At 41.6% G+C, this 115,343-nt stretch carries 118 protein-coding genes, 2 rRNA genes and 2 riboswitches; of the genes, 38 read left to right on the top strand and 82 right to left on the bottom strand.

Annotated features, from left to right (window positions below; translation table 11 throughout):
• The first annotated feature begins 85 nt into the window (after positions 1-85).
• The 3 genes from ACFOZY_RS06730 (at position 86) to ACFOZY_RS06720 (ending at position 2,532) form a co-directional block, all read left to right on the top strand.
• Entirely contained in the window at positions 86-706 is a 621-nt protein-coding gene (locus ACFOZY_RS06730) for a hypothetical protein (RefSeq protein WP_378153632.1), read from the top strand.
• Between the two features lie 127 nt (positions 707-833).
• A complete protein-coding gene (locus tag ACFOZY_RS06725) occupies positions 834-1,481 on the top strand; it encodes a hypothetical protein (protein WP_378153630.1) in 648 nt (215 codons plus the stop codon).
• Positions 1,482-1,617: 136 nt separating this feature from the next.
• Positions 1,618-2,532: a DMT family transporter gene (locus tag ACFOZY_RS06720; RefSeq protein ID WP_378153628.1), complete on the top strand. Its 915-nt coding sequence runs from the start codon at positions 1,618-1,620 to the stop codon at positions 2,530-2,532.
• A gap of 67 nt (positions 2,533-2,599) precedes the next feature.
• Here ACFOZY_RS06720 and ACFOZY_RS06715 read toward each other — a convergent pair whose 3' ends face one another.
• From ACFOZY_RS06715 to ACFOZY_RS06685, 7 genes are all read right to left on the bottom strand, one after another.
• Positions 2,600-3,208, bottom strand: coding sequence for a hypothetical protein (locus ACFOZY_RS06715; protein ID WP_378153626.1), 609 nt, complete (start codon positions 3,206-3,208; stop codon positions 2,600-2,602).
• A gap of 82 nt (positions 3,209-3,290) precedes the next feature.
• Positions 3,291-4,781: a glycerol kinase GlpK gene (glpK, locus tag ACFOZY_RS06710; protein WP_378153623.1), complete on the bottom strand. Its 1,491-nt coding sequence runs from the start codon at positions 4,779-4,781 to the stop codon at positions 3,291-3,293.
• A gap of 19 nt (positions 4,782-4,800) precedes the next feature.
• Positions 4,801-5,625, bottom strand: a complete 825-nt coding sequence (locus tag ACFOZY_RS06705) for an MIP/aquaporin family protein (protein WP_378153620.1) — start codon at positions 5,623-5,625, stop codon at positions 4,801-4,803.
• 133 nt (positions 5,626-5,758) lie between these two features.
• On the bottom strand, positions 5,759-7,402 hold the full coding sequence (locus tag ACFOZY_RS06700) for a glycerol-3-phosphate dehydrogenase/oxidase (RefSeq protein ID WP_378153618.1): 1,644 nt from the start codon (positions 7,400-7,402) through the stop codon (positions 5,759-5,761).
• A 160-nt stretch (positions 7,403-7,562) separates the two neighbouring features.
• Complete coding sequence (locus tag ACFOZY_RS06695) at positions 7,563-7,772, bottom strand: hypothetical protein (protein ID WP_378153616.1); 210 nt, start codon at positions 7,770-7,772, stop codon at positions 7,563-7,565.
• Between the two features lie 13 nt (positions 7,773-7,785).
• On the bottom strand, positions 7,786-8,505 hold the full coding sequence (locus tag ACFOZY_RS06690) for an alpha/beta fold hydrolase (protein WP_378153614.1): 720 nt from the start codon (positions 8,503-8,505) through the stop codon (positions 7,786-7,788).
• Positions 8,506-9,078 carry an HAD-IA family hydrolase gene (locus ACFOZY_RS06685; RefSeq protein WP_378153612.1) on the bottom strand — a complete coding sequence of 191 codons (573 nt, stop codon included), beginning with the start codon at positions 9,076-9,078 and terminating at the stop codon, positions 8,506-8,508. It lies immediately after the preceding gene.
• A gap of 156 nt (positions 9,079-9,234) precedes the next feature.
• Here ACFOZY_RS06685 and ACFOZY_RS06680 point away from each other — a divergent pair, with 156 nt between their 5' ends.
• Together ACFOZY_RS06680 and arsC are read left to right on the top strand one after the other, a co-directional pair.
• Positions 9,235-10,527, top strand: coding sequence for an arsenic transporter (locus ACFOZY_RS06680; protein ID WP_378153609.1), 1,293 nt, complete (start codon positions 9,235-9,237; stop codon positions 10,525-10,527).
• Between the two features lie 12 nt (positions 10,528-10,539).
• The gene (arsC, locus tag ACFOZY_RS06675) at positions 10,540-10,959 is read left to right on the top strand and encodes an arsenate reductase (thioredoxin) (RefSeq protein ID WP_378153607.1); all 420 of its coding nucleotides are present in this window, start codon (positions 10,540-10,542) and stop codon (positions 10,957-10,959) included.
• A 36-nt stretch (positions 10,960-10,995) separates the two neighbouring features.
• Here the strand turns inward: arsC and ACFOZY_RS06670 are convergent, their stop codons facing one another.
• The 3 genes from ACFOZY_RS06670 to ACFOZY_RS06660 all read right to left on the bottom strand — a co-directional run bounded on the left by ACFOZY_RS06670 (position 10,996) and on the right by ACFOZY_RS06660 (position 12,741).
• Positions 10,996-11,748, bottom strand: coding sequence for a hypothetical protein (locus ACFOZY_RS06670; protein WP_378153605.1), 753 nt, complete (start codon positions 11,746-11,748; stop codon positions 10,996-10,998).
• Complete coding sequence (locus ACFOZY_RS06665) at positions 11,745-12,458, bottom strand: hypothetical protein (protein ID WP_378153603.1); 714 nt, start codon at positions 12,456-12,458, stop codon at positions 11,745-11,747. The genes ACFOZY_RS06670 and ACFOZY_RS06665 overlap by 4 nt, the downstream gene beginning before the upstream one ends.
• A gap of 106 nt (positions 12,459-12,564) precedes the next feature.
• Complete coding sequence (locus ACFOZY_RS06660; protein ID WP_378153601.1) at positions 12,565-12,741, bottom strand: hypothetical protein; 177 nt, start codon at positions 12,739-12,741, stop codon at positions 12,565-12,567.
• A gap of 150 nt (positions 12,742-12,891) precedes the next feature.
• Here ACFOZY_RS06660 and ACFOZY_RS06655 point away from each other — a divergent pair, with 150 nt between their 5' ends.
• The 4 genes from ACFOZY_RS06655 to ACFOZY_RS06640 all read left to right on the top strand — a co-directional run bounded on the left by ACFOZY_RS06655 (position 12,892) and on the right by ACFOZY_RS06640 (position 14,770).
• Positions 12,892-13,332 (top strand): hypothetical protein, encoded by a 441-nt coding sequence (locus tag ACFOZY_RS06655; protein ID WP_378153599.1) that lies wholly within the window; start codon positions 12,892-12,894, stop codon positions 13,330-13,332.
• Positions 13,320-13,610, top strand: coding sequence for a YxcD family protein (locus ACFOZY_RS06650; RefSeq protein WP_378153597.1), 291 nt, complete (start codon positions 13,320-13,322; stop codon positions 13,608-13,610). The genes ACFOZY_RS06655 and ACFOZY_RS06650 overlap by 13 nt, the downstream gene beginning before the upstream one ends.
• A 283-nt stretch (positions 13,611-13,893) precedes the next feature.
• On the top strand, positions 13,894-14,214 hold the full coding sequence (locus tag ACFOZY_RS06645) for a YflT domain-containing protein (RefSeq protein WP_378153595.1): 321 nt from the start codon (positions 13,894-13,896) through the stop codon (positions 14,212-14,214).
• Between the two features lie 178 nt (positions 14,215-14,392).
• Positions 14,393-14,770 (top strand): SLAP domain-containing protein, encoded by a 378-nt coding sequence (locus tag ACFOZY_RS06640; RefSeq protein WP_378153593.1) that lies wholly within the window; start codon positions 14,393-14,395, stop codon positions 14,768-14,770.
• 38 nt (positions 14,771-14,808) lie between these two features.
• Here the strand turns inward: ACFOZY_RS06640 and ACFOZY_RS06635 are convergent, their stop codons facing one another.
• Both ACFOZY_RS06635 and ACFOZY_RS06630 read right to left on the bottom strand, forming a co-directional pair.
• Complete coding sequence (locus ACFOZY_RS06635) at positions 14,809-16,242, bottom strand: purine-cytosine permease family protein (protein ID WP_378153591.1); 1,434 nt, start codon at positions 16,240-16,242, stop codon at positions 14,809-14,811.
• 263 nt (positions 16,243-16,505) lie between these two features.
• Entirely contained in the window at positions 16,506-18,209 is a 1,704-nt protein-coding gene (locus ACFOZY_RS06630; RefSeq protein ID WP_378153589.1) for a hydroxysqualene dehydroxylase, read from the bottom strand.
• Positions 18,210-18,322: 113 nt separating this feature from the next.
• Between ACFOZY_RS06630 and ACFOZY_RS06625 the strand changes: the two genes are divergently transcribed.
• Positions 18,323-18,688, top strand: coding sequence for an MmcQ/YjbR family DNA-binding protein (locus tag ACFOZY_RS06625; protein WP_378153587.1), 366 nt, complete (start codon positions 18,323-18,325; stop codon positions 18,686-18,688).
• Positions 18,689-18,727: 39 nt separating this feature from the next.
• On the opposite strand, the gene ACFOZY_RS06620 is transcribed toward ACFOZY_RS06625, so the two are convergent.
• A complete protein-coding gene (locus ACFOZY_RS06620; RefSeq protein WP_378153585.1) occupies positions 18,728-19,147 on the bottom strand; it encodes an Hsp20/alpha crystallin family protein in 420 nt (139 codons plus the stop codon).
• Between the two features lie 97 nt (positions 19,148-19,244).
• Positions 19,245-19,817, bottom strand: coding sequence for a vWA domain-containing protein (locus tag ACFOZY_RS06615; protein ID WP_378153583.1), 573 nt, complete (start codon positions 19,815-19,817; stop codon positions 19,245-19,247).
• A gap of 96 nt (positions 19,818-19,913) precedes the next feature.
• On the opposite strand from ACFOZY_RS06615, the gene ACFOZY_RS06610 reads away from it, so the two are divergent.
• Complete coding sequence (locus ACFOZY_RS06610; protein WP_378153581.1) at positions 19,914-20,396, top strand: hypothetical protein; 483 nt, start codon at positions 19,914-19,916, stop codon at positions 20,394-20,396.
• 52 nt (positions 20,397-20,448) lie between these two features.
• Here the strand turns inward: ACFOZY_RS06610 and ACFOZY_RS06605 are convergent, their stop codons facing one another.
• Positions 20,449-20,751, bottom strand: coding sequence for a YunC family protein (locus ACFOZY_RS06605; protein WP_378153579.1), 303 nt, complete (start codon positions 20,749-20,751; stop codon positions 20,449-20,451).
• Between the two features lie 173 nt (positions 20,752-20,924).
• On the opposite strand from ACFOZY_RS06605, the gene ACFOZY_RS06600 reads away from it, so the two are divergent.
• Positions 20,925-22,136, top strand: coding sequence for an MFS transporter (locus tag ACFOZY_RS06600; protein ID WP_378153577.1), 1,212 nt, complete (start codon positions 20,925-20,927; stop codon positions 22,134-22,136).
• 82 nt (positions 22,137-22,218) lie between these two features.
• Here ACFOZY_RS06600 and ACFOZY_RS06595 read toward each other — a convergent pair whose 3' ends face one another.
• Positions 22,219-23,292 carry an alpha/beta hydrolase gene (locus tag ACFOZY_RS06595; RefSeq protein ID WP_378153575.1) on the bottom strand — a complete coding sequence of 358 codons (1,074 nt, stop codon included), beginning with the start codon at positions 23,290-23,292 and terminating at the stop codon, positions 22,219-22,221.
• Positions 23,293-23,497: 205 nt separating this feature from the next.
• Here ACFOZY_RS06595 and ACFOZY_RS06590 point away from each other — a divergent pair, with 205 nt between their 5' ends.
• Positions 23,498-24,715, top strand: a complete 1,218-nt coding sequence (locus ACFOZY_RS06590) for an MFS transporter (RefSeq protein WP_378153573.1) — start codon at positions 23,498-23,500, stop codon at positions 24,713-24,715.
• A 42-nt stretch (positions 24,716-24,757) separates the two neighbouring features.
• On the opposite strand, the gene ACFOZY_RS06585 is transcribed toward ACFOZY_RS06590, so the two are convergent.
• Positions 24,758-25,648, bottom strand: a complete 891-nt coding sequence (locus ACFOZY_RS06585; RefSeq protein ID WP_378153571.1) for a hypothetical protein — start codon at positions 25,646-25,648, stop codon at positions 24,758-24,760.
• Positions 25,649-26,104: 456 nt separating this feature from the next.
• On the opposite strand from ACFOZY_RS06585, the gene ACFOZY_RS06580 reads away from it, so the two are divergent.
• Complete coding sequence (locus tag ACFOZY_RS06580; RefSeq protein ID WP_378153569.1) at positions 26,105-26,971, top strand: SDR family oxidoreductase; 867 nt, start codon at positions 26,105-26,107, stop codon at positions 26,969-26,971.
• Between the two features lie 52 nt (positions 26,972-27,023).
• Here ACFOZY_RS06580 and ACFOZY_RS06575 read toward each other — a convergent pair whose 3' ends face one another.
• The 3 genes from ACFOZY_RS06575 to phoU form a co-directional block, all read right to left on the bottom strand.
• Positions 27,024-28,085, bottom strand: coding sequence for an NAD(P)-dependent alcohol dehydrogenase (locus ACFOZY_RS06575; RefSeq protein WP_378153567.1), 1,062 nt, complete (start codon positions 28,083-28,085; stop codon positions 27,024-27,026).
• Positions 28,082-28,669, bottom strand: a complete 588-nt coding sequence (locus tag ACFOZY_RS06570) for a hypothetical protein (protein ID WP_378153565.1) — start codon at positions 28,667-28,669, stop codon at positions 28,082-28,084. The genes ACFOZY_RS06575 and ACFOZY_RS06570 overlap by 4 nt, the downstream gene beginning before the upstream one ends.
• A gap of 150 nt (positions 28,670-28,819) precedes the next feature.
• Complete coding sequence (gene phoU, locus ACFOZY_RS06565) at positions 28,820-29,476, bottom strand: phosphate signaling complex protein PhoU (RefSeq protein ID WP_378153563.1); 657 nt, start codon at positions 29,474-29,476, stop codon at positions 28,820-28,822.
• Between the two features lie 365 nt (positions 29,477-29,841).
• On the opposite strand from phoU, the gene ACFOZY_RS06560 reads away from it, so the two are divergent.
• A complete protein-coding gene (locus ACFOZY_RS06560; protein WP_378153561.1) occupies positions 29,842-30,807 on the top strand; it encodes a calcium/sodium antiporter in 966 nt (321 codons plus the stop codon).
• Positions 30,808-31,117: 310 nt separating this feature from the next.
• Here the strand turns inward: ACFOZY_RS06560 and ACFOZY_RS06555 are convergent, their stop codons facing one another.
• The 14 genes from ACFOZY_RS06555 to ACFOZY_RS06490 form a co-directional block, all read right to left on the bottom strand.
• Positions 31,118-31,390, bottom strand: a complete 273-nt coding sequence (locus ACFOZY_RS06555) for a hypothetical protein (RefSeq protein ID WP_378153559.1) — start codon at positions 31,388-31,390, stop codon at positions 31,118-31,120.
• Positions 31,391-31,847: 457 nt separating this feature from the next.
• Positions 31,848-32,582, bottom strand: coding sequence for an SDR family NAD(P)-dependent oxidoreductase (locus ACFOZY_RS06550; protein ID WP_378153557.1), 735 nt, complete (start codon positions 32,580-32,582; stop codon positions 31,848-31,850).
• Positions 32,583-32,599: 17 nt separating this feature from the next.
• Positions 32,600-33,349 (bottom strand): SDR family NAD(P)-dependent oxidoreductase, encoded by a 750-nt coding sequence (locus ACFOZY_RS06545; protein WP_378153555.1) that lies wholly within the window; start codon positions 33,347-33,349, stop codon positions 32,600-32,602.
• 11 nt (positions 33,350-33,360) lie between these two features.
• Positions 33,361-34,629 (bottom strand): MFS transporter, encoded by a 1,269-nt coding sequence (locus tag ACFOZY_RS06540; RefSeq protein WP_378153552.1) that lies wholly within the window; start codon positions 34,627-34,629, stop codon positions 33,361-33,363.
• An 11-nt stretch (positions 34,630-34,640) separates the two neighbouring features.
• Positions 34,641-35,459, bottom strand: a complete 819-nt coding sequence (locus ACFOZY_RS06535) for an SDR family NAD(P)-dependent oxidoreductase (RefSeq protein WP_378153549.1) — start codon at positions 35,457-35,459, stop codon at positions 34,641-34,643.
• A 20-nt stretch (positions 35,460-35,479) separates the two neighbouring features.
• Positions 35,480-35,908, bottom strand: coding sequence for a MarR family winged helix-turn-helix transcriptional regulator (locus ACFOZY_RS06530; protein WP_378153546.1), 429 nt, complete (start codon positions 35,906-35,908; stop codon positions 35,480-35,482).
• 195 nt (positions 35,909-36,103) lie between these two features.
• Complete coding sequence (locus tag ACFOZY_RS06525) at positions 36,104-36,958, bottom strand: DUF817 domain-containing protein (protein ID WP_378153544.1); 855 nt, start codon at positions 36,956-36,958, stop codon at positions 36,104-36,106.
• Positions 36,959-36,998: 40 nt separating this feature from the next.
• Complete coding sequence (locus ACFOZY_RS06520) at positions 36,999-37,211, bottom strand: helix-turn-helix domain-containing protein (RefSeq protein ID WP_378153542.1); 213 nt, start codon at positions 37,209-37,211, stop codon at positions 36,999-37,001.
• A 9-nt stretch (positions 37,212-37,220) separates the two neighbouring features.
• Positions 37,221-37,697 (bottom strand): DUF2975 domain-containing protein, encoded by a 477-nt coding sequence (locus tag ACFOZY_RS06515; protein ID WP_378153540.1) that lies wholly within the window; start codon positions 37,695-37,697, stop codon positions 37,221-37,223.
• Positions 37,698-37,895: 198 nt separating this feature from the next.
• Positions 37,896-38,291, bottom strand: a complete 396-nt coding sequence (locus ACFOZY_RS06510; protein WP_378153538.1) for an SET domain-containing protein — start codon at positions 38,289-38,291, stop codon at positions 37,896-37,898.
• Between the two features lie 139 nt (positions 38,292-38,430).
• Positions 38,431-40,062: an L-glutamate gamma-semialdehyde dehydrogenase gene (gene pruA, locus ACFOZY_RS06505; protein WP_378153536.1), complete on the bottom strand. Its 1,632-nt coding sequence runs from the start codon at positions 40,060-40,062 to the stop codon at positions 38,431-38,433.
• A 204-nt stretch (positions 40,063-40,266) separates the two neighbouring features.
• Positions 40,267-40,833, bottom strand: coding sequence for a DUF4256 domain-containing protein (locus ACFOZY_RS06500; protein ID WP_378153534.1), 567 nt, complete (start codon positions 40,831-40,833; stop codon positions 40,267-40,269).
• Between the two features lie 110 nt (positions 40,834-40,943).
• Positions 40,944-43,211 carry an ATP-binding cassette domain-containing protein gene (locus tag ACFOZY_RS06495; protein ID WP_378153532.1) on the bottom strand — a complete coding sequence of 756 codons (2,268 nt, stop codon included), beginning with the start codon at positions 43,209-43,211 and terminating at the stop codon, positions 40,944-40,946.
• A 70-nt stretch (positions 43,212-43,281) separates the two neighbouring features.
• Positions 43,282-44,136, bottom strand: a complete 855-nt coding sequence (locus ACFOZY_RS06490) for a hypothetical protein (protein WP_378153530.1) — start codon at positions 44,134-44,136, stop codon at positions 43,282-43,284.
• 361 nt (positions 44,137-44,497) lie between these two features.
• Between ACFOZY_RS06490 and ACFOZY_RS06485 the strand changes: the two genes are divergently transcribed.
• From ACFOZY_RS06485 to ACFOZY_RS06465, 5 genes are all read left to right on the top strand, one after another.
• Entirely contained in the window at positions 44,498-44,938 is a 441-nt protein-coding gene (locus tag ACFOZY_RS06485; protein WP_378153528.1) for a YtoQ family protein, read from the top strand.
• A gap of 144 nt (positions 44,939-45,082) precedes the next feature.
• A complete protein-coding gene (locus tag ACFOZY_RS06480; protein WP_378153526.1) occupies positions 45,083-45,799 on the top strand; it encodes a 3-ketoacyl-ACP reductase in 717 nt (238 codons plus the stop codon).
• Between the two features lie 340 nt (positions 45,800-46,139).
• Positions 46,140-46,382 (top strand): hypothetical protein, encoded by a 243-nt coding sequence (locus ACFOZY_RS06475; protein ID WP_378153524.1) that lies wholly within the window; start codon positions 46,140-46,142, stop codon positions 46,380-46,382.
• A 150-nt stretch (positions 46,383-46,532) separates the two neighbouring features.
• Positions 46,533-47,894 (top strand): PhoX family protein, encoded by a 1,362-nt coding sequence (locus ACFOZY_RS06470; protein WP_378153522.1) that lies wholly within the window; start codon positions 46,533-46,535, stop codon positions 47,892-47,894.
• Between the two features lie 194 nt (positions 47,895-48,088).
• Positions 48,089-49,783, top strand: a complete 1,695-nt coding sequence (locus ACFOZY_RS06465; RefSeq protein ID WP_378153520.1) for a M3 family oligoendopeptidase — start codon at positions 48,089-48,091, stop codon at positions 49,781-49,783.
• Positions 49,784-49,922: 139 nt separating this feature from the next.
• Here the strand turns inward: ACFOZY_RS06465 and ACFOZY_RS06460 are convergent, their stop codons facing one another.
• The 3 genes from ACFOZY_RS06460 to ACFOZY_RS06450 all read right to left on the bottom strand — a co-directional run bounded on the left by ACFOZY_RS06460 (position 49,923) and on the right by ACFOZY_RS06450 (position 52,444).
• Positions 49,923-50,588 (bottom strand): Type 1 glutamine amidotransferase-like domain-containing protein, encoded by a 666-nt coding sequence (locus tag ACFOZY_RS06460; RefSeq protein WP_378153518.1) that lies wholly within the window; start codon positions 50,586-50,588, stop codon positions 49,923-49,925.
• Positions 50,589-50,590: 2 nt separating this feature from the next.
• Positions 50,591-51,682 (bottom strand): M20 family metallopeptidase, encoded by a 1,092-nt coding sequence (locus ACFOZY_RS06455; RefSeq protein WP_378153516.1) that lies wholly within the window; start codon positions 51,680-51,682, stop codon positions 50,591-50,593.
• A gap of 111 nt (positions 51,683-51,793) precedes the next feature.
• A complete protein-coding gene (locus ACFOZY_RS06450) occupies positions 51,794-52,444 on the bottom strand; it encodes a 2OG-Fe(II) oxygenase (RefSeq protein ID WP_378153514.1) in 651 nt (216 codons plus the stop codon).
• A 331-nt stretch (positions 52,445-52,775) separates the two neighbouring features.
• Here ACFOZY_RS06450 and ACFOZY_RS06445 point away from each other — a divergent pair, with 331 nt between their 5' ends.
• From ACFOZY_RS06445 to ACFOZY_RS06430, 4 genes are read left to right on the top strand one after another with little or no spacing between them, the layout of a single operon-like run.
• On the top strand, positions 52,776-53,798 hold the full coding sequence (locus tag ACFOZY_RS06445; protein WP_378153512.1) for an iron-siderophore ABC transporter substrate-binding protein: 1,023 nt from the start codon (positions 52,776-52,778) through the stop codon (positions 53,796-53,798).
• A 2-nt stretch (positions 53,799-53,800) separates the two neighbouring features.
• Entirely contained in the window at positions 53,801-54,835 is a 1,035-nt protein-coding gene (locus tag ACFOZY_RS06440; protein ID WP_378153510.1) for a FecCD family ABC transporter permease, read from the top strand.
• Entirely contained in the window at positions 54,832-55,866 is a 1,035-nt protein-coding gene (locus tag ACFOZY_RS06435) for a FecCD family ABC transporter permease (protein ID WP_378153508.1), read from the top strand. Before ACFOZY_RS06440 ends, ACFOZY_RS06435 begins: the two co-directional genes overlap by 4 nt.
• Positions 55,866-56,657, top strand: coding sequence for an ABC transporter ATP-binding protein (locus tag ACFOZY_RS06430; protein WP_378153506.1), 792 nt, complete (start codon positions 55,866-55,868; stop codon positions 56,655-56,657). Before ACFOZY_RS06435 ends, ACFOZY_RS06430 begins: the two co-directional genes overlap by 1 nt.
• 108 nt (positions 56,658-56,765) lie before the next feature.
• Here ACFOZY_RS06430 and ACFOZY_RS06425 read toward each other — a convergent pair whose 3' ends face one another.
• From ACFOZY_RS06425 to rlmD, 4 genes are all read right to left on the bottom strand, one after another.
• A complete protein-coding gene (locus ACFOZY_RS06425) occupies positions 56,766-58,061 on the bottom strand; it encodes an NCS2 family permease (RefSeq protein WP_378153504.1) in 1,296 nt (431 codons plus the stop codon).
• Positions 58,062-58,198: 137 nt separating this feature from the next.
• Positions 58,199-58,299, bottom strand: a riboswitch (purine riboswitch).
• A gap of 165 nt (positions 58,300-58,464) precedes the next feature.
• A complete protein-coding gene (gene arr, locus ACFOZY_RS06420; protein ID WP_378153792.1) occupies positions 58,465-58,872 on the bottom strand; it encodes an NAD(+)--rifampin ADP-ribosyltransferase in 408 nt (135 codons plus the stop codon).
• A 690-nt stretch (positions 58,873-59,562) separates the two neighbouring features.
• Positions 59,563-63,936 carry a hypothetical protein gene (locus ACFOZY_RS06415; RefSeq protein WP_378153502.1) on the bottom strand — a complete coding sequence of 1,458 codons (4,374 nt, stop codon included), beginning with the start codon at positions 63,934-63,936 and terminating at the stop codon, positions 59,563-59,565.
• A 340-nt stretch (positions 63,937-64,276) separates the two neighbouring features.
• Positions 64,277-65,635: a 23S rRNA (uracil(1939)-C(5))-methyltransferase RlmD gene (gene rlmD, locus ACFOZY_RS06410; RefSeq protein ID WP_378153500.1), complete on the bottom strand. Its 1,359-nt coding sequence runs from the start codon at positions 65,633-65,635 to the stop codon at positions 64,277-64,279.
• An 81-nt stretch (positions 65,636-65,716) separates the two neighbouring features.
• Between rlmD and ACFOZY_RS06405 the strand changes: the two genes are divergently transcribed.
• Entirely contained in the window at positions 65,717-65,866 is a 150-nt protein-coding gene (locus tag ACFOZY_RS06405) for a hypothetical protein (protein ID WP_378153498.1), read from the top strand.
• On the opposite strand, the gene ACFOZY_RS06400 is transcribed toward ACFOZY_RS06405, so the two are convergent.
• Positions 65,863-67,515 carry an ABC transporter substrate-binding protein gene (locus tag ACFOZY_RS06400; RefSeq protein ID WP_378153496.1) on the bottom strand — a complete coding sequence of 551 codons (1,653 nt, stop codon included), beginning with the start codon at positions 67,513-67,515 and terminating at the stop codon, positions 65,863-65,865. The two genes, ACFOZY_RS06405 and ACFOZY_RS06400, sit on opposite strands and share 4 nt — an antisense overlap.
• A gap of 205 nt (positions 67,516-67,720) precedes the next feature.
• On the opposite strand from ACFOZY_RS06400, the gene ACFOZY_RS06395 reads away from it, so the two are divergent.
• Positions 67,721-68,977 (top strand): MDR family MFS transporter, encoded by a 1,257-nt coding sequence (locus ACFOZY_RS06395; RefSeq protein WP_378153494.1) that lies wholly within the window; start codon positions 67,721-67,723, stop codon positions 68,975-68,977.
• 78 nt (positions 68,978-69,055) lie between these two features.
• Here the strand turns inward: ACFOZY_RS06395 and ACFOZY_RS06390 are convergent, their stop codons facing one another.
• Positions 69,056-69,502, bottom strand: a complete 447-nt coding sequence (locus tag ACFOZY_RS06390) for a DUF305 domain-containing protein (RefSeq protein WP_378153492.1) — start codon at positions 69,500-69,502, stop codon at positions 69,056-69,058.
• A gap of 251 nt (positions 69,503-69,753) precedes the next feature.
• Between ACFOZY_RS06390 and ACFOZY_RS06385 the strand changes: the two genes are divergently transcribed.
• The 4 genes from ACFOZY_RS06385 (at position 69,754) to ACFOZY_RS06370 (ending at position 72,348) form a co-directional block, all read left to right on the top strand.
• Positions 69,754-70,473, top strand: coding sequence for a toast rack family protein (locus tag ACFOZY_RS06385; RefSeq protein WP_378153489.1), 720 nt, complete (start codon positions 69,754-69,756; stop codon positions 70,471-70,473).
• A gap of 12 nt (positions 70,474-70,485) precedes the next feature.
• On the top strand, positions 70,486-70,908 hold the full coding sequence (locus ACFOZY_RS06380; protein WP_378153487.1) for a GNAT family N-acetyltransferase: 423 nt from the start codon (positions 70,486-70,488) through the stop codon (positions 70,906-70,908).
• A 21-nt stretch (positions 70,909-70,929) separates the two neighbouring features.
• On the top strand, positions 70,930-71,238 hold the full coding sequence (locus ACFOZY_RS06375; protein WP_378153485.1) for a hypothetical protein: 309 nt from the start codon (positions 70,930-70,932) through the stop codon (positions 71,236-71,238).
• A gap of 75 nt (positions 71,239-71,313) precedes the next feature.
• Positions 71,314-72,348: a TDT family transporter gene (locus ACFOZY_RS06370; RefSeq protein ID WP_378153483.1), complete on the top strand. Its 1,035-nt coding sequence runs from the start codon at positions 71,314-71,316 to the stop codon at positions 72,346-72,348.
• A 219-nt stretch (positions 72,349-72,567) separates the two neighbouring features.
• Here the strand turns inward: ACFOZY_RS06370 and ACFOZY_RS06365 are convergent, their stop codons facing one another.
• The 3 genes from ACFOZY_RS06365 to ACFOZY_RS06355 all read right to left on the bottom strand — a co-directional run bounded on the left by ACFOZY_RS06365 (position 72,568) and on the right by ACFOZY_RS06355 (position 73,753).
• On the bottom strand, positions 72,568-72,975 hold the full coding sequence (locus ACFOZY_RS06365) for a RidA family protein (protein ID WP_378153481.1): 408 nt from the start codon (positions 72,973-72,975) through the stop codon (positions 72,568-72,570).
• Between the two features lie 87 nt (positions 72,976-73,062).
• On the bottom strand, positions 73,063-73,212 hold the full coding sequence (locus tag ACFOZY_RS06360; protein WP_378153479.1) for a hypothetical protein: 150 nt from the start codon (positions 73,210-73,212) through the stop codon (positions 73,063-73,065).
• 31 nt (positions 73,213-73,243) lie between these two features.
• Positions 73,244-73,753, bottom strand: coding sequence for a hypothetical protein (locus tag ACFOZY_RS06355; protein ID WP_378153476.1), 510 nt, complete (start codon positions 73,751-73,753; stop codon positions 73,244-73,246).
• A 148-nt stretch (positions 73,754-73,901) separates the two neighbouring features.
• On the opposite strand from ACFOZY_RS06355, the gene ACFOZY_RS06350 reads away from it, so the two are divergent.
• Positions 73,902-74,156 carry a DUF2188 domain-containing protein gene (locus ACFOZY_RS06350; protein WP_378153474.1) on the top strand — a complete coding sequence of 85 codons (255 nt, stop codon included), beginning with the start codon at positions 73,902-73,904 and terminating at the stop codon, positions 74,154-74,156.
• A gap of 72 nt (positions 74,157-74,228) precedes the next feature.
• On the opposite strand, the gene ACFOZY_RS06345 is transcribed toward ACFOZY_RS06350, so the two are convergent.
• From ACFOZY_RS06345 to ACFOZY_RS06320, 6 genes are all read right to left on the bottom strand, one after another.
• Entirely contained in the window at positions 74,229-74,369 is a 141-nt protein-coding gene (locus tag ACFOZY_RS06345) for a hypothetical protein (RefSeq protein ID WP_378153472.1), read from the bottom strand.
• Positions 74,370-74,434: 65 nt separating this feature from the next.
• A complete protein-coding gene (locus tag ACFOZY_RS06340) occupies positions 74,435-75,052 on the bottom strand; it encodes a PH domain-containing protein (protein ID WP_378153470.1) in 618 nt (205 codons plus the stop codon).
• Between the two features lie 81 nt (positions 75,053-75,133).
• On the bottom strand, positions 75,134-75,649 hold the full coding sequence (locus ACFOZY_RS06335) for a hypothetical protein (protein ID WP_378153468.1): 516 nt from the start codon (positions 75,647-75,649) through the stop codon (positions 75,134-75,136).
• A gap of 135 nt (positions 75,650-75,784) precedes the next feature.
• Positions 75,785-75,895, bottom strand: a complete 111-nt coding sequence (gene cydS / locus ACFOZY_RS06330) for a cytochrome bd oxidase small subunit CydS family protein (protein ID WP_378153467.1) — start codon at positions 75,893-75,895, stop codon at positions 75,785-75,787.
• Positions 75,896-75,907: 12 nt separating this feature from the next.
• Positions 75,908-76,936, bottom strand: coding sequence for a cytochrome d ubiquinol oxidase subunit II (locus tag ACFOZY_RS06325; RefSeq protein WP_378153465.1), 1,029 nt, complete (start codon positions 76,934-76,936; stop codon positions 75,908-75,910).
• Positions 76,933-78,273 (bottom strand): cytochrome ubiquinol oxidase subunit I, encoded by a 1,341-nt coding sequence (locus ACFOZY_RS06320; protein ID WP_378153463.1) that lies wholly within the window; start codon positions 78,271-78,273, stop codon positions 76,933-76,935. The genes ACFOZY_RS06325 and ACFOZY_RS06320 overlap by 4 nt, the downstream gene beginning before the upstream one ends.
• A 184-nt stretch (positions 78,274-78,457) precedes the next feature.
• Here ACFOZY_RS06320 and ACFOZY_RS06315 point away from each other — a divergent pair, with 184 nt between their 5' ends.
• Positions 78,458-78,886 (top strand): NUDIX hydrolase, encoded by a 429-nt coding sequence (locus tag ACFOZY_RS06315; protein WP_378153461.1) that lies wholly within the window; start codon positions 78,458-78,460, stop codon positions 78,884-78,886.
• Between the two features lie 58 nt (positions 78,887-78,944).
• On the opposite strand, the gene ACFOZY_RS06310 is transcribed toward ACFOZY_RS06315, so the two are convergent.
• From ACFOZY_RS06310 to ACFOZY_RS06255, 12 genes are all read right to left on the bottom strand, one after another.
• The gene (locus ACFOZY_RS06310; RefSeq protein WP_378153459.1) at positions 78,945-79,859 is read right to left on the bottom strand and encodes a diacylglycerol kinase; all 915 of its coding nucleotides are present in this window, start codon (positions 79,857-79,859) and stop codon (positions 78,945-78,947) included.
• A 128-nt stretch (positions 79,860-79,987) separates the two neighbouring features.
• Positions 79,988-80,557, bottom strand: coding sequence for a thioredoxin family protein (locus ACFOZY_RS06305; protein ID WP_378153457.1), 570 nt, complete (start codon positions 80,555-80,557; stop codon positions 79,988-79,990).
• A 396-nt stretch (positions 80,558-80,953) separates the two neighbouring features.
• The gene (gatB, locus tag ACFOZY_RS06300; protein WP_378153455.1) at positions 80,954-82,384 is read right to left on the bottom strand and encodes an Asp-tRNA(Asn)/Glu-tRNA(Gln) amidotransferase subunit GatB; all 1,431 of its coding nucleotides are present in this window, start codon (positions 82,382-82,384) and stop codon (positions 80,954-80,956) included.
• A gap of 1 nt (position 82,385) precedes the next feature.
• The gene (gene gatA, locus ACFOZY_RS06295) at positions 82,386-83,849 is read right to left on the bottom strand and encodes an Asp-tRNA(Asn)/Glu-tRNA(Gln) amidotransferase subunit GatA (protein ID WP_378153453.1); all 1,464 of its coding nucleotides are present in this window, start codon (positions 83,847-83,849) and stop codon (positions 82,386-82,388) included.
• 21 nt (positions 83,850-83,870) lie between these two features.
• Positions 83,871-84,161 carry an Asp-tRNA(Asn)/Glu-tRNA(Gln) amidotransferase subunit GatC gene (gene gatC / locus ACFOZY_RS06290; protein ID WP_378153451.1) on the bottom strand — a complete coding sequence of 97 codons (291 nt, stop codon included), beginning with the start codon at positions 84,159-84,161 and terminating at the stop codon, positions 83,871-83,873.
• A 69-nt stretch (positions 84,162-84,230) separates the two neighbouring features.
• The gene (locus ACFOZY_RS06285; RefSeq protein ID WP_378153449.1) at positions 84,231-85,352 is read right to left on the bottom strand and encodes a CamS family sex pheromone protein; all 1,122 of its coding nucleotides are present in this window, start codon (positions 85,350-85,352) and stop codon (positions 84,231-84,233) included.
• Positions 85,353-85,365: 13 nt separating this feature from the next.
• Positions 85,366-87,372 (bottom strand): NAD-dependent DNA ligase LigA, encoded by a 2,007-nt coding sequence (gene ligA, locus ACFOZY_RS06280; protein WP_378153447.1) that lies wholly within the window; start codon positions 87,370-87,372, stop codon positions 85,366-85,368.
• A gap of 24 nt (positions 87,373-87,396) precedes the next feature.
• Entirely contained in the window at positions 87,397-89,619 is a 2,223-nt protein-coding gene (gene pcrA / locus ACFOZY_RS06275) for a DNA helicase PcrA (protein WP_378153789.1), read from the bottom strand.
• A gap of 48 nt (positions 89,620-89,667) precedes the next feature.
• Positions 89,668-90,363 (bottom strand): heptaprenylglyceryl phosphate synthase, encoded by a 696-nt coding sequence (pcrB, locus tag ACFOZY_RS06270; protein ID WP_378153445.1) that lies wholly within the window; start codon positions 90,361-90,363, stop codon positions 89,668-89,670.
• Positions 90,364-90,435: 72 nt separating this feature from the next.
• Positions 90,436-90,756 (bottom strand): YerC/YecD family TrpR-related protein, encoded by a 321-nt coding sequence (locus tag ACFOZY_RS06265; RefSeq protein WP_378153443.1) that lies wholly within the window; start codon positions 90,754-90,756, stop codon positions 90,436-90,438.
• A 33-nt stretch (positions 90,757-90,789) separates the two neighbouring features.
• The gene (locus ACFOZY_RS06260; RefSeq protein ID WP_378153441.1) at positions 90,790-91,848 is read right to left on the bottom strand and encodes a DUF3048 domain-containing protein; all 1,059 of its coding nucleotides are present in this window, start codon (positions 91,846-91,848) and stop codon (positions 90,790-90,792) included.
• A 1-nt stretch (position 91,849) separates the two neighbouring features.
• Complete coding sequence (locus tag ACFOZY_RS06255) at positions 91,850-93,586, bottom strand: adenine deaminase C-terminal domain-containing protein (protein ID WP_378153439.1); 1,737 nt, start codon at positions 93,584-93,586, stop codon at positions 91,850-91,852.
• 118 nt (positions 93,587-93,704) lie between these two features.
• Here ACFOZY_RS06255 and ACFOZY_RS06250 point away from each other — a divergent pair, with 118 nt between their 5' ends.
• The 4 genes from ACFOZY_RS06250 to ACFOZY_RS06235 all read left to right on the top strand — a co-directional run bounded on the left by ACFOZY_RS06250 (position 93,705) and on the right by ACFOZY_RS06235 (position 98,030).
• Positions 93,705-94,322: a YgaP-like transmembrane domain gene (locus ACFOZY_RS06250; RefSeq protein ID WP_378153437.1), complete on the top strand. Its 618-nt coding sequence runs from the start codon at positions 93,705-93,707 to the stop codon at positions 94,320-94,322.
• A 166-nt stretch (positions 94,323-94,488) separates the two neighbouring features.
• Positions 94,489-95,814 (top strand): spore germination protein, encoded by a 1,326-nt coding sequence (locus ACFOZY_RS06245; protein WP_378153435.1) that lies wholly within the window; start codon positions 94,489-94,491, stop codon positions 95,812-95,814.
• Positions 95,815-95,821: 7 nt separating this feature from the next.
• Positions 95,822-96,934, top strand: coding sequence for a GerAB/ArcD/ProY family transporter (locus ACFOZY_RS06240; RefSeq protein ID WP_378153433.1), 1,113 nt, complete (start codon positions 95,822-95,824; stop codon positions 96,932-96,934).
• Positions 96,912-98,030: a Ger(x)C family spore germination protein gene (locus ACFOZY_RS06235; protein WP_378153431.1), complete on the top strand. Its 1,119-nt coding sequence runs from the start codon at positions 96,912-96,914 to the stop codon at positions 98,028-98,030. The genes ACFOZY_RS06240 and ACFOZY_RS06235 overlap by 23 nt, the downstream gene beginning before the upstream one ends.
• Before the next feature lie 30 nt (positions 98,031-98,060).
• On the opposite strand, the gene ACFOZY_RS06230 is transcribed toward ACFOZY_RS06235, so the two are convergent.
• Together ACFOZY_RS06230 and ACFOZY_RS06225 are read right to left on the bottom strand one after the other, a co-directional pair.
• The gene (locus ACFOZY_RS06230) at positions 98,061-98,543 is read right to left on the bottom strand and encodes a GNAT family N-acetyltransferase (protein ID WP_378153786.1); all 483 of its coding nucleotides are present in this window, start codon (positions 98,541-98,543) and stop codon (positions 98,061-98,063) included.
• A 110-nt stretch (positions 98,544-98,653) separates the two neighbouring features.
• A complete protein-coding gene (locus tag ACFOZY_RS06225; RefSeq protein WP_378153429.1) occupies positions 98,654-99,034 on the bottom strand; it encodes a hypothetical protein in 381 nt (126 codons plus the stop codon).
• A 95-nt stretch (positions 99,035-99,129) separates the two neighbouring features.
• On the opposite strand from ACFOZY_RS06225, the gene ACFOZY_RS06220 reads away from it, so the two are divergent.
• Entirely contained in the window at positions 99,130-99,504 is a 375-nt protein-coding gene (locus ACFOZY_RS06220) for a DMT family transporter (protein WP_378153427.1), read from the top strand.
• Between the two features lie 82 nt (positions 99,505-99,586).
• Here the strand turns inward: ACFOZY_RS06220 and purD are convergent, their stop codons facing one another.
• The 14 genes from purD to ACFOZY_RS06150 all read right to left on the bottom strand — a co-directional run bounded on the left by purD (position 99,587) and on the right by ACFOZY_RS06150 (position 113,350).
• Positions 99,587-100,846, bottom strand: coding sequence for a phosphoribosylamine--glycine ligase (purD, locus tag ACFOZY_RS06215; RefSeq protein WP_378153425.1), 1,260 nt, complete (start codon positions 100,844-100,846; stop codon positions 99,587-99,589).
• 14 nt (positions 100,847-100,860) lie between these two features.
• The gene (gene purH / locus ACFOZY_RS06210; RefSeq protein WP_378153423.1) at positions 100,861-102,396 is read right to left on the bottom strand and encodes a bifunctional phosphoribosylaminoimidazolecarboxamide formyltransferase/IMP cyclohydrolase; all 1,536 of its coding nucleotides are present in this window, start codon (positions 102,394-102,396) and stop codon (positions 100,861-100,863) included.
• A 72-nt stretch (positions 102,397-102,468) separates the two neighbouring features.
• A complete protein-coding gene (gene purN / locus ACFOZY_RS06205) occupies positions 102,469-103,053 on the bottom strand; it encodes a phosphoribosylglycinamide formyltransferase (protein WP_378153421.1) in 585 nt (194 codons plus the stop codon).
• A complete protein-coding gene (gene purM, locus ACFOZY_RS06200) occupies positions 103,040-104,107 on the bottom strand; it encodes a phosphoribosylformylglycinamidine cyclo-ligase (protein WP_378153419.1) in 1,068 nt (355 codons plus the stop codon). Before purM ends, purN begins: the two co-directional genes overlap by 14 nt.
• An 11-nt stretch (positions 104,108-104,118) precedes the next feature.
• Positions 104,119-105,540, bottom strand: a complete 1,422-nt coding sequence (gene purF / locus ACFOZY_RS06195) for an amidophosphoribosyltransferase (RefSeq protein ID WP_378153417.1) — start codon at positions 105,538-105,540, stop codon at positions 104,119-104,121.
• Positions 105,525-107,747: a phosphoribosylformylglycinamidine synthase subunit PurL gene (purL, locus tag ACFOZY_RS06190; RefSeq protein ID WP_378153415.1), complete on the bottom strand. Its 2,223-nt coding sequence runs from the start codon at positions 107,745-107,747 to the stop codon at positions 105,525-105,527. The genes purF and purL overlap by 16 nt, the downstream gene beginning before the upstream one ends.
• Positions 107,731-108,420: a phosphoribosylformylglycinamidine synthase subunit PurQ gene (gene purQ / locus ACFOZY_RS06185; protein ID WP_378153413.1), complete on the bottom strand. Its 690-nt coding sequence runs from the start codon at positions 108,418-108,420 to the stop codon at positions 107,731-107,733. Before purQ ends, purL begins: the two co-directional genes overlap by 17 nt.
• Positions 108,417-108,671 (bottom strand): phosphoribosylformylglycinamidine synthase subunit PurS, encoded by a 255-nt coding sequence (gene purS / locus ACFOZY_RS06180; RefSeq protein ID WP_378153411.1) that lies wholly within the window; start codon positions 108,669-108,671, stop codon positions 108,417-108,419. Before purS ends, purQ begins: the two co-directional genes overlap by 4 nt.
• Positions 108,668-109,384, bottom strand: a complete 717-nt coding sequence (purC, locus tag ACFOZY_RS06175; protein ID WP_378153409.1) for a phosphoribosylaminoimidazolesuccinocarboxamide synthase — start codon at positions 109,382-109,384, stop codon at positions 108,668-108,670. The genes purS and purC overlap by 4 nt, the downstream gene beginning before the upstream one ends.
• Before the next feature lie 15 nt (positions 109,385-109,399).
• Entirely contained in the window at positions 109,400-110,695 is a 1,296-nt protein-coding gene (purB, locus tag ACFOZY_RS06170; protein WP_378153407.1) for an adenylosuccinate lyase, read from the bottom strand.
• A 12-nt stretch (positions 110,696-110,707) separates the two neighbouring features.
• Positions 110,708-111,832, bottom strand: a complete 1,125-nt coding sequence (gene purK, locus ACFOZY_RS06165; protein ID WP_378153405.1) for a 5-(carboxyamino)imidazole ribonucleotide synthase — start codon at positions 111,830-111,832, stop codon at positions 110,708-110,710.
• Complete coding sequence (purE, locus tag ACFOZY_RS06160; RefSeq protein ID WP_378153403.1) at positions 111,829-112,317, bottom strand: 5-(carboxyamino)imidazole ribonucleotide mutase; 489 nt, start codon at positions 112,315-112,317, stop codon at positions 111,829-111,831. The genes purK and purE overlap by 4 nt, the downstream gene beginning before the upstream one ends.
• 138 nt (positions 112,318-112,455) lie before the next feature.
• A riboswitch (purine riboswitch) is annotated at positions 112,456-112,556 on the bottom strand.
• Between the two features lie 79 nt (positions 112,557-112,635).
• Complete coding sequence (locus ACFOZY_RS06155) at positions 112,636-112,824, bottom strand: NETI motif-containing protein (RefSeq protein WP_378153401.1); 189 nt, start codon at positions 112,822-112,824, stop codon at positions 112,636-112,638.
• Positions 112,799-113,350: a DUF2179 domain-containing protein gene (locus ACFOZY_RS06150; protein ID WP_378153399.1), complete on the bottom strand. Its 552-nt coding sequence runs from the start codon at positions 113,348-113,350 to the stop codon at positions 112,799-112,801. The genes ACFOZY_RS06155 and ACFOZY_RS06150 overlap by 26 nt, the downstream gene beginning before the upstream one ends.
• A gap of 357 nt (positions 113,351-113,707) precedes the next feature.
• On the opposite strand from ACFOZY_RS06150, the gene ACFOZY_RS06145 reads away from it, so the two are divergent.
• Positions 113,708-114,427, top strand: a complete 720-nt coding sequence (locus ACFOZY_RS06145) for a gamma-glutamyl-gamma-aminobutyrate hydrolase family protein (protein ID WP_378153397.1) — start codon at positions 113,708-113,710, stop codon at positions 114,425-114,427.
• A 634-nt stretch (positions 114,428-115,061) separates the two neighbouring features.
• Here ACFOZY_RS06145 and rrf read toward each other — a convergent pair.
• Together rrf and ACFOZY_RS06135 are read right to left on the bottom strand one after the other, a co-directional pair.
• Positions 115,062-115,177: ribosomal RNA gene (gene rrf, locus ACFOZY_RS06140) — 5S ribosomal RNA — on the bottom strand.
• A gap of 73 nt (positions 115,178-115,250) precedes the next feature.
• Positions 115,251-115,343: ribosomal RNA gene (locus tag ACFOZY_RS06135) — 23S ribosomal RNA — on the bottom strand; the annotation flags it as partial.

Below are 115,343 nucleotides of genomic sequence, written 5' to 3'. Positions count from 1 at the left end.
AAATTCAAAGGTTTAGTATAGTCGCCCTTTTCACGAGCTTCAAAGTTAATATAATGTACTATCTCACAGTAAGGGAGGTGAAAGAATGTCCCGATTTTACAATGATAGACGAAGAACCTCTGCTGAATTTCAAATGCTTAAGCATATGACTGACAGCAACGATGTAGCTGGTGAGTTCGAAGGGCGCAAACCTTGCCGTCGCTTTGATGATGAGCTTGCCGGTGACTTTGTTGAGCGCAAAAAACGTGACAACGATGTAGCTGGTGAGTTCTTCGAACGCAAAAACCGCGGAAATGACGATGTAGCAGGAGAATTTTTCGACCGAAAACATCGTCCCCAGGATGATGTTGAAGATTTACTAAACGTCATCATCAAGCTGATGCTAAAGATTCTTAAAGAATTGAAAGAGATTGAGGACCTACTCGACGAGAATGAGAGAGGCCACCACAATTGCCGTCGTGAAGACGATATTGAAGATCAGCTAAATATGATCATCAAATTGTTGCACAAAATTCTAAAGGAATTGGATGATATTGAAAGCGAGCTTGAGGAAGAAGACAACCGCCCTCATCACAAAAAACGTCGTGATGAGGATGTAGAAGACCAGTTGGACGATATTATCAAACTCTTAAAGAAGATTTTGATGGAGTTGGATGATATCGAAGCTGATCTTGAGGAAGATGGAAGCGGTAAACACCGCCGCTAATATCTACTCGGATTTGGGCATAGGGAGATTTACGTTCTATAAAAAAATAGATGCTTAGTATAGTCGCCCTATGCATCTTTTTAACAAGTCATATAATGTACTATCACACAAATGAGGGGGTGAAATAATGTCACGAAAAATGAACAGAGCTAGAGTTGCAGCTGATTTCAATCGAAAAAGATTTTCCGATGATGAAGTGGCGGGTGACTTCTTCGAACACAAACGCCGCAACAATGAAGAAGATGTAGAAGATAAATTAGATGATATCCTCAAATTATTGAAAAAAATTCTTCGCGAATTAGATGAAATCGAAGACAACTTGGATGAAGAAGATCATGGCCATGGTGCCGGCAATAACACTGGCGGTGAACAAAATAGAGCACGTCGATGCAATTGTGAAAGTGGTGCTGTTGAAGAATGTGGATGCAAAACAAAGCGAGGTGGGAAAATGAGCAAAAATCACACAAATGGTTGCACAGAGTCAGTGGCTGAGGTTCTATGTACTCTTGTAGGGCAAGAAGTAACAATTTATGAGAAAAGTAATGCCATTGTAATCGGAACAGTTACCAGAGTAATCGATTGTTCAGTAGTTCAACTAACAAATGCTACTAAATTCCCTGCTCTTGGGGCGTTTCCAATAGGTGAGTTCAATTACAGCAGACTCTTTATCAACATTTGCGATATTTCAGAGATTGGTGTACCACCTGCAACAACAGGTGTTGCCGTTCAAACTCTTAGAGAAGCTGTCGAGCAAAACCGTCTACAATCTTTATAACTAATGTAAAGCGCTTAGCCATTGGCTAGCGCTTTTTTTCTATTCCAATTGTTGCAACTGAAAATACAAGGTTGTACATAACACATTAATATTGTACGATACTTTCTATTAATAAATTGAAAGTATGTGACAATCTTTGAACATCAAATCATTAGTTCTTGCACTTATTACTGTCGTTATATGGGGATCCACTTTTGCAGCAATCTCAGCAAGTTTACAAGGGGGTTACTCTCCAGGTCATCTTGCCTTATTCCGATTTTTGATTGCGTCCATTATTTTTGCCATCATTGCTTTATGGCCAGGAAGTAAATTCAGACTTCCTCATAAAGAAGATCTCACTAATATTCTTCTTCTTAGCTTAATAGGAATTACAGTTTACCACGTTTGTATTACATATGGACAATTGACGGTTTCCGCAGGGACAGCTGGAATGTTGATAGGTTCAGCCCCTGTTTTCACAACGATACTTGCTGTTATCATCCTCAAAGAAAAACTCGGAAAAATTGGTTGGATCGGCCTTAGTATAGGATTTTCCGGTATTACCATCATTGCTTTAGGAACCGGAGGCTCTACGTTTAATGTTTCTCCTGGTGTCATATTGGTGTTAATCGCGGCAATCGCCACAGCCATTTTTTTCGTTTATCAAAAACCGCTATTTAAGAAATATAGTCCGATTGAATTGACTGCTTATTTTACATGGGCCGGTATGATTCCTTTGCTGATTTTCGCTCCAGGTTTGATAGATGAAATCCAACATGCCACTCTGGAAGCGAACATTTCTGCCATTTACATCGGTATCTTTCCAACCGCCATCGCTTATTTGACTTGGGCCATGGCACTGTCTTTAAGCAATGCCAGTTCCGTTTCAAGCACACTGTACTTGGAGCCAGTTATTTCGATTATCACTGCATGGATATGGCTGAGGGAACTACCTTCAACCCTATCGATCATCGGAGGGGCGATTGCCATTTCAGGCGTACTGATTGTACAAGCCTATGGAAAAAAACAAAAGATTGAACTCAAACATCCATTATCTGAACAAAGCTCATGAAATGCAAAAAACGCAGGTAACTCCTGCGTTTTTTTTTGCAACTATAAAAATAAGATCTATTCCACTATTAATACTCAAAACGATAAATCAAAAATTTTTCAAAAGGATTTTCATCATAGTCTCCACCCAGTTGTACTTCTTCCTTCAATTGGAATGGAGATTGATTATCTAAAAAGTACGTATAATCTTTGGAAGGATAATAGAGAATCAGTTCAATATCACGATAATGGCTTTCGACAGAAAGTAATATATGATTGATGACCTTAGTGAAAATCTGAATGGAGAAAGGATTAAAAAAATAGAAGCGGTTATCCATAGGTTCGATGTTATACTCCTGAGCCATTCCATGATGGAAAAGTATTTTACCTTTCCCTTTCGGATTTTTCACAAGATAGCGCTCTAAATTCCTTAAAGCATCCTGATAAAATTCGATATCCATTTCAATACCAACCACGTTCACGTTGAATAAATGATGAAGAAAGAAATTGAGTCTTCCCTTCCCACATCCGAAATCAATGATTCGGTCAGTATCGGTGAATTTATAATGCTTAAATAATATCTCCAAGGCACTGTACGGGGTCGGTTCGTATCGATGATAGTGGAATGATTTCGGAAAACCCATTTGCTCATCTGACGTATGTATATTTAAAAGTCGGTCATAATCTTGTTCGCTCACTAACGTCAGTCCTTTTCTGTTTACCTTATCAAAATGAAAAACAGGGCACAAGCTATTGCTATGCTCGCCCCTGTTTGATTTCTTACTTAAATGCCATAGCTGTTTGCACAGCCTTTTTCCACCCAGCATACAATTCTTCCCGCTTGGAATCTTCCATTTCTGGTTCGAATGCTTGGTCGATTTGCCACTTGTCTGCAATTTCGCTTCGATCCTTCCAGTAGCCCACTGCCAATCCTGCTAAATAAGCAGCACCTAATGCAGTGGTTTCATTAATTACCGGACGGTCGACCTGCACATTTAATATGTCGCTTTGGAATTGCATTAAGAAATTATTCTTAACTGCACCGCCATCTACACGCAATGCTTTCAATGAAATGCCCGAATCTGCCTCCATAGCATCCAATACGTCTTTTGTTTGGTAAGCGAGTGATTCAAGTGTCGCACGAACGAAATGCTCCTTAGAAGTGCCTCGTGTCAAACCGAAAATGGCACCGCGAACATCACTATCCCAATACGGAGCACCAAGACCGACAAATGCCGGAACCACATACACTCCATCCGTCGAATCGACCCTCGTCGCGTACTCTTCACTTTCAGGCGAGCTTCTGAACATACGTAATCCGTCACGCAGCCATTGAATTGCAGAACCCGCCACAAAGATGCTTCCTTCTAAGGCATATTCCACTTTTCCGTCAATTCCCCACGCAATCGTCGTCAGCAAACCGTGCTCCGACCGAACAGCTTTCTGGCCTGTGTTCATGAGCATGAAGCAGCCTGTTCCGTACGTATTTTTCACCATTCCATCTTCATAGCATGCTTGACCAAAAAGAGCCGCCTGCTGGTCTCCGGCGATTCCGGCAATTGGTGCACTGTGGCCAAAGAAGAGTTCTTCCACCGTGTGGGCATAAACCTCGGAAGACGGACGCACCTCTGGAAGCATAGAAGCTGGAACGCCTAAAATATCCAACAGTTCTTCATCCCACTTCAGTTCGTAAATATTATACATAAGTGTCCTGGATGCATTGGAATAATCGGTCACATGCGCCTGCCCACCGGAAAGTTTCCAAACGAGCCATGTATCAATGGTACCGAATAACAGGTCCCCATTTTCAGCTTTTTCCCTTGCACCTTCTACGTTGTCCAGGATCCATTTCACTTTTGTACCAGAGAAATATGCATCGATCAGCAACCCTGTTTTATCACGGAACAAGTCATTATAACCTTTCGCCTTAAGCTCATCACATATGCCTGCCGTTTGGCGGGATTGCCATACAATTGCATTATAAATCGGCTGACCAGTGTTTTTATCCCAGACAACGGTCGTTTCGCGTTGGTTTGTTATGCCAATACCGGCAATTTGTTCTGCACGGATATTCTTTTGATTTAGAACGCCTGCGATACATGACAGAATCGAACTCCAGATTTCACCTGCATCATGCTCCACCCAGCCCGCTTTCGGAAAGTACTGCTTAAACTCTTGTTGAGAGGTATGGTAGATTGAGCCATTCTGATCGAATAGGATGGCGCGAGAGCTTGTCGTACCTTGGTCTAATGCTAAAATATACTTTTCCACTAATGGATCCCCCTTTAAATTATGCCGCCCTTTTCCCAGCGGTATATTTTGAGTCTTTATGAATAGAGAAATGTGCAGCAAGCAAGATGGCGACAACGATAATGCCGAATATCCAGAATGCTAAAGAGTTTTCACCTAAGAAAACTTGTTTATAAAATAATGCGCCAAACACCCCTCCAAGGATTGGGCCTACAACAGGAACCCATGCGTAACTCCAGTTCGACGATCCTTTACCCGGAATCGGCAGGAAGTAATGCGCAATACGCGGGCCCAAATCACGCGCTGGATTGATCGCGTAGCCTGTTGTACCTCCCAATGACATCCCGATTGCGACAATTAATGCACCAACGATCAATGGATTTAATCCTTCTGAAAAGGAATTCGCTCCAATCGATAAAAGTCCTACCAGCAACACAAAAGTTCCAATAATTTCACTTGTTAAGTTTGATAACGGATGGCGAACCGCTGGGTCAGTTGAAAATACAGCAAGTTTTAATCCGGAATCTGTTGTTTCTTTCCAATGAGGTAAATAGTGGAAGAACACAACGACTGCACCGATGAAAGCACCAATCATTTGAGCAAGGATATACATCGGAACTTCAGCCCATGGAAATTCTCCAATTGCCGCAAGACCTAATGTTACTGCAGGGTTTATATGTGCCCCACTGAACTGTCCAACCGCATAGACTGCGATTGCTACTGCAAGACCCCATCCAATGGTGATGACAACCCATCCTGCACCTTCGGCCTTCGATTTCCGCATCAGAACACCACCAACGACCCCGCCCCCGAAAACGATCAGGAGCATCGTTCCAACTAATTCTGCCAAAAACGATGACAACATCTTTCCTCCTTTTATGTTTGTAAGCGATCACTTTAGGCCAAATGCTCCCCATTGAACATCTGTTCACTATGTAGACTGACCTATTCGATCACTTCTGTTACCCGATTTAAACCTTGAAATCTATTCAACCCTATTACTGTGGAATTGTAGCAATAATAATTTCCTGATCTAATTCATCGGAATACTTTTCCCGCTCAGTTTCAGTCCATTTAAAGGTTTCAGCCATCACTGAAACTACCTCTCCCTTCCACTCAAGGACTGTGGAAATATCAAACAGCAGTTTACCAGTCCTCCGAACAAAGAAATCAGCCGGCTTGATGGCCATTTCCTCATGAATGGCATACATGAGGCGTGCGTATAATCCATCAGGCAGAGCTGAGCCGTTATGCTTTACATAACTTAGGACATTACGAGCATTCGTTCCGTACATTTTCACAATTTCTGCAGTTTCCTTCTGATTTAATCCCAACTGCAGAGCTTGATGCACTGTTTCTTTTATAAACTGCCTCATTTTAAAAGAGCCTCCAAAATCACCACCCGAAATTGGTAACTTCTTAGTTATACAAGGACCGAAATTCCCGTCCTCTACTTCCTTAAGTTTCCGTACAGCTAAGTCAACCACTGTTTGGGCCATTTTCCGGTATCCGGTCAACTTCCCTCCTGCAATCGTAATCAGTCCACTATCGGATTCCCAAATCTCATCTTTCCGCGAAATCTCAGAGGGCCCTTTTCCCTTCTCATGAATGAGTGGTCTTACCCCAGCCCAACTGGATTCGATGTCCTCTTCCAACACTCGCAATTCCGGAAACATATAATGAATGGATTTCAAAATATAGTGTCGGTCCTCCTCAGTGATGGTCATCTCCTTCGGATTACCTTCATAAAACGTATCAGTCGTTCCAACGTATGTCTTTCCGTCCCTTGGAATCGCAAATACCATTCTTCCATCAGGCGTATCAAAATAGATTGACTGTGAGAGTGGAAATACAGATTGGTCGAATACTAAATGTACTCCTTTTGATAATATTAAGTGCTTATCCATTTTAGAACTGTCCAGTTCCCTTAAGGAATCCACCCATGGTCCCGACGCATTGATAATCACTTTAGCCTTGACGCTGAACTGTTCCTCAGTCAGAACGTCTACGACTTCAGCCCCGACAGCTTTTCGGTTCTCATCATAAATAAATTGGTCCGCCTTCGCATAGTTCGAAATCACCGCTCCTTTGGCAAAAGCTGCCTTGAGCACCTCAATGGTCAGTCTGGCGTCATCCGTCCGATACTCGACATACAGGCCCCCTCCGAGCAACCCGTCTTTTTTAATGATGGGAGCTCTCTTTAGTGTCTCTTCCTTCGTGAGCATCTTTCTTCGTTCTGATTTTTTCACGCCAGCCAGAAGATCATAGACCTTCAATCCAAGAGAAGTGGTCATCTTACCGAATGTCCCACCTTCATGGAAAGGCAAAAGCATCCATTCCGGTGTCGTTACGTGCGGACCGTTCTCATAAACAATCGCCCGCTCCCTTCCCAATTCTGCAACTTCCTTCACCTCAAATTGCTTCAAATAGCGTAGCCCGCCATGAACCAATTTAGTGGAGCGACTGGATGTACCGGATGCGAAATCCTGCATTTCCACCAATGCCACCTTCAACCCGCGTGTGACTGCATCAAGTGCAATGCCTGCACCTGTGATCCCGCCACCGATTATGAGCACATCAAATACATCTGATTCCATACTCTTTAATACTGTCTGTCTTTTCAAAGCTGAAAATTGCTTCAAACTTACTCTCTCCTTCCTGAATGCCAGGTACAAAAAGAGACCACTACTAAACACCAACTTAAGATGTCGATGCAGTGTGGTCTCACAGTTGCCTTCTCCAATGCGATCATTATATGACATTAACCTATTCCTATTTTGCAGCGAATTAAAACATAAAAGTTCACTGATCCCGGAAGTATTCAGAGATTTGAGTAACCCGAACATTCCGGGTATTCAATTCATGATAAATGCCTCGGCTATCGGTAAAAGAAATGTATCGTTCTCTTTCACTTTGGATTAGTTGCTCCGCTGCTTCTTGGGACTCCATATAAATGAATCTTCTAATGTAATGCTCCTCATCAAAAAAGTATGTTACCTTGAACTCTTTCATGACAATTCACCTCTTATTTAGATTTCTTGCAATTTAAAAGGAAATCCTCTAACACTCTAACGTATATCTCCGTTTGCTCATCATGAACCAAATGGCCAGCAAAAGGGATAATTGCAATGTGAACATTTTCGTTATTTTCCGGAAATAATTCAACTGCCGCGGTTTCCGCTGATTGGCGTTCACCAACCAGTAGTAATACCGGGAAGGAGAAATGATTGAAAGCTTGCATATCTTCAAAAGGATACCAATCTTCCCTGCGCCCAAGTTCGAGAAACTGTCTCCAATCCGAATCATGTAGCTGATTGAAGTGATTAATGAACTCCTCGTTCTTCAAAATGGCCGATTGAACTGCTACATCGGAAGCATGTAGTTCCAGCCAATTGTCCGGTTTTTCAATCGTTATGCCCGAAACGGTTAACGATTTGACCAACTCGGGAAAAAGTTGAGCAAATTTGACTGCTACTAAAGCTCCTAATGAACATCCGACAAGATTGACCATTTTCACGTCATGATGGTTCAGTGTTTCATATAAGTCTTTCGCAGCATCAGCAAAATAATGCTCAGTCACATCTCCAACCGATTTTCCGTGTCCCCGTAAATCCGGTGAAAAGACTTTGTATTGTTCTTTGAAATGTTCCTGTTGAACGGTAAAATCATTCTTACCCGTTTGAAGTCCTGTATGCAAAAATACGATTGATTCCCCAGTTCCAATTACATTTGTATGTAAGATCATTCATATTCCCTCAATCTTTACGACGTCAAAAAAGTCTCGGTATTGATTTAATCTATAATCTGCGATGACACTTTCGCCTTGGAACATACACGTGCTGATTCCCAATTTCTTTGCTGGGTTTAAATCCAACTCTCGATCGCCAATCGCTAAGTCGATGGTGTATTTTTCATGTAAATATCGATAGGAGGCAGGGTCCGGCTTACGAGGATACCCGTCCTCCACGGAAACAATTTCAGTAAAGAAATGACTGATTCCATGATGTTTCAAAAATAACTCAACACTATTTCTGTCCTTATGTGTCATGATGACATTCATTGACGCGAACTTCAGCACTTCCTCAACCCCGTCAAACGGTTTTGCCTGGTCAGGCAATATTCCTCTTTCAATTCGCTTGAATTCCTCCACTTGTTCATCAGTCATCTGAAAGTGATGAAATGCATGTCCGAACGAAACTTTCAGCTGACGGTAAATCTCTTCTCGTTCATATTGATTATTTAACACTCTATATAATAATTCTGTATAAACAGGATACGTATCGATCAGTGTGCCATCAAAATCCCATAGTATGTTCATAACAACCCTCCTCTAATTACTATTCAACAATAAATCGCTTCTTCCTCTAATTATTTTTCCCTTTCCACATTCGCGTTGCACCATACCTGTTATACTTCTATAATGATGTGAGTTGTACTGGTTTGCGTATTCACTGTAATTAATGGAGGATTTCGTTTGAACGCTATTTTGGCAACACTTATATTTGTAATCACCTTAACGTTGGTTATATGGCAACCTAAAAACCTGTCCATTGGCTGGTCTGCTATTGGCGGAGCGGTAATCGCCTTACTATTCGGGGTAGTGGGTTTACAAGATGTATTGGCGGTCGTGGATATTACGTGGAATGCCACACTGACATTTGTAGCACTAATTATCATTTCATTGATATTAGATGAAATTGGGTTGTTTGAATGGGCTGCCTTGCATATGGCAAGAGCCGCTAAAAGTAATGGGATCAAACTGTTCGTTTATGTTAGCATTCTTGGAGCAGTCGTATCCGCACTGTTTGCCAATGACGGAGCAGCACTTATTTTAACTCCTATCGTGTTATCCATGGTACGACACTTGAAGTTTAAAGAAGCAATGATTTTCCCTTTCATCATGGCAAGTGGATTCATCGCTGATACGACTTCTCTTCCGTTTGTCATCAGTAACTTAGTCAATATCGTTTCTGCCGATTTCTTTGGGATCGGATTTGTGGAGTATGCACTACATATGATCATTCCTAACTTATTTTCTCTGGTGGCGACCATCAGCGTACTATTGATTTATTTCAGAAAAAATATTCCAACCAGTTATGATATGTCGAAGTTGAAAAAACCGAACGAAGCCATCAAGGATTTGCGAATGTTCCAGCTGAGCTGGTTTGTTTTAGGAATATTACTAATCGGTTATTTTACAAGTGAATTCATCGGAATACCCGTTTCGTTCATCGCTGGAATTGTGGCGATCTTCTTTTTACTGATTGCCAGAAACAGCCAAGCAGTCAACACGCAAGAGGTCGTGAAAGGTGCGCCTTGGAATATCGTGTTCTTCTCGATTGGGATGTACGTGGTTGTTTACGGTCTTGGAAATGCTTGGCTAACAAAGTCTTTAGCTGGTCTCATCCAAGCAGCTGCCGGCCAAGGACTCTTGGCCGCTACAATCGTGATGGGCTTCCTTGCTGCACTCCTTTCTTCGATTATGAACAATATGCCGACCGTTATGATTGATGCATTGGCAATTGCCGAAACAAGTACTTCCGGCACAATGCGTGAAGCATTAATATACGCTAACGTCATCGGTTCAGACTTAGGTCCGAAAATCACGCCGATTGGATCTTTGGCAACGTTAGTATGGCTCCATGTTCTATCGCAAAAAGGAGTTAAAATCTCATGGGGTACCTACTTTAAAACTGGAATTATCTTAACGATTCCGATCTTGTTCATTACACTGATCGGACTTTATATCACCTTGCGCATTTTATAGGAGGCGAATGTGTTGGAGAAGAAGATCATCTATTTCTTATGTACAGGCAATTCATGCCGAAGCCAGATGGCTGAAGGTTGGGCAAAACAACTTTTAGGGGACGACTGGAAGGTTTTAAGCGCAGGAATAGAAGCCCATGGTTTAAATCCTAAAGCCGTAAAAGCCATGCAGGAGATTGGGATCGATATTGCCGACCAAACCTCCGATATCATTGACCGTGAAGTGCTTAACAACGCAGACTTTGTCGTAACCTTATGTGGAGACGCTGCGGACAAATGCCCCACAACACCGCCTCATGTAATGCGTGACCATTGGGGATTCGATGACCCGGCTAAAGCGGAAGGCTCTGAAGAAGAGAAATGGTCCGTATTCCAACGGGTACGAGACGAAATTGGCGACAGAATAAAACGATTTGCCGAAACTGGTGAGTAAAACAAAGGGATCTTGTGTAAATGCAAGATCCCTTTCCTATTTGCCTGATTCCACTTCGCCTTCATGTAGAGGAAATACAAAGTGAAAATCTGGGCTTGAGGAGTATGCGAAGCCGCCACTTATATGATTGTCCTGCTTGATATCTTTTAACTGACCCTCATGATCCACAGTTCTCCAGCCGAATTGTACAAGTTCATTATGCGAAAACATACTTTGGAATAGTTGGTCTGTTCGTCCTGCTTCATTTTCAGACAGCTGCTTCGTCAGTTTCATCCATTCTTTTGGCATCTCATAAACACCGTACCCGTTTTTCTCATATGGGATATGGTGTTCCATTTGAATTCTTGGCAAGTAAAAAGGAGTGCCTCCACTAACCCACGCATTTCGGTCACGAATCATGTAAAAATTGATACCAGCCACCTGCTCATCAGGAGGCATATTCCAAATGAAGTAACCTTCCTCATCCCCAATTTTCCATAGTCGAGGAGAACCGATCAAATCAAAAGATTGAAGTTGCCAGTTTTCTGAAGATTTCCAAGTCCAAGCAGCCGAGCCATAATTTCCATCATCGAGTAGAAGAGGCACGAATACATTCCGGTCATTTATAAAAATTACATCCTGCACTTCGCTTATTTCAGAGTTTTGGTAAACCTCATTGATCTCCGTTTTTATTTCCTGAGCAGTCAAGAATTTAGAGGGAGGCTTTGAGAACTGTAGACGGAAGACGAAAATGGCGACAATAATCAGTGCAACTGCTGCTACTCCTATTAGGATCCTCTTTTTCATCATTTTTCACCCTCCACGAACAATTCCTGTACTGAACGGAAATAATACTGGCCATCCGGTGTACTCACCATGATCCCCTTTCCATCCTTCTCCATATAAACGATTGACTCAATACCGCTTCCCCATTTTGGGACTACTCCATTTACAATGTAAGGAAATCGTTCTTCTACATATCTAGGTTCTGTTTGCTCATGATTTTCCGTTTCATAATACCAGGCCAAAGGAGGAAAATCCCCTTGAAAAGTCATTGTTGTTAAAGCATCTTCGAACTCTTCTTGAACGACTATTCTTTCTTCACCCGAAGGATGGATCATCATTAACGATGGTTCATCAAATTTAGCTATGTATGTATGTGCCAAGTGTTCTGGATAAATGGCATGATGAATTGGATTTGAAAGCAGGCTTGCAAATAAAAAGAGATAATTTGCCCAAAAACCAAGCCACGCATATTTCCGATATACTAACCATTTTTCTTTCTTCTTTCTGAATAGGAAGGCCAATGCCATGACACCGAGCGGCAATATGGCAACTCGTATAAATTCTCCACCGATCGGAATAGTAAAGGAGAAGGAAAATATTCCTGTTAAGAGTAAAAGAACGATTTTCCATGATTTCGTTTTTTCTTTTTGATTTTTATAAACATGAAAAGCAAGCACAGCCACTATGATCCAGATTAAACTCGTCAGTGACCATTCAACAACATTAAACCCCATCCATTAGTTCGTCCCCTCTATTTATCTCTATCTATACATATTCTCCTTTTACTGTTAAATCCCTGTCAATAGAATCTAAAAAGGCAGGATTTCTCCTGCCTTCTCATTAAATACTTTTACTATTGGATGGCACACTGGTACGTTCTGCAGCCTCTTTCGTAATTGACCTTGCCAGCATTTCCTTCACTTCATTATATGTCATACCCGATTCGGCATTTCTTTTTTTCACTTCCTCAATGTCCGTTCCGGCTTCCGTATATTTCCCATTTGGTTGAGTGTTCATGATTCCACCTCCATTCACCGATATCATTTCTCGTTCACATGATTTTATGCCGACCTGATTTCTCCTAAAATGGACATACTAAATGAAACCAATTAAAAAGTTATTCGTATATAATGAATGTAGGACAAACAACATGGAGGGACATCAATTTTGAAAAAATTCATGGCAGCTTTATTGTCAGCCGCTCTACTATTTGCTGCGGTAGGAACCACGGTGCTGATTAGTGATCCGGCTTCAGTAGAGGCAAAAGGTTATAAATCCGGTAAGAAGGGATTCAACTTCAATAACAACCAACAAAATCAAAAATCTAATATACAAAAGAAAGACACTGATTCAACAGCCGTCAACAAATCCAATACCACTACTAACAATAAAGGGTTCTCATCTGGCGGTTTAATGAGAGGATTATTTGTTGGAGGCCTTGCCGGGTTACTATTCGGCAGCTTGTTTGCGAACATGGGCATGTTAGGGTCCGTTTTAGGCTTATTAATTAATGTGTTAGGTATCCTTGTACTGCTTTGGTTGATTAAGACAGTATTTACAATGCTAATAAAAAAACGTGATGAGGATTCCAATCCATGGAGAAATTGATCATATCCGAACAGGATATCATCAACTCTCTTTGCGTTTATACAGCTCGCAAAAAGCAGGTTCGACCAGAAGAAGTGGAAGTAGAGCTTTTGTATGATGATGATTACGGATTTTCCGCAGAGTCATGGGTGGATGGCAGGAAACAGATCCTAATTTTGGCGAACATCATTGAAGCCCTTCGCTTATGGATTGATGAGTTTTTGAATATGGATCCTTTCGCTGCAGCTATTGAGTTAAAGCTTGATGATGAATTAGGGATCATTGCCTATATTTCATAGTAACAACAGCTTGTGCATTTATTTGCCACAAGCTGTTGTTTTTTTGTCAGGCAGCTGGGGCAGGCTACTACCGATTCTGGAGGTTTTACTACCGATTATCTTGGGTTTACTACCGATTTTTATCCCTTTACTACCGATTATTGTACGTTTACTACCGATTCCTCCCGCTTTACTACCGATTATAGTTTTTAGCTTTTTTATTCCCCCTCAAATCCTGCGACAACGTTTTGTTCCTCCTTTTTAGTGGAATAGATAAATGTGAACATAATTAGGAGGGATATAAATGACAGTTAAACTAACAGTAGAAAACGCAGTTAAGGCCAAACAGGAAGTAGAAAATTTAGAAGCACAAGGATATCTACGTGACAACATTTACATCTTTGCACACTATGAAGAACGGGAAGAAGACATTAACGATGCGTTAGGAACAGAAGAAGCCGGTGTAAGTGAACAAGGGTTCCTAAAATCCATGAAAAACATGGTCAACTCTCGTGGAGATGAACTCCGCAATAAACTTGCTTCGGTCGGATTGAGTGAAACAGAAGCAGCACAATATGAAAAGGAACTCGACAAGGGGAAACTTGTCTTAGTTGCAAACAAATAATAAGAACGAAGAACCCGGGAATATAATTTCCCGGGTTTTTGTGTAACTTATTCAAACACCCAGTTATTATTCTGATTAAATTGGATGCTCAGCTGATTCCTTTAGGCAGCACACAAATATTGCTATAATCGAGTAAGGAATTAGTTGCGTTCAACCTACTATTTAGGGGAGTGTTCCGATGCAAAAACTACAATTTGAAGCTTCCTGGGACAAAGCGTTATCGAAAAAAGATCGGGTTATGATTGAGGAACTTTTTGAATCAACAAAAGAACCGGCTACTGAACCAATCCGGTTCACTCCAATTTGGGAAGCTGAGAACTATAAAAAAGAGCTTCTCATTACTGTTCTAATTCATAATTTCACGGAAACAGACCTCAATTTCATCGATGCTAAGCTTCGGTATGATGCAGGACAAGAACAGTTTGCTGAGCATACTTTCAACTTGCCAAATGTTACAGTACCCTCAAGTTGCAGCATGCCTTGGACGTTTATATTCCCTGCAGATGCGAGGGAAAGGGTCGCCAAACCCGAAAACGGAAAGTTAACATATGTATAGAAAAGAGGATGTCCGGGTCAATGGACATCCTCTTTATATTAATAACTCTCTGCTTCCCGGCCTTCACTATTAGAAGATCTCGGTTCTTTTTCTTTCTTCGCTTTACGAACAGCGGATTCTTTATAGTAATACTGGCCATTTGTCGCCTTTGCAACAATTACTGTCAATATGGACGCCAAGACAGCTGCAAAGAAAGAAGCTGTACTTTGCAGGAATGTTCCCATGTAACCGAGTGCAGCAATTGTGCCTAATATACTCGCAATGACAAGTGGAGCAACACCCACTGGATTCCATTTAAATAGTTTTTCCTGCTTCGCTTCATAGCCTTCCGGAACAATCTTCATCAGCTTTTTCACAACTAATGCGTCTGTCACTAAGATCGCTGCCCAAGTCATCAGGAATACACCTTGGAATGTCATAGCAGCACTCAAGTGGTCTAAAATGCCGCCAAGCATGAGTCCCATCGAGACCACACCTGCAACGACCACCCAGAATCGTCTGCCTGGCTTAAAATGAAATACATTCTCAAAAAAGTTGGAAAGAGATAGCGATGCGCTGTATATATTCGTTACATTAATTCTCAATTGAGTGAGCAATGTAAACAATACGCCGCCAAGTCCAAGAAGTGTGACAATGTAAACCCCTGGATTTGATTCGCCTAAGCGGACACCAAACCAAATACCTAGTCCGCCCATTACACCGAAACAAAATATTTGCGGGATAAAACCAATCATAACTGATCCAAGTTTAAGATCTTTCGGTTTTAGGAAACGAGCATAGTCAGAACCTAATAGAGCTGTTAAACCCATAATCCCATGTTGCATACCGATACAGAGCAATAATGCACTGCCACCGATTTGTACGCCTTCAGGCATATAAGTCCAAAAACTGCCTTCATATAAAGATGTTTTGTTCCATGCAACAATAATGGTCACAATTAAAAAGATAGCAAAGATCGGCAAGGACCATTTTTGCAGTTTGTCTAACTGCTTAATGCCAAACCAATTTAGCGGAATAATGATGGTGCCAAATACGATGATTAATAGCCAAACTGGAATTGAGGGGAAAAATGCGTGTACCGCAGCTACCAAAATCATGCCTTCAAACGCACAATACATGATAAAGTTCGATGCGTATATTAATGAGGTTAAAGAAGCACCGATATAACCGAAACCGCTTCTCGACATCAGGTTAACGTTCATACCTGATTTTGCCGATAAATAAGAAATGACGGTTCCTAAAATACCTGCCACAATTATGGCATAAATTGCTGAAATGATGGCATTAATTGCTCCGAATTGTAGAGCCATCACACTTCCCATTTGGAAATAGAATATAGCGGTAGCGATCCCGAATGTGATATTGGTAACACTGAACCAACCCATATTCCTCTTTTCTTCAGGGACTCGATCAAAAGAATAATCATCCACTGTCTTCGTTACTTCTACGTCTGCTGTTTGAACAGCCTTCATATAATCATCCTTTCTCTATGCTATTCTCACGTCTCCTTTTAGTCAAAATGGTCTTTCGAGGATTCTATTGCCTCGCTGAAAACCCTTAGACAATAGCAATTTTTTATGTAACGACTTATCTATTATACACAATTTAGTTAACATAATCAATTTGTGTCCAACTAAAAGCCCGTATATACGGGCTTTTAAAATGAAAACCACTAATTATTATGTCTACAAATCGAGGAAGTATTGCATTAAAAAAAGCTAAAAAACCACCCAATTCATTGCACATGGGTGGCTTTGATTTTCCGATTATATGCTGTTTGTCTCATTAATAGCTGGATCATTTTTAGCATTCTTCTGAGCATGGAATACTTACCGTCCCAAGGCAGGTTCCTCCGATACCTTTTTGAATCCACAAGATGCCACGGAGTAAATAATTCGAATTCATACATCTCCCATATATCACATTTTGGCTCTTCTGATCTCGAAACTGAGAGTATACCGTTCACTGCCCTTCTGGCTGCTTCATTCGCGGCCTCCATACTGGCTAAATCAGTATTTGTCCTTACATAGTCAGAAGCTAAAAATAAATTGGATATTTCAGTAGTGGCTTCCGGCCGAAGCCGCCAGGTATCAACTTCGTTTATCAACAATGGGGACCCATTCGTTATCCCACTCTTTCCAAACAATAAGTCAGGATCAAGGAACCATGAGTGAAGCACATCGTCGTTTAGAATCGATTCTTCGGCATTCAAACTTCTCTTAAGCTGAGCCCACACTTCTTCTTTAATTTCATCACGGGTACATTCTGACGCTTTTTTTCTATATATAATCCCAGGAGTATTCCAGTCGGAAATACAAACTGATAGGATTCCCTTAACATTTCCATCACCATAATTCGTTATGTCTGCTGGCCAAAACTGGGATTGGGAAATCATCGTCAATGCCCATGGTGTATCCTGACATAATATGTGGCCATGCAGAATCGGAATGTCTTCTCTCAAGAAAAATTGGATACCATTCATCCAATTCAGGCTTTCCTTCAGCTTCCTGATTCCCTTCAAAGAAGGGTCTATTTGAATCATTTCATCAGTAAGCAACTTCTCCATTCCTTCAACCGGCAAGGCAGATAAATAATAATCACCCTTCACTGTTGAAACCCCGCCATCCTGTAGGATCAAAACGTTACCAATCCTTCCCCCTTCGCATTGTATTTTAATGCATTGGGCATTTTGGACAATCTTTACACCTCGACCTTGTAAATAACGAAGCCAAGGGCCGATCCAAACGTCATTCGTCGGACCATTCAACAGCCGATCAGGATCTGTCAGCGGACTAATGAAATCAAGCAGAAGCTGGGAAAGTACATTGCCGATGGTTTTCATGCTTGCTTCTTTCGCATTCGCTGCAACAAGTGAGCGCGTAACTCCTGCAAACACCCTTCGGAAGTCTTCCGATTGTTCTTCCGCCTCTAAAAACTCCCACCAGCTCATCCCTTCATATTCCACATTTCGTCTTTCTAAACAACTCGTCATAATTTGCCATATTTTATCGATAAAAAGATCACGTTCTGCATCGGTTAAACCCCAATTGGTCTTAAGCAAGCTATTAAGATTTCGTTTAAGATGGAAAAAAGATTTTGGAAATCCTAACGAAAACGGTACAACCGGCTGATCAAACCGGGCTATGCCCATCTCCGTAGCGGAAACTAAATGATCATAAACGGTTTCATCTTCATGCGGAATGCGTTTCATCGTATCAATGACATGTTTATAGAAATGGGGAAAGAAACGGAACCCGTGCTCGCCGGGAAGATCCTTCCTCCCCAACATTCCCGTACCAAAAACAGGAACAGAACGCGCTTTTCCACCAAGAATGGGTTTTGCCTCATAAATCGTTACATCAAATCCGCGTTCCACCAGCTCATGTGCTGCGCTTAGCCCCGCTACCCCACCACCTAAAATGATCACCTTTTCTGTCATTCCTTCACCTGCCACTTTTAGATTGATAGTGTATAGTATGAAAAAAAGCGCCCATGGGCTACAAAGGTGAAAGTAGATGATCTAAAATGAAGTAAACAAAGGGGGAGATCGTGTTGAATTATCCATGGCTGCATGATTATTTATTGAACAAAAAAGGTGTGAATAAGGACTACAAAGAAGAATGGAACTGGGACCGCTATATGATTGGGGACAAGTTGTATGCCGCAGTCTGCAAGAACAGCGAGGGCAAGGATGATCTTGTGACATTGAAGCTAAAACCTGAGGAAGGAGAGCTTCTTCGGGAACAATACGAAGATGTCATACCTGGTTACTATATGAATAAAGTCCATTGGAATTCCGTTAAACTGAACGGGCATGTTCCGGATGAAGTACTGAGAGAAATGGCTGACCAATCTTACGAATTAGTTCTTAGAGGTTTAACTAAGAAAAAACAGAAGGAAATTTTAGAAGAAGCATAACGAAAAAGGTGACCAGTTTTCTGCGGTCACCTTTTGTTTTTAATCAATTAATTTTCTCTTCTCTTTTGGCATGATGACTGTTAAGGTTTCACCTTCATGCACCGCCATAATTCCCTCACTCTTTACGGCACATGGCAAATGGATGGATCGTTGAAACCTTCCTAAAAACCATTGTTTTTGATAACTGTCCTGGCGGATGATTTCTGTAGATTGATTATTCGATCCTGTAATCGTCATCATATTATGATTCACTTCAATTGTTATGTCCTCCATCTTATCAATACCTGGGATGTGGCACTTAGCAGTCAGTTGATGATCCGTTTCATCCATTGTGACTTTTACATGTTGTTGTGAGGCCAAGTTTTCAAAAGCTACTGGAACACTTGAGAAAAAATCTTCAAACTCCCGTAAAATTGATGCAAACCTCTTAAAAGGATCGTAAGGCACAATTGACATCATAATCCCCCTCTCAGAATTCCTTCTACAGCAATAGTATTCAGGTGATGATGAATGACCCGGATTGCAAGCCCAATACGAATATAATTTTGTATTGCCCTTAAGATTTTCTCCTTTCAGCAACTGCTTCAAACACTCGCTCATACATACTCTCTACACCTTTTTCGCTTACGTCAAAGCTATAGGCGTTCTCCACAGAGACCCCAATATGCTCCGCTTCCTCATTTACATCAATATTCGCTCCCATAAATATGAATTCCCATCCCTCATTTGTCTTTTGCCTAATCAATTTCTTAACAGTTTTATAGGTGAATTCCTTACTCGCATTTTCCATACCGTCTGTCGTAATGACAAAGATGACTTGATCCGGCTTGCGCTTCCCTAATGTAGAAATCCTGTTTCCCACCGTCAAAATAGTCTTCCCTACTGCATCTAATAGGGCTGTCATGCCTCTGACATAGTATTCCTTATCTGTCAGCTTCACTTGAGTTGCTTCGACACCGTCCCATAGGATTTCGTATTCATCATCAAATAGCACGGTTGTCAGTCGTGTCTCCCCTTCTAACTCACATTGCCTTTGAATAAAAGAATTAAAGCCTCCGATCGTATCACTTTCAAACCCACCCATCGAGCCGCTCCTGTCCAAAAGAAAAACAATTTCTGTCTGTTTCATATCTCTTCATCCTCCACTTTTTGTTCGATGGTATAATCATATCGAAACCCACATCCAATATGGTCGCCTGAAAAGCGACAGTTAAGAGGGATATCCATGCTTGAACAGAAAATATTAATGGAACTATCTACATATATTTTCGATCATATGATAGAGGAAGAAGTTGTTCTCTACTCGGAATTTACTGTCTCTGAAAGTGTCCGAAATATTAGTTTGGAAGAGTTCATTCGCGATCATAAGAAACCTTCCTTCAGAGAAACCCTTTTTAAATTTATTGACCGGACAGGAGAAAGCGATGCGTCCATTTACAAAAAGGCTTGGATTGACCGAAAACATTTTTCCAAAATCCGGTCAAACAGCGGATATAGACCGAAGAAAAATACAGTCATGGCGTTAGCCTTTGCTTTAGAACTCAATGTGATGGATGCAACAGAATTACTGAATGCTGCCGGCTATTCATTATCCGAAAGCGAAAAATTCGATTTGGTCATGAAATTTTGCTTGGAAAGGAAAATCTATCGGATTGAAAATGTGAATGAAGCGCTAATGTATATTGGTCTAAAACCATTAATGGAATAAAGCGATCAAAAACGTAAAGACAGCCTGGGCGCACCAGACTGTCTCTTTTTTATCAAACCATCTTCAACAAAGCCTCTTTCCCAATCATTCCTACAGTAATCCCCAACTTTTCAGCTTCCAGCGTCACAGATTCAAGTGGCGCATGGAGCAATTCTTCGATTGTCTTCACTCCTACCGCTCTTCCTGCGATAATCTTTCGGTCTGCTAAACGACTATTTAATAACCCGACATCCAAAGCTCCGCACATAATATAGCCCTTCTCATTCGATACGGTAAGCAACGTTGTTTTGGGCAATTTCACCGTAACCGCAGTGAATTCTTGCCCTTCAAAATTGAAAAGCTCAGTCGTAATCAAACAATCTCTCCTTTTAACTTAGAATCAGAAGAATATTCCGTATTATTACAAATTCATCTAAAATCTTCTAATTTTAGAAGCATCCATATATAATGCTTAAGGTTTAAAAAAATCTTATGAAATAGGGGAATAACTTGAGACCGTATAACGAAAAAATAAGTATCTTTCACGGAATGGCATCAACCATTTCTTCCAATACATCCGGAAACTTCTTCCCGATCTTTGCGATGACTGTTTTAGGTGCAACCAACTATCAAGTCGGATTGCTTAGCTCCATGCCTCCGCTTTTGGCGTTGCTTATGACAATTCCAGCAGCGATGATGATTAACCGTGCACACTCACAAAAGAAGCTTGTCGCCTTTTCCGTATTGTTTGCCCGCCTATTATTCCTGGCGATTATCGGGATTGTTTACTTACCTTCTGGTGAAATTCAAGGGTGGGCATTCATTGTCCTGGTAGCAGCTATGAATATCCCGAATACACTTGCCGGCATGGGATGGCAAGCATTGATCAGTAATACGATTGATGAACACAGACGTGGGGATTTTTTCAGTGACCGTAACCGTTTGCTGACAATTGTCGGATTTGCCTCTACCTTATTGATTGGTATTTTAATGAAGGATGTCTCCAATAGCGCGTTCGCCTTTCAAGTATTGTTTGGTGTTTCTTTCTGCTTTGGATTATTAGAAGTATATTTCTTAATGAAGCACAAAGAGGAGACAGTCGTTCTTACGGCTGAAAATGAGAAAAAGAGAATCATGGATTGGTCAATCTTCAAGCATTCGAATTTTGTATGGTTTCTATTCGGGGCGTTATTCTTCAATTTTGCTTGGCAGATGGCGTGGGGAATATTCAATATATATAATGTCCGGGTGGCGCATGCTACAGTTTTTTGGCTTAGTATGTTTTCTGTCGGCAGCATGTTGGCGCAGTTCCTATCCTTCCCGCTTTGGAAAAAGTGGGCTGAAAATAAGTCGAACGTGTCAGTATTTGTTTGGGCTGCAATGGGGATGGCAGCTACACCGTTTTTAACAGTACTATCACCGAATCTGTACTGGTTAATTTTTGTACAAACAGCAACTGGTTTCTTTGTAGCAGGGGTTACGTTAGTTCTCTTTAACCTGCTATTAGAACAAGCTCCTGAAGCAAAAAGAACGTATTGCATTACAACATATAACGTACTGTTATCTCTCGTTTCTTTCGCTGCTCCACAATTCGGGATCTGGCTGCTTGATACGTATGGAATTGTGAGCTCCATGAATGTGACGTCTGTCCTAAGATTTATGGCTGCAGTTCTGTTTTTCATCATCTCTATACGATATGCAAGGGCGTCTAAGCCTGCTTTACAAGTAACGGAAACAGCGGAAATTGCCGAGGCAACGTGAGAAAAGGAAACTAAGTTACATCTAATGGGAAATACTTTAAAAAACAGACGCATCCTTCGATTCGAAAGGTGCGTCTATTTTTCTACGATATCGGTTCTACATCATTGCTGATGAGGAAATCCAACATCTTTTCCATATTCTTTTTAGCATATTCATTTGTTAATAAGCTTTCATAGCCATGTGTCAATTTCGCGGTTTTTTTATCGTAGTAATTAAACTGATGAGGAATGTCCAACTCGTCCATTCGCCTATCTAAATCTTTTGCCTGCTCCGTGAACGACCCACTGTTCCCATCCGTGATGAAGGTTGGAGGAAAGTTAGAATTCATATGTTGGATGACATTGGATTGGTCAACCGAATATCCCTTCTTCAAGTCATCTGTATCAAAGAACAGCCTTCCCATTGCATTAAAAAGATAGTTTTTAAGTCCATTATCTGTTTGATCCATCTGATTTCCATCAAGTAAAGCTGAATTGAACACAACCCCTTTGATTTCGTTCAGATTGATGGTGGGCTTCATATTTAACTGTTTGGCATATTTAGAGTTGGTCTGAATATTTACATACTGTCCGATTACTTGGCCACCGGCACTTTGCCCCATGAAAATCACACCTTCATCCGCCAAGCCATATTCTTTCCCGTATTCCTGCAAGAATTTCACTGCTTGATCTAATTGGAATAATGGTACTGGGTAGTCGTATTCCGGAGTAAGAGCATAATTGATACTTACGACATTAAAACCATTTTTGGCTAACGTCCGGAGATAATGAGGAGATTCGTCATCTTCCTTTGGTTTACCAACCGTTTTATCCCCCCATGCAAATCCACCTCCATGCACGAAGAGGATGGTAGGGCGTCTTGTGTCCTCTTGACCCTCAGGTATGTAAATATCTAAGAAACTATTCGGATACTTATCGCCATACTGAATATCACTGACCAGTAAAGTTCCATCTGATAACACCGTTTCTGCTGGCGTTTCCTTCGGCTTAAAAGAATTCACCTCTCCCTCAACCATTCCTGCCTCTTGTAATAAAGTGATAAATGGCACGGGGGTAAATGAGGTAGTTATGAATAATCCAACAAAAATAATTACGATCGCCGTAAGAATGCCAGCAAAGGTGATTCTGGTGAAGCGGCGAAGTTTCTTCCAAGACATTTTGTTCGCCCCTTTCCTCAGTAAACTCCGATAATATATACCCACCTTACAAGCAATAGAAGCATGGTTAGTTGAGTATGAAAATTATTTCTTCTATTCATCTATATTTTTTAAAAATTTCGTGTCCCTAAGGTCTTGTATTCTTCGGATTCCGGAGTATAATTCATCTGAGAAGTGCAACATTTATGAATTTGGAGAAAACATCATGCGCCAATACAACGAAAAAATAAGTATATATCATGGTATGGCTTCTACTATTGCCAATAATATTACCGGAAACTTCTTTCCCATTTTCGCAATCACCATTTTGGGTGCCACAAACTATCAGGTCGGACTGATCAGTTCACTACCGCCATTAATGGCATTACTGATTACCATTCCCGCAGCCGTCATGATTAACAAAGCACATACCCAAAAGAAACTAGTTGCGGGATCCGTCATGCTGGCAAGGTTAATTTTCCTGCTCATGATCGGCATTATCTATCTTCCTGCTGAGTCAGCCGCATGGTTTTTCTTAGGCTTAGTCGCTCTCATGAATGTACCAAATACTGTAGCCAATATCGGATGGCAGGCTTTCATCAGCAATATAGTGGACGAATCCCGTCGCGGAGCTTTTTTTAGCGACCGGAACCGGCTGTTAACCGTTGCGGGACTAATTTCAACATTGACCATAGGATTAGTTATGAGGGACGCCTCCGAAAGTGCCCTTGCTTATCAGATAGTATTCGGCTTAGCCTTTACATTCGGTCTCTTGGAAGTCTTTTTGTTAATGAAACATAAGGAAGAAATAGGTGAATCCGTTGGTCCGATTGTGAAGAAGAAACTCATGGATTGGTCAATCTTCAAGCACTCTAACTATGTATGGTTTCTACTTGCGGCATTGTTCTTTAACTTCGCTTGGCAGATGGCGTGGGGAATATTTAATATCTACAATGTACGCATTGCCGGTGCGACCATTTTCTGGCTCAGCATTTTTTCAGCAGGCGCAAGCTTGGCTCAAATCTTCTCATTCCCTCTTTGGAAAAAATGGGCTGACAAAAAGTCGAATACTGCTGTGTTTGTATGGGCGGCCATCGGGATGGCGACGACACCTTTCCTTACGGTCTTATCGACAAACTTATATTACTTAACCATCGTGCAAACAACCTCGGGATTCTTTGTTGCAGGAGTTGTGTTACTGTTGTTCAACCTACTCCTTGAGCAATCCCCTTCCGAAAAAAGGACATATTGCATAACAACATACAATGTATTGTTATCGGTGGTGGCATTCATTGCTCCACAAGTTGGAATCGGCTTGTTGGAATGGCTCGGAGTCAATATGGCCATGAATATCAGTTCAATCCTTAGGTTCACGAGTGCAGGGCTTTTCTTTTTAGTTTCGATGAAGTATGCAAAAACACCAAACACAACAGTGCAACTATAATAGAAACACCTCCGGAAATAAATGATTCCGGAGGTGTTTTCTCTATAACTGTACTTCGATTGGATTACTTTCAATAATCTTTTCCACTTCCTCGTACCCAGTCGGGAAAGCAAAGTTATAACGTGCAGGCAATGCAAACACATACTGCACATTACGGGCCAGTTCTCGTGGTCTAATAGGTGCTGCGCCAATGTGGAATTCATCGGACTGCATTAACTCCCATTGTTCTAAATTCAGGATCATGATTGGAATATCCTGACGCGGATTTTCCGGTGTCCATTCAGGATGGCGGATTGAAATGATGGGGCCTGTTTCAATCACCTCTCCGTTTGTCGACACCCCTTTCCACTCATCCTCAACAATTGAATAGTCTTTCCAACCAGCAGGTAGCTTAAAAAGGAAACCATATTTGTCATTTTCATAGAATATTTGATCATAGTTTTCATCTTTGTCGATTCTTACATCAGTAATCATCCAACGTTCCCCGACCTTTTCTACAAGGAGATGAATCGGAATCTTGGCTGCAATCTCAGGTACGCTTGTTATTTCAACAATTTCACCGTTTATAGAATATTTACTTTCCGACACCTTTTGGATATCTGTTACATCGATTCGATCTGGCCAAGGGCTTGACGTTAACCTTCCTGGAGCATTGACCGGATCATTGAGCCACTGCCCGATCAATTCTGAAGAAACGAGGCCGCTATAGTGTTTTCTCATGCTCTTCTCCAGTTCCTCTTTAGGTCCCAATAGAGAAACGTTCTGTAGCTGATAGCCAAAGTTCTCAACGATGCTCAATATCAATTCCTTCACATTCTCATCTATTTCGATCGGTGGCTGGCGCTCCCCTGACTGACCTTCACTGGCGTGTTCTTCCGCCATGCATCCAGTTATTGTGAGTAACAATAGAAGTAAAGGAATTAACTTTTTCATGATTTCACTCACCTCCAGTAAAACTTGTAATTAAATAGACGTTTTATGATATGTTTCGTTACTTTCATGATTTCAATCGTTTTTTCAAGAAATTAAAAAGCGCTTAGACCCAAATAGGATCTAAGCGCATTATTAGTCAAAATAAAAGAGCAGGGCTCATCTCCTGCTCATAGACGAAAACACCCAGCAATCCGTGCTGTTAGCGGTATTTCCGGGTGTGACTCGAAGTCACTAAGGTTGGCACCTAATTTGTTATTATACACTGATTTGAACAGGATGCAATGGGATAATTAAACAGAGGCTATTGTCTTGCCTCATCAATTGACTTCCCCACTGTATTCGCAATTGTGAGGAGGGGTTGAACATATAAGGACGAAAGCAAATCTGTCCAGTTTAAATACACTCTGTCGTGGTACCCATTTACTAAAGGAACAATTTGAGAAAGGGGACCAAACGATGAATATATATGATGTTCAAAAACAAGGACAACCTGCTCAGGAACAACCGAGACAGCCGGGAATTGAAAAAAACATGAAACCACTGCCTGTCCAGCCACTTGAATATAAAGGTAGTGAGAAGCTAAAAGGGAAAGTTGCGCTGATTACAGGTGGTGACAGCGGCATCGGGCGTGCAGTTGCAATCGCTTATGCAAAAGAAGGCGCTGATGTGGTCGTAAACTATTTTGAAGAACAGAATGATGCGGAAGAAACGAAGGCATTAGTCGAAGCAGAGGGAGTACGTTGCTTGTTATTGCCAGGTGATATAACAAAAGAGGAGACCTGTAAGGGGCTTGTTGATAAAACCGTGGCAGAATTCGGCAAACTTAATATTGCTGTGAATAACGCAGGGATTCAATTCCCGACGGATGATATCCGCAACATTACTTCCGATCAATGGGATCTAACATTTAAAACGAATATATACTCACACTTTTACTTGAGCAAATATGCACTCGACCATTTGGGTCAAGGGGATGCCATCATCAGTACGACGTCTATCAACGCCTATGTCGGAAATGATACTCTCATCGATTATACGGCAACAAAAGGGGCTATTGTCGGCTTTGTCAGAAGCCTTGCAAAGAGTGTCGCTTCACAAGGTATCCGTGTAAATATGGTAGCACCTGGTCCAATCTGGACACCGTTGATCCCTTCAACCTTCGAAGGAGACAAGGTGGAGCAATTCGGCTTATCCACCCCACTGGGACGTCCTGGCCAACCTGCTGATTTGGTAGGAGCATACGTCCTCCTTGCTTCAGATGAAGGTGCCTATATTACGGGACAATGTATCCATGTGAACGGCGGTATGGCAATGTCTTCGTAAATAGAAAATAGAAAAAGCAGAGAAAGAACTTGAACATCTTTCTCTGCTTTTCTTATTGGTTAATGGTAATGACTACTTTCCCTTTGGCATGCCCTTTTTCAAAGTATCGGAACGCTTCCGGAACTTCATCAAACGAATACGTCCGGTCAATCGTAGCTTTTACTTTTCCTGCTTCAAGCAATTCTTTTACATAAAGAAGATCTTGTTTGTTCGCGCGTTGTAAAAAGCCGAGCATTTTTCTGCTTCCCGTCATTGATATGATCGGACCAAGGCTCATCGTTTGGAACATTTGAGTACCGGAACCCCCCACATGAACAAATCTCCCATTTGGTTTCAAGACCCGTTTATATGCTGTAATCGGATGATTGCCGTTGGCGCCTATAATCAGGTCATATTTCTCTGCCTTCTTCGTGAAATCTTCTTGCTTATAATCGATTACGTAGTCTGCACCAATTGACCGTGCAATTTCCACATTATTCGTACTGCATACAGCGGTGACCTCTGCACCAAAAGATTTTGCGATTTGTACCGCGAATGTGCCGACTCCTCCTGATGCCCCATTTATTAAAACCTTTTTTCCCGGTTCTATTTGACCTTTGTCACGCAATGCCTGTAAAGCAGTTACTGCTGCCATCGGTACTGAAGCTGCTTCTTCAAAGGTCATATTGGAGGATTTTAATACTAACGAACTTTCCGGAACCGCCACATACTCTGCGAAAGCTCCCCATCCTGACGCGGACAAATCACCGAACACTTCATCACCAGTCTTAAACAATGTTACATCTTTTCCAACCGCCTCTACCTTTCCCGCAACATCTCCGCCTGGAATAGTATATTTTGGTTTAGTGAGACCAAAGGCGAAGCGAGCTAAGAACGGTTCCCCTTTTAACAGCACTAAATTGCCGTAATTTAAAGATGCTGCATGAACCTTCACTAACACTTCATGGTCTTGTGGTTGTGGGATGTCAACTTCTTTCATGGTGAGTACATCAGGTGTGCCATACTTTTCATAAAAAATGGCTTTCACAAGTTCCCTCCGCTCATTCGGGTTAACCTTCTTTAAAATATGCAAAGATACATATTGTATAGTCAAAGGACGTGCAGTACGTGTCACACTTCTATTCTTCCTTTAGAACTAGTCCTACTTTTTTCCGTTCGTTTAATAAGAATGACAAGTTTATGATACCAGTCACTACATTCCTCGAAAGCATCTATATATTCATCTGTTTCACTTGAAATATAATCCTCTTCCTCAATACAATTGAATTCCTTCACTGGATTTGTCAGATCATCCACTAATACTTTCAAAGTCAGATTTTCAATGTATTCATCCTCTTCGTCCATCTCTTCATCATGTACGGCTGATTTCCCTTCATTAAGGAGAACACTATTTTTAGGAAAGGAATAGACCGATTGATTATTCTCTATTAATGCTACTTCAAGGATTTTATAAAAGGGGATTTCATCATATTCATATTCCTCCTGATCCAATTCTTGAAGAAACAGTATTACCTCTGCCGATTCATCGATCAATAAGGCTTGTGAAAAGTTGATGGAAGAAATCGAATGGTCATGTGGCAAATCAGCCAGCCATTCATTGTGATTCTTTTGGGATACAGCTTTTCTCCGATCAAACACTACTCCAGCTATGAAAAAGAAAAGGATGATGAGGAAAAGTAAAACGATGATTGTTTTCATTGTCCCGCCACCTTGTGCATTTCTATTACACTTTTATTAGTTCATAGTATTCAAGTACTTGGGTTAACATACTACCAACAAAAAAGAAATCTGAAGACCCATGACGGTCTAACAGATTTCTTTGCTTAACAAATAGTATAAGATGATTGGTCAACCCAAATCGTAAATTTGACCTTTTACTAAATACGCCGCACTTTCAGCGATGTTTGTAATATGGTCAGCTGTACGTTCAAGGAATCGATTGATGAACAACAATTGCACTAATTGAGTTGTATCCTCCGGATGAGTACGCAAGAATTCGGTAATGCTCTTATATGTTTCTGCGTAGTAGTTATCCACTTGATCATCCAAGTCCCCCACTTCTTTCGCAAGGGCCATATCCTCTTCGATAAAAGATGTAACGCCCATTTTGAGCATTTTCATGGAGACTTCTTTCATTTGTTCTAACTGTGTAATATTGATTAACGATTCGGTTTTCCCGATTTTTACTGTAGCTTTAGCAATGTTTACAGCAAAGTCAGCAATCCGCTCAATGTCCGACGTAATTTTCAAGGATGCGATGATCCTACGTAAATCCGTAGCGAATGGCTGTTCTTTTGCAATGAGCCACACTGCGTATTGATTAATCTCGTTATCCAAGTTATCAATTACCGAATCCTCATCAATTACTTTTAAAGCCAGTTCGACATCCTGCGTTTTAAAAGCCGTAAATGCTTTTTCAAATGCTGAAATTGACAGTTCGTTCATTTCATTCATTTTGCTTTGTAAATCTTGCAGGTTTTTATCGAAGTTTTTACGAACGTTCATTGTTTCTCATCCTTTCTTAACTCTTTCTGATTCGAAACTTACATATCCATACGTTGGATCCTAAGTTCCAAAAATTGCTCCTTTGTAAAGGATAAATGTAAATTGTAAATAGCAGTCTGTGTTTTTGTAAAAGTTTTATGAATTCACACTTTAATAGAGTTGAATGCTAAATAGTTCTTGCATAAAAACCACGCTTATCTGTTGGCAAGCGGTGTTCAGATATTATTTAGTTAACAGGTCATCTATTGTTATATAAATGTAAACGTAGAGGGGACATCATAGTCACATTGGAAATATATTTGCTTAAACTAAGGCAGGTTAGGTAAAGTCTGTATAAGAAGTTCTAAAAAGAGGATGGTAAATGAATGACGTATTTATTGTTACTAGTTGGATTTGCTTTACTTATAAAAGGAGCAGACTTTTTTGTGGAGGGTGCTTCTAATATCGCTCGAACATTAAAGGTCTCGCCTTTACTCATTGGACTTACTATTGTTGCCTTTGGGACAAGTGCCCCTGAAGCAACGGTAAGTATACTTGCAGCATTAGAAGGAAATTCGGATGTTTCCGTTGGGAACGTGGTAGGGAGTAACATATTTAACATCACCGTTATTGTCGGTGTGACAGCAATAATCAGCCCATTATTAGTGGATGACTCGATCGTACGCAAAGAAATTCCTTTTACCATGTTAGGTAGTATTGTACTGTTCGTCTTAGCGAGTGATCTTACGCTTAATGGTTCAACCGACAACTTTCTTACCCGCAGCGATGGGCTTGTGTTCTTAGCAATCTTCAGTGTTTTTATGTATTACATCTTTGAAGTCGCCAGACATAATCGAACACTGGCTACTGCTGAACCGGAAGACACTCATACTTCATCTAAGCCCAGTTGGGGAAAATATATCCTATTCACCCTCGGCGGTCTTGCTGCCATTATCTTTGGTGGAGATTTAGTTGTAACTAATGCAGTGGAAATCGCCTATTCGTTTGGAATGAGCGAAACCCTTGTTGGTTTAACGATTGTCGCAGTCGGAACTTCTCTGCCGGAGCTCGTAACTTCCATCACAGCCGCACGAAAGAAAGAAAGTGAAATTGCCTTAGGTAACTTAGTCGGCAGCAATATTTTTAATATCTTCTTTGTACTCGGAACATCAGCGGTGATTGCTCCGCTTCCTGTGGATGGCAATATCTTCACGGACCTGTATATTTTAATTGCCGTAACCGCTGTCTTATTTATTTTTGCATGGTCTAAATACAAAATCTCGAGAATCGAGGGTAGCCTTCTCACAGTTGCTTACCTTGTCTATTTTGTATACATCATCATGAGAGGTTGAAGAACGTTAGAACTACGACTATTCGACATTTTTGGTTTTGTCTTTCTGTTTTATCTTTCATATGAGGAAGGTTTATTACATTTAGCCTTAAACAGAATCAGACTGATTCAATAGTTTCATTAACAGGTTCCGTTCCCTATCGCAAAACACTGATTTTGCATATGAATTTGCTGTAATAACAATTAAACCGCATTTTGCGGTTTTTTCTTTTGCAAAAAAAGCTCAGTTCACAGAAGAACGAAGCTGATTTTTAATCTTTCTTGTTTAATTTTTTCTAATAAGGCATACAGGAACTGATATGTAATACCAATTATTTAAAATCTTCTTTAGAAATTGCTATTGAAGGGTAATGCCCAATTTGAGTTAAATCCACATCAAAAGGGACACTATAAACCATATAGTAGCTGTCATCATTGACTACAGAAATTAGTTCCTCGATACGACTTCTAGCTTTGTTAGAATCTGTAGTTGCATAAACTACAGCGACAACACCCACCCCCTCTTCCATCCATCCTTTTAAAATTAGTTTCAATGGATTACTGTCTTTCAAAACGGTCTCTATCATATTCATATATTCGTTCATTTAAAGCCTTCCACCTTTCTAGATAATAAACAGAACGCCCCTTATCCCATCAGATTTATTTTATAGTAGAAATACCTGACCTTTCATGCATTAGCTCTTTACTGTTAATTCCTCCTCACACTAAACAGCCGCTTAAGTTCAATAACTACACTTTAATTTTACCATCGTTATCCACATAAAGTGATCGAATATTTTAACAACTAAAATTAATTTAGCCCCGCTAAAAGCGGAGCTAAATATGTTGTTATTCGATTGTCTAAAAAAGCCCGAAAACCTATGAGTTTTATTGAGTAATTTGAAAAAAAGTGATTCAAAACGGAACGGGTTAATGGTTCCATGTACTTTTTCATATTTATTTAATTTCTTTTGTTTAACTATCTTCTACATTTTTTCATTGATTGTGAGAACATTAAAATTTCCTTTTTACTCTTCACAACGGTTTATAGTTTTAGAATGCTTATTGCGCAGAGAAACCGCCGTCAATTACTAATTCTGCGCCCGTGACATAAGAAGAATCGTCAGAAGCGAAGAAAAGAACTGCTTTCGCAATGTCATCTGGTTGCCCTAAGCGTTGGAGTGGAGTAGCTTGAACTAATTGGTTCAACAATTCTTTGTATTGAGTCAAAGCTGCTGTCATCGGTGTTTCGATAATTCCAGGGAATACCGCATTCACTCGCACCCCGCTACGTCCGAATTGGGTAGCTGCTGCTTTCGAGAATGCACGAACGGCTCCTTTGGATGCGGAATAGTGATTGAATCCTTGTCCGATTTGAGCTGTATAGGAAGAAATGTTGACGATGGAACCGGCTTTTTGTTCAGCCATGATCGGAGCAACGTGTTTAATGCCTGCGAACGCGCCAAATCCGTTGATGGCCATCATTTTGTTCCAGTCATCGAGAGTGATGTCTTGGTAGCCTTTTTCGGAAGAGATTCCTGCGTTGTTAACAAGGACGTCAATCCGGCCGAATTTTTCTTTTACTTCTTTCGCAAAGTCAGCCCATGCTTGATCGTCAGCAACGTTCAGTTTCATGCCATGTACTTTCTGTTTCTGGCTCGCTTTTTCCAATGCCGCTTCATTGATATCGGCTGCGATGACTGTTGCACCTTCAGACACAAACAAATCTACTATCTTTTCCCCAATACCGGAAGCTCCACCAGTTACAATCGCTACTTTGTTATCTAACCGTCCCATTTCATTTCACTCCTGATTTAATAAATTTTAATCGATCCGCCATCCACCATAATCGTTTGGCCGGTAATATAATCCGAATCTTCACTTGCCAAGAACACTGCCGTACGGCCGATATCTTCTTCAGGTTCCCCTAAACGGCGGAGCGGGATTCCTTGGATCATACGTTCATACAATTCTGGCGAACTTTGACTCCATGCTTCCACACCCGGTGTTCGGGCAATCGGTGCGATGAGGTTGACGTTGATGCCGTCCGGGCCCCATTCGTTCGCTGCCACCCGTGTAATCCCACGGATCGCTTCTTTCGCGGCTGCATAGGAAGTTTGCGTAGGCTGACCGTTAATTCCTGCCCCAGAAGCAAAGTTAATAACTTTCCCTTTTGTCTTCTTCAGTTCCGGATAAGCAAGTTGCATGAAGTTAAATGTCGGATAGAAACCTGTATTAAACGATAGATCGAACATTTCCTGTGTTGTTTCCACTAAGAGCGCCTGTCTGGAAGCATGTGCATTGTTGACGACAATATCAAGCTTTCCGAATTTGGAAACGACCGCCTGGATGATCTCTTCGATGGATTCTCGCTTCGAAATATCACGGATGAACAATAGACCTTCCGTATGTGCATTGACTTCTTCCAACGTTTTTTTCCCGTTTTCTTCGTTAATATCAACGATGGTGACATGTGCGCCTTCCTTGGCCATTGCCAAAGCGATGCCACGGCCGATTCCACCAGCAGCTCCTGTTACGATTGCTACTTTATCTTTTAACCGCATATTCTCTCACCTCATTTAGATTGTTGTTGCCATTTTCCACTCTTAACCAATTTTTCTTTATTTGCAAATGCAAGCAAGACGAAAAAGATGTTAAGTACTAATAAGACTAAAATGGTAATCATCGCTGGGATGTAGCTTCCCAAGAAGTCAAATACATATCCATAAGCCGGCAAGGCGATGATGGATGCTACCGCAAGTCCAAGCGATGCGGTTGAAAAGATTTGACTGTACTCCAAACTCCCAAAAAGAGCGGATGTCATGGCAGGACCTACTGTTCCGATAGACGTGGAAACAAATCCGAACAGGATTAACCCTGTAATGATCATAGCGGTACTTGAAGCGAAGAGCAGCAATAGGCTCACGCCGATAAAACCGATAATCATGGCAATAACCGCAGTCATCTTGGCTCCGCTCCGGTCAGTTAAATAACCGAATGTGAGGGACCCTACGAAAACGCCTACACTTAGTGCCGCCATGGCATTCCCCGCAAATTTCACATCGTACCCTAAATTCACTAAATATGTTGGAATGTGAATGGCGAAACTCGCCACAGAAGTTACGATAAAGAGGAATAGAGCCAATAAAATAAACGCTGCAGACTTACTTGCATCTTTAAAAGCAATCCCTTGCATTAAATCCATACCGTGTTTTTCATCAGATTGGGCAGCATCAATTCCATAAGGCGCCAAGCCTTTATCTTTCGGATTGTTTCGAATCAAGAAAAGGATGGTCGGAATCACAATAATTATTACTGCTACTCCTAATATGGTGTAGGAATGTCTCCAGCCAAGATTGGCGATTAAGTTTCCAGCCACTGGCTGAGCCAATACTCCTAAAAGGCCACCGACTGCTGTCATAATTCCAAGAGCCATTCCATTACGCTTTTTAAACCAGCGTTCAACCATGACCGGTCCAGCTAATACGGTAATAAATACGCCACCGACAGCCAACGGGATCGCTAATACATACCAACCCCACACAGAATTCATGAATCCGAATAAGGCATATGCACCTGCCTGTAACAGGATTGCCACGATCAACACAATACGAGCATCGTATTTCCCTAAAATCCTTCCTCCGATCGGAAGGAATATCATCGTGATGATGGCAGAAATACTTAAGTAAAGTGTAAGATTACCCACTCCGACACCAAGATCGTGTGCCACTGGAGATATGAATAATCCGGCAGTGTTATTCAATCCGGCCTTTCCTAAACCGACGGTGATACAAAGTCCTATTAATACCAACCATGCAAAATGCAGTTTCTTTTTCGTCGTCATGCCAGTTCCTCTCATTCCTTCGTATTAGAACGGGCTTGACTCATAAAGCTTTGGAAATCAGCAATGGACGGATTGGCGATGTAGTGTCCACCTTCGACTTTAATTGTTTGGCCAGTAATATATTTAGATTCGTCAGATGCTAAGAACAAGACGGTATAAGCAATATCATCCGGTTCTCCATTATAAGGAAGTGCATTGTATTTTTTGAAGATTTCCAGCACTTGCGGCGGAAGGTTCTTCTCGGCTGCAGGTGTCAAGATCAAACCTGGAGCAACTGCATTACAACGGATCCGATCCTTTCCGTATTGAGTAGCGATATAGCCGGTAAGGCTCACAACTCCGGCTTTCGAAGCCCCATATGCCGAGCGGATTGCATCTGATGCAAATCCTGCCATCGAAGTCGTATTGATAATTGAACCGCCGCCAGTTTTTTGCATATGCGGAATCGCATAGCGGCTTCCCAATAATACGCTCTTTAAGTTAACGTTCATCAACCGATCCCATTCATCCAAATCCATGTTGACGACATCCAAGTCCTTTTGAAGATTCGTTAACCCGACGTTATTGTATAGAATGTCGATTTTGGAATAGGTGGAAACTGTAAACTCCACTGCTTCTTCAATCGATTCGGCTTTCCCGGCGTCCAAGAAGATAGCAGCGGCTTCTCCGCCTGCCTCTTTAATCTCTTTGACTGCCTGTTCTGCGCCTTCAAGGTTGAAATCACCGATGACCACTTTTGCGTCTTCCTTGGCCAACAACTTAGCGGTTGCCAAGCCAATTCCTGATGCTCCTCCAGTTATTAGAGCAACTTTACCTGATACTCGACCCATTTTTTCCCACTCCTTATGAGTTATTTCTTGGAGAGAAGATGATTGAGCAATTTTTTCTGAATCACCAATAATTGATTTATTTCTTCATCAGACAATACAGAGTATAGATCTGCACGCAATTCATGGCCTGCTTTTTGTGCAATCTTCAAGATGTCAATTCCAGCCTCCGTGATCGATATCCGGGCAATTCGGCGATCTGCCTTGTCATACTGTCGCACAGCATACCCTTCGTTAATCAGCTTTGTGGAAATTCCAGTAAGCGCTCCAGGCGTATAATTCAATTTCCTGGCCAGTTCAGAAGGCTTTTGCGGTCCCTTCTCTTTCAGTTCATTTAAAACTAAACAATGAGACACACTTAGGTTTCCCGAAAACAAATTCATAAACCGGATAATGGATTCATTGTTCAATATTTCTGCTTGTCTAATTAACTCAAATACGGACTCTTTCATTCCACTTCTCCCTCTCTCGTTTATTTTAGCACTAAATAGTTTAGTATTAAAATACTTTTTTAACTGCTCTTCCTATATATGGAGGAGTGCGTTAGATAAATTATAGTATAGACGTCCAATTCCTCAAAAATAGCTAAATAGGGGATGAATATTAGAAATTGAGAGCCCATTCAACGAATCGCTCTCAATCTCAATTTACTGCTCTATATTACCGCTTTTCTTTCTTGAATTAAAAATAGCCATCTCGTTCCCCTTCGCCCGCTTCAATGTCGCAACGATTAAAAAACTTACAATCACTAACAAAAGCCAGGAACTGACCTTTCCTAAATGCACGAGGCTCCATGCATCGGTTTGGTTTGGATATTCCCAAGCTCCAAAGAAAGTGGCGATGTTCTCTGCAATCCATATAAAGAAGCCGATAAGTACAAATGCCAGTGCGAGTGGCATCCGGTAACGGAACCCATTTACTTCATATGTAACCCATGCCTGCCAAAAGACGATCATGACAAGTCCCGCTAACCACCACCGGACATCAATCCAGTAATGATGGGTGAAAAAGTTTAAATAGATTGCCGCTGCAAGAGGTACAACTAACCAAAACGGGGGCCACTTAATGAGTTGGACTTTCAGTCTCCTCCATGCCTGGCATAGATAACTGGCAACACTCGCATACATGAAACCGCTATACAAAGGAACTCCAAAAACTTTGAAATACCCTTCTTCCGGATATGACCACGATCCCATATGGACTTTAAATATTTCAAGAGCGAGACCTATTACATGAAATAATGTAATCACCTTTAGTTCATCCCGTGTCTCAAGTCCAGATCGCACCATCCACCACTGCATTACAAGACAAATGATCAGCAGCCAATCATACCTGGGCAGCAAAGGGAGTGGAATGATTTGTGTAAGGGCCAATGAAGTGAAAATCACGACAGGGAACAAACAGGATAATGCTTGCTCCCACCCAAAACGAACAAGCTGTTTAAACGCGTTTTCAACTCGATTGGAACTTACCGAGGAATCATTTTGTAAAGTTGAATTCATGAGATACTCTCCTTTTAAAGGGACTCCTGAAAATTTTGTACTAGTCATCTTCACTTCGGTATTCAAGTAAGTCACCAGGCTGGCAATCCAATGCCTTACATATCGCTTCTAACGTTGATAATCGAATCGCCTTTGCCTTCCCATTTTTCAATATCGAAAGATTGGCCATCGTTATGCCAACCCTCTCCGAAAGTTCCGTCACACTCATTTTCCTTTTCGCTAACATCACATCAATATTTATAATAATCGCCATGTTTTCACCTCAGACCGTTAAATCATTTTCAGATTTTATATGAATGGCTTCCTGTAGAAGTTTTTGGAGAACAGCAGCAAACACTGCGATCACCAGTGGAGCAAAGATCAGGAGCATTCCTATTACACCGAGACCTGGAGCGTCGTCCAACTCTGCGACCATAAAGATGAAAGGCAAACCAATTACATACAAACCAACAATGGTGACTGCACAGTATTTAATATTTTTTAGTGCCTTCACTGATCTTTCCGAGAATGCTATGTTCTGATCGATATAACTGAGAAGCTTGAAAGCTTGAACTAAAGCTGCGATATACGGGACCGTTGAGATAAAAATCACGATTACAATCGGATACAGTATATGGCCATAGTCCGGATTTGCAGGATTTTTAATTAAATACGGCAAGCCCACCCCATATAAAATGAGTGCTGGAATCCCGAGTAGAAAAACTGCTAACTTTAAAAATGTTGTTGAACCAAGTTTCATTAAAAGCACCTCACTATTGATATTAATCATAATTTTAAACCATTATTTATCGAGTTACAATAAATAATAATTGTATTGCATTATATTATTATTGATAATTAATTATACTCATTAGTTATAACGCGTTAATCAACAAAAGGTTCAATAAAAAAAGCGTTAATCCATTTGTGTGGGATTAACGCCAGAACCAGTTGTATTTTATTCTTCTTTGCCTTCTTTGTCCTGATCAAACCAGAGTAATTCTTGATCTTCTTCGTCGCCATTATAGTTGATCAAGATTTCTTCTCCTGCTTTTATGTCCGTATACGCGTAAAAGTCAAAAGTATGATTGTCAAAATTTATATCATAAGTGGCATTCGGTTGATAGGAATGGTTAAATAACATCCCATAACCTAACACAAACGCAGTATGGTTAATTCCATATTCAAAAGCGTAATCTGCAAGCAATGTCTTCTCGATATGCTCATGCTGTTCGTTCGGGTATGCAATCACCGGTGCCTCATGCAACAGTTCACCTTTTTTGATGTCACGTGTGGCAAATACCCCTCGATTGAATTCTCCATCGCTAAGGGAAGATGTTTTAATTTCGATCATGTAGTTCTCCTATTCACTGTGAAAATTTTCTTACTAACTGTAACATGAATTACCTTCCCTCACAATTAACAGTAGAAAGGAAGTGGACACTTATATAAAAAGGGTTGAAACGATTCGTTTCAACCCTTTTCATTAGTTATTATTCTTCATCCATAAATGGATATGCAACATCAGTTGTTGGTGCAAAGTTTTCCTTGATGACACGAGGAGTTGTCCAACGAATTGCGTTGAAGACAGAACCTGCTTTGTCATTTGTACCTGATCCACGTGAACCGCCGAATGGCTGTTGGTTGATCATCGCACCAGTTGGCTTGTCATTGATATAGAAGTTACCAGCCGCACCGGACAAACGGTTTTCCAAGTATTGGATCGCTTGACGGTCTTGTGCGAAGATGGAACCTGTCAATGCATACATAGAAGCTGTATCAACAGCTGTCAAAGTTTCTTCCAATTGATCATTTTCATATACATAGATCGTCAAGACCGGTCCGAAGATTTCTTCTTTCATCGTCTTGAAGTTTGGATTTGTTGTCACAATAATTGTCGGTTGAATGAAATAACCGACTGAATCATCATACGTACCACCTGTGATGATTTCAGCTTCATCCGATTCCTTCGCATATTCGATATAGCTTGTGATGGAATCGAATGCCGGCTTATCAATTACAGCACCCATGAAGTTACGGAAGTCACGGACATCCCCAACTTTCAGTTTTGCAGTTTCTTCGATTAATCCAGCTTTTACATCTTCCCACATGCTTGCAGGGATGTAAGCACGGGAAGCCGCTGAACATTTTTGACCTTGGTATTCGAATGCCCCACGAGCAAGACTCGCTACTACTTTATCGGCTTGTGCAGTTTCGTGAGCAAATACAAAGTCTTTACCGCCTGTTTCCCCAACTAAACGTGGATAAGAAATGTAGTTATTAATATTTTCCCCTACTGTTTTCCAAATCGTGTTGAACGTGTTGGTAGAACCAGTGAAGTGGAATCCAGACATACGACGGTCAGTTAACACGACTTCAGATACTTGAGAACCACGAGATGGCACAAAGTTGATAACACCTTTTGGTAATCCCGCTTCTTCCAAAATACGCATGAAGTAGTAGTTTGCTAACATAGAAGTTGTCGCAGGCTTCCAAACAACTACGTTCCCCATCATCGCTGGAGCTGCTGGTAAGTTACCGCCAATAGCTGTGAAGTTAAATGGAGAGATTGCTAATACGAAACCATCTAATGGACGGTAGTCCGTACGGTTCCAAATATTCTTCATGCTTTCTGGTTGAATTTGATATACCTGATTTGCATAATCTACGCCGAAACGTAGGAAGTCGATTAGTTCTTGTGCAGAATCAATTTCAGCTTGAATAGCTGTTTTGGATTGTCCAAGCATCGTTGCAGCATTCATGACATCGCGGTAAGGACCGGAAATCAAATCAGCAGCTTTTAAGAAAATCGATGCACGGTGTTCCCAAGGCATATTTGCCCATGCTTCTTTCGCAGCCATTGCCGCTTCAACTGCATCACGCAATTCCTTTTCACCAGCTTGTGAATAGTTTGCTAATACATGTTGATGATCATGTGGCATAACCACTTGCTTGACTGTATCTGTCTTAATATCTTCACCGTTGATAATTACAGGAATATCAACGACCACATTCGATTGACGTTCTAATTCCGCCTTTAGCGTTTCCCGTTCTTTTGTACCAGGTGCATACGTGTTGCCCGGTTCGTTTGTAGGTGTAGGGATCTTGAAAATACCGTTACTCAATTTCCTTCACATTCCTTTCTATTAAAAAGACTCTGTCTTTTGGACAGTATGACTCATACTTATCTAGTATAACATTTTTCTACTATGTTTGCCCTTGATAACGACTACAAATGATTTCCATAAAAATTCATTCACAATGAAAAACAGAGAGCGTTTGATGTCCCGCTCTCTGCTTCTTTATAGTTATAACATCTACTCTTTGATTTAAACCGTTAGTACCCCACGGAAACCTCTTGCACCATAATAGGAATCCGCTCCATTATGGTACACGAATACCGTGTCATAGCGGCGATCACAGAATAGGGCACCACCTAATTTTCGAATTCGTTCAGGTGTTTGGATCCAACTCGATGTTTTTAAATCGAAATTACCGAGTTCCTGCAGTTTACGGTATTCCTCTTCTGTTAAAATCTCAATCCCCATGTAAGTAGCCATATCCATCGCGCTGTTTTCGGGTTTGTGTTTCTTCCTTGCCTCCAACGCCTCACGGTCGTAACAAATGCTTCTGCGTCCTTTCGGGCTTTCCGCTGAACAATCAAAGAAAACATATTCCTTAGTTTCTTGATCGTAGGTTACAACGTCCGGCTCGCCGCCAGTTGCTTCCATCTCGTTTAGCGACCATAATTTTTCAGGATTAGCTTCTAACTTGGCTTGGAGTTCGGCCCAGTGGAGTCCTTCATGACGATTCATGTTGTTCTCGAAACGGTCTTTCAAAATTTCAAACAATTCTTTCTGTTGTTCCGGCGATAAATTTCGTTGATCATTTTTCATACTAAAACCTCTTCATAGTTTTTATATAGGATAACAAATGACATTCTAAATGACACTGTCCTGGTTTAACTTATGATTATTTGTTTTCACACAAGTAACAGCTATCTTTTCTATCTTACTCCTTCGTTTAACCATTTCGCAGTCACAGTTTCTGCGTTTAGCATTTCTTCCGGAGTGCCTTCGAAAAGTATTTGCCCACCTTGTTTTCCGCCCCCCGGACCCATTTCAATAATCCAGTCGCTCGCCGCTATAAAGTCTAAATTATGCTCGACTATGATGACAGAGTTGCCCTTGTTTACCAGAGTTTGAAATACATTTAGAAGTTTTTCATCATCTTCGGCGTGTAATCCTAAGGAAGGTTCGTCTAACAGATAGATTTGACCTTTCTTTTGTAATTGGCTCGCGAGTTTTAGACGTTGGATTTCTCCACCACTCAAGGAACTTGTCGTCTGCCCCAAGGTCAAATATCCTAAACCTACATCTTTAAGTGTGTTCACTCTATTTAAGATCTTTTGTTGTTTTAAATAATCAGCAGCTTCGTCTATTGTTAATTCTAATATTTCAATGATATTTTTACCCTCATATCGATAGCTCAATGCTTCGTCGGAATATCTCGTACCGCCACATGCTTCACAAGGGATTGTTACTGGATCTGCAAATGCAACTTCAGGAGTGATCACTCCTTTTCCTTTACAGACAGGACATGCTCCTAAGGAGTTGAAACTGAATAATCCTGCCGGTTGTCCCGTTGCTTTAGAAAAGGTTGCGCGAATGTCATCCATTATTCCCATATATGTAGCCATGGTCGAGCGGCTTGAGATTCCGATGCCACCTTGTCCTACTGTAATGGAATCCGGGTATCTTTCCTTGAATGCTTCCAGTATTAATGAGCTTTTACCTGAACCCGATACTCCGCATACAGAGACTAAGACATCTTTAGGAATATCTACATTCACATTTTTCAGGTTATTATTCCTTGCACCTCTCATTGAAAAATAACTTTTACGTCCCTTTGGACTTTTGTTAATTTGTATTTTTTGCTTTAAGGCTTTTGCAGTTGGCGTGTTTGTTAATCCTTCTAATTTTCCTTGATAGACAACTTTCCCTCCATTAACACCTGCTCCAGGACCCATCTCTATTATTTCATCAGCTACTTTGATAACGGATAGATTATGTTCGATTACGATGACGGTATTATGTTGATCTTTGATCCTTTTTAGCATCTGAATTAACAGTTTCACTTCTTCTTGATGAAGTCCCGCACTTGGTTCATCGAATATGTAGGTGATATTGTTTAAACTGCTCCCTAAATGACGGGCAATTTTCACCCTCTGAGCTTCCCCGCCTGAAAGGGTACCCATCTTTCTTGAGAGACTCAAATACCCTAACCCCATGTCCACTAATTGTTGAACATATGGGATTGCTTGTTTTGCGATCGATTCTCCCATAGGTTCTTTTATGTTTTTTAGTTCTTTTAGGATTTCCGGAAGCTCTAATTGATCATATTCTGCGATATTCAAGCCATTTATACGGCACTCTAACACCTGCGGGTTAAGGCCCGAACCTTGGCATGTTGGACATAGCGAATGAGTTGATACTGCTATTACATCCTCTTGGGATACTTGCTTTAGTTTTGAGATATCTCTATTTATGTAGACGCGTGTAAATCTGGGCAATAAACCATCCCACTCTGCATTGTGGGGACCATTTTTGGTGTGGAACGGTGCATACGCTCTTTCACCTTCCCTCGGACCATATAATAACAGGCGGAGCTTTTCTTCTGGATAGTCCTTTAAGGGTAGATCCGGATCGAATAATCCGCATGTCATCATCCAATTCCCTTGCCAACCTGATGGAGATAGCGGCTTAAATTGAACAGCATACTCTCGAAGTGACTTATCGAAATCGACCAGCTTATTTACATCTGGTGCAATTACCTCTCCAAACCCACCACATTCAGGGCATCTGCCAAAGCTGCTTTGGATTGAAAAATCAGTGGCAGAACCGATTGGTGGTTGTCCGATTCTCGAAAACAACAGTCGAATTAATGGATCTATGTCCATATAGGTGCCTACCGTAGAACGAGAGTTACCTCCTATCGGTCTTTGCTCCACCACGATGACGGGACTTAAGTTTTGCATAAGATCGGCATGAGGTCTTTCGTACCTTGGCATTTGATTTCTCACATAGAGAGGATAGTTCAACGTCATTTGTCTTCTGCTCTCAGTAGCTAACGTATCAAAAACAACTGAGCTCTTTCCTGAGCCTGAAAGACCAGTAAATAAGATGATTTTTTCTTTAGGTATGTTTAAATCTATATTTTTTAGATTATTTTCTGTGAGTCCTCTTAAGATGATTTCATCTTTTCTTTCTGACATTTTTCTATCCTTTCTATACATGAATGCATTTTTATATTTTTTTAAATTTGTTCCAATGTATACAACTGATCTATTTACGCATTAATGCGCCGTTAGGCTTTGGTAACTCCTGATCTGTTATGTGATTCATTTTACAAAAATGATCGTAAAATTGTTGTACCTGCTTCCGTTCCTCCGAGTCATTTTTCAACGAAATGATATCCTGCAAAATTTGAGCCATCCATGAATTATCAAAGTATCGGTGCTTTCCAGTATTCCATGTCATTTTGTCGGGGAACTTTTCGTTGACGTAATAATTCCAGAAAAACATCTGAGCAGATTCTTCTTCTGAAAGTTGAAGTCTATAGACTGAATGAGCAGGAATATTTCCATCTTCACAATGCTTACCGATAAATTCTTCCTCCACCATATAGACACCTAAAATCCGTCTATCTTCTTCAGACTTGTTAGAGTCTACCCCCGTTAACAGAACAGCACTATTTTGGTGCAAACGGCTTGGTTTGTTTGGCTGCCCTTTATTAGTCCCGCTTTTTATAATCCCTGAAAAAACCTTCCACTCTGAAAAAGCACTATCCCGTTCTTCTGTATCACACCAAAAAACCATTTGAGATTGTGGATGAAGCTTGTGATTTTTCATCAGTTTTTCATGTTCCAAGCGAAGTTCGTGTTTTTTACGATGTAGTTCTTTTTCCTCTTCTTTCTTTAATTCTTCCTCTTTCCTTTCGTTTTCCCTTTCTTGTATAACTTTTTCAAGTGAATGAGCAACACTTTTGTCATGCAGTTCGAGATGCTTGGCAAATACATCAGGGAAAACAAACTTCTTAATTTCCGTTGCAAAATGTATCTCGATTATTGAGTCATTATGTTCAACTATGCTCCCTGTACCAAAACGCTTGTGTGTAACTTTCTTATCAATCAAATTCATTTTTACATTCCTCCTATGTAGAATAAAAATTCGTTTACTATTCAGCATCGTATTAAGCTCATACAACTGTTTTTTCCTCGCTTTAAAAAAGAATATAAAAAAACGTATTCAACATTCTATCTGCAGAAAAAATATACAGCAGACTTTGGAATACGATTCAAAAAACAATTGTAAGACAATTGTAACATTTTTTCGAAAATATCACAAATTTCATGTTGACAACCCATTTTACACTATTGTATTATTTATAGTTTTAGTTTCAAAAATTAAAATAAAATAAGGCTACAAAGCGCTTCTTTTTAAACTTTTTGGAAAGTTAGATAAGATAGAGGTTAAATCAAATAGTATTGGAGGAATCAGTTTGGAACTTGTCGTTTATTTAGCTGGTCAGATTCACGATGATTGGAGAGATGAAGTTGCACAAAAAGCAAAGGCAAAAAATCTTCCACTCGTATTTGTAGGCCCACAAACAAACCATGATCGTTCAGACAATATCGGAGAAGAAATATTAGGAAAGCAGCCATCTAACTTTTATAAAGATGCTGCAGCTTCGGATATCAATAATCTCAGAACCCAAGTATTAATGCAGAAAGCGGATATCGTCATCGCCTTATTTGGAGAAAAATATAAGCAATGGAATACAGCCATGGACGCCAGCACTGCCATCGCGATGAACAAGCCGACGATACTCATTAGACCTGAATCATTGATTCACCCATTAAAAGAGCTTTCAAACAAAGCGAATGTAACAGTAGAAACGATTGATCAAGCGATCGATGTTGTTAGTTATATTTTTGATTGATTGAAACCAAACGAGTTCCAATCCCTACGAATGGACCTAATTCTACACGGTATTTTTTAACTCCCCTATCCCAAGTGTTATTTTGTTTAATAATCTATTATTTCGTCTAAAGTAGGTATTGTCGTTATAAAAGGAGGAAAAACAATGCAAACCATTATAGGGAAAGTAGCTATTATTACTGGAGCAGGACGAGGGATTGGACGAGCAACAGCCATTGCTTTTGCACAAGAAGGTATTCGTGTAGGCCTTGTTGGCCGTACACTAAATAATTTACAAAAAGTCGCAGAAGAACTTAAACAGTATGATGTAAAAGTGGCTGTCGCTGCGGCAGATGTAGCAGATTTGAATTCTATTACCGAAGCGATCGAATCCATACGCAGCGAGCTTGGTCCAATCGATATTTTAGTCAACAATGCCGGCATTTCAAAATTCGGTGGCTTCTTAGACTTAACGCCAGAAGAATGGACCAAGATCATCGATGTCAACGTTAAGGGTGTGTATTACGCTACACGAGCAGTACTACCAGAAATGATCGAACGAAACACAGGCGATATCATTAATATTTCATCCACAGCCGGCCAAAAAGGTGCACCCCTCACGAGTGCATACTCAGCTTCCAAAGCTGCAGTTATCGGGCTAAGTGAATCATTAATGCTCGAAGTCCGCAAGAAAGATATCCGCGTTGTTACATTAACGCCAAGTACAGTAGCGACCGATATGGCTGTTGAACTGAACTTAACTGATGGCAATCCTGAAAAAGTGATGCAACCTGAAGACTTAGCAGAGCTAATCGTTGCTCAGTTAAAACTACATCCTCGTGTTGTATTGAAACATGCTGGACTTTGGTCGACGAACCCTTAATCTGATTTTCAAACCATCAGACCACTATTTATAGCAGACAAAAACGAATTCCTCTAAACGGAATTCGTTTTTTATTTCTCAGGATCTCCATCATGAATTCCCCATCAATCAATTTATTCCTCTCGGCTCGAATGGCTTCAAATTAGCCAGTCCCACTCATTCTCCATTTTCAAACAGATAACCACCTCTTAGGTCGCATGTAATTTATAGTAAATTAGTTTTGTTTTTGTATATAAAAGATGATTTTACAATTGCACAATAATCTATTAATAGTCTATTAACATTTAAATACTAAGGTGATTAAGGAAACATATTTTTTAACCTTAGGAGGTTTAATGTTATGAACAAAAGGAAGGTTATTATTCCAGTATTAAGTGCAGCAATTCTCTTTCCATCTGCGGTGAATGTATTTGCTGATCCGTATAAACAAGTGGAAAACGTAAAATCTGTTGAATTTGTTAGTATGCCTGTACCTGCTACTGCTGAAGAAAAATCCACGATGTACAGTGATGCCCAAGCAACGGTGACATTAAAAGACGGGTCTAAAAAAACAATTGATTTAGATTATAGCCCGTTAACTTAGCCTGGTAATGTCATTAACGGTAAGATTGTAGGGGCAGCAGTCGATGCTAATGGCAATCTCATAACTAATGCAAATGGAGAGCCTATTGTTTCTACTGCACCGGATGCAAATACACTCCTAAGTGTGAATGGAAAAAGTGGCAAGTTGTATATGATCAATCATTTTGAAAGTATGCCAAATAATGAAATTGGGACTGTACCAAGAGCGTTATATTTAAATACTGTCGAACAAGATAAGAAAACTGGCGAACTTAAAATCACTGATATTGAACCAATTGATTTTTCGGAATTTGGCGGTGTTTGGACTCCTTGTGCCGGCATCTTATCCCCTTGGAACACTCATTTAGGTAGTGAAGAATATGAACCAAATGCTCGTGCCCATGAAAAAAATCCTGAATCATCTTCTGTTACACAATTCGCTCGGAATTATTATCAAGATCCAAAGGCGATTGGAAATCCATACTTATACGGCTATACAACAGAGGTATCCGTTCATCCAAATGGTGATTCAAAAGCGGTTAAACACCACAGCATGGGGCGTTTATCTTTTGAAAATGTAACTGTCGCACCGGATAACCGCACGGTTTACTATGGAGATGACGGCAGCTATGTGACTTCCTTTATGTACATTGCTGACGAAGAAAAGGATTTATCAGCCGGGACACTATATGCTGCAAAATTCGAGCAAACTAGTGCTGAAAACGGCGGAGCTGGTAATATGGAATGGATTAAATTAGGACATGCAACGGATGAAGAAGTGAAAGAATTAGCTGAAACTCTTACATTCAGTGATATTTTCGAAACGACTGATGATACTGAGTATGCAGCAGCAAATGGCTTCAGCCATGTTAAGACTTCAGCTGGTGAAGAATATTTGAAAGTCAAACCAGGCATGGAAAAAGCAGCTGCGTTCCTTGAATCACGCCGTTATGGGGCAATGCAAGGAGCAACTGCGGAATTCAATAAAATGGAAACACTCACTTTCAACAAAGCCGATAACAAAGTTTACATGGCTATGTCTACGATTGCAAAAGGCATGGAAGAAAATCCAAATGATCCTGTAGATGATATTCGCTTGCCAAAAATCAACGCTGGCGGTATTTATGAAATGAATATTGCTAAAGAACAAATGGACAGTGAAGGTAGTCCAATAGATAGCGATTATGTTGTTGCGAATATGTCAGCTATTTTGGTCGGTGAAGACATCCCGAAAGATGCTGAAGGTAACAAAGCGCATCTTGATCAGATTGCTAATCCGGACAATATTGTCTACTCCGAAAATTTGAGAACTTTATTTATTGCTGAGGACTCTGGTAATCATGTAAACAATGTTGGCTGGGCTTATAATGTGGATACAAAGAAACTTTCTCGTATCGTTTCTGCTCCTGATGGCGGGGAAGTAACCGGTATTCAAGCGATTGAGGATTTAAATGGCTACTCTTACTTAATGGTTAGCTCTCAAAATCCAGGGAACATCGGTTATATCCCGTTACCTTCTATTAGCAAGAAATAAATTTATTGATGAAGGACCGTTAGAAATCGATCTAACGGTCTTTTTTCATGCTAATTTTCTCTGTGAGACATACAGTCTCCCCTCTTCACTTCAGAAATAAATGTCGATTCTATTGAAAAAGCTGGTATGAAACTCGACGAAACTATAATATAAATATTAGGACAATTAAAACAATTAATAGGGGGAACGTTTTCATGACACAAGAAATACATACTAAGTATTATAAAGAATTAATCGATTTACAGGATGTGGAAGGAGTCGAAGCTCAATTTCAACATTTGATTGAAATTCCGATTAACTCCATTTCTGATTTAGAAGAATGGTTAAAATCTGAAAGGGGATTGATGATCAAAATTTCGGAGGCGATGACAGGTCATCAAGTCGACTTCTACCGAAATACAGATGATCCGGACATTAAGAAAACTTTTCTCCACGACCAGCAAGTAATCCAACCACTCTTAATGAAATATGAAGCAAAACTCGATGAGAAATTTTGTGAGTCTTCCTTTCTCGATCAATTAGATGAAAACCGATACGGCTTAATGCGACGTGTTCGAGAATCTAAAGTGAAACTGTTCAGAGAAGAAAATATTCCATTGTTTGTAAAAGAACAGGAGCTTAGTACGAAGTATAGTGAAATTATGGGAGGACTAACTGTTGAATGGGAAGGAGAGGAAAAGCCTTTTCCGTTTGTCGAATCCCAACTTGATCATCCGGACAGAGCTGTGCGAGAAAAAGCTTATCACTTAATAAGGGCAGCCTATCGTCAAATTAAGCCCGATATGGATGCCATCATGGATGAACTCGTTCAACTTCGCCATCAAATCGCTTTAAATGCTGGTTTTGACAATTATCGTGATTATACATTTGTGTCCAAAAACCGTGAATATAGTGTTCAAGATTGTTATGACTTTCATGAAAATGTAGAAAAGCATATTATCCCGGCATGGAACAGACTGGCAGATGTGTTTAAGTCTAAGCTTGGTGTCGATACTTATCGACCTTGGGATAACAGTGCCAAACTCTTAAAAAACCCACCTTACTCCGAGGTGTCCTCTCTCTTGGATGGCGTTTCTGAAATGTTAGGGAAAACCGATTCCTATTTTTCAGATCGTTTCGATTACATGATAGAGCATGGATTACTCGACCTTGGGGATCGGAAAGGAAAAAGCCCAGGTGGTTTCTGTACCGACTTACCAGCTTCCGGGGATACTTTTGTTTTTGCGAACTTTAGTCCATCCTTTTTCTCTCTGATCGCATTGATTCATGAAATGGGTCATGCGGTGAATGGCTATCTCCAGTTTTCCGAGCACGGTCCTATGGAAGATTATCAAATGCGAGCAGAAGTTGCTGAACTGTATTCTCATGGGATGGAATTGCTGTTATTGGATAAGTTGGATCAGTTTTATCCAGAAGAAGAATTTAAGAACGCACAGCGTGAGGAACTGAAACGGGCATTCACCATGTTATTCGGTCCATTGTCAGGAGACCTTTTCCAACATTGGATGTATACGAATCCTCATCATACTGCCAAAGAGCGCGATGAAAAATTCTTTGAAATCTCAAAACGTTATGGTTTAAATCCGGTCGATACTACCGGGCTTGAAGAGGAAGTTGGAATGAGCTGGGTAGGCACTCTTCACTATATTCAATATCCTTTCTATAATATTGAATATTCCATCTCGATGCTGGGGGCTCTTCAATTACTTGAGAACTATCAGAAGGATCCAGAGTTAGCTGTCGAAGCCTTTAAAAAAGGTGCAGGCGCTGACTACAACCAATCCATCGCCGAAATTTATGAAGAAACCGGGGTCAGTTTTGATTTTTCAGAGCCGGCTGTTAAGCGAATGGGTGAATTTTTAGAAAAAGTTATTCAAGAGATTCATTGAACGCAGTGAAAGCAATATGGGTAGTAGGCCATTTCAACATAAAAAGGTACAACTAGTGAGATTTCCTAGTTGTACCTTTTGTTTTTCAGTCAAAACGATATTAACGAGATTGCACAAAAAAGCTATCAGTATAGATAGATCATGGCATAAACAGTTTCCAATTTCCCTCGGATACTACTTCGACCTCTCCATCGACCACTTTAATGGCGGTTTCATCATCCATTGCATACGCCGGTACCTGCATCCCCGCTGCCCATTTCTCAGCAGCGGCCATCGTATTTCCCGGGAGCAACTCATGATCCAGATACGGAAACATGGCAAAGTCGACCAGACCCAGCGCTTCATCAACACCGTTGGGTGGCGTCCAACCAACGAAGTATTCCCCGATGTTAGGTGCCATCACCATGCTCCCTGCACTCATCCCCACATAGACTGCATCCAGGGACGGCAAGAGGGCTTCTAGTCCGGACTGCCGCATCCAGTGGTACAGGTAGAGGGCGTCGCCGCCGGCCACCAGCAGGACGTCCGTCTCCCGGACCAGCGGCACCCAGCGGTCTTCGTCGATGCTTGGCAGCGCTGTAAGCTCCAGCACACCGACAGACTTCCAACCCAAGTCGACCAGGTGATCAGATTTCCCAGTGATGAAATTCCAGGCGTTAATCCCCGGGCCTACCCAGGGGTGTCCGTACAGTGCAGTGGGAATACAGAGGGCGTTACACTTGGCAATTGGTTTATCCAGCATATTAACTAATGCGTCATGTATGCTATTATTTTTGACGCCTGCTGATGTAAGCAAAAATTTCATACCTAATCTCCTCGTCTTTGTTCTTCAAACTTATCAAGATTTACTTCCATTGCAAAATCAACTAAAATTCGAGTGTACTGACTAATTGACTCCACTATTACATATTCCTCATCTCCGTGCCAATTGGCCCCACTTGGACCAAATTCAATAGCTGGAATACCGTAATTTGCAAAGAACAGCGTATCGGCGGAACCGTGTTGGCCAAATAAACGAGCCTCTTTCTCCAAGTTTTTTTGAATAACTGGCGACAGCAACTCAATATATGGACTATTGGCCTCTGTTTTTACAGGATTGCCAATAAGAACGGCAGTTACCTTTCCATCAACTACACCTTCAATTTGTGCAATCACTTCTTCTGCGGTTTGTGTGGGTAAATAGCGAATATCTAGAGAACACACACACTTTTCCGGCACCTTATTGTAAGCATCTCCACCTTGAATCTTTGCAAGATTGATAGAAGGTGACGTATAGAGCTCTGAACTCTCCTTTAAAAAAGGCAGTTCTAAGATCTTTTCATATTCATAGTAGGCCTTTTCTATTGCATTAACCCCCTCCCAAGGTCTACTGCCATGAGCGGGTTTTCCATTAATCTCAATGTCTAAACGTAAAACACCTTTTGCCTGAAGCCCTATTCCAAGTTGTGTTGGTTCCGAACAAATGACGAAGTCGCCACGATACCCTTGATCAGCTAAATAACCTGAACAATTCAGTCCACCAATTTCCTCATCTGATACAATCTGAAGTTGAACTTTCGATCTCAAATTAAGGTCTTTCAACTGTTTCATCGCAACCATCATGGCTGCAACACCTGCTTTCATATCAGCAGCTCCGCGCCCATATAATTTCCCATCTCTTTCGACAGGAATAAATTGTTCCTCATTCCCGCTCACAACGTCTACATGTCCATTAAAAATAATGGTTTGATCACCACTGCCGATCTCACAAACCAACATTTTATATCCATTGTTCGTCAATTCCTTGACCGTTAAGTTCTGCTCTTCTAACCAACGCCTACAGAAATCCACGGCCAAATTTGCTCCATCTTTAGTTGAGCTATCAATCAAAATTAACTTTTTTAGTAGGTCAATGACCATTACACAGTCCTCCCTGAAAAATGTTAATAGTATCAAGCTTAAAAAATATGGACAGGTTCTAAAACCTATCCACTTTTAATCTTTTTTAATAGTTTTGCTAACTCCAAGGTGCTAAGTTATTTTCTGCTTTCTCATCCATTGCGTGGCGATCCACTTCTCCCCTTTTTCTACTGGAGCTCCTCCGTGCAGTGTTAATTCATTTAACGTTTGATCGTTATAAAAATATTCAAAGTACACGGCCATGCCCTTTTGTGGACTAACGGAAAAGTTTAGTTTCGGAAAATAGGTGCTTCCCCCCTCTTCCACGTCATTTAAGTAAAGCACAAGCGTCGCTATTCGATTGTTGCTTGCCGCTTTGCTTGCAGGAGCGAAATAATCATAGTGCGCTTTATACTCTTGACCCGGTTTGTAGTTCAGAATATGCAGTCCCTCCCCATGCTCGATCGGGATTCCCATAATGGACGATACCCTTTTTTCCACCCTTTTAAGAATTTCATTATTAATATCGGTTAAAAACGCACCGCTACTTGTTCGTATATCACTGACTTCTTTTGTCATTCCAATTTTTGAACGCTGAAGGCGGTCTTTTGCCAATTGAATTAAGGCATCACATTCCTCATCATCCAATACTGAGCCCAAAACTACTATAAGCGGTTCTTCATATCGAGCAATGATATGAATCTCTCGATCTTCTGTTTTTAATTTATTTCCAACATGGTTAAATATAGTGGCTTCTTTCATAGATGTATCATTCATAACCATTTTCCAACAACTCCCATTAAATTGAAATTCCTTACTTATTTCGACAGAAAGTTCCTTATTTCCTTCTTATTTTTCCATGGGCACAAAATAATTATCGAATTTCGGAGTGAAGACGATGGAGCTTCATCAAATTAATAAATCCATTTCATCCCATCATTTAATAACTTCTTAACCAAATCACCGATTTATCTTTCAAAATCAATTTAATTGAAAATCATTCTCAAATAATTATTGACATGGAAAGAATTTCGCGTATGATAAAATCATATAACTGATAATGAGAATCTTTATCAATTAGCTATAAAAATAAAGTTAAAGTGGGGCTATTCGAATGAAAAAATCACTACTACTTCTGACACTATCCTTTTTGGTTGTTGTTCTTGCTGCTTGTGGAGATGACAGTTCAACAAAAACAGATTCCACAACGGAAAAAAATACCGATAGTCAGTACCCAATTGTCATCCAACATGCATTTGGTGAGACAACAATTGACGAAAAACCTGAACGAGTGGCGACCATCGCTTGGGCCAACCATGACGTAGCATTGGCACTTGGAGTTGTACCAGTAGGTTTCTCCGCCGCTAACTACGGAATTCAAGATGATTCAGGCTTGTTGCCTTGGACTGCAGAAAAGTTAAAAGAGTTGGGTGAAGAAAATCCGACAGTTTACCAAGATACAGATGGTTTAGACTTTGAGGCAATTGCTGATAGTAATCCAGATGTGATTCTTGCTGCTTACTCTGGTATTACACAAGAGGAATATGACACCTTAAGCCAGATTGCACCTGTCGTTCCTTACGAAGAAACACCTTGGGTAACACCTTGGCGTGATCAAGTATTATTAAACGCTAAAGGGATGGGTATGGAAGAAGAAGGTAAGAAATTAGTTGCGGAAACTGAAAAGTTAATCGCCGATAAAGCAAATGAGTACTCGGTTATTAAAGGAAAAAAAGCTGCATTCGGTATGTTTAACACAGAGGATTTATCAAGCTTCTATATTTATACACCAACAGACCCACGAGGCGAATTCTTATCCGACTTAGGGATGGAATATCCTGAAGGAATTAAAAAGCTAATTACAGATGACAGTTTCTATATACAAGTAAGTGCAGAAAATGCAGATGCTTTAAATGACACTGATTTACTGATTGTTTATGGAAACAAAGATACATTAGCAGCCTTACAAGCAGATCCTATTTTAGGGAAAGTTCCTGCCATTGCTGCTGGCAACGTTGTAGTTATCGAAGACAACACACCATTAGCGGCTGCTGGTAATCCAAACCCGCTATCTATTCAATATACTATTGATGAATACTTAACTTTAATCTCAGACGTAGCGAAGAATATTAAATAGCTATGAAACAGTTGAACGTTGAACAAAAGAAGCAATCTTTCCTTCCTCAAAACTTAGGGAAGTTAACAATCATTCTATTTGTATTATTAGTTGTATCAATTATTGCTTCGATCGCTTTTGGATCTCGCTCAATCGGGTGGTCTACAATTCTGGATGGACTATTCCATCCAGAATTAAACGACCATGAATCGAGTGTCGTTCGTCAGCGGGTTGTGCGTACGATTTTCAGTTTCATGTGTGGTGCAGCATTAGGTGTATCTGGGGCACTAATGCAATCGGTCACACGAAACCCAATTGCTGATCCAAGTATTTTAGGGGTTAATACAGGGGCTGCTCTTTTTGTCGTAAGTGGAATTGCCTTTTTCCATATTAGCTCTCCAAGTGAATATGTCTGGTTGGCTATAGCAGGTGCGATTCTTACTGCTATTTTTGTGTTTGCCGTTGGTTCTCTTGGCGGAAGCGGAGCGACTCCTTTAAAGCTCGTATTAGCAGGAGCTGCTACGAGTGCCATACTTTCGTCACTTGTAACAGCAATAATGATCCCTCGTCAAAATGTGATGGATCAATTCCGCTTTTGGCAGGTTGGGAGTGTTGGAGCTGGCACGTGGGAAAGTATTCAATTGCTTTTACCATTCTTATTGGTAGGTTTAGTCATTGCCGTTATGACTGCACCTGCTTTAAATGCAATGGCATTAGGAGATGAAGTAGCAACAGGATTAGGGGTTAAGACAGGGACGATTCGTTTAGCCTCTGCTTTTGCAGGAGTTTTACTTTGTGGAGCTGCGACCGCCTTTGCAGGACCGATTGGATTTATTGGACTACTCGCGACTCACGTCATCCGATTAATGATTGGACCGGATTTACGATTCGTCATCCCCCTTTCCGCCCTATCAGGTGGTATTATTTTGACGATATCCGATGTTGTGGGAAGATTGATCGCTCGTCCCGGAGAAGTAGAGGTTGGAATTTTAACAGCCTTTATTGGCGCACCGATTTTAATATATATTACGATGAAAGCGAAAATGCGTAGCCTATGATGAACAACGATACTTTACATACCATCATTCTATCAAGATCGAAACGTAAACGTCGTTATTTTACGACGGTGCTCATATTAATCGTCATTGCCTTAGCACTCTGCTGCGCCATGCTTATGCTTGGTAATACGATTTACCCGGTAAACGAAGTGATTGCTGTTCTATTGGGCGAGGAAGTTAAAGGGGCAAGCTTTGCGGTTGGAACATTACGTTTACCACGTATGTTAGCTGGACTTCTTGCTGGCTTTGCATTTGGAGTCGGGGGTTATATATTCCAAACTATGCTGCGAAACCCTTTAGCAAATCCAAATGTCATTGGGATTACAGCAGGATCAAGTGCTGCAGCTGTATTTTGTATTGTCGTTCTTCAAGCAAGCAATACGGTGATATCATTTGCTGCTGTTGTGGGCGGATTACTGACAGTAGCCATTATATACGGTTTTTCTAAAGGAACATCATTTTCCATCGGTCGATTAATTTTAATCGGAATTGGAATCCAAGCCATGTTAAATGCATTAATTTCGTATTTCATGTTAATTGCAAAAACACATGACTTACCCACTGCTCTACGCTGGGTCAGCGGGAGTCTAAATGGGGCCACGATTGAAACGGTACTGCCTTTATTCATTTTGTTAGTCATTTCTACACCGATCTTTATTTACCTTTCAAGTCATTTAGAAATGTTAGAGTTATGTGAACAAGCGGCTACCTCTTTAGGTGTGTCAACAAATCGTGTTCGCATCATGTTATTAGTAAGTGCTGTATTAATAATTGCTTTAGCAACTGCCACAACAGGCCCCATTGCTTTTATATCATTTTTGGCCGGTCCTATCGCAAGAAGAATTGTGGGAGTTGGATTTTCAGCTCTTATACCTTCCGGATTAATCGGTGTAATTTTGGTACTTGCAGCAGATTTGATCGGACAATTTGCATTTGAAACACGCTTCCCTGTTGGAGTTATTACCGGCATTATCGGAGCACCGTATTTAATATTCTTACTGATCAAGATGAATCGAAAGGGGAGTATCTGATGTCCCAGACATTACAAACGAAAAACCTACATTCCGGCTATGACCAAAACCTCATCTTAAAGGATATAAGCCTATCGATTCCTGAGAATAAGATTAGTATTATTATCGGTTCAAATGGCTGTGGAAAATCTACTTTGTTAAAAACTATGGCTCGATTATTAAAACCAACAAGTGGTGATGTGTTGTTAAATGACCAATCGATTTACGGCATCCCATCGAAAGAATTGGCACGTACGGTTGGACTCTTGCCTCAGTCACCGATCGTCCCAGAGGGTATTACGGTTGCCGATTTAGTCGGTCGAGGACGCTTCCCTCACCAATCGATGTTTTCAAGTTGGTCTAAGAAAGATTACGAAGCAGTTGCGACTGCTCTTGATATGATGAATATTGCCGAATTCAGTCATCGGCATATTGATGAACTATCGGGCGGGCAACGCCAACGTGTATGGATTGCAATGGCATTAGCCCAGCAAACCGATATTTTATTTTTAGACGAGCCTACAACCTATTTAGATATTACGTATCAAGTGGAAATCTTAGATTTATTGAAAGACTTAAATTCGAAGTATGGAACGACCATCGTCATGGTGCTTCATGATATAAACCTTTCAGCACGCTATGCAGATCATTTATATGCTATAAAAGATGGGAAACTGCTTGCTGAAGGTTCAGCAAATGACATCATTACAAGCGAGCTTATTAAAGAAATCTTCAACTTGGATTGCCATGTCATCAATGATCCCATTTCAAACACACCACTCGTCCTTCCGATTAGTCGTTATCATAAGTAAATAGCTCACTTCGGCAGGTTAAATCAAACAGGCTGCTATCCATGGGAGTGGATAGCAGCCTGTTCGATTGAAGTCTGATTTTACTTTGTTAATCTCTCTTTCCCAAGTCTACACGATAAAAGCAAAGTACAGTATGAATAATAAACAAAGTACATACATAATTGGATGAATTTCTTTATAACGCTTTTGTACAACTAAACAAAGTGGATACAGAATAAAACCAAATGCAAGACCTATTGCCACACTTGAAGTGAGGGGCATCATGATAATCGTTAAAAAGGATGGAATGGCAATCTCTAACTTATTCCAGTTTACCTTACTTATGCCCATTACCATGAATGTCCCTACAATAATTAATGCAGGCGCTGTAACTTCCACTGTAATGACGGATAGAATGGGTGAAAAAAACAAAGCGATCATAAAACAGGCTGCAATAATGACGGATGTAAAGCCTGTTCTTCCTCCGACAGCAATTCCAGCAGAAGATTCAACACTCGTAGCAGGTGTCGATGTTCCCAATATAGCTCCAACTGCACCAGCAGTAGAATCGGCAAGTAACGCTCGCCCGATCTTTGGAATAGAGTTATCTTTCATAATTCCAGCTTGACTGGTAAGTGCAATTAATGCACCAGCCGTGTCAAAAAAGGCAACAATTAAAAAAGTGAAGATCACTGCCAATACGTCAGGGGTGAAAATTTCATCCAAATGAGAAAACACGACACCAAATGTCGGTTCCATGCTCGGAATACTTCCAACAATGGTTGAAGGAACATTAATTAATCCGAAAATCATTCCAATAATTGTTGTAATAATTATTCCGTAGAAAATCCCTCCACTAACTCCACGTATTAACATAACAATCGTAAGTACAAGGCCCAAAATGGCAAGTAAGGTCGTAGGTGAGGTTAAGTTTCCAATTGAAACAAATGTATCTGGATTGGAGGTGATAATTCCTCCATTTTTTAACCCGATAAAGGTAATGAAGAATCCAATTCCCGAAGCGATTGCATATTTTAAATCCAGTGGAATGATATTAATGATCTTCTCCCGGATTTTCATTAAACTTAACAACATAAAAATGATTCCAGCAATAAATACACCAGCCAAGGCAACTTCCCATTGGATCCCCATCCCGATACACACAGAAAAAGTGAAAAATGAATTCAATCCCATACTTGGTGCAATGGCGATCGGGTAGTTAGCAAGGAAGCCAATAAGCAGTGTACCGATGATCGCAGTGAGAGCTGTTGCAGTAAATACAGCCCCACTATCCATCCCAGCTTGGCTGAGGATCAGTGGATTCACGATAAGTATATATGCTACGGATAGGAAGGTCGTCAGTCCTGCTAGTGTTTCCTGCTTATAGGAAGTACTCCGTTCGGTAAATTTAAAAAAGTTTCTCATGTTGGGTCTCCTCTTCTGCTAATTTAAAGAATGAACGGGATAAATCCAAGGTCCAGCAGATTCATTTATTATCCCCAAATAAAAAAACTTTGACCACAGTTAGGACAAAGTTTTCTACAGAAAGGGAAATAAAAGATCATGTATTTTCCATTCCTTGTAGACAAGCTATTTATGGTAGCTGGTAGAAACTTTCAAGCCGTATTCTTGAATTTATACAAGGTCAATCTATTCTTTTTTGAAAATAATAGGAGAATGATAACAAGATTAATTTAAAACGTCAATAGAATATAGTTATATTGAAATATTAAGTTAAAACAATTTAAATATTATAGAGTCACTACACTTTTAATAACAGTTCGTTTTCAAAGAACCCTGAGATCATGATAACCTAATTTGAGTATGTTCAATTAATGATTTCGCCTTTATTTTCGGCTACATTTTCGCGCCATTCTTGACGCTCCGTAGTTGTCAGTTTCGCCCACTCTGTTTCTTCACCAATAATTCGTAAAGGTTCTTGTGAACGATATGAACGCGTTAAGTTACCGGGGAATTTTTTATCAGTAACATTTGGATCGTTTTCAAATTCACCTGTTGGTTCTATGATATAAACTCGTTCTCTTCCTTCACCTTTTGCTAACGCTGCTGCAAGTCCTGCGCCATTGGCATTAGCAGTGAAATATATATGGTTCATTTTAAGATCCTGTTTGTAATTTGAGTTTCCACCTGCTGTCAGTAAATCACCAACCTGCAAATCTGCCTTTGTCCCATGATAAAATGGCCCTTCATCAGAAGGCGCACCCTTATATGAAATTGACAATTCAACATTTCTATTTGCATTATCCGGGTCACCCAACTCCTCGTAACATTTAGCAATGTTTAAATATAACGTTGGATATGCACTCTTGACATTATCATCATTTATTTTCAGTGCACACTGTAAAGATGTTTCCATCCATTTCAGCTTGTCTTTAGTACTCTTTTGTAGACGAGCTAAATGATAAGCCGCAATAAATCTCTCATAGTCATCTGTTGATTCATCCCATGCTTTTTGAAACATTGCCGCTGCATCTTCAATGTTTCCGTTGTCTTCCAAGTTCATTCCACTCATACAAAGCTTAATAACAACGTTATTTGGATCAAATTTTATACTCATCAAATCTTACCTCCAAATTATTCTTAATGGCATTACTTCCTTAGACACGGACAAAAATCCTTCATGGGATACATATTTCATTCAAATAAAAGAACGAATTCCACCATTGGAAATTCGTTCTTTTATTATACTAACTTCAACCACGTCACAGCCTCAACATGCGTGGAGTGTATGCGGCAACACATGGGGTGCTGGTGAGTGTACATATCCAGTTAACATTAAGGTGCGAATAAAGATTTACACAAATATATATAATAGTTGTTACTGTTAAATACTTTGACAAAAAAGAAGCATTTGAAAGTTCTAAAGGTGAACAACTGCTGTACATAGGAGTCATACAACAACTTCTTACCTTTCCATTAATTTTTGGCTTAGGGATCTAATTTGCCCAAATTGCTTTTCGAACATCAAATCCCATATATCGAGACATTCATTTGCAATACCTTTTATCTCAGGTATTGTTGAGTTAGAGGTTTCATCATATAATCCAATAATCAATTTGGAAATTTCATCTTCTATTCCCCAAATACCTTCAAATTCACCAACTTCATTTCCAACTAAATGGTAACTCATTGAAAGTATAATGTCTTTGTAATCAACTACTGACTTTGATTCTTCTTCAAGATAATGAACAAAAGCACGTACTATTCTACCACTTAATCCGGAGTTCATTATTTCGATAAGAAAATCCTTGTCTCTCTTTAAATCAATAAGATTATCATAAAATAATCTTGAAATCGGCATCTCCAGATCTAATGTACTTGCCTTAAACTTGCGTATCATATCTTTTGCTAATGAATTAAATTCATCTTTATTGAAATAATTAGTAGTCATATGAAGAACCGCTACTGCTTGTACTTCACTCATTGTATCCACATTATTTATTATTTCGGCAAATTCATTTTTAAGAATAAACATCTCGGACAGGCAATATGCACCCATTTCAATTAGTTCTTTATCATCGGATTCGTAGCATTTCTTAATAACTTCTAATACTCGTTCACGATATTTAGGATATAGCAAAAAGAGCATATTTTTCGTATCATGGAAGCCTGCTAGCCTGTGATCTTCTTCAAATAGATTTAGGATTATTTCTGATGCCCAATCTCTTTCTATGTTATACGAAGGCCATAATGCAAATAAACTCGCTAATTTAACTGCCGGGTTTTCATCTAATGCCAACTTTTCAATTGTATCTTTAAACTGGATAAACACAGAACTGTCGTTCCATACCAGCTGAGCTACTGCTTCGGCTGCGTTACCTCTTACGCAGTTTATTGCATTACTTTGTAGCATATCAAAGCTACGCATTTCTTTATCTTCATTATTAGTTATATTGGGTTTGCCGATTTCCGGGTTTTTATGGTTAATCGCAATATCCTTTAGAATATCCAAAACCTCTTGAGACCAATTTACGTTTTTCCTGTTTCGAATGAGTGAGCAAATGTAGTTCGCCCGATATGAGGTATAATCATATGGATAGGTCAAAATCATTGTTTCTAACAAACCTACTGGCACACTATCCAAAGCCTTACTATATGCAACCCCACTAAATAAGGAATCTAAATATACATCTAAAACCTTATCCTGATACGAGAGAACTAAATTTATCATTCCTTCAGGGTCTTCGGAGACAGCATCGCTAAAGCTTCTTGCAAACTCTTCAATAGAATTACTAACAATTCCCCCCGGGACCTCTTTCCAACGGGAATGGCTTTTATTATTAATTTTTGTATTTGTTAAAATCTCAAGCCACTTTTTATTATTTAATTTCTTCCCCGCAACGGGTGAACTTACCCATCCGCCAGATCCATTTGAATGTTTATATAAAGTTGTCCCATTAGGAAATTTACGTTTTAAAGTACGTATCAAATCTTTTGCTTGATCACTCAATCGATCGTAGGGGAGAACTTCTAGAATCTCTTTCTGAAAATCACCCCAGAAACTCCAATAAACTGTATCGCCGTTTTTTTCTCTATTATAATTAAGTCTACGTAAATATCTATCTTTAGCTTTTGGCGATAGATAATTTAAAACTCGTTCTTCTAATACATTAAAAATATGCTCACTACAGTATCTCGAATGCTTTCCTAATATTTGTTTTGCAAGAAATAATTCATCACCATTACCACCAGTCTTATCGAATATGTTGCTGTTGAAGTCACTGCATAAATAATTAATTACAATATCACTATAACTTTCTGGTAGTCTGTATAATCCATCCAATATTATTTCATTAAATAAATCATTACCTTTTCCCATGAATTCTTTATAGCGGTCAAAGAATTTTTCCGGTTGTTGGGCAATTATTGCTGCATTTGCTTTCTTAATAATTTGAATACAAGCTCTTTCAAGGCCTCTTTTACGGAAATATTTTCCCGACCACTCACTAAAAAGCAAGCTATCTTCATTTTCAGTAGGAACGTATGGCAATAATAAATTAAGAACCTCTTCCCCATTATTTATAAGAATTTCAGAGTCTTGATTTAGAAATTCTTCCTCATAATTATAAATTCTCCCCCCCTTGCTCTTAATTTTATTTTCCAATAAAAATGCCAATAGCCGTATTGTTCTTATTTCACAATTTTTAAGCATCGACTTAAAGTCAAGATACCTATCAACCATTTGAGGATATCGGTTATAAAATTTCATACGCAATTCAAATAACTCGTCCGTATCATGGTTTATGTCGTACATAAAACATTTAGAGAGTTTATTATCATCTTCCTTTGAATTTAATGCATACTTTTCGATGAAAGCAATATCATCAGTATCATAATTCGGGCTCATACTAACAAGTAATTTTAAAACAATATCTTTTTTTGACTGATTGTTAAACCATTTATCTAAAATGCCATACTTCCTAAGCAACCTAATATACTTAGGCCTTGAAAATATAACGTTATTAATAATATTATTACCATATTTTTCATTTTCACAATTATTCACAATAAAATTTTGTATATTTTCATCTATATTATCTATCTGATTTAACACCTCGAGGAAAACAAATTTGACAAAATACCTGATTTGATTTGCCTCAAACATTCTTTGCCCAGCATTAATAAAATCGTGGCTATCAAATTCAGAAAGATTTTGCATAAACATTTGCACTTGATATCTTTTTCCGGGTGTTTGTTTTTCTTTAGTCCCAATAATATCTACGATATCTTCACCGTCATAATATCTCTGAAGCATCTTTTCAGCTAAAAAACAGTCTAATATAGATTGATGGGCAAACGAAACTTTCTTATCTTGAATTATTAAGAAAGCATTTGAAGATAAAAATTCTAAGGATGATTTATTTTCGTTTAATATACTTAAAGGAATAAATATTCTACTATATCTTTCTAAAAAAGTTACCATTTTATCTTTAATCTGAATTAGATTGTCTTCTCTCAATCCAAATTCAAAACATTTATCGGACAACTGCCCCCACCATTGTGAGACCAAATGGCTTGCGGTAGAACATTCCGCATACACTTTGTTTGGGTCCAACTGTTGCCAAATATATAAATTGCTTGGAATTCTTAGTATCTCCTTCAGTTTACTTGTTAGTTGTTCATAACGCTTACCAACAATACCCTTAACTAAATCCTCGTCCAACTCATTAACCTGAACCTTAGACCATTGAATAACTTCCTCTGAATCAACTTTTTTAAATAATGATCTAATATTATTATCGTTTTCCAAGTCATGGGTTCTACATACAAAAACGACAGATATTTTATTTTCCCTTTCAATATTCAATCTCTCTACTTGATTTATAATCTGAGCACATACTATCAAAGCATCTCTAGAATGTGCCAAAGTCCAACGTAGCGCATCCAACTGATCCAAAATGATTACTGCCCTTTGATTTTTAGAAACACTGTGAATACAATGAGTAATCGATGCAGGTAATCCTAAATCTTCTCCCCACTTCTCGGCAGTCTTACTCGGAATCCGTTTATCTAATTTAATTGCCAAATATGGTATCACATTTTCTTCACAATAATTGATAATATCTACTGTACACCCACTTTTCCCTCTTCCAGCCCTTCCATGTATTATCAAAGATTTTCCTGAATCTATTGCTCCTTTACATATAGAAAATTCTTTTCTCTTAATAAACCCATTGCCCAACGGAATAAAAGCTGTTTTATATTCGTGATTCAATTCCTCTAACCTATGCATAATTCGCTCATCAGGCTCAAGGTTTTTATACCTTCCTAACAAATAATCGTCACTTAGCTTTTCCTCAATAGTTTTGATAGATTTACCAATTGACTCATCAACGATTGATAGAAATGCCTTCTCTTTAATGCTTAATAACGATTCTCGAAAATTAACTAGTATTTCAAATAACTTAGAGAAGTACTCTTCAAAGTCACTTGGTTTCTGAACGCGCGTATGCATAAATTTATCTTTCTTAAAATTGACGAATTCGACGGCTTCCTGCGCTAGTTTCTTGGATATAGCTTCGTAATCTTCCTTTGAAGTTTTATAAGAATTAAATACTCTTTGTGTTATTGTGTCACTAATCTTATTCTGTTCAAGAAACTCTACAAAATAGTTACTATCAACTTCAGTATCATCAAACTTACGATTAAATTCAGTAACTGTCTCTTTTATTTCTTTAATTAATTTCTTTTCTTCTCTATTCGTTAAACCTTTTGACAAAAGATAACCCGCAACATTTGGTGCTATCAAAGTTCCCGCTATGTACGCTAAAAAACTCATTTCTGTTACCTCCTATCCATCTTCAAAACCATTAACAGCCACTTTCGGTTATCCCTCGAATAACTAATTTTACATTTTATTTACTTTCCCATTATATCAAACAAGTTTAATTTAATTTAAACTCGTATCTATTTTCTAACAATTATTTCAAATGTAGATTCTAACCTGTACTTTTTTGTATTTAAATCAGTGAAATTCATTAGTTGAGAAAATTAATTTCATATTCAATACACTTTTGTAAATCATTTAAAAATGAGTAGGGAGACATCCGCCTTAAATAGCAAAAGAACAAATTCCTCCTCGGTGGAATTCGTCCTTTTATTCATAATAAATATTTATCTTATATTAATTCCAACCACGTCACCGCTTCAACATGCGTCGTATGCGGGAACATATCTACCGGCTGTACTTCTTGTGTCCGATAGCCACCGTCTTCCAAAATCCGCAAGTCCCTTGCTAATGTTGCTGGGTTACAGGATACATAGACGATACGCTTCGGTTTGTACTCCAAGATGGTCTGCAATAGCTTTTCGTCGCAGCCTTTACGCGGCGGATCGACCATTAATACATCAAACCGTTTTCCTTCCGCGTACCATTTTGGAATAACGTCTTCAGCCGCTCCGGCTTCAAAGTGTGCATTGGTCACGCCATTTAGTTCAGCATTCCGTTTAGCATCTTCAATCGCCTGGGGTACGATTTCGACCCCATACACTTCCTTCGCTTTCTTCGCTAAGAATAAAGAGATCGTACCGATTCCGCAATACGCATCGATGACTGTTTCATCGCCATTCAACTGTGCGTAGTCGAGTGCTTGTTTATACAAAACCTCTGTTTGTTCCGGGTTCACTTGATAGAATGAACGGGCCGAGATTTCGAATTTCGTGTCTCCGATCGAATCGACGATGACCGGTTTGCCCCAGAGTGTGATTGTTTCATCTCCGAAGATGACATTTGTTTTATTCGGATTGACGTTTTGGACTATTGATGTCACATGCGGGACGACCCGACGGATCAATTCAATAGCCGCTTCCTTCTGTGGAAACTTCTTCTTAAGTGTCACTAAGACAACCATCACTTCCCCGCTCGCTCTTCCTTTACGGACGATGACATGGCGGAGCATTCCTCTATGTCCCACTTCGTCATATGCTCGAAGTCCGAGCCCTTGCAGCTCACGTTTCAGATTCATCATGATGCTATCTGCTTCTTCCGACTGGATCATACATGCATCGGTATTCGCGATATTATGGGAACGAATCTTATAGAATCCGGCTTTTACAATACCCGCTTCTTCTGCAAAGGGTATCTGGGATTTATTGCGGTAGCGCCATGGGTTGGCCATTCCTTTTACTGGATGTACCGGAACATCCGGTAGTTTCCCAATCCGGGTCATTACTTGGCGGACCATGTTTTCCTTGAACTTCAACTGACCTTCGTAGGAAAAGTGCTGAAGCTGGCAGCCGCCGCACTGATCGAAGACCGGACAAGGTGCCATGACACGGTCGGGTGAAGCCTCAACCACATTTAACAACTTCGCAAATCCGTAATTCTTAAGGGTCTTGAGTACATGGGTCTCAACTGTCTCACCCGGCAATGCGCCGGCCACAAATAATGGGTAGCCATCGACCTTTGCTACCCCTGCCCCGTCATGTGTCAAATCTTCTATATAAACCGACAATCGGTCATTCTTCTTTACTGTCATTCTTAACTTCCTCCAAAAACAGGATGTAAGTTATTGTATCACGGAAAGAAGTGGGAGTGTTAATGAAGGAAATCCGTTTTAATGCCTACTGGATATCAACGATTAGTGATGGTTTATCAACGATTGTTGGCCATATATCAACGATTCTTGGATAGATATCAACGATTATTAGCTGGATATCAACGATTTTTCATTTATATCAACGATTATGTAATAACCGACTTCTTCTAAATCTCCGGCCGAACCCAAAGTTTTGAGAAATCCACATATCCGAAATGCTTAAGCTGGATGTTTTGCAAGTCCTCTGAGAAAGGGATTCTTCTCTTTTCTGAATACAGCGGGATCATGATTGATTCTCTTAATAAGGCATCTTCCAATTGTTCATGCAGCTCTTTCCACTGGGCAAATGGTGTTTGATTGTATGCTTCTACTTTCCGGTTCAGGTTATCGTCTAATCTTAGGATATTGACAAGAGGTGAGTACCCGTTCTTGAGGAAAACATAGTAAGAGAACACTTCATTCATCTCAAAGATTTCACCGTGGACAAATAAATCGATTTCGTTGTGCCGGATATCGCTATATAAGGAATCAAAAAAACGCACTCGACGGATTTCAAAGGGCACTCCTTCCTTCTCAAATACTGACTTCGCCCATTGAGTAATCGTTTCGTTGTAACTGACTTCCATCATGACAAGAGGTGAACTGAACTCTGGCCGCTCCACAACGGGCACCGGGTAGTTTCCTTTTCTCCAAGAAAGGCAGCTTGTATCGTTCGGTATTCCACGGGAATGGATTTCACCGATTTCATCCCGATGTTTCGCCAAAACCCAATGGACATAATCCCGGACTTCCTTCCTTGCAATGTCCGTGTTCCGATGCGGGTTCATGATCATGACGCCAAAGCCTGAACTGCTTTCGACTTGTACCGTTTTTTCCGGTTCCCGTTTGGATGCAGTCGTGTAGGCCATGTCATAATCTTTTGGTACTTGAATGAATTCTACTGCATCAAGCAATGGCCGCTCCTGAAAATAATCTTTAAAAGCAATAAGCGTTGTCTTCTTTTCGTTATTTTCGTCGATGAAAAAGGAGCCGGTCCCTGATATCCGATGACCTGTTTCTTTATAAATACTGGCATTCAACATTCCAATCATTTGAAGAATATAGCTGTTTCCATCCGGATAATGGATGTCCACCACCAATGGAAACGGTGAATGAATCTGTTCGATTGGACTCCACATGTCCTTAAACTGTGGCTGTTTTCTCATTCGCTCCAAACACCAAACGACATCTTCAGCGGTCATGGTGGACCCATCATGGAATAATACGTCTTTTTTTAGATACAATCGGAGCCTTTTCCGATCGACATCATAGCTATGGGCTAATTCTGGAGTCACATTACCGGTTTCATCGACCGACACGAGACGGTTATATACTGTAGCCACGAGGTTCGCGCTATTCACGTCTGCCGCTTCTAACGGATGAACTGACAAGAATGGATACCGCCGTGGAATAATCAATTTATCCTCTTCATCGTCCCGATGGACATATCCGAATTTAGTTTGGAACTTCTCCATCAGCCGCTGCTTCCGCTCCGGTGACCAATCGAGAAGAAGATATTTACTGCTCACTTCGACTGGCTCCTTTTCAATCCGTTCCAACACCTCCGCTTCGAACTCCTCCTCAACATTCCGTAACCAATTTAGCTTGGAGACATTTCCTCTCCCTCTTCCTGACGTAAAGGTGAGCCATCCCTCCTGTTCCCATCTTTTCAAATGCCGTGAAGTCTGTTTCATGCTCAATTCGAGAACTTCTGCCAATTCTTTCGTTTGGACTGTCCCAGACGGAACCTTTCTCCAAAGCGTATGTAAGTAGATATCCAATCCGACTCCCCCTCAAAAGTGGACATGTAGCGTTTTTTATCTTCCTTAAAACCTATTTTCGTCTATTTTACTATAGTCGGGATGGATAAAGGTTTACTAATTGTTGTTCATTCCCACATAAAAGTGGACATCACTCTCTCAAACTGTCCATTTTTAATTCCCCCCGTCTGCTTTATGATAGTTCATACAGAAGGGGGTTTTATAGATGAAATGGAAAGACTATCCTCAAAACATTAAAGTGCGGCTCATTACATCCTTCTTCAATCGAGCGGTTTCTTCAGCCGTCATGCCTTTTATGGCTTTATTTTTCTCTTCTGAAATGGGTAAGGTATGGGCCGGCATATTTCTGATCGCATCCGTAGTCATCGGATTCATCGTCAATCTGATTGGCGGATACATTTCGGATCGATTCCCAAGGAAAAAGGTACTCCTAATGACCTCAACATTAAGTTCGGTGATGTTCCTACTGATGACGCTGAGTTTACTGCCAGTTTCAAAGATGATTTGGTTGTTCGCCATTGCCTATTTGCTTTTCATGATTACGAGCAGTCTTGGACGTCCAGCAATGCATGCCATCATCATCGACTCCACGACTCCGGAAAACCGGAAAGCTGTCTATGCAATCGATTATTGGATGGTCAATCTATCCATGGCAATCGGTACGGCTTTGGGTGGTTTGCTCTACGTCAATCACAAAATCGAGCTCTTTATTCTTCTAACTGTAGTCTCTGCTTGTTTGCCGATTGCTTATTGGATCTGGTTGAAGGACACGGAAACACCGCGCTTGGAAATGAAGCATCAAAATGTTTTCATTGATGTCCTAAACAATTACAAAATTGCGTTCCAAGACCGTCCATTCGTAAAAGTGGTCATCGGATCGGTATTTATATTCGCAGCGGAATTTTCGATGAGCAACTATATCGGTGTCCGATTAGCTGATACGTTCAAGTCGATTCATATTGGGACATTTGAAATTGACGGTGTCCGCATGCTGAGTATCCTTAATATCGAAAACATGCTGCTTGTCGTTTGCTTCACTTTCTTTATTAATAAAATCACCGACCGCTTTCCGAAAAATAAAGTGTTACTATTCGGACTGATTCTATATGGAATCGGCTATATGACGGTCACATCTGCAAACAGCTGGTATATCCTCATCGCTTTCGGGTTCATCTCGACACTTGGAGAATTGATTTATTCACCGGTCCGGAATGCCGAACAGGCGAACATGATGCCGGCTGACAAAAGGGGCTCTTACTCTGCCTTCTCCAACTTGTCCTTCAGTGGAGCTGATTTGGTTGCGCGTTCTACCATCATAATCGGCGCCTTTTTAGTCCCATCTATGATGTCGGTCTACATCGGCTTACTCGTTTTGGCGGGTACCTCACTTGTCTATGCAGGTCTTTTCAGTAGGCAAGATATAAAGAAACCGATTTTAGAGGAGAAGGTTTCTGTCCCTTAATTTTCCCTACTACAAATGAAACGCCCCTGCGGATCTATGAGATTCGCTAACAGGGGCAAAGTTTCATTTACTATTCACTTAGTCATCCAACTCTTCTATGAGTTTCTTCATCTCAGCAATCTCTTTTCGCTGCGCCTCAATGATCTGGTCCGCCAACTTTCGTACTCTCGGATCTTGGATGTCTGCTCGTTCACTTGTCAAGATGGCAATGGAGTGATGTGGAATCATCCCTTCCATGTAATCTACATCATCGACCAACGCTTGGCTGCGCAATAGGAAAAGAGACAGACCAAACAACACAATACTTCCTGCCAAAATCCCCATGTTCATTTTTCGGTTCTTTAACATTTGCCTCATAAACACCAACATGATAATAGCCATAGTAGAACCCATCATTAATGCCATATAAGCCCTTGTTTCACTAAAAAACACGTGCTCTATCTTGTATGTGCTTAAGTATTTAAATAGAAACATGATAATGGTTGAGGTCAGGACCATTCCTCCGAACTTCAGGTAAGGTTTCAATTCCCCACACTCCTTAAAGGTTTTTTTACTACATTACCTCCCTTCTTTCCCCTTAAACATTCATTGTTCCATTGCACACGTGAGACTTTTTGAAACAGTTTCGAAAACGATAAAGCAAAAAAATAAATATGTAGAAGCAACCTCAGACTAAAGTCTGAAACAAATTAAACCGCTGGACCGTATTACAAATGATGGAGTTCACGATATCCTTATAGTACAAGGAAAAGAATTCCCAAGGAGGATACGGAGTCATGAAAAAATCGTATATTGTCATTTTGTTGGCGGGCTTTCTGTTATCGGCGGTAGGTTTCGGCTTTATGCAAATCTTTGCTTCCGAAAAAGAAGAGGAGTTAGTGATTGAGAAAGATCGTGCTAAGCAACTGGATGTGAAGATGGAATTCGGTGCAGGGGAATTCACCCTCTCTGGCGGTTCAAAGGAGTGGATTACTGGATCGGCGAACTATAATCACCGTAAACTGAAGCCTAAAATCGAGTATAAGCAAAAAAATGACCGAGGGGTTGTAAAGGTTGTTCAGAACGAAGGAATCAACTTCGGCTTCAATAATTTCAGAAACCTTCACAATAGCTGGGATCTGCAGCTAACCGATGAAATCCCCGTGAATTTGGATGTCGATTTAGGTGCCACTGAGGCGTTATTGGATTTGCGTGGAGTACAACTTCATTCACTGAATATTGATAGCGGAGTAGGTGATAGCACCCTCGACTTAAGCGGAGAACCGAAAAATAGCTATAAAGCGAAAATCGACATGGGTGTTGGTGATCTCACTATCTACGTACCAGAAAGTTATGGCGTTAAGGTATCCGCCGAAAAAGGACTCGGTCAGGTGAATGTCCCAAATTTAATCTCACAAGGAAACGGTATTTACGTTAACGAAGCTTACAATGGGAAAGATTTCATCGAGCTTACTATTGATATGGGTGTCGGGAATGTTGACGTACTTATGAAGTAGGTGGAATGGTTAATGCGAGATTTAACTTCCTCGGGTTTAGACGAACGGGTATGGCAGTTGTTATCATTTGCCACCTGGGAAAATCGAATCGAGACGGAATATGAAAAGTATCGTTGTGAATCAGATTACATGTTATACGGATTTATAGATGAGAATGAGCTTGTTGGCTGTATTGGAATACAGCTGACTGGCTCTTCTTCGTGTGAAATAAGGCATATCGCTGTAGATCCAGAAACACGTGGCAAATCAATCGGGCGACAAATGATCGAATATGTGATTGATCGTCATGAACTTTGTCATATCATTGCCGAGACTGACAAGGATGCAGTGGAATTTTATCGCAAAACGGGATTTTCAATTAACAGCTTAGGAGAAAAATATCCTGGAGTTGAAAGGTATAATTGTGAATGGCTTAGAAATAAGGATATAACCTAAATAATTGGAGGGAGTTTAGTTGTGAACCGAGACCTCGCTATTCGATCAATAGGAATTTCGTTATTAGGCATGTTTGTCGGTTTTGTTCTTTTATTTTTTTCTGTCAACTTTGGCCAACGTCGGGCTGAGAACTGGTTAGGAGCAAGAGGTGGTGCCAGTCCGGAAGAATATGCAGTAGTTGTGGAGCAGTCAATTTCCGTATTCATCGTTTTAGGCGGAGTAATTCTTGCTGCAAGTCTTCTTTGGGCAGTTTTACTTTCGGTGAAATATCCAGAGATGATTAGAAATCAGCAAACAAATGAACAAGTAAATGAACAGACCAAAGCCTAAACAAAGTCATTTTTCATAGTGACTGATATGCTCTTTTCCAGTTTAGGAAGGGAGCCTTTTTAGTGCTGTTGTATAATGAGTGTAGTTATCGAAAAGGTGTGCATGACAGCTATGAAATTACACTCACAACGAACAATCGATCCAGCAGCTGGTTCGATTATAATGGCAATCGGAATTTTCCTTTTAGGGGCAATCCATCAATTCCCCTTCTTGGATTTACATGTTGGGTTTACTTTTTCCGCAATCACCGTATTGCTTTGGGTCATTTTCTTTTTCTTATTCATTCGTTCTACTCTAACAAAAACCTACCGACAATCATTGGCGAATTCATACATAAGCAGTTTTGGGCTGGGAACATGGATTGCTGCTACATCCGTAATCGGTGATCTAATCGTCCAGCGTGCTCCTCAATATTTGTCATTTGTAGAGGTGCTGGCAATTGGCAATGTCATACTTTGGATTATTTTCATGGCATTCAGTATCCGCCAATTTGCAATGATTTTCCGTGAAAGAAAATTCACGGAAACACATGGAGTCATCTTATTATCGACGGTTAGTACCCAATCGATTGTAACCCTCCTGTTAAATTTGAATCCTGATTTTGAGCCTGCTGTAATTATGGCGCTCATTTCAATCGGTCTGCTCTTGTACGGATTGTCATTTATTCTCCTGATGATCCGGTTTGGAAAGAAATTCGGAACCATTCATGAATTAAAGAATACGGACTGCATCATCCACGGAGCATTATCCATCTCTGGATTGGCAATGGCCCAATCGGGTTATTTCAGTTTTGGTACATTGAATGCTTTCTGGCTGTTGGTTTTTAGTTTTTTCATCATTATAGAGGCACTCGAAATTTTACGAGCCATTCAACGGGTAAAACAGAGTGGCTTGAGAGACGGTCTCTTCACATACCACATTACCCAATGGTCACGGAACTTTACCTTCGGAATGTTTTACTTCTTCACCCTGACTTTCATTAGCCGAAACACTTCTCACGATTTACATTTCCATGTTGAAATCATGAATATCATGGGTTGGCTCGTCATTTGTCTGTTAGTAATTCAAATCGGCAACTGGGCATATAATCGACTAAAAGCAATCATTTAGTTGACAAAGCTTCGGGGAATTGGTAAAAATGTAGATGTAAGGTCAAATTCCGACATAATCTGCAATTTTTTATATATCATATTGAAAAGATCGCCTCCGTTCGGGGGCGATCTTTTCGTTTTTAGAATGTGAAGACCAACGTAACTAATATAAACATTAAAACGGTATATCTCCTGATTCCGACAAAACTTGGCGTTTTTGCCAAGTCTTATTAAACGTTCACTTCTCTTCTACCGCAGCCACTGCCTCAATTTCCACTAATTGATGCTTGTATCCCAATACGGTCACCCCGGATAATGTACTTGGCACATCATACTCCCCAAATTCTTCGCGGATAGCTTTCCATGCTGTGACTAAATCATCTTGGTTACTTGATGCTACCAAAACTCTTGTATAGGCAATATCCTGTAAAGTCGCTCCAGATTCTTTTAACGCTTCCTTCAAATTATCCACACATAATTTAGCTTGCGCTTCATAATCCGCATTCTCTGGCACCTTTCCAGTACTATCAAGCGGACATGCTCCTGCCATGAAAAGAAGATTCATTCCGGCCGGAACCTTGCTTGCGTACGCGTAATCCACGGATGGAAGGGTTTTTGAATGAATCAAAGAAATTTGTTTGTTCATTAGAATAACTCCTTATATTCGTATGGCTGACAACTTAATACAACTTTCGGTAAGTTGGAGATTCGATCATTTATAAAAAAATCTGAATCATTGAGCGATCCACGAAACTGCTTTAATGATTAGAACGAACATCATTCCCACAATCACAAACCCCCCAAGAAAATAGCAGAGACCGGTAAAAACAGTTTTAAATAGGTCTGCTATCGCGCCTACCAAATCATCGATGAACCTTAACATACTACCCCTCCTCTATTTATTCGAATGTCTTTCATCCCCTAACAAGATCGAGTGCCAAACTTCCCTCGACTAACTTCCATGCAGCCGAGTCAAAGTATAAGTTGAATCCCCATGGAAAGTTTGGCGTTACACCTATTGCCTGATCGTTTTCCAATCGGAATAGGATGGCCATGTATGGAGGGTCCTCCGGTTTTAGGTCACCTAATGAATGAAAGGAGATTTGCTCGATCTTCGACCAAATACGTATGGATGATATCGAATTAAAAACTAATTGACCCAACTCATCGTGTATTTCATAGGGTAGGGGATCTGGCATTTCCTGTTCTTTGATGGAGAATGAATAATAATCGTTTTCATCATCTATTTCTTGAGCTTTCATATGTACATAATTATCCTTAAAAGACCACACCAAGTCTTCAAATACAGTTACTCGATTTTGACGTATCGACCAATCCATATGAATACAATAAATCGATTCTACGTATTTCCCCAGCATACCTTTTAACGCCTCAATTGACTCCTCTGACAGATCAAACAACATACATCACCTCCGACACCCCATTTACTTGTTATACGGACAAAATCAGGAAAAGTTTTCATATTTCTATAATTGATTTGAAACTATAATTGGTTATGCTCCATCTTAGCGGGTAAATACTTAATATAACTCATGATTAGGAGGGATTCAGATGGCAGACAACCAAGATCGAGACAAGTACTTTGAAGAGCGAGAAGGAAGCGATGAAGCACGCTTTCATGTAGTCCCAAATGATGAAGAGGGATGGGCGGTCAAAGAAGAAGGAAATGACAATCCGACATTCACTTCTAATGACAAAGATGAAGCAGTGAAGGAAGCAAAACGCCTGGCTGAAGAAGCTGGGACAATGGCTTATATCCATAATGACGATGGAAGAATTGAAGAACAAGTGAATTACATGGACTAACGCATAGCCTGGGTGATCTGCCCAGGCTATAATTTTTGGAGGCTAATTATCTTAATAAGTCTCCCACCCTTTTCAAAAGAAAAATAGTACTCTTACGAGGATTCCTAACGCTGCTCCAATAAGAATGATGAGATACTTCCGATTTCTTGTCTTCGTTTCCCTTTGAATACGATCCCTTTTCAGAGCCGGGTATTCACGTTCGAGGTCCTTCATATAATCCTCCTTCATCGAAAAATGGGTACAAAAAACGCAGGGATTCCGCTATCCCTGCGTTGATGTCAATTCTTGATGAAAAGTTCGAATACATGCCCGAAGTCTTCGGCTACGTATTGTTTGCTGCTTTCTTTCAGCCAGTTGTTCGTGAATTCCGTGATTGCTTTAAACGAGTCTGACGGTGCATTATTTTGCCCGTGTGACGCAGCAGCGAGGCTTCTTGCTGCATATTCCAGACTGTCCGTTGCATATTTACGATATTTATCGTTCTCTTTTGTCACTCGTTCAATTTCAATCAAGCTCTTATAAAGGTCTTTAATTTGATCGGCTTGGTTTTTGTTGATGTCAATATCCATTTGCGTATCGCCGATCAGAAACTTAATTTCCACATCAAGGTCAATCGTTCCTGCCGTTTCTAAAAGGACATTGCGGATTGGTGAATACTTATAATCGTATCTTCTTAATGTACGTTTCTTGCTGACCGCCGAATCTCCGTCTACGTGGATCAGTGCCAAATTCGTAAAGCAGTATTCGTCCATTCTTGTTTTAATGAGGAAATAGATCTTTTCCCCTTTTTCATGCATGACGTAATCGTCGGATTCTGTTTTGTCGTAGTCGCTTGGGTCAATAACTTTTCCAATGTCTGAAAGTCCTAAAGCGTCAGAAGCCAATTTCTTTAACATTCACAATCCCTCCAATTTAACCATTCTGTTTAAATTATACAGAAGTCCATCTCCGATGGGAATAACTTCAAAAAGATACCACTAAATTTCCGCCAGACTCTCCAGCGATTTTAAGACATGATCGATAAATCCATGTATTTCCCCCATCTGTTCTTCGGTAAGTGTCCGATTGAACTTCACTTCAATTGTGTCGATATAGGGGTCTCTTTCCTGTCCCCAAAAGTAACTGATAATCTGTATGATTTCATGTTCATCTTCCCAAATCGCATTTAACGTCTGATTGATGCGTCTGCATTGTTCCTCAACATTTGTTAGACGCTTATGAAAACGGAGTGTCAATTGGCAGCCTGGGGTAGCATCGGGATATTCTAAAATTTCGGCCGCTAACTCCCTGAGCGAAGCTTCTAACCCGATTTCTGCCGTTACCTCATGTTCACCTGCAAGAGCAAATGAAATCGCAAATTCCCGTTTCATGACAGCAAAATCCATCCGATCGATTCGGTTGGTTATATCGATTTTACGATCAAGGGTATCTAAATCATACACATGATTTTCAAAAGCCACTTTCAAATTATCAAACACTGTTGGATCATACATTTGCTTGTTCCTCCGTAAAGTCCGTAGTTTCATCATTGTCGCTTAATATACATTAGTTTGTCGACTATCTTGTGTTGGTGTCCGAATACCTTTCCCCATAAGAAAAAGCCGCCTAAGTTAGACGACTTTCATTCGTTAATTCTCTTGATCCACAACCGCGCGATCCCTTGGTGCTAAGTAAAAGGCGGCTGATATTGAGATAAGTAGCACGATGATTGGTGCCACGAAAATCATGAAGCTCTCCATTTCAACGCCTCCTCATGCATGATTCTTGTCTTCTTTTCCGCGTACATAATCTTTGTTGAATAAAAATAGTTTGAACAGCAAGTACAACGAAGGCAACAGTAAGCAAAGTCCCAATATGAAAGCTACGATCAATGAGATAGCCATTGCTTCATTCGTAAAGCTTTCCTCGACAGACAAGTACGGATGCAATATATACGGGAAGTGAGAAATTCCGTATCCGTAGAAGGCAAAGGCAAACTGTAGAATAAGCAAGACAACAGCTAATCCATAGTTTCGGCGTTGCCAGATGAGCCAAACTGTTCCAATGAACAAGACGCCAGATATCGCAAACATCCACCAGAGATCTAAAATATTGTCGAAATGCCACGGTGCATGTGCACGTAATTCCACGATGATTCCAGTCGCGGTAATAATGAGCGGTGCTGCCCATATTAAAGCGTATTTACGCATTAGATTAGTCGCTTGTTCGTCCCCGGCTTTGCTAGCGTACCAAGTGAGGAAAACAGCCGAAATATAAAGGACTGCAGCCAGACTCAACACTACAATTGACCAAGTCAATGGACTGACGAATAATCCCCAATAGTCGAGAACAGGCTTGCCATCTACCATCGATATGAATCCGCCTTCCGATATCGTTAAAACGATGGAGAGCGATGCCGGAATCAGCAGTCCAGCTGCCCCGTACATGAAGGAATACCCTTTGTGTCCACGGGAACCATACGTTTCAAATGCGTAGTAGGAACCTCGGATCGACAGCAAAATCAATCCTAAACTTGCTGGAACCAACAGTGCAGTTCCGTAGTAGAATGCTGATGTTGGAAAGAACCCGACCATTCCTACAAAGAAGAAAACTAAGAAGACGTTCGTCACTTCCCAAACCGGCGATAAGTAACGTTGGATAATATTCGTTAAAATATGATGTTTATTCGTCAAATGGCTGTATGCATTAAAGAAACCTGCGCCGAAGTCGATCGAACCGACAATGATATACCCAAATAGGAACAACCACAATACGGATATTCCGATTAGTTCAAGTGTCATGCCGGATCACCGCCTTTCTGACTCTCGTATTTCGCCAATTCCTTTTCAACCGGATTTCTTCTAAAGATCCGGTTCAGGACAACGACACTGCCCACTCCCAAAATGAAGTAAAGAATCGAGAACAAAATAATCATTAATCCAACATATTCACTTGACGTTGCAGCTTCAGCAGTCGTCATGAGACCCCGTAGAATCCACGGTTGCCGTCCGACTTCTGTCATCCACCAACCAGCTTCAATCGCCACAAATGCAAGCGGTCCGCTGAATACAATCAGCCAGAGGAACCAGCGTGCATTGGCAATCTTCCAGCGCCATCTCTTAGCCACATAATACAATGCCGATACTCCTAAGAGCAGCATACCGATCGTCACCATCGTGTCAAAGAAATAGTGGATATACAACGGTGGAACTTCGTCCTTTTCAAACTGATCAAGTCCGATTACCTCGGCATTCGGATTGCTATAAGCCAAAATACTTAAGCCAAACGGGATTTTAATATCATATTTCACTTCACCATCTTGAAGAATTCCGTAAAGCCTTAACGGAGCTCCTTCCTCTGTCTCAAAATGCCACTCAGCTGCAGCCAATTTCTCCGGTTGGTATTCTGCTAAGTATTTACCGGAAAAGTCGCCGATCAATGCTGTCGCTATGGAGAAAACCAAACCCAATTTCATCGTCATAAATAGAGCTTTTTTGTGATAAACGTGATTCGAACCTCTTAACAGTCTAAATGCGGCAATAGAAGCAAGCATGAATGCAACCGTCATGAACGCTGTCACCACAACGTGTGAAATCTTTGTAGGCATTGCCGGCGTAAACATGGCAATAATCGGATTGATATTCGCCAATCGTCCATCTATGATCTCAAAACCTTGCGGTGAGTTCATGAAAGCATTGACAACGGTAATGAAAACCGCAGACATCGCTCCACCGATAGCTACTGGAATAAGAAGCAACAAGTGCTTCTTTCTGCTGAAACGATCCCATGTGTAGATATAGATCCCCAAGAAAATAGCTTCAAAGAAGAAGGCGAAGGTTTCCATGAATAAAGGCAAGGCAATCACATGACCTGCCACTTCCATAAATCCTGGCCATAGAAGAGATAATTGCATCCCGATAATCGTACCGGTCACTACCCCGACTGCAACAGAAACGACATAGCCTCGTGCCCATCGGCGTGCCATTAGTATATAGTGTTCATCATTTTTTCGAATCCCTACCCAATGGGCAATCATGATGAAAAGCGGCACCCCGACGCCGATTGTGGCATATATAATATGAAAAGACAGTGTAAGTTCTGTCAAAATCCTGCTGAACTGTACTGAATCACCCAACATTTTTTCCTCCCTCCAAGAGGTTTTCTACTACCACTATCATACCCTACTACTGTTGTCTATTAACGATTGATCCGTGACAAATCACGTTCAAATAGGTTAGGATTTTGTGAACGAAATAAACTGTTGCGAATAGTAAGTCAATTTAGTAACATAAAGTAACAATTTTTTAAGGAGGGATGCATATTTGCTGACGAAAAGGAAAGTTTTGGCTTATATCACGAAGGGGGAAGCAGAAGAGCGAGAGCTTCTTGTTTTTGAACATAAGGACATACCGGAAGCTGGAATTCAAGTTCCCGGCGGTACGATTGAAGAAGATGAGCTTCTAATTGATGCTTTATATCGTGAAATCGAAGAAGAAACCGGAATCACTCGGAATGAATTGACCTTAGTAGGCAAGATCCGTAAGTATTTATTCTTCCCCGAAGGCAATCATGGCATCCATGAACGAAATATTTTTCATCTTTCCTATATAGGTGAAGAAAAATCGTATTGGGAACATGTTGTAAACGGTGGCGGAGAGGATGACGGACTGATTTACTGCCTGCGGTGGATTTCACTGCAAAATCCGCCAGTACTTGCGGGAGCGCAAGATGATGCACTGGATATGATCTAAGAAAAAAGATAAGGAAGCTGCGATGAACAGCTCCTTATCTCTACTTGATCAATAAATATTACGGACGGTCTTGTTCACGAATCTCATCCAAGTCGACGAAGACTTCTACATGGCGGTACAAATTTTCAAAGACAGCCGGTATCGGCCCACCTGATTCACCGTCCAAGTTCAATAAAACTTGCTCATCGGATGTGACTTTAATCTTCTTCGCTTTCTTCATGACGACCAGCGGATCATTCACATGTTCACCACGGACAGCCAGCGACGCTACCCGTATGAATTCCGCCATATTGCATTTTCGCAGAATAATTAGCGTGAAGTACCCGTCGTTCACACTGGACTCCGGTGCCAACTTTTCAAAGCCGCCGACCGAGTTTGTCAAGCCGACGAGGAACAGCATCGCTTCCTCATCAAACACCTTATCATCATATTCAATACGCATGTTGGATGCATGGAGCGAAGGGAGCATTTCAATTCCCTTCAAGTAATACGCCAATTGCCCTAACATCGTTTTTAACTTGCTCGGTACATCATACGTTAGCTCTGTCAGACGGCCGCCACCCGCGATATTGATGAAATGCCGTTCATTATTCACGACACCTACGTCCACCGGAATACTGTCTCCATTAATAATGACCTCAACCGCTTCCTCAATTTCGCGTGGAATCCGTAATGCCCGTGCGAAATCATTGGTCGTACCCATAGGTATCAATCCGATTTTGGGACGATTCGGGAATGGACTGACTCCTTCGACTACTTCGTTTAGCGTACCATCACCGCCAGCTGCAATGATGATATCGAATTCACGTTCTACGGCCTTTTTCGCTGCTTCCCGGGCATCCCCTTCGCAAGTGGTCGCGTGGCACGACGTCTCGTAACCGGCAATTTCCAGCTTCTCCAGCACCTCAGGCAAATGCCTGCGGAACGCTTCCCGTCCGGACGTCGGGTTGTAAATGATACGTGCTCGTTTCATATAGTAAAACCCTTCCTGCAATGATCTATTACTTCATAAGACTATATCAGATACAAAATAGTTGCATGAAAAGAAGCCGGTTTGCCGGCTTCCATCCTAATTATAATCCGTTCTTTGCAAAAGACCAATTATGACGATTTTTGAACCGCAGGCATGAACTCCTTACGGATATCCTCATAAACCCACAACCAAAAATCAGGATTTGTCTTATACTGTTCAGTCATTTGACCAATAACCTCTTTTTGTTTTTCCTGGAATGAAGGGTCCTCCTTTGCAGGCAAGTCCTTCCGGATATCCGTAACAAATTCCTGAACCTTCGGAGCACGCGGACCCCATTTTGCCAGAACCTCTCCGTCTTTACTCAACAGTAAATAAACAGGAATAGAACGTCCGCCATTCGTCAAATATTGATCCATCAAATCGAGATTTTGGTCACGATACACACAGCGCACTTCAATCCCCGCAGCTTCCGCAATATGTCGTAAAATCGGATTATTCATCATCGCATCTCCGCACCAGTCTTCTGTGATGACCAATACATGCGGATTTTTTTCCTTCAGAATTTGAATGAACTCATCATCCTTCGGCATTTGGAACTGCTCGTAAATGTTCATCGTGTTATCCTTATGTGTTTCCATCTTGGACATATAATCTTGAAGCGAAATCGCCTCTTCATAGTATTGCTGTTCGGTTTTCATCGTACATCCTCCTTTATTACCTTCAGTTTACTTTGTCCCCAAGGTTTGTTGCAATTTCTATGCTTTCTTAAAATGTTCAATGTTGAAACAGTCGTAGATTTTTCTACTGGTGTGCGGAGCTCGTGTTGTGGAGTTCGGTCTTCATATTGCGCGATTCATCTGTTCATATTGCGCGTAATGCGCTCCATATTGCGCGGTTTCGGCTTAGTATTGCGGCATTCTTCACTCGTATTGCGGGGACCTTCATTTCACAGTTCCATATTGCGCGCCACGACCTCCATATTGCGCGGTTTCGGCTTAGTATTGCGCGAAAACACATCCATATTGCGCGCCCCGCAAAAACAAAAAAACCATCCAGGAACACACTCGGTGCCCGGATGGCCGTCATTCTAACTCTTATCTTTTCTGGATTTCTTCCATCAAAATCTTATTCAGCAACTGTGGATTCGCTTGTCCTTTTGTTGCTTTCATCATTTGGCCGACAAGGAAGCCGATGGCACGGTCCTTACCGTTTTTGAAGTCTTCGATGGATTGTTCGTTTGCATCCAATGTGTTGGTGACTAATTCACGAAGAGCACCTTCGTCAGAGATTTGGACGAGTCCTTTGTCTTTGACGATTTGTTCTGCGGATCCGCCGTTGTCTGCAAGCTCTTTGAATACTTTCTTCGCAATTTTAGATGAAATGGTGCCTTCTTCGATAAGTTTGACCATTCCAGCAAGTCCTTCAGGCGTTAGCTTTGTATCTGCCAGTTCCTTTTGCTCGGCATTCAAGTACTCGGATACGCCGCCCATTAGCCAGTTGGAAGTCAACTTCGCTTCAGCGCCGGCAGCGATGGTAGCTTCAAAGAAATCGGACATTTCTTTCGTAAGCGTCAAGACCATTGCATCGTATGCCGGTAATCCGAGTTCCTCTACATAGCGCTTTTTACGCGCATCCGGAAGTTCTGGGATTTCAGCCCTCACTCGTTCCAGCCACTCGTCGTCGATGACGATGTCGACAAGGTCCGGTTCAGGGAAGTAACGATAGTCGTCAGACCCTTCTTTTACACGCATCAAGATTGTTTTACCTGTGGATTCATCAAAACGGCGTGTTTCTTGTTCGATTTTTCCACCGGATAGAAGCACTTCTTCCTGACGTTTTTGCTCATGTTCCAAGCCTTTACGGACGAAGTTGAAGGAGTTCAAATTCTTTAACTCCGCTTTCGTACCGAATTTCTCTTGTCCATAAGGACGTAGCGAGATGTTCGCATCACATCGCAAAGAACCTTCTTCCATACGAACATCCGATACGCCAGTAAATTGGATAATGGATTTTAACTTCTCCAAATACGCGTATGCTTCTTCCGGAGTCCGGATGTCCGGCTCAGATACAATCTCGATGAGCGGTGTACCTTGACGGTTAAAGTCAACTAATGAATAGCCGTCACCAGTGTGCGTCAACTTTCCTGCATCCTCTTCCAAGTGAAGGCGTGTAATACCGATCTTTTTCTTCTCGCCATTCACTTCGATTTCAATCCAACCATTCACGCCAAGCGGCTGGTCGAATTGGGAGATTTGGTATGCTTTCGGGTTATCCGGATAGAAATAGTTCTTCCGGTCGAATTTCGTATGGCGGGTAATTTCACAGTTCAATGCGAGTGCCGCTTTCATTCCAAACTCAACGGCACGTTTGTTGACGACCGGCAATACGCCTGGGTAGGCAAGGTCGATGACGTTTACGTTCGTGTTTGGTTCAGCTCCGAAATGTGCAGGAGATGGGGAAAACATTTTGGAATCGGTCTTCAGTTCAACGTGTACTTCCAACCCGATAATCGTTTCAAAGTTCATATCATTTACCCTCCCATATTTGAGGAGTTTGCTTATGGAAATCCGTTGATTGCTCATAAGCGTGAGCGACACGGTAAATCGTCGACTCATCAAAGTGGTTACCGATAATTTGCAGTCCTAATGGCAGACCGTCTGCAAATCCACATGGGATCGAGATGGCTGGTACGCCTGCAAGGTTCATCGGGATCGTCAAAATATCATTCGCATACATCGTTAATGGATCGTCAATCTTTTCGCCGATTTTAAACGCAGGTGTCGGCGTTGTCGGTCCAATAATGACATCATATTTTTCAAATACCTTATCGAAATCTTGTTTGATCAACGTACGAGTTTTTTGGGCTTTTTTATAATATGCATCGTAATAGCCAGAGCTCAATGCGTACGTACCAAGCATAATCCGACGTTTTACTTCATCGCCGAAGCCTTGTGAACGAGTTTGTTCATATAGTTCAACCAAATTTTTCGTACCTTCTGCACGGAAGCCGTAACGGATTCCGTCGAAGCGAGCCAAGTTGGACGAAGCTTCAGATGAAGAAAGTAAATAATACGTAGCCAATGCATATTTCGAATGCGGCAAGGAAACTTCTTCCCAAACAGCGCCTAGTCCTTCTAAGACTTTCAAAGCATCAAGCACTGCTTGCTTCGCCTCTTCACCGACACCTTCTCCTAAGTATTCGGAAGGCACAGCAATACGAAGACCTTTAATGTCACCAGTTAAAGCAGCTGCAAAATTCGGTACTTCCACATTTGCGGAAGTTGAATCTTTCGGATCAAGTCCAGAAATCGCTTCAAGCAATAGCGCATTGTCTGCAACATTCCGCGTAATCGGCCCGATTTGGTCTAAAGATGAAGCAAACGCGATTAAACCGGAACGGGATACCCGACCGTACGTTGGTTTCATGCCGACTACTCCACAAAAAGCAGCTGGTTGGCGGATGGAGCCGCCTGTATCGGAACCAAGTGAAAACGGTACTTCGCCAGCAGCGACAGCCGCGGCGGATGCACCAGAGGAACCACCCGGTACATGATCCAAATTCCATGGATTACGCGTATTTTGAAATGCTGAGTTTTCGTTGGATGAACCCATCGCGAATTCGTCCATGTTCAATTTTCCGATCGTTACCATACCTGCTTGACGAAGTTTTTCTACAACTGTTGCATCGTAGATTGGTACGAAATCCTCTAAGATTTTACTCGCTGCCGTTGTTCGCAAACCGTTTGTGACGATATTATCTTTTACACCGATTGGCAGGCCGAACAATGGGCCCCGTTCTTCAAAAGGGACTGCGTCCATTTCAGCAGCGGCTGTTTTTGCTTGCTCTTCATTCAACGTCAAGAATGCTTCGACATCTCCGTCCAAAGCTTGAACCCGTTTAAAGGATTCTGCCGTCAAATCGGAAATCGTAATTTCCTTATTATGTAACATGGCCTGTAATTCAGTGGCCGAGTGTTTAAAAAGTGTCATTACACGTCCTCCTTCGTTCCATCATTCCAAGATTGACGGAACTTTGACTTGTCCCGCTTCATGTTCTTTCACGTTTTTCATCATTAATTCACGGTCAAGCCCTTCTTTAGGCTCATCCTCGCGTAGTACGTTCACCATATGCAATGCATGTGTTGTCGGTTTAACATCCGATGCATCGAGCTCATTTAACTGTTCAGCAAATTGGATGATGGCACCAAGCTGTCCTGCGAATTTTTCAGATTCCTCTTCCGTAATTGCAAGTCGCGCGAGTTTCGCTACGTGCTTAACCTCTTCTTTTGAAATATTGGCCATGTCTGCACCTCCATAATTCTTATTTTAGTATCATATCATGCTTAAGGCAGCCAAGATACAGACTCTCCCTTAGTAGTGATAAATATGAACCTTAGGCTCCGAGTCATCCGCATCCTTCAGGATCAAAGCTTCTGGACCATTGATGGAGGTTACGCTGACCTCTACCTTAATACCTGGATAATGTTCAATGACCTGCTCCGTCAAATATTGGGTGAATCCAACGAGTTCAGCTGAACCGTAAAATTGGATTGGGATATCAATTTTCATACGACTAAGCTTGTTTCCTTGATAAAACCCAGTTCCAATGACATTCGTAAAGCTGGAGAAATATTCGTCAACATCCATCTTGAAATTATCGAACATCGTTCCAGCTTCCCTGAACTTTTCTTCAGCAGCGGAAACCGGGAATAAGACGAATTCTTCATCGACTTTGGCCCAATCCTGAACTTCATTACTTCCACGAGCCGCAAGCCCGTACGTCACATATGTCCCAGGAACAATGGAGTCGCGATTTCCTTGTCGGAAAAGGCCAACTAAGATCGGGACATCTTTCAATTCGGGATTTTTGCGGAGACGGGTAACTATTTCATTGGCCATAGCTCGGCCTTTTTCAACCATTTCACTCTGTGGAATGGTGCGCTCGATATTTTGGTACGAATAAACGGAGTTCATCGCTAAGCCAATCGATACGCCATCCACCTTGATTTTATCCTCACCGGCCCGCACCAAATAATTCTGCTCCACAATGTGTGATAGGTAAACCGGGTATTTATTAACCCGATCTTCCGGAGTCGCTTCTTTTGGGACATCCGGATTCAAACCAGAATCATCTTTTGGCTGTGACAGTCTGGCAAGCCAGTTCTGGGACATACTCTTATCAATGAATTGGCCCTCCTGGAAGAAATAATCATCCGGACTAAAATGACCTTGGGAAAGTCTGATCAGCCCTAACTCAACTTCTTCTATATCATACTTTGAGGACACGTTCTTGACGATTTCACCGCGTGCAGCACTTTTTTTAAGTGGGAGCAGCGTCCGGTAGTAAGTTTCATCGAGCTGTAGGCTCGGAATCAACACATTTTCAGTATCCGAATCCTCTGTCTCCTGCTCAACCTCGACATCCTTGGATGGAACGCACCCTGACAACAAAATCACCGCTGCCAGTGAGATCATCCATTTTTTTTGTTTCATGTTGAGAACTCCTTTAATCATTTATTGCCTCAATCAGCTGACTTTCATTCCAAACCGGAATGTTCAACTGCTCTGCTTTTGCTAATTTCGATCCCGCATCTTCACCTGCAATGACGAGATCTGTCTTCTTACTGACACTGCCGGCGACTGTACCACCCATTGCTTCGATCTTTTCCTTCGCCTCGTTACGCGTCAGCTGTTCTAACTTTCCAGTAAGAACGACCGTCTTACCCGCAAACAAGCTATCTTCTGAAACGGTTGCCGCTCGTCTGCCTTTGTACTCCATATTAATGCCGTTAGCTTCCAACCGTTGGATCAATTCCCGCACTTCATCATTATTGAAAAACTCAACAATCGAGTCGGCCATTTTGTCCCCGATTTCGTGAATGGCTGTCAGCTGTTCTCTTGACGCGGACATGATGGCTTGGAGAGAGCCGAATTCCTGCGATAGAATTTTTGCCACCTTTTCACCTACATGGCGGATTCCCAAGCCGAAAAGTAGCCGTTCAACCGAGTTTTCTTTGGATGCTTCAATTGCATTCACTAAATTAGTTGCAGACTTTTCACCCATCCGTTCAAGCGTAACTAACTCGCCGACTGTAAGCTTATACAAATCCGAGACGTCTTTAATCATCTCTTCACGGTATAGCTGCTCAACGACTTTTTCACCAAGGCCATCGACATTCATGGCGTTTCTTGATACAAAGTGGATGATTCCTTCCACAATTTGCGCAGGACATTGTGGATTTACACAGCGAAGGGCTACTTCCCCTTCAATCCTGATTAATTCACTGCCACAAGCTGGGCATTCAGATGGCATGGAATAAGGTTCTTCAGAGCCCGTTCGCTGTTCTGTCAAAGGCGCCACAACTTCTGGAATGATATCCCCGGCTTTCCGGACAATGACCAAGTCCCCAATCCGTACATCCTTTTCCCTAATTAGGTCTTCATTGTGAAGAGAAGCACGGGCAACGGTCGTTCCGGCTACTCTTACCGGTTCCAAAATGGCAGTCGGGGTAACGACGCCGGTTCGGCCAACACTAAGCTCAATATCAATCAGGCGGGTAACCACCTCTTCAGCCGGGAATTTGTAAGCAGTGGCCCATCTCGGACTTTTTGCAGTAAATCCTAATTCTTGCTGATGAATAAATCGATCTACTTTCACGACGATTCCATCAATCTCATACGACAGATTCGGCCGTTTGTCATGCCATTCTTTGACATACTCGACTACTTCATCAATCGTTTGACATACTCGGCGTTCCTTATTGGTAGTCAAGCCCATTTCATCGAGATAATCCAATGATTCGGAATGACTGTCCAGGCCATATTGTTCCGGATCCCCACCGATCGAATAGAGAAAAATGGATAAGTTCCGGCTTGCAGCGATTTTCGGATCCAGTTGACGCAAGGAACCGGCAGCAGCATTCCTCGGATTGGCAAAAAGGTCCTCGCCTTTTTGCTCGCGCTCTTCATTCAATTTATTGAATGATTTTTTAGGCATGTACGCTTCACCGCGGACTTCGATCGAAATGTCGTTCTTGAGACGAAGCGGAATCGTACGGATCGTTCGTAGATTGGCCGTAATATTCTCGCCTGTCGTTCCATCCCCTCGTGTTGAACCTAAAACAAATGTGCCATTTTCATATGTCAATGAAATAGCTAAACCATCGATTTTCAATTCACACACGTATCGGACAGATTCCCCCACAACCGCTTTAACACGGCGATCGAAATCCCGGAGGTCTTCCTCATTGAAAGCATTGGAAAGACTAAGCATCGGTGTTTTATGTGTAACTTTTTCAAAGCCTTCCAAAATGTTGCCGCCTACACGCTGAGTCGGAGAGTCCGGGAAAATAAGATCCGGATTGTCCGCTTCAATGGCAAGCAGTTCTTTCAAGTACTGATCATAGACGGCGTCAGGCACCATTGGTTGATCGAGCACGTAATAGGCATAGCCATATTCATGGAGAAGCTTATGAAGCTCCTCCACTCTTTTTTCCAATTCGACTTTGTCCATACTGTTGACCTCCAGCTCCCAAATTTACGCTTTTTCAATCGGTGCAAATTTTGCCATAAGACGTTTAATGCCTATAGGTGATGGGAAGGCGATATCAAGCTCAGTATTTTCCCCTTCGCCTCGGACACTGACGACAGTCCCTGCTCCCCACTTCTTGTGAACTGCTTTTTCTCCCGGACTCCAACCCATCTTTTCTCCGCCGCTTTCTTTGTACACAGGTCGTTCAACGGCTGGTCTGATCGGACGGGATTCCCTGACTGGTCGAGCGGATGTAAAGCTTGTCCGTTCCTCAGTAGTTGAGGCGCGTTCAATGATTTCATCCGGAATTTCCTTCATGAAACGGGATGGCTGATTATAACTTGAGCGGCCAAACAATGTCCTCGTTTGTGCACATGTCAAATATAGTTTCTCCTCTGCACGTGTAATTCCTACGTATGCAAGTCGTCGCTCCTCTTCCATCTCATCAGCGTCCTGAATCGACCGGGAGTGAGGGAATACGTTTTCCTCCATTCCGATTATGAAAACTACAGGGAATTCCAGACCTTTCGCAGCGTGCATCGTCATGAGGACAATCTTTTCTTCCGGTTGCTCCTCGTCTTGATCCAAAGCATCAATATCCGAAATCAATGCCAAGTCTGTCAAGAACGCAATCAGTGACTTATCATCGCTTCGTTCTTCAAAGGCCTTTGTAACCGAAAGAAATTCCTCGATATTCTCAAGACGGCTTTCCGCTTCAATGGTCTTTTCATTTTTCAACATATCTCGGTAACCGGATTTATCTAAAACTTGTTCAACCAGTTCTGTCACTGAAAGAAATTCTTGCATACGTGTAAAACCGACAATCAGCTCTCGGAACTTCGCTGTCTCGTTTGCTGTGCGTGGTGTTAGCCCGATGAAATCCACCTCTTGAATCGCATCGAAAATAGATAAGTCATGTGTAATGGCATACGTGGCCATCTTCTCGAATGAAGTAGCACCGATGCTTCGTTTCGGTTCATTGATCACTCTGGCCAATGAAAGATCATCATCATTATTTGCAATGAGGCGTAAGTAGGCAAGTAGGTCCTTAATTTCCTTCCGGTCATAGAACTTCGTGCCGCCAACGATTGCGTAGCTCATGTTAGACTTGACCAAATATTCTTCCATTACACGGGACTGGGCGTTCGTCCGGTAAAGAATCGCAAAATCGCTTGCTTTCCGGTCTTCTTTTTTCATCAGCTCTTGGATTTGTCCAACGACAAACTGAGCTTCCAACTTCTCATCGAATGCTTGATAGACAGTAATCGTTTCACCTTCGTCGTTTTCTGTCCGAAGATTTTTTGCGTACCGGCTCGCATTGTTTTTTATGACGTCATTTGCTGCTTGCAGGATGCGCTTCGTGGAGCGGTAGTTCTGCTCTAACATGATGACCTTTGCATTCGGATAATCCTTTTCGAAGGATAGTATGTTTTTAATATCCGCTCCGCGCCATCTGTAAATCGATTGATCGGAGTCGCCGACGACACAAATATTCCCGAATTTTTTCGCAAGTTTTTGCACGAGCTGGTATTGGGCATTATTTGTATCCTGATACTCATCGACATGAATGTATTGGAATTTATTTTGATAGTATTCCAATACATCCGGAACACGATTAAACAGGGTGATCGTCAACATGATCAAATCGTCAAAATCGAGGGACTGGTTTTTTCGCAGGCGTTTTTCATAGCCTTCATATACTTCCGCAGCCGCTTTTTCGTAAGGATTGAATTCATTGATCTGCCCACGGAAAGTACTTGCATCAATACATTCATTCTTTGCTGAGCTGATAGCATTCAGCATGGAGCGTGGATCGAATTTCTTCGGATCGAGATTACGCTCCTTTAATACGTTCTTAATGACCGTCAACTGATCGCTCGTATCTAAAATCGAGAAATTCTTACTATAGCCGATCCGGTCGATATCCCTGCGCAAAATCCGGACACACATGGAGTGGAATGTGGATACCCACATACGCTCGCCTGTCCCTGCCCCGAGGAGCCCGTCAATCCGCTCACGCATTTCACGTGCCGCTTTGTTCGTGAAAGTGATCGCTAAAATATTGGAAGGATATACTTCCTTCTCAATCACTAAATACGCAATCCGATGGGTCAAGACGCGGGTTTTACCAGATCCGGCTCCTGCCATGATGAGCAGCGGGCCTTGTGTCGTTTTAACCGCCCTTGCCTGCTCGGGATTCATACCCTTCAAAAGATTGTTTGTTAACATTTCCATGATTGCACCGCCTATTTAAAATGGATGGTCCATTCATCCATGTCATATATTTTGTACTGATTTAACTGCCTTGACTGTCGAAAGGGCTGCATCGATATTTTCATAAATAATGTTTCCGACTACGACCGTATCTGCTACTTCAGCCATTGCACGGGCCTGTTCAGCAGAACGGATTCCTCCGCCATAAAACAGACGCGTATTCTCCAAAACCTCTTTCGCTTCTTTTACAACCTCTATATCCCCATATACTCCGCTATATTCCAAGTAGAGAATTGGCAATTTGAAAAAGTGTTCAGCCATCCGTGCATAAGCCACCACGTCATCATTACTCAATTCAGAATTTGCTTCGGTTAGCTTGGCTGCTTTGCAGTCAGGATTCAAAATGATATATCCTTCCGCCACCAGCTCGTCCCAGTCCATCAGATGTCCATATTCTTTAATCGCAAGATGATGGAGATCTTTAAACCATGCCGGGTTTTGGCTATTCAACACAGAAGGGATGAAATAGTAATCGAACCCTAGTGTAATGGAGTCGATTGTTGAAATTTCCAGAACAACCGGGACCGCATACCGTCTAACCCTTACAAGGAGGCTAAGTACATTATCGAGAGTGACTCCATCCGAGCCGCCTACAATAATGCCATCCGTACCCGATTCACACACCATTTCCAACTGTTCGTCCGAGAGCTCTTTTGCCGGGTCCAATTTGAACACATGGCGCCAAGTTCTGAATTCCATTGTCATCCACCTAACATTCGTTTTTGCATTTCTTTATTATAACAAAAAAACCGAGTGGATATGGTGCTCCACTCAGTCTTTCGCAACATTTTGGACAGTTTCTTCCGGGTATAGTCTTCCTAACATTTCAACGTAGCCGTCATTGCCGTAATCAAAGCATCTTCTCACACGAGAAATGGTCGCAGTACTGGCACCTGTTTCCCGTTTAATCGTTTCATACGTCTTCTTTTGTGTCAGCATATGGGCCACATCCAAGCGTTGTGAGAGGGACTGGATTTCGCTGATTGTGCATAGGTCATCAAAAAACCGATAGCACTCCTCCAAATCCTTTAACTCTAAGATGGCTTGGAATAACTGATCTGTTTGGCGACCCCGAATTTTATCTATTTGCATATCGCGATTCCAACCTTTCGTTCTGTAATTGAATTATGGTGTAAACGTTACGGATTGGGATAACCCAGGCTTTGTCGGAATGACGTGAATCCACGTACGACCAGGCACTAATTTCGCTGGCTGTCCGCCTTCAATCGGAGTAAGGACACCGTCCAAATTCGCCCACTCAATTTCCCTCATGGCCCCTGCCTGGAAGATATACGCTTTTCCGCCGTTAAGTTCGATTTCCTGACGGCCGACAGTATCGATTGTCCGATGCGGCGTTTCAAAGAACAATATGTTGGAAACTGCTACTTCTTCACCCGTCTTACGGTCTATCGTTGTTTCCCCACCGGATTGCCTGCTATACGTAAAAGTGTTCGGATCATAAGTATACGTATGGTGGAAGCTCTCATTTGAACCGTAACGTACGTCAATGGTATTTGCAATCGTTTCTATCGTAACATTTTCTGCCGAATCGTAGAAAACAAATGGCGGCGATTGGGACATTACCGGATCAGCCTTCACCTTTTCCATTCCTGCCACGATATTTTCGCCGGATATATAGGAGTTGTGCGGCGCGACACGATCCTTGGAACGCCAGAACAAAATGCCGTCATACTGCATGCCGTTAATATGATCGACCACCCCATTTTGAAGCATTGCTTTCGCTTCCGGGCTATAACCATGTGCTACGTAAAAAGCATCAAGTCCTTTTGCAATATCGATAAAGTAATCTCTCGAACTACGTACTGGTCCGATTTCTTCCGGGAGTTCACTTTGGAATAACGCCAATAGTCTTGTCACACTGCCTTCCGCCAATAGCTCATACACGATATCCGCATCGGAAATTCCAGACTGCGGTCGAGCATGCGGGTGGTTGTTGATCGTCACTAAAACAGGTCTTCTATCGTTTTCCACTTCTGAACCAACTCCCGTAAACGGAGCCTTATATGGTAATGATTCTTTTATCTCTTCTTCTATCTCTTCGCTTTGTTCCTCTTTCGGCTCGGGGGTGTCCGCACTTACGACCACCTCTTCTTTGTCTTTGCAAGCCGAGAGGAATAATAGCATGAACAACAGCAAAACTACAAATGCATTTCCCCTCATCATGTCACCTCGATCTCATGAATGCCGGGAAGAATGGGGTTTTCTTCATGACATCATATATTCCTTTTTGAGTAATTCGTACATATGGCAAGTGTGTCGATTGCAAGAATAATAGAGTATAAATTGCATCACCATGGCGATAACCGCGCTCTGCCAACTGTTCTTTCAACTTCAATTCTTGCTCAATTAATGTTTCCATTGGCTCAGATGACAAGCTTCCGGCGATTGATAACGGAATGGAGACAATTACTTTTTGGTCCTCAGCTAACACTATACCACCTTGCATCCGCTTCATTTCATTGAACGCGAATAGCATATCTTTAACACTTTTACCGATTAAAATAATATCTCCAGTATTTGAATAGGACGAAGCGAAACCTTTCACACTAGTAGCAAAGCCTTTGATCAATGTATTGACTCGCCATTTTCCTTGACGATCGATCAGGACCAAAAAGCTTTCATCGTGTGAAGTGGAGAGCTCTCCATCCGTAGAATCTACAGAAATGGAGTAGGGCTTCGTAATTACATCGTTTACCATTTCAATTCCGAAAGGCAATGAAAACTGTAAATCCTCTTCAAGTAAATCATACGACAATTCTAATGGTTTCAAATGAGACCAGTCGATTTCCGGCAAGGACATTACCTTTTTGCCATCACGCTTCAACCAGACGCCTTTTGACATGACGCTAACCGGTACAGGGTTGTCCTCGCTGCTCAAAAAGTTGAGCGTAGCATACCGGCCAGTCGCTACAAGCCCGTGTAGATGAGTCAAATTATAATATTTCGCAACATTGTATGAAGCCATTTGATAAGCATCAATAGGATTTACTCCTGCGTCTAATGCCACTTGAATACACTTGTCCACTACTCCATCTCGGTGGAAGGAAGGAGTCGAACCATCTGTCGTCATCATCAAGTGATCAAATACGTTCCATTTTTTATCCACAATATCACGCAACAAATCGGGCAAATCCGGTCGAATCGATGAATGACGCAATGTAACCGCGTATCCATGCTGCAAGCGGCGCTCGACTTCTTCAATCGTCATCGATTCATGGTCACCGTCAGCACCCAATAGCTTCATCCGGACAAGGGTCCGCTCTGATGCACCCGGAAAATGACCTTCTATCTTTTTACCCGACATTTTCGCCATCTGCATCCAGTACAGCATCATATCATCGCCATTGATCAGTCGCGGCCAGCCCGTAAGTTCACCCCCAACCAATACATCCTGCCGCTCCATCCACTCACCGACCGATTTGTTTGTAAAAAGTTCAAGCTCATTTTCAAGCTCTGTCTGTGAGTCAAATCTTGCCCACCAATAAAACGAAAATGGAAGTTCTCTTAATTGATCTAAAATTGAAAACGCTTTCTCATTTTCCAACATCAAAAATAAAACTAAATTATCAGACAGGAATGTTGTTGTTCCATGTTGTGCCGCATAATCGGCAAACGTTTGGGGATTATAAAGCTGAAATGGATGTACATGTGGCTCAATATAGCCTGGTACTATGTACTGCCCACTTGCATCAATGACTTCCGCACCGTCCATTTTTTTCGGCAGTTCCTTGCCGACATAAAGGATCCGGTCCCCGGAAATCCAGATGTTGCCTTGTGTCCACGTCTTGTATATTCCATGCAAATACGTGGCATTTAGTATTACCCGATCCGGCGACTTCTTCCCATCAATCATGTTTAATTGATCTCTGATTTCGCCTATTTTCCATACCGGATTGGCCATATGTCATCCATTCTCCTTTCGTAAGTCTTCATATGAAACAATAGTAGCATAGCTTTTATGTAAAAAACAGGGTGCAATGTACTTTTTTCGAAAATTCTGATAGGGGGATTTCACACACATGCCACATTCACAAAACATCAGTAATAAGAGTGCGTTCACTCGTTTCATGCTGGGTTCCATCTTAACAGCATTTGGAACAGCAAGGCTGATGCGCAATCCAAAAAGCCGTATGGCACAGGGAATGGTTGTCTTAGGTGCAATGCATGCGGCTGAAGGAGCAACAGGATACTGTCCTTCCAAAGCCATGATGGGCAACAAAAATATGATGCAAAACACTCAAGGTTCAATGGCTGGCATCACTCAAATGGCTGGAAATGTTGCTCAAAAAATGACTGGCGGAACCATGCAACAAGCTGCTAACGCTGTTCAAAATGTAGTACCTGAAGTTGGTCAATTAATGAAGGACTTTGCAAACGCAACGGGTACTACATCTACAAGTAAAACTGCTTCAGCGGGACAAGGCGGCAATACAAGTAAGAGCGCTACTGCACAAAAAGGGTCAACATCCACGTCCACACAATCCGGAAGCGGAACAAAGGCTGCTTCAAGTTCAGCGAATAAGTCTGGCACTTCCTCTAAAGATGGTGTGCCAAGCGATCAGATGATGAAGGAAGTTGCAGATCAAGTCATCAGTGCATCTTCTAAAAATACACATTCTCCACAGATCACACATTAAGGGATAAATGGGTGATGGCCGGATCGGGGAACGTGTTCTTGCACACATTAATAACAGATAAGAATCTGTGGTTTCCTTAACGGAAAACCCCACAGATTCTTATCTTGTATTTCTTGTTTTCCAACATGGAGATGGCATCCCTACTATACGCAATGAGGTGAATTACTTGTCTAAAGAAATCATTTCGTGGGTCAAAGAGCAGTTTAAAGACTCTAAAGACTTCACTCAGAAAACTTTAGAAATAGATCACAAACTTGCTCTCATGTTTTACGTTGTCACACAAGTGGATTCGGAAGCCATTCAAAAGAGTATAATCAAACCATTTTTTGAAATGCCTACTGAACAACACTTTAAGGCATATATTCAATCGCTCATTCAAACAAAAACAGTTCCTTCTAAAGAGCAGCTTATTGTTGCACTTACAAGTGGGAATGTACTTACCGTCATCGGGAATGAACTTTTTCTCTTAGAACTGCCAAAAGTACATAATGCTGACGTTCAGGACAATAAACTCGAATCCACGATTCATGGTTCACAGTTGGGGTTGAGCGAAAACTTATCTACCAACATCAACGTCCTTCGTCATAACTATCACAACGCTTCTTTGATGGTTGAGCACTTGTCTGCCGGCATGTTGAATCATATGAAACTTGCCATCATTTACGACAAGGAAAAGGTCAATGAAGAAGTTCTGAAGAGAATGAAAGAAAAAATATCAAAGAACGATAAACAGTTAATCCAAACATCCGATCAATTATTGAATTTCATGAATAATAGTAAATTTGCCCTCTTCCCCTTGCTATTGTTGACAGAACGGACAGACCGGATCATTTATAATATTGCCGGTGGAAAAGTGGCGATTGTGATGGATGGAACTCCACATGCGATTATCGGTCCAACTGTTTTTTTCGATTTTATGACCTCTATGGAGGACAATTACCATTCGTTTTGGATTGTCCAGTTTGTTAAGTTGCTCCGGTATCTCGGATTATTAACTTGTATCCTTTTGCCTGGCCTCTATGTTGGTACCACTTCTTATAGCCCTGAAGTTTTCCGGACAGAGCTCGCGCTGACCATTGCCGGAAGTCGGACAGGTGTCCCCTACCCTTCCTTTGTGGAGGTGCTCTTGATGTTATTTTTCATGGAATTATTACTTGAAGCGAGTATCCGTTTACCTAAAGCTGTAAGTGCCACTGCTACTACGGTCGGTGGCCTTGTTTTAGGAACAGCTGCAACGGAAGCTGCCCTGGCATCAAATATTATGATTATTCTCGTTTCGGCGGTGGCTATTTCAACCTTTGTCATCCCCATGAATGAAATGTCCTTCGCAATGCGCATTGTCCGGCTGGTCTTACTACTATTTGCAAGCCTATTCGGATTGGAAGGCCTGATGCTTTCATTTTTAGGTCTAATTCTCTACATGACCAATTTAAATAGTTTTGGTGAACCTTATCTCCGCTTCTACAATTACCGAAAGCGGAAAGAGAGTTGAATCAAACATGAGCCGATTTTATTACTATTTGGTATTTGTTAATCTTGTAGTGAACATTGTCGCCTCTGTTCCTTCCATTCTCCTTCACTACACTGGAAAAGGGGCACTTTCAGCAATATTATTATCCATCGTCTTCGGGGCGATCGTCGTTTGGGTCCACACCCGATTTTATATTTCATTTCCAGGGAAAGGTCTCCCGGAATTGCTTAGACAAGTTATGCCTAATTGGTTGACTAATACATTGTTAGTGTATTACTCAATTCTATGGTTTCTATCAGGTCTGATCACCTTGATTACATTTGCATTTTTACTAATCCGTTTTTTAACGCCGGATATGTCGCTGATTTTGATCGTTTTCAATTTCTTGATATTTCTTTGTGTAGGTATCCTGATGAAAACCAATCGTATTTTCTATTCAGTTGAAATGATCCTTGCGTTTTTCTTCCCATTAGTATTCTTTATCATCTTGAAAGCCATTACTTCTGACAAAATCAATTGGGACTATGCCAAAATCGCAGTTACTTATGTTAATCATACTCCCAGCTTTGCAGCCTTTGCTGCAGCCAGCTTCACGTTTTATGGTGTATCTAACTTAGTAATCTTCAATCGATTCTTTACGACACAGCAGCAATTTGGTTTTAAACAATTGATAACGGTTGTAGGTTCAGCAATTGTAATTTTAATGATCACTTACTTTATCCCTATTGGATTTAATGGATTTAAGGGAATCGAATCCCTCGTCTATCCTTGGATCGCAACGAGTGATTCACTCAGAATGGAATACGGCATAATTGAACGGATATTGTTCATCTTCTTACTCTTTTATTTGGCCATTTCATTCATTAGTATTCTAATTCATTGGCACGTCAGCCTGGAATTACTTAAAAGCACGTTCGATTTCGATCGTTATCGGATTAAGTCATTCCCTGCGATGCATTTCTGTGTAGTATCTATATTTGGCGTAGTGAGTGCCTTACTCACGATTTATTTGACTGAATATCAATTATTCATTTCTACCGAAAAGTTTTATGAACTGCTTGCAATACAATTTTTTGGTACTTGGATTCTATTTTGGTGGGTTAAGAGGAGGTTAAAGATTGTTAAGGAAACTGAGAATTAAACCATTCTTCTTCATTCTTTTTGTCTTGATCCCACTCCTCACTTCATGCGGCTTTAAAGATATTGATAAAAATGCATTCGTTTCGGCAATTGGGATTGACCGTTCCGATCACGAGGATAAACCATATAAAGTCACTTTGAAATTATTCGTTCCAACCAGTTCTTTTAAACAACAGTCTGAGCCGCAATATGCATTTATCACGAAGGAAGGAAAAACGATCGGTGATGCTATCCGTTTAATGGAAGCGGAAAGTGAGAAAAAGTTAGAGCTTGGCCATAGTAAAATTATTCTTTTTGGTGAAGACATATTAGAAAAAGACCTAAAGGAAATGGCTGATTACCTTATGCGGAGAGCTGATATCCAGCTGATTTCATGGGTAGCGGTAGGCAGGCCTTCAGCTGAAGAGATTCTGATGGCGCAGTCGGCTACAGAATCTGCCACTTATCCTTCCCTTTATAATTTCTTTGACGCAACTGGAACACTTAGCCCCTATATCGTGACCACGAACCTTTTTGAATTTAGACGAACTTACTTGGAAAAAGGAGTGCATCCTGTACTTCCAATCATTGTCTTTGATCAAAAAGAATCAAATTATAAGATCGACAAATCACTCATTTTAGTAAAAAAGGGAGAAAGAGTCGAACTAAGTCCAGAGGAAACAAAGATTTTTAATATTTTGCTGAATTTTGCTACGAAGACTGATATTACAATACAAGACGGTTCAAACTTCTCAGCATTAGCTTCGATTGATAAATATAAAACAAAGTTGAAAATTCGATATAACGAAAGTGGAAAAGCGACTGTCATCGTAGACCTTAGTATGATTGGCACAATTATTGAATCTGGAAGCACTATACGTGGAAAAGAATTACCTGAAGTTGATCGGATGGCAGAAGAAGAACTAAAAGAAGATCTAACAAAATTCCTTAAAAAAATTTCCGAAGAGGGTGCCGACCCACTTGGCCTTGGACTAAAATATAGATCTTCACGGTTACATCAAAACATTGATTATAAGCAATGGCAACAAGCCTATCGCCATCTAAATATTGACCTTAATATCAAAGTTTCATTAAAAAGTACAGGCATGACATATTAGAAAAGGCTCGCGATCAGCGAGCCTTTTGCTTTAACGTAATATCAACTGGTAAAAGTCCACACTTTGCCATTCTCCGAATTTATATCCAACTTCTTTAAAACGACCGATAAATTCGAATCCATATTTTACGTGAAGATGGACACTTCCTTCATTTCCTGTCGTGATTCCTGCGATAATGACATGATAGTTCAAGTCAGCAGCTTGGCTTAAGATCTCTTCCATCAACCTTTTCCCAATACCAAGACCACGATGGTCCTTTGAAATGTAAATTGAGATTTCCGTCGTATCTTTATACGCCTCTTTATCCCGAAAAGGGCTAAGGCTGGCATAGCCTGCAACAACACCATCTATTTCTGCGACAATAAGAGGATTCCTTCCTCCATGTGCTAAAAACCATTTTTTTCGATCCTCGATCGATTGCTCTTCCAAGTCAAATGTTGCCGTTAAATGCAGTATGGCATCATTGTAAATCGCGAGCATTTCCGGCAAATCTTCTAAGGTGGCTTCTCTCACTGACAACAAACCGGTTCACTTCCTCAACAAAATATGAACTAATTTTACTCCAGCGATAGCTATTAGGAAAGATTTTGTCGGAAAATCTCTATTTTATTTCCCAGGAAATACTACGCTTCGACAGGATATTTATATCCTAAATAAGCTAAAGCGTAATAGAGAATGGCCATTACCATTAGCAAAAGTTCGAAATATAAATTGAGCGCTCCTCTTGAGCTAATAAACACGATCAAATATGCGCTTCCTAATAGAATGCAGGTAGGTATAAAATACTTCTTGAATTGCCTTTTAGACATGAGATATGGGCTCGCCATTGTAACCGCTCCGCTGCCGAAAATCAGAATGATTAATCCTAATATTAAATAGTCATTTGTAGGATCGGTGTTATTTAGAGAACTCACCAAATCAATAGCGAATACGAACAATGCTACAACCATTGAACTTAACCCCAAAATGATAGCAATGGTCCTTATAGCTAAGAACTGAATCATAAACTCACTCCCCTTTGCTAATATATACGTTACCTATTCGATAAATGTTCAGTTTATACTAAAAAGGGGAATTATGATGTCGGAAGGGTGATCGTATGCATTGGTTCTATCTTTTTCTCGCGATCGTTTTTGAGGTGGCTGGGACTACAAGTATGAAACTCTCAGAAGGATTTACAAGATTGACGCCCAGTATTTTAATGGGTGTTTTCTATATCCTCTGTTTCAGTTTTCTTACCTTGTCCTTAAAAGCAATCGAGGTTTCTACGGCTTATGCGATCTGGTCTGGATTAGGAATCGTGCTGATCAGTGTTATTGGTTTCTTTTATTTCAATGAAACGATAAATGCTACAAAAATCATTGCGATTGCTCTAATTATGATTGGAGTAGTCATGCTGAATTTGTCAGATAAACCCGTTGCACCGGAACAGCCAACTGAGGATATTTCTTCTATTCATGAGAATGGGAATTAGACAGTTATTAATAAAACCAGTTAGATGGTTGAACCTAACTGGTTTTTGGGGAATCGTTGATATGTCATCAATAATCGTTGATTTACTCTAAAGTCCGCCAACCGATGTCGTTCCGATAGAAAAATCCTTTCCACTCGAAAGAATTCAATCCTTCGTAAACCTTTACTTGGGCTTCCTTCAATGTGTCGGCCGAAGCGGATACGAGAATGACACGACCGCCATTACCCGTAAAGTGACCTTCCACTTCCTTCGTTCCAGCGTGTATAACACCCAGACCTTTCGATTCTATTCCTGTCAAATCAGGGAGAATCGAGCCTTTCACTACATCACCAGGATAGCCCTTAGCAGCAACGACAACGCCTAACACCGCTTCGTCAGACCACTCCAACTCATATGGCTTACCATCAAGTAGCGCTGTCATGAATGCTCCGAAGTCTGATTTCATCCGGGGCAGGACCACCTGTGTTTCCGGATCACCGAAGCGCGCATTGAATTCAATGACTTTGGGACCTTCTTTAGTGAGGATCAGCCCAGCATATAGAATGCCGGAGAATGAAGCGCCTTCCTTCGCCATAGCTTCTACGGTAGGCATGATAATGGTTTCATAAGCTGTCGCAATTACTTCATCCGGTATTTGAGGCACCGGAGAGTAAGCCCCCATACCGCCTGTGTTTGGACCTTTGTCCCCATCATAGGCTCGTTTATGGTCTTGCGCGATTACCATCGGGTAAATCTGTCCGTCATGAACGATAGACATATATGAAAACTCTTCACCCTCAAGGAATTCCTCGACTACCACCCGAGAAGAGGACTCGCCGAACCTCTGGTTGCCAATCATCTCGTCAATCGCATGAACTGCTTCCTCTACTGTCATGGCAACGACGACACCTTTGCCCGCAGCGAGACCGTCAGCTTTAACGACGATTGGCGCCCCCATTTTCTTGACATATGCTTTCGCTTTAACGGCATCCGTAAACGTTTCGTACGCTGCAGTCGGTATTCCATATTTCTTCATAAGGGCTTTCGCATAAGACTTGCTGCCTTCAATCTGGGCAGCTTCTTTTGTCGGTCCGAAAATCCGAAGGCCGCGCAATTGAAAGAAATCAACAATTCCAGCCGCAAGCGGTTGCTCTGGCCCAACGAATGTGAGATCTATTTCATATTCCTTAGCAAACTGAGCCAATCCGGAAAAATCCATTACGTCGAGTGCGACACACTCAGCGTCTGCCTTCATTCCGTCATTTCCTGGTGCCACGTAAACTTCCTCTACAGATGGCGAATTCTTGAACTGCCGTGCAATAGCATGCTCTCTGCCGCCGCTTCCGATCACGAGAACCTTCATGGAATTTCCTCCTCTTAATGTTTAAAATGGCGGATTCCCGTAAATACCATGGCAATTCCGTACTCATTCGCTTTGCGGATTGAGTCTTCATCCTTCTTCGATCCGCCTGGTTGGATGATGGCTGTAATTCCTGCTTGTGCTGCAGCTTCAACTGTGTCGTCCATCGGGAAGAATGCATCTGATGCCATAGCAGCACCTTTTGCACGCTCACCTGCTTGTTCAATTGCAATTTTTGCGGAACCCACACGATTCATTTGTCCCGCTCCTACTCCGATTGTCATCTGTGTATCCGTGAGGACAATCGCATTGGATTTTACATGTTTCACTACAGCCCATCCAAGTTTTAACGCTTCCCATTCCTGTTCGGTAGGTTCACGATCTGTTACGACTTTGAGTTCAGCTTCTTTCATTCCGTAAGTGTCAGGTTCTTGCAGGAGTAGACCCCCTTCTACAGAAACTGTGTTCCATTTGTCCTTCTTGTTCTGTTCAAACGGAAGTGTTAGTAAGCGGATATTCTTCTTCACAGTCAACGCTTCAATCGCTTCTTGTGAGAATGAAGGAGCAATGATAATTTCAAGGAAAATCCCTGAAAGTTTTTCCGCTGTTGCAAGGTCGACTTCCCGATTCAATGCCACAATACCGCCGAAGATGGAAGTCGGATCTGCTTCATATGCTTTATCGAACGCTTCAGCAATGGATGAACCAGTTCCTACTCCACATGGATTCATATGCTTCACAGCAACAGCTGCCGGACCATTGAATTCCTTTACAATCTGGATAGCCGCATTTGCATCTTGAATATTATTATAGGAAAGCTCTTTGCCATGTAATTGTTCCGCGTTGGCAATCGAGAAATCAGAGCCTAAAGGACGTCGATAGAAGGCAGCCTTTTGATGAGGATTTTCACCATATCGAAGCGGCTGTTTCAATTCATACGTCAACGTCATCGTCTCAGGGAACTCATCACCAGCCAAGTCAGTCAAGTAACCGGAAATCAATGCATCATAAGAAGCTGTGTGGCGGTATACTTTTGCTGCAAGACGTCGGCGAGTTTCCAAAGTCGTTTTCCCTTCGTTTCGAAGCTCTGTCAAAACACCTTCATAGTCCGAAGCATCCACAAGAACGGTAACGTACGCATGGTTTTTGGCAGAAGCGCGCAACATGGCAGGACCGCCGATATCGATGTTTTCAATTGCATCTTCCACTGTTACGTCAGGCTTCGAGATGGTTTCCCGGAATGGATACAAGTTTACGCAGACGATGTCGATCGGCTGTATTCCGTGCTCCTCCATTTGCTCAACGTGTTCAGGATCGTCATGTTTTGCTAAAAGCCCTCCGTGGATCATCGGATTCAATGTTTTCACACGTCCACCCAAGATTTCCGGGAAGTTCGTCACTTGATCGACCGGAGTGATCTCAATTCCATTATCCATCAGGCGCTTCTTTGTTCCTCCGGTTGAAAGGATTTCATATCCTAACTCTTTCAACGCTGTTGCAAATTCCGCTATGCCTGTTTTATCTGAAACACTGATGAGCGCACGTTTTGCCACTTCAATTCCTCCTTAAAATGCAGAGAGCGACAGGTTGTCCGGAAGGCAATCCGACAGTTGTCGCCCTGCTTGTTATCGTTTCGCTAAGCTTTTACTGAATAACTTGTTCAATGTATTTTTATATAATGTATGTTCTGCCTCATGTATCGCTTTTTCAGTCAATTCCCGGTCCCCTTCAATCACTTCAACCGCCTGTTGTGCAATGATCGGGCCGGTGTCCATCCCTTCATCGACATAGTGTACCGTTACACCAGTCACTTTGACTCCGTGGGAAAGTGCTTGACCAATTGCGTCTTTACCAGGAAACGCGGGAAGCAGCGATGGATGGATATTGAGGATTTGACCTTTGAATTCCGACAGCAGAGTCGGGCCAATTAGACGCATATATCCAGCAAGTACAATCCATTCGACCTCATGACGTTTCAGTTCTGTTGTGATGAAGGCTTCGTATTCCGCTTTTGTAGGGTAATCCTTTGGACTTATTGCCAAGACCGGAATCCCCGCCTTATCTGCCCGTTGGACGACGAATGCATGAGGTTTGTCTGTCACAACTAATGCGATTCGGGCATTCAGTTCTCCACACTGGATCGCTTCATGGAGCGCTTGGAAATTACTCCCGCTCTCCGAAGCGAATACCGCAATGTTAGTTCTCTCCATTGCGTAAACTCCCGTCATGCAGACCGTTATAAACTACACCGGATCCACTGACAACACGGCCAATTACAAACGCATCCTCACCGTTCTCTGCTGCAATTTCAATGGCTCTGCGCGCGTGCGATTCCGGCAATGCCATCACGAAACCGATTCCCATATTGAAGACATTATACAAATCCGAATCTGAGAGATTGCCTTTATCCTTCAACATTGCAAATACAGTTGGTACCGGCCAGGATCCGATTTTCACTTCAACACCGAGTCCTTCCGGCAGCATACGTGGCAGATTCTCTTCAAATCCGCCGCCCGTTACGTGCGCCATCCCATGGATGTCCACTTCTCGGTGAACTGCCAGTACAGGTTTTACGTAAATTTTCGTAGGAGTCAAAAGGGCTTTGCCGATTTTCCCTAACTCTTCGTAACCTGCAACGAGTTGATCCATTTCATATTGCTCTTCTTCAAATACAATCTTCCGGACCAAAGAATAGCCGTTAGAGTGAATGCCGCTGGATGAAAGACCGATCAGGACATCGCCTTCTTGAACTTTTTCTCCAGTCACAACCTTCGACTTTTCAGCTGCACCGACAGCGAAACCAGCCAAATCATATTCATCTTCCTCATATAGACCTGGCATTTCAGCAGTCTCTCCGCCGATTAGTGCAGCTCCCGCCTGAACACAGCCATCTGCGATTCCTTTAATAATCTGTTCAATCTTGGCAGGCTCTGCCTTTCCGACCGCAATATAATCTAAGAAGAAAAGAGGTTCTGCTCCTTGGGCGACGATGTCATTCACACACATGGCGACACAGTCGACGCCGATTGAATCATGCTGGTCAGCCGCGAAAGCCAACTTCAGTTTCGTACCGACCCCATCCGTTCCGGAAATCAACACCGGTTCCTTCAAACCGAGCTGAGACAAGTCAAACATGCCTCCGAAACCACCAAGAGCACCGATTGCCCCTTTTCGCGCTGTCCGTTCAACATGTGACTTCATTCGTCGGACAGCTTCATAGCCTGCTTCAATATTAACTCCTGCTTTTTCATATGCTTTTGACATATTTCGCCCTCCTAATGAACAAGCTCTTTTTCATGAGGCATAACTGTATCCGGGTAGATCTCTGTTGGATAGTTTCCAGTAAAGCAAGCCATGCAAAGGCCGCGTGTTTCATTATCATCCGGACGACCGATGGCATTTTTCATTCCCTCTTCTGACAAGAAGGTTAAGGAGTCTGCACCGATCAATTGGCGAATCTCTTCAATTTCATTCCCTGAAGCGATCAGTTCAGAGTCAGTGCTAACGTCAATTCCATAGAAGCAAGGATTTTTCATCGGTGGTGAGCTGATGACAACATGCACTTCTTTTGCTCCTGCTTCCTTCAGCATCGTTACGATTCGTCTTGAAGTTGTTCCTCTGACGATTGAATCATCGACCATGACAACTCGTTTGCCATTCACAACTGAACGGACAGGAGAAAGCTTCATCTTGACACCACGTTCACGGAGTTCCTGTGTCGGCTGGATAAATGTACGGCCAACATAACGGTTTTTAATCAACCCTAATTCGTATGGAATGCCGCTCTCTTCAGAGAATCCGATGGCAGCGGAAATACTGGAGTCTGGTACGCCAGTTACGACATCAGCCTCAACAATAACTTCTTTTGCCAACTGCTTACCGAGACGCTTCCGAGCACTATGGATGTTAATCCCGTCAATGTCTGAATCCGGTCGGGAAAAATAAACATATTCAAGAGCACAGATTGCCCGCTCCGCTTTCGGTGTATAACGGTCAGTTTGGATTCCTTTGTCGTTGATGATCAGAAACTCACCCGGCTCAACCGAACGGACAAATTCCGCTCCAATAATGTCGAATGCACAAGTTTCAGAAGCAACAACCCAAGCATCGCCTAACTGGCCGATTGATAGTGGACGCAGCCCATTTGGGTCAAGTGCTACGAATAGCGCATCTTCAGTAAGGACCAAGTAAGCGAATGCTCCCTTTAAAATAGAGAGAGCACTTTTCGCACGTTCCTTCATCGGGCCATTCCCGCTTTGTTTCATTAAATGCGCCAATACCTCTGTGTCGGAAGTCGTCTGAAAGATGCTTCCCTTCCGCTCTAAATGATGCTTCAAATGATTGGCGTTGACGATATTGCCGTTATGAGCAACCGCCAGGCTTCCCGTTGTTGAACGGAACAGAAGGGGCTGGACATTCTCCACTCCTCCGCCCCCAGCTGTTGCATAGCGTACATGACCGATGGCAGCTTTCCCCTTCAAGCTCTTCAATTTGTTTTCATCGAAAACTTCATTCACTAAGCCTTCGCCTTTAATGCCATTCAAGTTACGTCCATCTGTTGTGATGATTCCTGCCCCTTCTTGCCCTCTATGCTGCAAAGCATGAAGTCCGTAATAGGTAATTTGTGCAGGATTTTCATGTCCCCAAATACCGAACACGCCACATTCTTCATTTAGTCCTTTTACTTCAGCAAGCATGGGATCGCCCCTTTCCAAGCGGAACGGAACTCTTCAACGGAACCGTTCAGCAATACGGAGTTCTGTTCTCCGAAAATCGTGATGTTGTTGTCATTTGTCACAGTTCCAATTTTCACAGCATCTTTTACTATTGCTTCAAAAGCTTCTGCGTGTTCCGGTTGAACAGAAACTAAGAAACGGGATTGCGTTTCACTGAAAAGGGATGAAACAGGTGAACCTAATACAGTCACTTCAGCTCCTAATCCTTCAGCGCTGAACGTCTTTTCTGCCAACGCCACCGCTAAACCGCCTTCAGCCAAGTCGTGTGCAGATTGGACGAGTCCGTTTGTAATAGCCGCTAATAGTGATTCTTGACGAGCCGCTTCGATGTCGAGGTCAATTTCCGGTGCTTTCCCGAAAATCCGCCCTTCCGTCATCTTTTGAAGCTCACTTCCGCCGAATTCCGTTTTCGTTTCACCTATCAGGTAAATGAAATCGCCAGCGTGTTTAAACTGTTGGGTCGTTACATGTGATAGATCTTCAACTAAGCCGACCATACCGATTGTAGGTGTCGGATACACGGCCATACCGCTCCGTTCGTTATATAGCGAAACATTCCCTCCGATTACCGGAGAATTTAGAGCCGTACAAGCAGCAGAAATTCCGTCAGCGGACTTCTCAATCTGCCAGAAGATTTCTGGTCTCTCCGGATTACCGAAGTTCAGGCAATCTGTAATGGCTAGTGGTTTCGCACCCGAGCAGACAATATTCCGCGCAGCTTCTGCAACAGCAATCTTTCCTCCAGTTTCCGGGTCGAGGTAAATGTATCGGGAGTTACAGTCCGTCGTCATCGCAAGTCCTTTTTTCGTGCCGCGGACACGAAGCACGGCTGCATCCGAACCGGGAGCCACCACTGTATTCGTCCGTACTTGGTGATCGTATTGATCATACACCCATTCTTTCGAAGCAATCGTCGGCTGTTTCAATAAATTCAGTAAAGTCTCTTTATAGTCATCCACATTCGGCTCAACATTCGCCATCGTTTGGAATTCTTCATAGTACGTCGGAACTTTTGAAGGCTTATAATAAACAGGTGCATCTTCTGCAAGTGCATCAGCCGGAACCTCTGCAACTACTTCTCCTTTGTGAACAAGTCGAAGCATTTTATCTTCTGTTACGACTCCAACCGCTACTGCATCCAAATCGTACTTTTCAAAAAGCTCGATCACTTCTTGCTCGCGGCCTTTTTTAACGACCACAAGCATACGCTCTTGGGATTCAGAAAGCATCATCTCGTAAGCAGTCATATTCGTTTCACGTTGCGGTACAAAGTCGAGGTTCATTTCGATTCCGAAACCTGCTTTGGACGCCATCTCTGCGGATGATGAAGTGAGACCTGCCGCTCCCATGTCCTGAATACCGACAAGTGCATCGGATTTAACGAGTTCCAGACATGCTTCCAAAAGAAGCTTCTCCATGAACGGGTCGCCGACTTGAACGGCAGGACGCTTTTCTTCAGAAGCTTCCGTCAATTCTTCCGATGCGAATGTCGCACCGTGAATACCATCGCGTCCAGTTTTCGCACCAACATACATGACAGTATTTCCTACACCAGAAGCAATCCCTTTTTGGATGTCCTCATGGTTGATTAACCCGACACACATTGCATTGACGAGCGGATTTCCTTCATAACAAGGGTCGAATTGTACTTCACCGCCGACCGTCGGGATTCCGATGCAGTTACCGTAACCTGCAATCCCTGCTACTACTTCTTCGAATAAATACTTCACACGCGGAGTTTCCAACTCGCCGAAACGTAGTGAGTTCAACATCGCAATTGGACGAGCTCCCATAGAGAACACATCACGGATGATCCCGCCTACACCTGTAGCTGCCCCTTGGTAAGGCTCAATAGCGGAAGGATGGTTATGGGATTCCATTTTAAATACAACTGCCTGCCCATCACCGATATCAACGATTCCCGCACCTTCTCCGGGTCCTTGAAGAACTTGTGGCCCCTTCGTCGGGAACTTGCGAAGAACCGGCTTTGAATTCTTATAGGAACAGTGCTCCGACCACATGACAGAGAACAAACCTGTTTCTGTGTAGTTCGGCAAACGTCCTAAGATCTTCTCGACCATTCCGAATTCTTCATCCGACATACCCATTTGCGTATATAGTTTCTGCTCTTTGATCTGTTCCGGACTTGGCTCAAGCATGACTGACATAGTTTGCTTCCCTCCACTGTTTAACGATCGATTTGAATAACGCAAGACCATCTGCGCTGCCTAATAGTTCATCTACTGCTCTTTCAGGGTGAGGCATCATACCGAGTACATTTCCCCGCTCGTTGACAATCCCTGCAATGTCTTCAACACTGCCGTTCGGATTTTCGCCTGCATAGGTGAATACGATTTGGTTATTCGCTTTTAATCTAGTAAGAGTTTCTTCGTCACAATAGTAGTTGCCTTCACCATGTGCAATCGGGATGTTCAGTACTTCCCCCTCGCTGTATTGATTGGTGAATAAGGTGTCACTGTTTACCACTTTCAAAGGAACGGTGCGGCACATGAATTTCAAGTTTTTATTGCGCAATAAGGCCCCAGGAAGAAGACCGGCTTCGGTTAAAATTTGGAACCCATTACAAACGCCGAGCACCGGCTTTCCTGCTTCTGCTGCCTTCACCACTTCACCCATGATGTTTGAGAAACGGGCAATCGCTCCGCAGCGAAGATAGTCGCCGTATGAAAAGCCGCCTGGAATGAGGATTCCATCGTAGCTGCTTAAGTCTGTTGCATCATGCCATACATACTCGACTTCTTCCCCTAATTCGTCCTTGATGGCATGGAACATGTCGACGTCACAGTTGGAGCCGGGGAATACGATGACTGCAAACTTCATTGGTTCACAGCCTCCTCGACCTCATAGCGGTAATCCTCAATGACTACGTTCGCCAATAGTTTTTCACACATTTCTCTTACTACTGCATCCAAATTACGCTCAGAAGGTTCAACTTGAAGTTCTAAGTATTTGCCAATCCGGACATCCGCCACTTCGCCGTAACCCATCGTGTGGAGTGCCCCTTTCAATGCTGTACCTTGCGGGTCTAATACACTTTCACGAAGGGTCACATATACTTTTACTTTTTTCATACAGTTTTGCCTCCTAAGCGGTTTAAGATGATTTCATATACTTCGGTCAAGCTGCCGAGGTCTCTGCGGAATACGTCTTTGTCTAACTTCTGTTTCGTTTCAGCATCCCAAAGCCTGCATGTATCTGGGGAAATTTCATCGGCAAGAAGAATATTGCCTTCTGCATCGCGGCCAAATTCAAGCTTAAAGTCTACTAAAATAACACCAATCTCATTGAAGAATTGAGACAATACTTCATTCACTAACAAAGCCTTAGCATAAAGCTCATTAACCTCTGATTCTGATGCGAGATTAAGAATATCGATATGCTCTTCCGTAATAAGAGGATCACCGAGTGCATCGTCTTTGTAGTAGAATTCGACAATGGTCCGCTGTAGTTCAGTTCCTTCTTCAATTCCAAGACGCTTAGCAAGGCTGCCAGCCGCCACATTACGAGTGACTACCTCAATCGGAATAATATCAACCTTTCTGACCAACTGTTCACGATCAGAAAGCTGTTCAACAAAGTGAGAGGGAATCCCCTTTTCATTCAGGCGTTCAAACAGGAGAGACGTAATGCGGTTATTATACGTCCCTTTCCCGTCAATCTCAGCCTTTTTCTCGCCATTAAACGCGGTTGCACTGTCTTTATATTCAACGAATAAAATATCTTCATGGTCCGTAGCGTAAAGCCGTTTCGCTTTCCCTTCATACAATAGCTGGCCTTTTTTCACTGGTGGTTCCCCCGATCAGTTTAGTCCGAGACGCTCAAAAATTAGATCTACATGCTGTAAGTGATAGTTATAGTCGAAGCAATCATCCAATTCCTCTTTGGATAGACGGCTTGTAATCTTGTCGCTGTTTTCAACTAAGCTGCGGAAAGGCACTTGTTTTTCCCACGCTTCCATAGCAAGCGGCTGAACTGTATCATATGCTTCTTCACGTACAAGCCCTTTATCGATCAGAGCTAAAAGCACACGTTGTGAATAAATCAGTCCAAGCGTACGATCCATATTGCGTTTCATGTTATCCGGGAACACAGTCAAGTTCTTCACAATGTTGCCGAAGCGGTTCAACATGTAGTTCAGTGCAATGGTTGCATCCGGGAGAATGACACGCTCCGCTGAAGAATGCGAGATATCACGCTCATGCCAAAGTGATACATTTTCATAAGCCGTCAGCATATAGCCTCTTACAAGGCGAGCCATTCCCGTCATATTTTCGGATCCGATTGGATTCCGTTTATGAGGCATTGCAGACGAACCCTTTTGGCCTTTCGCAAAGAACTCTTCCACTTCACGAGTTTCCGACTTTTGAAGTCCACGTACTTCAGTAGCGAACTTTTCAATCGATGTGGCAATCAGTGCAAGTGTGCTCATATATTGCGCATGGCGGTCACGTTGCAACGTCTGAGTTGAAATTGGCGCAGCTTGCAAGCCGAGCTTTACACAAACGAATTGCTCTACAAACGGATCGATATTGGCATACGTACCGACAGCTCCGGAGATTTTACCGGTTTCAATTGTTTTAGCTGCAGCCTCGAAACGTTCGACGTTACGCTTCATCTCTTCATGCCATAGCGCAAGCTTCAAACCGAACGTCGTCGGCTCAGCATGCACCCCGTGCGTGCGTCCCATCATAACGGTATATTTATGTTCTTTTGCTTTATTCGCAAGGATTTCAACGAAGTTATGAAGGTCCTTCCGGATGATTGTGTTCGCCTGTTTAATTTGATAAGAAAGGGCCGTATCGACTACATCAGTGGAAGTCAATCCGTAATGCACCCATTTCCGTTCTTCGCCTAAAGTTTCAGATACCGCACGAGTGAAAGCGACTACGTCATGGCGCGTTTCTTGCTCGATTTCCAAAATGCGATCTACTGAGAAAGAAGCATTCGCACGAAGCTTTGCAACATCCTCTTTCGGAATAACTCCAAGTTCTGCCCATGCTTCACAAGCAAGGATTTCCACTTCCAGCCACGCATTATAGCGGTTCTCGTCTGTCCAAATAGCACCCATTTCAGGTCGTGTATAACGTTCAATCATCTAAAGTTCCTCCTATTCGGCCCAAATGCCGGATTCCTCAATGTCGTTCAAAGTCTTCTCAATATCTTCTGTCAGTATGGTCACATGTCCCATCTTCCGGTTATTCTTAGCTTCAGCTTTCCCATATAGATGAATGGACCAATCAGGATATTTCGGAATGGCATTCGTTACTGGCACAACATGCTGGCCTAACACATTCACCATAATGACAGGAGAATGAAGTTCCGGCTTTCTTAACGGCCAGTTGCACACTGCCCGGATGTGCTGATGGAATTGCGAAATGTTACAAGCTTCAATCGAGTAATGGCCTGAATTATGCGGTCTCGGTGCCAATTCGTTAATGATGATCGAACCATCTTTCAGGACGAACATTTCGACTGCTAACGTACCGACTAAGTTCAACTCATCTGCAATTTTCATTGCCGCTTCATTAGCCTTCGCCATAATGTCCCGAGTAATCCTTGCTGGAACAATCGTCTCATGTAGAATGTGATTTATATGAATGTTCTCTCCTACAGGCAAGCATATGGAATGACCGTGGCCATTGCGCTGAACAATCACCGAGATCTCTTTTTCAAACGGCACGAACGATTCTGCCACACAAGCAGAATGTGAAAAAAGGTTCTCAGCCAAATGAAGGTCTTCCTTTGACTCAATGAACTGCTGCCCTTTTCCGTCATAGCCTCCCCGTGTTGTTTTAACGATGCACGGAAATTTGATGTCATTAGCTTTTGTGATCAGTTCTTCAAATGTTTCTGCCGTTACATACGACGCAACAGGCACCCCTGCATTGGAGATCGCTTCTTTTTCAGCGATCCGGTCTTGCGTGATCCTGACCAGTTCTGCTCCTTGCGGCACATAAGCGATTTCAGAAAGTCGTTTTAATCCGTCAACATCGATATTTTCAAATTCGTACGTTATGATGTCACTTACCTCTGCCAATTCTTCAAGGGCAGCCTCATCATCGTATTTCGCTACAATGCGGATGTCTGCTACTTGCCCGCATGGTGAATCCATAGTTGGGTCGAGCACAGCAATCTTAAAGCCTGCTTCTTTCGCAGCCAACGCCATCATTCTCCCTAATTGTCCGCCCCCGATAATTCCGATTGTTTGTCCAGGATAAATGATTTTCGTCAATTTAAGTCACCACTGCTTTCCAACACAGTCTGTTTAGTCCGTTCTCGTCTTTCTGCCAATTTTTCTGCTAATTCCTTGTCGTAGATCGATAGGATTTGAGCTGCCAATAATCCAGCATTCGTAGCCCCTGCCTTTCCGATGGCTACAGTCGCAACGGGTACACCACCAGGCATTTGGACAATTGAAAGTAGAGAATCGAGTCCATTCAAAGCCTTTGACTGTACCGGAACACCTATAACTGGAAGCGTCGTCTTTGCTGCAACCATCCCTGGCAAGTGGGCTGCTCCCCCTGCCCCAGCAATGATCACTTCAATTCCTCTAACTCTTGCCGTTTCTGCATATTCGAACATGAGGTCCGGCGTACGGTGAGCCGAGACTACTTTCTTTTCAAAAGGCACATGTAAATCCTCTAATATTTCACACGCATGTTTCATCGTTTCCCAGTCACTGGTACTACCCATGATGACTCCAACTTTTGGATTCATGTCATTGTTCTCTCCTAACGTAAAAAATCCTTAAATAAACTGCTTCATATACGCATGAAAAGCAGTCTACTTAAGGATTTGAAAATTCTTGGATGAACCACGTATACACATGAACGGTTCACACCTTTCGCTTTCATTCCGTAAGTTGCTTTCCCGCATAGTCCGGACATTTACGGTGCCCTGGTAGAAACGCTGATGCCAATTCTTCAGCATATATGGGGATTCTCTTATCTTCACACTCATTTTAACAAGAGTATGTAAGTGAGTCAACGGAAAAAGGCGAACAATTTAATTTCAGACAATTTTATTGTTCGTGTTTTAATCATCTGCTTTTATTCCTTTAAATTTGATAACTTGCCTAATCGGGACAGGTACCCCGTTCACTTCTTCAAACAAAGGCTCTTCTTTTCGTCCAGCGAGCTGGTAGCCTTCCTTTGCCATTCGTTGGAGACAATCGTCAATCGATTCTTTCTCCCCTACTTCAAACCATATTGTCTTTTTTGCCATCTTTATAAAGTTTCCCTTTCCTGAGGCGCTTGACCCAGAAACCGCCATGAATCGTCTTCGGTTCGTACGAAATCATAAACGCTCTCGGTTCAACTTCCTTAATGCGTGCATACAACTTTCCTTCATCTTTACGCGGAGTCAAGATTTGCATTTCTTGGCGTCCGCCCTCTCGGCCACTGACATCCCAAACCGTTACACCATAACCGTCATTACGAAGAATGTTAGCAAGTTCATTGTTTTCAGTAACGGTAATAACATTTACCATCGTATAACCGAGTGCCAATCTTTCCTCGAGCTTCGTACCTACAATGATCCCAACACCAAAACCTAATGCGTAGGCAATGACATTCTGGATTTCACTTAAGTTTTGAAGAACAAGTCCCAACCCTACTACATATACCACAACTTCGACCATACTGACAAAAGCCGCAATATAGCGATAACCTTTAAAAGTCAAAATCATTCGGAATGTGGAAAGACTCACATACACGATGTTGATGACAAAAATAAGTATTACTGTCCACATACTGCAATCTTCCTTTCACTAAGCAGTTACTTACTTATACCCGTTCAATCGTTGAATATGTAAGAAGTTGAACGGAAAATATAAGGGTATCATATGTAAAGGTGTTATTAAAATTTTGGTTATGCGCTTATACGCTCCGACGAAGAAAGGTTCAGTTGATCTGACAAACCTTCTACTTATTTTCACATTAATCAACTGTATGTAAAAACGCCGACTGACACTATTCTTTCTTTTCTCTCAACCATATATAACAAAGTAAATCATTTTGTCGAAATAACTTTTGGAAAGAAGAAACAGTTTCTATTTCAAGGTAATGAGGGTATAGTAATTCATTCTACATGACAAAGGAAGGTTTTTATGAAGCCGTTAATTGGAATTACAGCAGAAATCAGAGAGGGCAATTATTTCTTGCCACCTATTTATAGTAAAGTAGTCATTCAAGCAGGAGGGATCCCAGTATTAATTCCACAAATACCGGATGAAGATATACAAGAAATGTGTAACCAAATTGATGCATTACTTGTGACAGGCGGCGAAGACATTGACCCAGGCTATTATGGCCAAGAGCCACATGTCGATTTAGGCATCATTACACCTCGATTGGATCGTATGGAGTATCTTCTGGTCCAAGAATTTTTAAAGCAGGATAAACCCTATATCGGTATTTGCCGTGGACTCCATATGCTTAATGTTGTCAACGGGGGATCCTTATATCAAAGCATCCATACCGAACGTGAAAAAGAAGTCATACAACATAAACAAAAAGCACCGCGTACCCACCGAGCCCATACTGTAAAGTTGGAAAAAGATAGCCGGATGTTCGAATTGCTCGGGGAAGATGAATTTAAAGTTAATTCATTTCACCACCAAGCGTGCAATAAAGTCCCAGATTCCTTGAAAATTGTAGCGACTGCAAAGGACGGAATCATAGAAGGCGTTGAAAGCCCTGAGCATTCCTTTGTATTCGGATTTCAATGGCACCCAGAGGAATTTGCCTGGGATGGAGATGAACCTTCACAGCACCTTTTCAAATCATTTATAGACGCTGCTGTGAAACGAAAAGAACTTAATAGGTAAGGTGTTCTAATAAGGTAAAGGACAGATGAAGTATGATAAAGCGATAGAATTAGAAAAATTGATCAACTGAAGGCTGGTCTGGGATTTACGTTGTAGTTGCAAGTTGGTTGAGTTCATCGAGGAGAAGATTATTTCTAAATTGAGCAAGTTTATTTGCGAATTGAGCATGTTTATTTACTTATTGAATTGAGCAAGTATATTTGCGAATTTTGTTGAAAGTTTGAAGATATATTTGCGAATCACTGAAAATGAGGTTGGAGTGCTGATAAAGTGGCACTTACTATATCTTTTTAGTTTACTTGCAAGTTTGTCGTGTTTACTTGCAAGTTTTTGTCGAACACTTGCAAGTTTTTATCGATTACTTGCAAATTCCATTGATTTACTTGCAAATGTAACGCAACCAGTCGAAAAAAATGGAAAAGTGGTTCTTCACCTCGTTTACTGTCCAATTTCCACTGAATACTGTCCAGTTTGAATCATTACTGTCCAAATGAAGTGAAATACCGTCCAGTTGCATCCGTTTACTGTCCAAATCAAAAAGGGTTGAAAGAATGTGCTTCTCCAACATTCTTTCAACCCTTATCTCTTTTACAAAATAAAAAACCGCCACCGATTAAAATCGGTAACGGCCTTGGCCCAGCGATGTCCTACTCTCACAGGGGGAAACCCCCAACTACCATCGGCGCTGAAGAGCTTAACTTCCGTGTTCGGTATGGGAACGGGTGTGACCTCTTCGCCATCATCACTGGACTGTTGAGCTTGTTCGCTCAAAACTGGATAAACAAGACATTGAAGCTTTTCAAGCAGTTCTTCCGAACTTTATTAGGTTAAGTCCTCGATCGATTAGTATTCGTCAGCTCCACACGTCGCCGCGCTTCCACCCCGAACCTATCTACCTCATCGTCTTTGAGGGATC

Origin of the sequence: Chungangia koreensis (assembly GCF_042651785.1) — a bacterium.
GTDB lineage: Bacteria > Bacillota > Bacilli > Bacillales_A > Planococcaceae > Chungangia > Chungangia koreensis.
The sequence above is the reverse complement of the archived record's forward strand: the minus strand, read 5'-3'. Positions and strand labels throughout refer to the sequence as shown.

Bases quoted from the DNA above. Each gene is read 5' to 3' on its own strand.
- ACFOZY_RS06490 (WP_378153530.1), bottom strand. From the start codon at position 44,136: ATGAATTTGATTGATAAGAAAGTTACACACAAGCGTTTTGGTACAGGG.
- rlmD (WP_378153500.1), bottom strand. From the start codon at position 65,635: ATGACAGTAAAGAAGAATGACCGATTGTCGGTTTATATAGAAGATTTG.
- ACFOZY_RS06550 (WP_378153557.1), bottom strand. From the start codon at position 32,582: ATGGGACGGTTAGATAACAAAGTAGCGATTGTAACTGGTGGAGCTTCC.
- ACFOZY_RS06440 (WP_378153510.1), top strand. From the start codon at position 53,801: ATGAAACAGTTGAACGTTGAACAAAAGAAGCAATCTTTCCTTCCTCAA.
- purL (WP_378153415.1), bottom strand. From the start codon at position 107,747: ATGTCAGTCATGCTTGAGCCAAGTCCGGAACAGATCAAAGAGCAGAAA.
- ACFOZY_RS06250 (WP_378153437.1), top strand. From the start codon at position 93,705: ATGCCACATTCACAAAACATCAGTAATAAGAGTGCGTTCACTCGTTTC.
- ACFOZY_RS06660 (WP_378153601.1), bottom strand. From the start codon at position 12,741: ATGAACACTCAACCAAATGGGAAATATACGGAAGCCGGAACGGACATT.
- ACFOZY_RS06320 (WP_378153463.1), bottom strand. From the start codon at position 78,273: ATGTTGGGTGATTCAGTACAGTTCAGCAGGATTTTGACAGAACTTACA.
- ACFOZY_RS06585 (WP_378153571.1), bottom strand. From the start codon at position 25,648: ATGAAAAAGTTAATTCCTTTACTTCTATTGTTACTCACAATAACTGGA.
- ACFOZY_RS06730 (WP_378153632.1), top strand. From the start codon at position 86: ATGTCCCGATTTTACAATGATAGACGAAGAACCTCTGCTGAATTTCAA.
- ACFOZY_RS06495 (WP_378153532.1), bottom strand. From the start codon at position 43,211: ATGTCAGAAAGAAAAGATGAAATCATCTTAAGAGGACTCACAGAAAAT.
- ACFOZY_RS06540 (WP_378153552.1), bottom strand. From the start codon at position 34,629: ATGACGACGAAAAAGAAACTGCATTTTGCATGGTTGGTATTAATAGGA.
- ACFOZY_RS06310 (WP_378153459.1), bottom strand. From the start codon at position 79,859: ATGAAACGAGCACGTATCATTTACAACCCGACGTCCGGACGGGAAGCG.
- ACFOZY_RS06690 (WP_378153614.1), bottom strand. From the start codon at position 8,505: ATGATCTTACATACAAATGTAATTGGAACTGGGGAATCAATCGTATTT.
- ACFOZY_RS06285 (WP_378153449.1), bottom strand. From the start codon at position 85,352: ATGAAACAAAAAAAATGGATGATCTCACTGGCAGCGGTGATTTTGTTG.
- phoU (WP_378153563.1), bottom strand. From the start codon at position 29,476: ATGAACGTTCGTAAAAACTTCGATAAAAACCTGCAAGATTTACAAAGC.
- ACFOZY_RS06695 (WP_378153616.1), bottom strand. From the start codon at position 7,772: ATGAAAGAGTTCAAGGTAACATACTTTTTTGATGAGGAGCATTACATT.
- ligA (WP_378153447.1), bottom strand. From the start codon at position 87,372: ATGGACAAAGTCGAATTGGAAAAAAGAGTGGAGGAGCTTCATAAGCTT.
- ACFOZY_RS06590 (WP_378153573.1), top strand. From the start codon at position 23,498: ATGCGCCAATACAACGAAAAAATAAGTATATATCATGGTATGGCTTCT.
- gatA (WP_378153453.1), bottom strand. From the start codon at position 83,849: ATGACACTTTTTAAACACTCGGCCACTGAATTACAGGCCATGTTACAT.
- ACFOZY_RS06630 (WP_378153589.1), bottom strand. From the start codon at position 18,209: ATGACAGAAAAGGTGATCATTTTAGGTGGTGGGGTAGCGGGGCTAAGC.
- ACFOZY_RS06455 (WP_378153516.1), bottom strand. From the start codon at position 51,682: ATGGTCATTGACCTACTAAAAAAGTTAATTTTGATTGATAGCTCAACT.
- pcrA (WP_378153789.1), bottom strand. From the start codon at position 89,619: ATGTTAACAAACAATCTTTTGAAGGGTATGAATCCCGAGCAGGCAAGG.
- ACFOZY_RS06340 (WP_378153470.1), bottom strand. From the start codon at position 75,052: ATGTTAAAGAAATTGGCTTCTGACGCTTTAGGACTTTCAGACATTGGA.
- ACFOZY_RS06155 (WP_378153401.1), bottom strand. From the start codon at position 112,824: ATGGCAAAAAAGACAATATGGTTTGAAGTAGGGGAGAAAGAATCGATT.
- purN (WP_378153421.1), bottom strand. From the start codon at position 103,053: ATGGAGAGAACTAACATTGCGGTATTCGCTTCGGAGAGCGGGAGTAAT.
- ACFOZY_RS06475 (WP_378153524.1), top strand. From the start codon at position 46,140: ATGAACAAAAGGAAGGTTATTATTCCAGTATTAAGTGCAGCAATTCTC.
- ACFOZY_RS06220 (WP_378153427.1), top strand. From the start codon at position 99,130: ATGCATTGGTTCTATCTTTTTCTCGCGATCGTTTTTGAGGTGGCTGGG.
- ACFOZY_RS06560 (WP_378153561.1), top strand. From the start codon at position 29,842: ATGACGTATTTATTGTTACTAGTTGGATTTGCTTTACTTATAAAAGGA.
- ACFOZY_RS06360 (WP_378153479.1), bottom strand. From the start codon at position 73,212: ATGTTAAGGTTCATCGATGATTTGGTAGGCGCGATAGCAGACCTATTT.
- ACFOZY_RS06640 (WP_378153593.1), top strand. From the start codon at position 14,393: ATGCAAAAACTACAATTTGAAGCTTCCTGGGACAAAGCGTTATCGAAA.
- ACFOZY_RS06515 (WP_378153540.1), bottom strand. From the start codon at position 37,697: ATGAAACTTGGTTCAACAACATTTTTAAAGTTAGCAGTTTTTCTACTC.
- ACFOZY_RS06670 (WP_378153605.1), bottom strand. From the start codon at position 11,748: ATGATGAAAAAGAGGATCCTAATAGGAGTAGCAGCAGTTGCACTGATT.
- ACFOZY_RS06595 (WP_378153575.1), bottom strand. From the start codon at position 23,292: ATGTCTTGGAAGAAACTTCGCCGCTTCACCAGAATCACCTTTGCTGGC.
- ACFOZY_RS06265 (WP_378153443.1), bottom strand. From the start codon at position 90,756: ATGCAAATAGATAAAATTCGGGGTCGCCAAACAGATCAGTTATTCCAA.
- ACFOZY_RS06645 (WP_378153595.1), top strand. From the start codon at position 13,894: ATGACAGTTAAACTAACAGTAGAAAACGCAGTTAAGGCCAAACAGGAA.
- ACFOZY_RS06465 (WP_378153520.1), top strand. From the start codon at position 48,089: ATGACACAAGAAATACATACTAAGTATTATAAAGAATTAATCGATTTA.
- ACFOZY_RS06615 (WP_378153583.1), bottom strand. From the start codon at position 19,817: ATGAAACAGACAGAAATTGTTTTTCTTTTGGACAGGAGCGGCTCGATG.
- ACFOZY_RS06380 (WP_378153487.1), top strand. From the start codon at position 70,486: ATGCGAGATTTAACTTCCTCGGGTTTAGACGAACGGGTATGGCAGTTG.
- ACFOZY_RS06345 (WP_378153472.1), bottom strand. From the start codon at position 74,369: ATGAAGGACCTCGAACGTGAATACCCGGCTCTGAAAAGGGATCGTATT.
- ACFOZY_RS06480 (WP_378153526.1), top strand. From the start codon at position 45,083: ATGCAAACCATTATAGGGAAAGTAGCTATTATTACTGGAGCAGGACGA.
- ACFOZY_RS06600 (WP_378153577.1), top strand. From the start codon at position 20,925: ATGGCATCAACCATTTCTTCCAATACATCCGGAAACTTCTTCCCGATC.
- purF (WP_378153417.1), bottom strand. From the start codon at position 105,540: ATGCTTGCTGAAGTAAAAGGACTAAATGAAGAATGTGGCGTGTTCGGT.
- ACFOZY_RS06405 (WP_378153498.1), top strand. From the start codon at position 65,717: ATGCCTACTGGATATCAACGATTAGTGATGGTTTATCAACGATTGTTG.
- ACFOZY_RS06460 (WP_378153518.1), bottom strand. From the start codon at position 50,588: ATGAAATTTTTGCTTACATCAGCAGGCGTCAAAAATAATAGCATACAT.
- purQ (WP_378153413.1), bottom strand. From the start codon at position 108,420: ATGAAGTTTGCAGTCATCGTATTCCCCGGCTCCAACTGTGACGTCGAC.
- ACFOZY_RS06335 (WP_378153468.1), bottom strand. From the start codon at position 75,649: ATGTATGATCCAACAGTGTTTGATAATTTGAAAGTGGCTTTTGAAAAT.
- ACFOZY_RS06325 (WP_378153465.1), bottom strand. From the start codon at position 76,936: ATGACACTTGAACTAATCGGAATATCCGTATTGTGGTTGTTCCTATTT.
- ACFOZY_RS06470 (WP_378153522.1), top strand. From the start codon at position 46,533: ATGATCAATCATTTTGAAAGTATGCCAAATAATGAAATTGGGACTGTA.
- ACFOZY_RS06365 (WP_378153481.1), bottom strand. From the start codon at position 72,975: ATGAACAAACAAATTTCTTTGATTCATTCAAAAACCCTTCCATCCGTG.
- ACFOZY_RS06370 (WP_378153483.1), top strand. From the start codon at position 71,314: ATGAGTGTAGTTATCGAAAAGGTGTGCATGACAGCTATGAAATTACAC.
- ACFOZY_RS06500 (WP_378153534.1), bottom strand. From the start codon at position 40,833: ATGAAAAATGATCAACGAAATTTATCGCCGGAACAACAGAAAGAATTG.
- ACFOZY_RS06355 (WP_378153476.1), bottom strand. From the start codon at position 73,753: ATGTTGTTTGATCTGTCAGAGGAGTCAATTGAGGCGTTAAAAGGTATG.
- purM (WP_378153419.1), bottom strand. From the start codon at position 104,107: ATGTCAAAAGCATATGAAAAAGCAGGAGTTAATATTGAAGCAGGCTAT.
- gatC (WP_378153451.1), bottom strand. From the start codon at position 84,161: ATGGCCAATATTTCAAAAGAAGAGGTTAAGCACGTAGCGAAACTCGCG.
- ACFOZY_RS06705 (WP_378153620.1), bottom strand. From the start codon at position 5,625: ATGTTGTCATCGTTTTTGGCAGAATTAGTTGGAACGATGCTCCTGATC.
- pcrB (WP_378153445.1), bottom strand. From the start codon at position 90,363: ATGGAATTCAGAACTTGGCGCCATGTGTTCAAATTGGACCCGGCAAAA.
- gatB (WP_378153455.1), bottom strand. From the start codon at position 82,384: ATGAACTTTGAAACGATTATCGGGTTGGAAGTACACGTTGAACTGAAG.
- ACFOZY_RS06685 (WP_378153612.1), bottom strand. From the start codon at position 9,078: ATGAACATACTATGGGATTTTGATGGCACACTGATCGATACGTATCCT.
- ACFOZY_RS06415 (WP_378153502.1), bottom strand. From the start codon at position 63,936: ATGAGTTTTTTAGCGTACATAGCGGGAACTTTGATAGCACCAAATGTT.
- ACFOZY_RS06610 (WP_378153581.1), top strand. From the start codon at position 19,914: ATGCTTGAACAGAAAATATTAATGGAACTATCTACATATATTTTCGAT.
- ACFOZY_RS06425 (WP_378153504.1), bottom strand. From the start codon at position 58,061: ATGAGAAACTTTTTTAAATTTACCGAACGGAGTACTTCCTATAAGCAG.
- ACFOZY_RS06530 (WP_378153546.1), bottom strand. From the start codon at position 35,908: ATGAAAGAGTCCGTATTTGAGTTAATTAGACAAGCAGAAATATTGAAC.
- ACFOZY_RS06525 (WP_378153544.1), bottom strand. From the start codon at position 36,958: ATGAATTCAACTTTACAAAATGATTCCTCGGTAAGTTCCAATCGAGTT.
- ACFOZY_RS06240 (WP_378153433.1), top strand. From the start codon at position 95,822: ATGAGCCGATTTTATTACTATTTGGTATTTGTTAATCTTGTAGTGAAC.
- ACFOZY_RS06635 (WP_378153591.1), bottom strand. From the start codon at position 16,242: ATGAAGGCTGTTCAAACAGCAGACGTAGAAGTAACGAAGACAGTGGAT.
- purE (WP_378153403.1), bottom strand. From the start codon at position 112,317: ATGAATCCAAAAGTTGGAGTCATCATGGGTAGTACCAGTGACTGGGAA.
- ACFOZY_RS06435 (WP_378153508.1), top strand. From the start codon at position 54,832: ATGATGAACAACGATACTTTACATACCATCATTCTATCAAGATCGAAA.
- ACFOZY_RS06580 (WP_378153569.1), top strand. From the start codon at position 26,105: ATGAATATATATGATGTTCAAAAACAAGGACAACCTGCTCAGGAACAA.
- ACFOZY_RS06350 (WP_378153474.1), top strand. From the start codon at position 73,902: ATGGCAGACAACCAAGATCGAGACAAGTACTTTGAAGAGCGAGAAGGA.
- ACFOZY_RS06145 (WP_378153397.1), top strand. From the start codon at position 113,708: ATGAAGCCGTTAATTGGAATTACAGCAGAAATCAGAGAGGGCAATTAT.
- ACFOZY_RS06305 (WP_378153457.1), bottom strand. From the start codon at position 80,557: ATGAAAACCGAACAGCAATACTATGAAGAGGCGATTTCGCTTCAAGAT.
- cydS (WP_378153467.1), bottom strand. From the start codon at position 75,895: ATGGAGAGCTTCATGATTTTCGTGGCACCAATCATCGTGCTACTTATC.
- ACFOZY_RS06650 (WP_378153597.1), top strand. From the start codon at position 13,320: ATGGAGAAATTGATCATATCCGAACAGGATATCATCAACTCTCTTTGC.
- ACFOZY_RS06385 (WP_378153489.1), top strand. From the start codon at position 69,754: ATGAAAAAATCGTATATTGTCATTTTGTTGGCGGGCTTTCTGTTATCG.
- ACFOZY_RS06445 (WP_378153512.1), top strand. From the start codon at position 52,776: ATGAAAAAATCACTACTACTTCTGACACTATCCTTTTTGGTTGTTGTT.
- ACFOZY_RS06450 (WP_378153514.1), bottom strand. From the start codon at position 52,444: ATGGTTATGAATGATACATCTATGAAAGAAGCCACTATATTTAACCAT.
- ACFOZY_RS06225 (WP_378153429.1), bottom strand. From the start codon at position 99,034: ATGATTCAGTTCTTAGCTATAAGGACCATTGCTATCATTTTGGGGTTA.
- ACFOZY_RS06665 (WP_378153603.1), bottom strand. From the start codon at position 12,458: ATGGGGTTTAATGTTGTTGAATGGTCACTGACGAGTTTAATCTGGATC.
- ACFOZY_RS06570 (WP_378153565.1), bottom strand. From the start codon at position 28,669: ATGAAAACAATCATCGTTTTACTTTTCCTCATCATCCTTTTCTTTTTC.
- ACFOZY_RS06260 (WP_378153441.1), bottom strand. From the start codon at position 91,848: ATGATGAGGGGAAATGCATTTGTAGTTTTGCTGTTGTTCATGCTATTA.
- purB (WP_378153407.1), bottom strand. From the start codon at position 110,695: ATGATTGAACGTTATACACGACCTGAAATGGGTGCTATTTGGACAGAC.
- purS (WP_378153411.1), bottom strand. From the start codon at position 108,671: ATGAAAAAAGTAAAAGTATATGTGACCCTTCGTGAAAGTGTATTAGAC.
- ACFOZY_RS06255 (WP_378153439.1), bottom strand. From the start codon at position 93,586: ATGGCCAATCCGGTATGGAAAATAGGCGAAATCAGAGATCAATTAAAC.
- ACFOZY_RS06510 (WP_378153538.1), bottom strand. From the start codon at position 38,291: ATGATCGAAATTAAAACATCTTCCCTTAGCGATGGAGAATTCAATCGA.
- ACFOZY_RS06620 (WP_378153585.1), bottom strand. From the start codon at position 19,147: ATGATGTCAATTGTGCCTTACGATCCTTTTAAGAGGTTTGCATCAATT.
- purD (WP_378153425.1), bottom strand. From the start codon at position 100,846: ATGAAGGTTCTCGTGATCGGAAGCGGCGGCAGAGAGCATGCTATTGCA.
- ACFOZY_RS06545 (WP_378153555.1), bottom strand. From the start codon at position 33,349: ATGCGGTTAAAAGATAAAGTAGCAATCGTAACAGGAGCTGCTGGTGGA.
- ACFOZY_RS06520 (WP_378153542.1), bottom strand. From the start codon at position 37,211: ATGGCGATTATTATAAATATTGATGTGATGTTAGCGAAAAGGAAAATG.
- ACFOZY_RS06150 (WP_378153399.1), bottom strand. From the start codon at position 113,350: ATGTGGACAGTAATACTTATTTTTGTCATCAACATCGTGTATGTGAGT.
- ACFOZY_RS06725 (WP_378153630.1), top strand. From the start codon at position 834: ATGTCACGAAAAATGAACAGAGCTAGAGTTGCAGCTGATTTCAATCGA.
- ACFOZY_RS06430 (WP_378153506.1), top strand. From the start codon at position 55,866: ATGTCCCAGACATTACAAACGAAAAACCTACATTCCGGCTATGACCAA.
- ACFOZY_RS06395 (WP_378153494.1), top strand. From the start codon at position 67,721: ATGAAATGGAAAGACTATCCTCAAAACATTAAAGTGCGGCTCATTACA.
- ACFOZY_RS06555 (WP_378153559.1), bottom strand. From the start codon at position 31,390: ATGAACGAATATATGAATATGATAGAGACCGTTTTGAAAGACAGTAAT.
- ACFOZY_RS06535 (WP_378153549.1), bottom strand. From the start codon at position 35,459: ATGGGTCGAGTATCAGGTAAAGTTGCTCTAATAACTGGAGGAGCATCA.